Below are 115,343 nucleotides of genomic sequence, written 5' to 3'. Positions count from 1 at the left end.
CTGATGTGATACAGGATATACACCGTAAATATCTCATGGCAGGTGCCGATATCATTGAAACCAATACGTTTAGTTCTACCAGTGTCAGTATGGCCGATTATCATGTGCAGGAATATGTACGTGAGATGAATCTGGCTGCCGTTAAACTGGCACGTGAAGTAGCTGATGAATTTTCTACACCTGATAAACCACGTTTTGTAGCCGGTTCTATTGGGCCTACCAATAAAACTTGCTCCATGAGTCCCGATGTGAATAATCCGGCCATGCGTGCGCTGACTTACGATGAACTTGCCGATGCCTATCGGGAACAGATGGAAGCCTTGCTGGAAGGTGGAGTAGACGCTCTGCTGATAGAAACCATATTCGATACATTGAATGCCAAAGCAGCTATCTTTGCTGCGGAAAAGGCGATGGAGGCTACAGGCGTTCAAGTTCCTGTTATGCTGTCCGTTACCGTATCCGATACAGGCGGACGTACTCTGTCGGGACAGACTTTGGAGGCTTTTCTTGCCTCAGTTCAGCATGCCAATATCTTTTCGGTAGGCTTGAACTGTTCCTTTGGCGCCCGCCAGTTGAAACCTTTCCTGGAACAGCTTGCTGCCCGTGCTCCTTATTATATCAGTGCATACCCCAATGCGGGATTGCCCAACAGCTTGGGACAATATGACCAGACGCCTGCCGATATGGCGCATGAAGTGAAAGAGTATATTCAGGAAGGGCTGATAAACATCATTGGCGGTTGCTGTGGTACGACCGATGCATACATCGCCGAATATCCTGCCTTGATAGCCGGTGCTGCTCCCCATGTTCCTGCTCCGAAACCCGAAAGTTTTTGGCTTTCCGGCCTGGAATTGTTGGAAGTGACTCCTGAGAAGAACTTTATCAATGTGGGAGAACGCTGCAATGTGGCGGGTTCCCGCAAGTTCCTGCGTCTGGTTAATGAAAAGAAATACGATGAAGCCCTCAGCATTGCCCGTCAGCAAGTAGAAGACGGGGCGCAGATTATCGATGTAAATATGGACGATGGTCTACTGGATGCACAGGCTGAAATGACTACTTTCCTCAAACTGATTGCTTCTGAGCCGGAGATTGCCCGTGTTCCTGTGATGATTGACTCCTCTAAATGGGATGTAATCGTTGCCGGATTGAAATGCCTGCAAGGAAAATCCATCGTGAATTCAATCTCTCTGAAAGAGGGAGAAGAAAAGTTTCTGGAACATGCCCGCACGATCAGGCAATATGGTGCGGCTACCGTAGTAATGGCTTTTGATGAAAAAGGACAGGCGGATACATACGAACGTAAGATTGAAGTGTGTGCCCGTGCTTATCAGCTTTTGGTTGAGAAAGTGGGCTTTAATCCTCATGATATTATCTTTGACCCTAACGTCCTTGCCGTAGCTACGGGTATGGACGAACATAATAATTATGCTGTAGACTTCATCCGGGCTACCGGTTGGATACGTAAGAATCTGCCGGGTGTGCATGTCAGTGGTGGCGTTAGCAATCTTTCATTCTCTTTCCGCGGCAACAATTATATCCGTGAAGCCATGCATGCAGTGTTCCTTTATCATGCTATCCGTGAAGGAATGGATATGGGAATCGTAAATCCGGCTACGGCTGTACTTTATACCGATATCCCTGCCGATATACTGGAACGTATAGAGGATGTGGTTTTAAACCGTCGTCCCGATGCTGCCGAACGCCTGATAGAAACTGCCGAGCAACTGAAAGCTGCTGCCGAACAACAAAAAGGTAATGCCACTGATAAGCAAGTTGCCCCTCTTTCATGGCGTAATGGAACAAGTGTGGAAGAACGTTTGAAACATGCTTTGACAAAAGGAATTGGTGACTATCTGGAGGAAGATTTGGCAGAAGCACTGAAGCTTTATCCGAAAGCAGTGGATATCATCGAAGGTCCTTTAATGGCAGGTATGAACTATGTAGGTGAGCTCTTTGGCGCCGGAAAAATGTTTTTGCCCCAGGTGGTGAAAACAGCCCGTACCATGAAGAAAGCCGTTGCCATTCTTCAGCCTGTAATTGAAGCGGAAAAACAAGAAGGCTCCACCTCTGCCGGAAAAGTCCTGCTTGCCACGGTGAAAGGTGATGTGCATGATATAGGCAAAAATATTGTTTCCGTGGTCATGGCCTGCAATGGTTATGAGATCATAGACCTTGGCGTGATGGTACCTGCCGAAACGATTGTTCAGCGTGCCTTGGAAGAAAAAGTGGATATGATTGGACTCAGTGGTCTGATAACCCCATCATTGGAAGAAATGGTACACGTGGCTATGGAACTGGAAAAGGTAGGTGCCGATATTCCTTTATTGATAGGTGGCGCTACTACCTCTCGACTGCATACAGCATTGAAAATTGCTCCTGTCTATCATGCTCCTGTAGTTCATCTGAAAGATGCCTCACAGAATGCAACAGTAGCCGCCCGCTTGATGAATCCGAAAGCCAAAGAAGAATTAAAAGAAAAATTAAGTTCAGAATATCAGCAGTTGCGTGAAAAGAGTGCTACGCAAGCACCGAAGACTGTTTCGTTGGAGGAGGCGCAGAAGAATAAGCTGAACTTATTTTAGTGATTAGGGGTTAGTGATAAGTGATTAGTAGGCTGCGCTATTATGCCGCATGGTACTAATCACTTATCACTAACCCCTAATCACTATTTCTTTATCTTCTTTTTATACGTCTCATACCTCCCCATAATATCCCTCACAAAGTTATATGTCTCTATTCCACGGAAGTAGCCGTTTTTGCAGACAGGGTCGGTGAAGTATTCTTCATTGCTTTTCAATAAGATGAAGTTCTCTACATTGTCTTTCCAGACATACTTGTTCTTTCCATATTTCTCAGCCAGTGCCATTGCATCCTGTACGTGGCCGATACCCGAATTGTAGGAGGCAAGCACAAAGTTGAGCCGTTCCTCTTTCGGTACTGAAGAGAAACTCTTACTGGTAGCATTGATATATTTTATGGCAGCTTTCACACTCTCTTCCGGATTCTGTTCTTTTCCTTCGGGCATTCCCATTGCACGCGCCGTAGCAGGCATCAATTGCATTAACCCTTTTGCGCCGGCCCATGAAACGGCTGTAGTATCAAAGTTAGACTCCGTATACGCCAGAGAAGCAAGCAGACGCCAGTCCCAGTCTATTTCCGAAGCATACTTTTTAAATAATTCGTCGAAGTGTGAGATCTTTCCCTCACGAAGAGAAAGGATAGAAGTGTGTGGAGTTGCCTTGCTGATCTCAAAATATCTCTTCATACTGGCAGTGTAGGCGGGAGAAGTCATATTCTCTTCATGCCATTTATTAGCGGCGGCTGCCAGTTCCGGACTATCCTTGCGCACCGCCCAGGAAGCCCTTTGGTCGAAACTGATGGATAATTTAATATTCAGGTTGGGGTAATACGTAGTGTTAAGTCTGGCTACGTCATTATCGGCTACCGTATAAGGTATCTTTCCCTGAGATACTTGTGTGATGAGGTCCTCCACTGAAATGCTGTCATTAGTCACTTTGTGGATATGGATGCCGCCACCGAGTTCTTTATCCAGATTAACCAGACGGTCGTAATATTTCCCGGGCTTTACATATACATCCTTACCTATCAGTTCCGTTACATCCGTCAGCGGTTTTGTTTTCCCGCCTGCGCGTTGCACAATAACCTGGTGTGTGATGACTTCTTCACCGCAATAGATCAGACTGTCTTTTAATTCCTTTGTGATGGGGACATTGTAGGCAATAATGTCTCCTTCGCCTGCCAGTAACTTTCTTATAAGTCCCTGTACATTCCTTGCCACCACTACGCGCAGTTTCACTCCGAGACTTTTGGCAAACTGTTCACTCAATTCGTACTGGAAACCCATTTCCTGACCACGATAGTTGAAGTAAGAAGTAGAACTGTATAGCGTCAGTACAACGAGTTCACCGCTATCTTTTATCTGTTGCAAATCGCCCGCAGCCTCATCGGGCATGGAACCATGCCGTTTATTTCCGCACCCCGACAGGCAGCACAGACATAGCAAAGCAATCAGGAAAAAATTAGCAGTTCCCCTCATTTAATTTTTAATTTTCAGTTTTTAATTCTCAAAGATGCTTCTTTATATACATCGTCAGAATATCGATTGCCACCTGATTGTTTCCCCCTTCGGGTATGATCAAGTCCGCATATCGTTTGCACGGTTCGATGAATTGCAGATGCATAGGCTTCAATATACGGGTATAACGCTCCATAACTGCCTCTGCCGTACGTCCGCGCTCTACTACATCCCGTTGTATGACACGAATCAGGCGTTCGTCCGGATCTGCATCCACAAAGATTTTGAGGTCCATCATGCTACGCAGTTTCTTGTCGCACAGTGCAAGAATCCCTTCAATAATCACCACTTCGCGCGGTTCGATATGAAGCGTTTCGGGTTCCCGCGTACAAGTAAGATACGAGTAGGTGGGTTGTTCAATGCTTTTTCCTTCACGCAGCATGGCTACGTGTTTGGATAAAAGACTCCACTCGAAGGCATCCGGGTGGTCAAAGTTGATGTTCTGTCGTTCTTCTACAGGTACATGGCTACTGTCCTTATAGTAAGAGTCTTGCGGTAACAGTACCACTTCGCCTGCCGGCAGGCTTTCAATGATTTTACGTACGACGGTGGTTTTTCCCGAGCCAGTTCCGCCTGCAATTCCTATTATTAACATCCGTTTAAGTGTATATTTAAAACAAAACGAGTATTTTTGCGGTTAATATTAATCGCTTCGGTTGACAAATATATAGATAAATCATTAAAATTGCAAAGTTATGGTCAAACACATTGTATTATTTAAATTAAAAGACGAAGTTCCGGCTGACAAAAAGCTGACAGCAATGAAAGAATTCAAGGCCGCTATCGAGGCTTTACCGGCTAAAATCTCTGTTATACGTAAGATAGAAGTTGGACTCAATATGAATCCCGGCGAAACTTGGAGCATTGCCCTCTACAGCGAGTTTGATACGCTGGACGACGTGAAATTTTATGCTACTCATCCCGAGCATGTGGCAGCAGGCAAGCTGATTGCTGATGTAAAGGAGAATCGCGCTTGTGTTGACTACGAAACAATTGACAATTGATAATTTGTAACTCGTAACTCGTAATTAAAATCATTGTATGAAGAAAATATTATCCATTTGTCTGTTGCTGATTGCTGTCGTGGCACAAGCGCAGATACAGGAGCCCGTCAAGTTTAAGTCGGAACTGAAGACGCTTGCAGCGGGAGAGGCGGAAATTGTATTTACCGCTACTATTGATAAGGGTTGGCATGTATATTCTACCGACCTGGGGGACGGTGGTCCTATCTCGGCCACCTTCAATGTAGAGAAGATATCCGGTGCTACAGTTGTAGGAAAGTTGCAGCCGAAAGGAAAAGAAATAGCTTCTTATGATAAGTTGTTCGAGATGAACGTACGCTATTTTGAGTCTACGGCACAATTTGTTCAGAAGCTGAAGCTCACAGGAGGAGATTATAAGATTGAAGGTTTTCTGGAATTCGGTGCTTGTAATGATGAAAACTGTTTGCCTCCTACGCAGGTAGAATTTAATTTTTCAGGTAAAGCGGAAGCCGCTAAAGGTGCAGCAGCCGCAACTCCGGCTGAAAAGGTAACGGCTCAGGCAGAGGAAACGAAACCGGAAACTCAACCTGCTTCTCAAACTGAAACACCTGCGGATACAGCTTCTACTGGCATCATAGGTGGTGCAGATGGTCCGACGGATATAAATGTGGCAGGTAATATTGACTTGTGGAAACCTGTTATCAATGATCTGCAATCTTATGGTGAAACCACTTCACAGGAAGATATGTCATGGTTCTATATCTTTATCACCGGATTCCTCGGTGGACTGCTGGCATTGTTCACGCCTTGTGTGTGGCCTATTATCCCTATGACGGTAAGTTTCTTCCTGAAACGTTCCAAAGATAAAAAGAAAGGTATTCGTGATGCATGGACGTATGGTGCTTCCATTGTGGTGATTTACGTAACTTTAGGTTTGGCCATTACGTTGATCTTCGGTGCCAGTGCGCTGAATGCACTTTCTACGAATGCCGTGTTCAATATCCTTTTCTGTCTGATGCTGGTTGTGTTTGCAGCTTCCTTCTTCGGAGCTTTCGAACTGACGCTACCCTCTAAATGGAGCAATGCAGTAGATAGCAAGGCGGAAGCAACAAGCGGTTTGCTCAGTATCTTCCTGATGGCATTCACGCTTTCACTGGTGTCTTTCTCTTGTACAGGTCCTATTATCGGCTTCTTGCTGGTACAGGTATCTACAACGGGTAGTGTGGTAGCTCCGGCTATCGGTATGCTCGGTTTTGCTATTGCTTTGGCATTGCCGTTCACACTGTTCGCCCTGTTCCCGTCCTGGCTGAAGTCTATGCCGAAATCAGGCGGCTGGATGAATGTCATTAAGGTTACCCTCGGTTTTCTGGAACTGGCTTTCGCTCTGAAGTTCCTCTCTGTAGCCGACCTGGCTTATGGCTGGCGCATTCTCGACCGCGAAACGTTCCTGGCATTGTGGATTGTTCTGTTTGCTTTACTGGGCTTCTACCTGTTGGGTAAGATCAAGTTCCCGCACGATGATGACGATACGAAAGTGGGAGTGGGCCGCTTCTTTATGGCACTCTTCTCGCTGGCATTTGCCGTATATATGGTTCCCGGTTTGTGGGGGGCTCCGTTGAAGGCGGTCAGTGCTTTTGCACCGCCTATGCAGACTCAGGACTTCAACCTCTATAATAATGAAGTGCATGCCAAATTCGATGATTATGACCTGGGTATGGAATATGCCCGTCAGCATGGCAAACCTGTAATGCTCGACTTCACCGGTTATGGTTGTGTAAACTGCCGTAAGATGGAGCTTGCCGTATGGACAGACTCTAAAGTAAGTGACATTATCAACAACGACTACGTACTTATTACACTTTATGTAGATAATAAAACCCCGTTGACCTCACCTGTTAAAGTGACGGAAAACGGCCGGGAACGTACATTGCGTACAGTAGGCGATAAGTGGAGTTATCTCCAACGCGTTAAATTCGGTGCCAATGCACAGCCCTTCTATGTGCTGATAGATAATGAAGGCCGTCCTTTGAATAAATCTTATTCGTATGACGAGGACATTCCTAAGTATATCGAGTTCTTGCAAACAGGATTGGAAAACTATAAGAAAGGAAAATAAACGAACGAATGCCCGGCTGATATCATGCGACCGGGCATTTTTTATTAATCAATAACTTTATGAGACACATTGTAGACATCGAGACATGGGAGCGCCGGGACAATTACAATTTCTTCCGGGGCTTTGTAAATTCCTGGTATTCCATTACCACAGAGATTGATTGTACCGAAGCCAGTGCCGCAGCGAGAGCCTCGGGCCATTCCTTTTTTCTCTATTATCTGTATGCCGTAGTGCGTTCGGCAAATGAAGTTCCGGAACTCCGTTATCGTACCGACAAGAACGGACAAGTTATTTTTCATGATGAAGTGGATATCATTTCTCCGATAGCTGTTCCCGGAAAGACCTTTTATACGGTTCGGATTCCTTACCACGAAGATTTCAAACGCTTTTATGCCGAGGCGTATGAGTTGATAACCAATATCCCCGAAGATGGCAATCCCTATGGTGCCGAGGAGGAGTTGGCAAAGCAAGGATATTATGATGTAGTGCATCTGAGTGCTGTTCCTAAGATGTATTTCACATCCACTACCTATACACTGGCCGAAGCCGGCAATGGTTGCAGTTACCCTTTGATGACTTCCGGTAAAGCGGTTACCCGCGAGGGACGTCTGGTATTTCCTTTGTCCATTTATGTGAACCATGCTTTTGTTGATGGTTCGCATCTGGCATCATTTTTTCAGAAGATAGAAGAGCACCTGAAACGGATTTCACGAGAATAAATTGATAGAATAAGTAAGCTATGCTTTTTTCTTATTTTATCTTTTCCCTTTTTTATTTCCCGGATTTTACATACGTTTGCAGCATCTATTAAACTTCTGTTTCCTGAAAAAACTAAAGATTGCTATATGTGTGCAGATAATTTCTCAGAAGAACGTTCACTCATTCTCCGCTTGACAGAGGGGGATGAGGGCGCCTTTTGTGAACTGTATGCTACTTATAAAAACCGGCTGATATACTTTGCGATGCGTTTCCTGAAATCGCGGGAGTATGCAGAAGATGTTTTTCAGGATGCTTTCACTGTAGTTTGGCAAAGCCGCCGTTTCATTAATCCCGATGCTTCCTTTTCTTCCTATCTCTACACCATTATGCGCAACCGGATACTGAACCAGTTGCGTAATGCCGCTAATGAGGAAAAACTAAAGGAAAGTATTCTTTCACAGGCATTGGACTACACGGAAGATACCAAACGTAAAGTAATGCTGAATGATTTGAAATCCCTCATTTCCCATGCCTTGCAGCAGCTGACTCCCCGCCAGCGTGAGATTTTCGAGATGAGTCGTGAAGCCCAGCTCTCCCATAAAGAGATTGCAGATAAGTTGGGCATCTCCGTCAACACCGTTCAGGAGCATATATCTACCTCCCTTAAGTTGATTCGTACCTATCTTATAAAGTATTCAGGTAGTGAATATGTGGATTTGCTATTGCTGCTGATTTGCCTTAATACATAATAAATGTTAATCACACCCCAGATGTTTTCCTTTACTGTGTATTACTCTATGTAAAGGAAAAGTTTTCATGACCTTTATACTAAAAGAGCCCGCACAATGAAGAATGATGTAACAGACAAATCTATAATGCGCCGCTATCTGGATGATATGTACACCCAGGAAGAGGCACGTGGAATATTATCCCGACTGAAAGATGATATTCATGACCCAATGCTGGATGAACTGGTAACAGATGTCTGGAAAGAAGCCGCTATGGAAGAGCTCACCACCGGCATGGAGCGTGATAAATATAAGGAAGAAGCCAGTCGGTTACTGAAGCGCATCGAGCATAAGAAACGCACCTGGTTTCGGCGGATAGCTCTGACGGTGGCAAGTGCTTCTGCTGTTGTACTGCTCATTTTCGGGGGAATCAACCTGCTGGGGTATATGGATAAGCGGCAGATTTCTTATTTGGAAGCCTCTACCTCTTATGGTGAATCCAGACAAATCCGGTTGCCGGATGGAACACAGTTGATCTTAAATTCCTGTTCGCGTGTTCGCTATCCGAACAGTTTTGTAGAAGATGAGCGGCAGATAGAACTGGAGGGCGAAGCTTATTTCCAGGTGCAACGGAACGAAAAGCAGCCTTTTATTGTCAGGACCGCCCGTTTTGATGTAAGGGTTCTGGGAACTTGTTTTGACGTGAAGGCTTATTCTTCGGATGAAGTTGTTTCTGTAGATGTGGAAAGTGGTAAAGTACAAGTGGATCTGCCGGAAGCAATGATGCGTTTGCAGGCTAAGGAACAAGTGTCGATCAATACACTTTCCGGTGAATACAGCAAACGGCGCGACGAACGTGATGTTGCCGTGTGGCGTAAGGGTGGATTACGTTTCAGCAGTACTCCGGTGCGCGATGTGGCTAAAGAGCTTGAGCGCATGTACAATTGTCGCATTACGTTTGCGGAAGGGCAGGAGTTCAACAACCTGATTTCCGGAGAACATGAAAATAAAAGTTTGGAGGCGGTACTCCAATCAATGGAATATACCAGTGGCATCCGGTATAGAAAAGAAGGAAATCATATCTTCTTATTTAAGTAGCAGAAAAGCATGGATATACGTCCGGCTGGTAAATGGATGTGTATTATAATATATGTAAGTATTAATATGTTTAACCTTTAATTAAAAGAGAATATAGAATATGAAAGCACCCACTTAGCGTCTCCTCTAAGAAAAATAGGAGCTGTCTCACAGAGAAGCCCCTATCTTGTAATGCGAACAGGTATTCATTCGTTTCGACCCGCGTGAATCATGTATCGCGAATTACTCCTTTGTTCTAATTAATTTAATCAATTACTAAAACGCACAAATAAATGAATAATCTTTCTAATACCAAAAGGAAAAGAAGAAATATACATTCGTTTTTAGCTTTTTTACTATTCGTATGCTTGTCATTAATGCCTGACCAAGCGCAAGCTCAAAAGGAAAAAACAGTAACACTGAACGTTCAGAATGAAACGGTAGAGAATGTTTTTGTTCAGTTGGGCAAGCAGACAGGCTTGAAATTCTTTTATGATCAAAATGTTGTAAACACTGCTCCGCGTATATCTATCAAAGTGAAGAACAGTCCCCTACAGGCTGTTTTGGATAAGATTACAGAGCAAACCAATTTATTTTTCAATAGGGATAATAATACAATATCTGTAGGTAAACAAAAGATTGGGAACGATGCTCTGAAGTCGAAGACAAGAACTATAAAGGGAACAGTGGTAGATGAAACCGGTGAATCGGTAATCGGTGCTACTGTATTGGTGAAAGGCACTGCCAATGGTGTAACCACTAATCTTGATGGAAATTACACCTTGAATGATGTTCCCGATGGTGCCACCATCTTAATTTCCTATATAGGCTACCAGACTGTTGAACTTAAGTCCGGCAGTAAGGAACTGGCTAAAATTACATTAAAAGAAAACAGCGAATTATTGGATGAGGTTGTAGTCTTGGGATATGGTAATATTCGCCGTAGTGATGTAACGGGATCTATTGCTTCCGTTTCCTCGGAATCTATCTCCAAAGTAGCCTCTGCTTCCGTGGCCGATGCCTTGGCGGGAAAGATGGCGGGTGTGCAGATCACTACGGCAGATGGTGCACTGGATGCTGAAATCAGTATTCGTGTACGTGGTGGGGGATCAATCACTCAGGACAATTCACCGTTGTTCCTGGTCGACGGTTTTCCGGTTGACGATTTGAGTGGTATTCCGCCTACGGATATCGAATCTATTGATGTTTTGAAAGAAGCTTCCATGACTGCTGTTTACGGTGCCAGAGGTGCGAATGGTGTAGTCATCGTAACCACGAAGAATCCGAAAATGGGCAAGACATCGGTTCAGTTCAATAGCTATGTACAGACACGTACACTGGCAGGGAAGTTGCCGGTAATGGACAGCTATGAATTTGTGATGGCGGAGTACGAATACCAGATGATACGTAAGGGATCGGCTGATACTTTTATTAAGAATTTTGGTTATTATGACGATGTTGACTTATACAAGTATACGGACTCTACCGACTGGCAGGATGAAGTGCTGGGAGGCAATCCGATTTCACAATACTATAATCTGACTATCAGCGGAGGCAGTGAAAAGACGAAGTTTAATCTAAGTTATAACCATAATAAAGATGAGGGACAGCTGATAGGTTCCGGTCTGTCACGTAACAATATTATTCTGAAGCTGAACCATGAGCTGTTCAGGAACCTGAAATTGGAGACGAATACCACATATCGCACCCGTACCATTGACGGAGCAGGTACATCTGGAACCAACATTGTCACGGCTCTTCGTTACCGTCCCACAAACGGATTGACTTCCGGTGTGTCCCTTGATCCGGATGATGATGAAAATCTGGACGAAGATGGTAATTCCTTGAACCAGAAGTATACCCCGTTGGAGGAAAATAAGCAGAATTACAGAAAAAGGAAAGAAACTGCAATCAGCCTTAAGGCAGCTTTGGTGTGGGATATGTTTAAAGGGATGCAATTTCGTTCCGAATATGGCATCAGTACCACGGACTCGAATGATGACCAGTTTTATGGAGCTTTATCCGGCACGGCGTCTGCTGCGGGAATGAATAATATGCCTTCGGCTAAGCGTACTAAAACACATAAAGAGTCGTATCGACTGGCAAATACGCTGACCTATCGCAATTTGTTCCGTAAAACCCATAATGTAAACCTGATGCTTGGACAGGAAATAAACCATTCGCAGAATAACAATACTTTTATGAGTGCACGTTATTTCCCGGTTTCCATTACGGCAGAAGCGGCTCTTGAAAACTTTGCACTGGGCACTCCACACCAGAGCACCAGTTATAAAGCTGCTCCGGATCGCACAGCTTCTTTCTTTGGTCGTGCCCTGTACGATTATAAAAGCCGTTATTATGCTACTTTTACATTTCGTGCGGATGGTTCAACGAAGTTTGCACCCGGTAAGCAATGGGGCACGTTTCCTGCCGGTTCTATAGCTTGGAGGCTTTCCAAAGAGAAATGGATGAAATCGGTCAAGCTGATTTCGGAATTAAAACTGAGAGCAAGTTACGGGTTGGCAGGTAACAACCGTATCAGTGATGATTTGTGGCATAACATTTATCGCGTGTATAGCGGATCGAGCGCTCCCGGTTTCAATAATGAAGAGTATAATTATTACCAGTTTGCCGACCAGACTTATTTGTATGATCCTGATTTGAGATGGGAGACTACCATTACACGAAATCTCGGTTTGGACTTTGGTATCTTCAAAAACCGTTTAACCGGTACAGTCGATGTATACTGGAATACAACTAAAGATTTGCTGGTGCCGTCAATCATTCCGAACTCATCCGGTTATTCGCGGCAGATGACAAATGTGGGCCGTACTTCCAATAGGGGAGTTGAACTTTCATTGAACGGTAAAATCGTCCAGACAAAGAACTTTAATCTGTCAGCCAGTTTCAATGTAGCCTTTAATAAGAACAAAGTCGACAAGCTTTCTTCCGGTGAGTCGGAATGGAAAACAAAAGCCTCCTTGTCCAACTGGTATGGAACCTACAATTATAAAATGGAAGTGGGCAAAAGTATGGGACTCATTTACGGTTTCGTGAATGATGGTTTTTATACGGTAGACGATTTTAATTTTGATGAAACGACAAAGAAGTGGACTTTGAAACCGGGAGTTCCGGATAACTCTTCATTCAGTTCGGGTAACTTTAGCTTTAAACCGGGAGCAATGAAGTTCAAGAAATTATCTGATTCCGACTCAGACCTGATAACGGAAGAAGACATGACGGTTATTGGAAATACGAATCCGAAGGTTACAGGCGGTTTTGGCCTCTCCGGCAGTTGGAAGAACTTGGATTTTACCGCGTTCTTTAATTATATGTGCGATTTTGATGTATTCAATGTCAATAAACTCTATTTGAATTCGGCTGTTCGCCGCAATTATTCCAATCTGTCTACGAATATGAGTTTGGCACGCCGCTTCCGCTATGTGGATGATGCCGGTGTCAATGTCTCCAGTGATCCGGTTGCATTGGCTGCATTAAACCAGAATGCCGCCACTTATTCCTGGATGTCCGTTACACAGGGTATCACAATGAGCGATTTGATAGAAGACGGTTCATTCCTGCGCCTGAGTACGCTGACAGTGGGATATACATTTCCGCAACGCTGGCTGAGCCGCTTGGGAGTCAAGAGCCTGCGCCTGTACTTCTCCGGTAGTAACCTGTTCACTCTGACGGGATATAGCGGATATGATCCGGAAGTGAATATACAGAAAGGCTTGACGCCGGGTATAGATAATAATGTGACTCCTCGCAGTCGTGTTTATACGCTTGGAATAAATCTGAATTTTTAATACTATAGAATTGAACCATGAGAAAGTTTTATATTCCAGTTATCATATTGATGATACTTACATCTTGTGAAGATTACCTGAATGTAAATTCGCCTTCCACTTTTGATAAAGATTATATATTTACCAGTGAATCGGAGATTGCGACTGCCGTCAATGGCATGTACGTGCCTATGGTCAGTGGTAAGGGATGGGTAGGCAATCTGGCACAGAAAATGCTGTTTAATACGGATGTGGAGTTTACTACGGTCACTACGTCGTCCAATCTGAAAGAGAGCGCCTTCGAACCGAGTGCAGGTGACATCAGTTCGTACGGCAGTATCTGGACAGGGATGTATGATGGAGTGAACAGGACGAATGACGTGATAGAAGGTATCGAACAAAGTCCTCTGTTTGAGGCTGCCGATAAAACCAAGCCTTCGCGGTTAATGCATTATTATGGTGAAGCGAAAGTTCTGCGTGCCATGTACTATCTGGAACTGGTGAGAAACTGGGGAGACGTTCCTTACAGGCGGAAACCGGCAGGAAACAAGGATGAACTGTTTATCGGTGCAACTGACCGTGACATCATATTGACAGACATGATCAATGACCTGATTGAAGTTGAACCGGTCATGTGGTATGCGGAAGAATCGGACAGGGGAGTGGAAGCGGCATCAAGAGAGTTTTGCCAGGGATTGATTGCCCGTATGGCATTGTATAGAGGAGGATGGACTCTGCGTCCGGATTACTCGAACCCTGCCGCTATCGGTTCAATGCAGCGTAATGATGACTGGCAGAAATACTATGAGATAGCCGAGAAATATGCAGGTAAAGTGATTAATGAAGGCAAACATTCGCTGAATCGCTCATTCCGTCAGGTTTGGGTGGACGAATGTAGTTGGATTGTTCCGGTGAATGATGATAATATCTTCGATGTACCGGCAAAGGTAGGAGGCTCCGGAGAGTTGGGATATTCTTGGGGGACATACATTGTTTCACAGAAGAACTCAGAGGGACAGAATGCATCTAATGCTCCGCATGGATATTCTTCGGGAGGTTCCAAACTGGCGCTTACCTATATGCTGTCATTTGACAAAAAAGACTTGCGCCGCGACCTTACGTGCGAGATGTTCCGCTATGAAAATTCGGGAATGACTAACATCGTACAGAAACCGATAGCCGCCCTTACGGTTTATTGCGGGAAATGGAACCGACTGTTTATGGCAACTCCTCTGGGCAGTACTTCCAATAAAGGTACCGGAATCAATTACACTTATATGCGGTATGCAGACGTACTACTGATGTATGCCGAAGCTGCCAATGAGAATCATAACGGTCCTACACCCCAAGCCAAAGAGGCTCTGAAGAAAGTCCGCAACCGTGCTTTCGCGGCGGAAGATCAGCCGGAATTGGTAGATACCTATGTCGATAAACTTACTACAAAAGAAGATTTCTTTGATGCAATCGTTAAAGAACGCGCATGGGAATTCGGGGGTGAAAAGCATAGAAGATATGATCTGGCGCGTTGGAATCTGTATGGAAAGACACTCTATAACTTGTATTTTGATTGGATTACGTTAGGAAAAGTTGCCCGTACCAAGCAATATGAGAATTCCACCACTGCGTTTGAGGAACCGACTTATGATGAACGTTTTGAATCTTATCCGGCGGTTTCTTATTACAAAATGGTCGATGCCGTGAATCCGGCTGCCGTGTGTGTATCACAAACCATAGACTGGTATAAAGAAGGAGGCAGGAATTCTTATGACGAGGCTTTTGAGTCCTATCCTTCAAAGGCACCTGCGGGATATACACTTTTCAATATGTGTAATCAATATTGCACGCAGGTCAAGAATACATCGAATCCGCGTCAATGGGTTCCTGCCCCTGCTGTCTTGTTTTCTTTCTACGGCTACATCAATGAATCGAATGCCGCTACTGTGAATCCGGAAACCGATCCGGTCCGTTATCTGGTACCTATACCGCCCGATGCATTGTCAAGCCATCAGGGACTGTTGAAGAATTATTATGGATATTAAAAAAGAGAGTATGAAAAAGTTATTGATATATTTGATACCTGTATTGGCATTTTGTCTATTGAATATTACTTCATGCAAGGATGATGCGGAAGAGCTGCCCCGCCTGTTCAGACCTTCCTTCATAGCCTCTTCCTGTTTTGCGGAAGGTAATTCGATTACCCTTGCCTGGAGAACATCCGGAGAAGCGACTTCTTATACGGTGGAGCTTTCGCGTGACCAAACTTTCCAGTCGGAACCCGCTGCAACGCAGACCGTAAACAACGGTAAGTGCACTTTTACGGGGCTGCGCTATGAGACAGGATATTACGCCCGCGTAAGAGCGAATAATGAAAGCCTGAATATTATTTCAAACTGGACGGAATATTCTTCTCTTATCACCACTTTGACCCGCGTCATACCCAAGGTACTTTATGCATTGGATGAGCACCAGATAACGGAGAGTTCGGCTGTGATAGAATGGAGAGTCTCCGAGCAGAATCCTGTGGACGGCGTTGCCATCTGGCAACAGGAAAACGGAACGGATGAAAAGCATTTTGACTTGTCCGGATCGGAAACAGCCTCAGGCAAGTATGTAATTTCAGGATTGACTCCCCGTACATCTTACTATGTTGCATTGACCAATAGCAAAGCTCCCGAAGGTGCGGAAAAGTACAATCGGCAGAAATTCACAACAGCCGGTATGCCTTCCGGTGCCGTACTGGTGACGGATGGCGTTGACTTACTATCGAAGATAAAAGAGGGAATGAATGATGACAGCCGGGCGAGTCTGATCTTCCAATTGAAGAACGGGGTTGATTATTATCTGTCGGCAGACGGACTTCCCGGAAGCAGTACCGGTGACATCAAACTGACGAAAAGCATTGCATTCTTGGCTAATCCCGGAGATCGCCCTACGCTCTATATACGTAAAGGTGGCTTTGTCATTAAACCGGAAGTGAATAATATTCCTGAAATCGAATATTTTATTGTTGAGAATGTGAATGTCAAAGAACCGGTCGTGTCCGGCGGAAGTGGCGGCAGCAAAACACGTTTGTTGAATATCGGCAAGCACGATGCCGGAACTGATATCACGATAGATCGTTTTGAAATCCGCAATTCCGATATTGTCCTTCCTTCTACCGTTCTGATGATGAGCGATGCCAGCGAAGGAATGACGACCATCAACCATATCCGGATTGATAATTGTCTGGTTACCGGAATCAATGACACTAAATATGTGACGAAACAATTCGGATTCATACATGCCATCAATAAAGGTTCCAACGTCTGGAATGATGTTTCTGTAACGAACTCCACTTTCTATGAATTCTATATCTCGCCGGGTGTCTTTGGAGTGCTTACTGCTGATGTGCCGGTTTCCTCTAACGCTAAAGTTTCTATTTCGAATTGTACGTTCTATAATTGGGCTACAAGCAAGTCGTCGTATACGGCAATTGGCGATTTCTCTAAACTGTCTGTAGCATTGCCGCTATCCGTTAATGCCTGTGTCTTTGGATATAGTGCAGGAAAAGCTCTGGTTCCGGGACAAGCCAAACTGACGGGAAAGAATAATTATTGTACCACCGACTTTGAGCAGGCGGCCGATACTGGACTGACGTTGATAGATCTGGGCATGTCGGATTCTTCATTTTTCAGGAATGCCAAGGATGGTGACTTTACGGTTATCGATACCGGATCCACGGTTTATACCCAGGAATATGGTGACCCGCGCTGGATAACGGTTTCCGAATACTAACTTATTGATAGAAAACAGAAAGTGTAAGATTCTGTAAGAGGGCTGTGCTTAGTATGGACGGATTTTGATTCGTTCATACGGGCCGCCTATTGACTATACACTATTAAAATAGGAGATTAGAATTATGAGATATACTACAATTGGAATCCTTCTTCTGGCATGGGTCCTGCTGGCCTGCGATGAAAAAGAGGAGGTTTCCGGTCCGTCTGTTCCTTTCCCTGATTATGGAGAAGTGCTTGCTTTTCCGGGAGCCGAAGGGTACGGGCGCAATGCGGTAGGCGGGAGACATGGTGAGGTCTATCACGTCACTACGCTTGCCGACTCGGGAAAAGGCTCTTTGCGTGATGCGGTGAGTAAATCCGGAAGAATCGTTGTTTTTGATGTTGCGGGAATCATTCGCCTGCAATCCCCGCTCACTTTTTCCAAGAATCTGACTATTGCTGCACAAACGGCTCCCGGTGACGGAATTGTTGTTTATGGAAATCAGGTTTCTTTTTCCGGAGCCGACAATGTCATTTGCCGTTACCTGCGCATACGGATGGGAGTGAACGGGAAAGACGGTAAAGATGCCGCCGGTGTGGCTTACGGAGCGAATATGATTTTTGATCACATGTCGGTTACTTGGGGGCGCGATGAATGCTTTTCCATCAATGGAGATCCGAAGAAACCGGGCGATCAGCCCCGGAATATAACTATCCAGAACTCCTTTATAGGGCAAGGCCTGCAACCACATTCTTGCGGAGGACTTATCCAGACTACGGCTGAAAATGGAGTGACCTTATACCGTAACCTGTATATCGACAACAAAACCCGTAATCCGAAAGTGAAAGGTCTGAATCAGTTTGTAAATAACGTCGTTTACAACTGGGGTAATGGCGGTGCTTATATCATGGGTGATACGGAACAGACCTCCGAAGCCGATATCCGGAATAACTATTTCATAGTAGGTGCTACTTTAAATTATGATGGGAAAACGCTGGGTGCTACAGCTCCCTTCACGCGCTATAACGAACATTTTCGTGCCCATTTATCCGGCAACTATTATGATGAAAATAAGGATGGAGTGCTGAATGGTCGCGAACTGACCCGTGAAGATTGCACGAAACGGAAACAAGAGTCTGGCACTGAGATCGTGATAACTCCTACTTTTCTGGATAAACCGTCGGATGTGCATCCCGCTATCGAAGGCTTGATGACTGCCCGGGATGCTTACGAGTGGATCGTGCAACATGGCGGAGCTTCATTACCCGCCCGTGACCAGGTAGATAGCTATCTTGTTGAAGAATTAACTTCATTGGGTAAGAAAGGAGGGATCATTCTCACGGAAATGGACCTGCCTGCACAAGGCCCCGGTGAAATAAAGTCGGGAACCAAACCGCTGGATACTGATAATGATGGTATGCCCGACGACTTTGAAGATACATACGGACTTGATAAAAATGATCCGTCCGACGCTATGAAGATAGCTTCCAACGGATATACTAATATTGAAAACTACATATTCCTGATAAACAAATGAAAAAGATATATACTTATTTGATCTTCTCACTCGCCCTGCTGTGCAGCACTTCATTGATTGCGCAGACCAATGAGAAAGCCAGAGAAACTGCTGTAATGATTGCCGACCGCATTCTGAAGTCAACAACCTATGATTTTGTCGATAAGAAAAGCGGCAAGACCTACACATCGCTCAAAAACGTACCTTTAAATAAGAATGTGAAAGTACAAAGCAAATATCTGGATTGGCATTACACAAATGGAGTCACCAATATAGCCCTGATGGAGTTGGGAGATAAATTAGGTACTTCGAAGTACGAGAATTATGTTCTGAAGAATATGAATTTCATTTTCGACGATGTAAACCAGGACTACTTCCATCGCCTGTATGACCAAACATTGGAGCAGGAAGGTTGGAGAGCCGTGAACCATGTGAATTGGCACATGATTTACCGGAATAAACGCTTGGATGATAATGGCCCTATGGGAGCCAGTCTGATTGTGCTCAACCGTCGTCACCCCGAACAGGCTTTCCGGAAGTACATCGATCAGACCGATCATCACCTGATGGTGTCCGAACCGCGTCTTGCCGATGGTACTATTGCCCGGTTATGGCCGCATGTCAATACCATTTGGGCGGATGATGCCTTTATGGCTCTTTCATTTCTGGTCAGGATGGGAGAGGTGACAGGCGATACCAAATACTTTGATGATGCAGCCAATCAGATACTGAACTATACCCGCTATCTGTGGTGTCCCGAAAAAGGACTGTACTATCATTGCTACCACACGGATAACAAAGCGCATGGCGTTGCCCATTGGTCCAGGGCGAACGGATGGGTTTTCATGGCTACTGCCGATTTGCTGGCACGAATGCCCGCCGAACATCCGATGCGTGAAGATGTCATCCGGAACTTCCGTATGCAGGCGGACGGACTGATTCGTTATCAGGGTGCGAATGGATTGTGGCATCAGCTTCTGGATAAGGAAGATTCCTATGAAGAAATTACGGGAACTGCTATGTTCGTCTTCGGCATTGCCAGAGGCGTGAAACAAGGGTGGCTGCATCCCGACTATATCTATGTGGCATGGGAAGGGTTGAAAGGCATGTTCACCAAGATTACTCCGGAGGGTGATGTAACGGCTATCTGTGCAGGTACGGGCATAATGCCCGCTTTGTCATTCTACTATAACCGTCCCCAGTGGAAGAATGATCCGATGGGAGAGGGTCCCGTGCTGAGGGCATTGGTGGAAATGATAGACGCACCCAAGTATACGGAAATCAAGGCCGAACAGCAATACGATAAAATCAAGTGATTTCTTGATATTACAGGAATATTACAGATTTATTACAGAATCTTTCTTTAGCTTTGCATCTTCTAAGAAAATAAGTTGAAGTAAACCTTTGAGGATAATATGCTAAAGAAATATTCTGTATTACGGGGATTCGTTGTTTTGTGTGTAGGACTGCTTGCCTTCTGTCTGCCTCCTTTGCAGGCACAGGACAGTGATTTCGTGACCTGGAACAAGATGAAAGCCCGGCACGATGTATCCTCCAAAGTGGAACTTTACGGAGATGTGGAGATGCGTACCCGTGACGCACTGGATGAGATAGACCGTTGGGGGTTCGGCGTAGGTACTTCCGTCCTTCTTCTTCCGTTTCTAAAAGCTGAGGGCGGTTACGAATACCACTACCGCAACCGTGGTGAAGATGGCTGGAAATCCCGGCACCGCTATCATGCAGGAGTCTCTTTCACTCTCAAAAAACGACAATGGACGTTCACTCTGCGCGAGCGTTTCCAGCATACTTTCGACGGACGCGGAGCGGATGAATTCCGTCTCCGCACCCGCCTGAAAGCTGCTTATAAGGTAACTACATGGTCACCGTATGTTTCTTTAGAGCAATATCACGGTCTGGGCAAAGATGAATGGTTCCATGCCTCCCGCTTCCGTGCCCGCGGTGGGGTGGAAGCTAAACTGTCGTCCTCCTAGTCGGCAGATGTTTTCTATTGCTACCAGCACGAGAGTGATCTGGACAGACATATTCTGGGGTGGGAGTTGATTTACCGGTTCTGATTGCCTTTGCCGCCGCTATTTATTTGTCCCCATCCAAGTCCATTTATGCCAGATATGTTCCAATGGACCTTGTTTATGTTTGCTCAACCACCATTTGCAGAATTTCACTTGCAACAGGAACATGCAAAGCCCGATTAGCAGACTGAGCGTATATCCACAATAGGGAGCCAGGTACAGACCGATAGGGAAATAAATCAGTGCTCCCATTATGGATTGGGATATATAGTTCGTAAGACTCATTTTTCCATAGAATCTCAGGCTGCTGACGGCTTTACTGAACTTTTCACGTTGGTAAAGCAATACGAATGAAGCTACCAGTACGAAAGTAAAAGCTAACTTTTGCCACATATCGAATGCAGTTCCGGCTGTTTGCTGTATGAGTGTACTGTTCTGCATAATCAACTCTTTCAGGGCATAGAGAGGAGCAAAAGATATTGCGGAGATAATCAGTATCTTTATCCAGAAATGGAGATTCTTTTCCGTCGTAACGAAAAGCTGCTTTCTGCCGATGTAGAAGCCTAAGAGGAATAATCCGGCTGTTTGGAAAAAGCGTCCTGCATTTACCGCCCATAATAAGCTGGCTTTCTGCCCTAAAGTAACGTTCCCCCAGATGAAATCCCAAAAGTTGCCGGCTTGGGTGTACTCTGCCACTTCCGCATACATTTTGCCTACCTTCAGGTCCGGTAACTGATGTGCAGGATTGATCAGATTGGCTATGTAATTGCCTTAGATACATATATCAGAAAGCCGCATGAAAATCCCTCTATTGGGATAATACTTTGCAGAGAAATGAATCAAACCTTTGTAGAATTTGCAGTTCGTGATTATAACAAGCCGATGGGAGTCGCTACCTACCGTGCATCCAAAGATATGCCGGAACGACTTCGTAATGCCTTGCCTGACATTGAGGAACTGAAAAGGTTATTGTAAAACGAAAACCTGTCTCTTTTTGGGCAGGTAGTCGTCTTTTGTTTCTACTTCTGTTCACAAGTAAATTCTTTGCAAAAATTATCTGTCAGCTAATAAATCTTTATATCTCCGTTGTATTTAGAATATCAGGAAGCTGAAAAAGAAGTGATAGTCACGATGAAATAACTTTTCTGTAAAAATAAATAGTGTTTGCAAATTTGCTCGGTAGAAGAACAACGATTCGTCAAATGGGAAGTTTATATAAAAAGAGACTTTCTCCATCTCTTCATCCATAAAAAACTCCCATCCATATCCCGCCTTTATCAAAAATGAGTATATTTGCCCGCATCATTCTATCTTTTAACCTTAAAAACACAGTTTAAATGCAGCGTAAAGCCCCGCAAACATCTGATATTGACGATGAAACTCTTTTTGCTAAAGTGGAGCGGGGAGATGTAGAGGCATTTACTGCGGTTTACAATAAATATCACAAACTGCTTTACGCATTGGCCTATCGCTATTTGATGAGTTCGGCGATGGCAGAAGACGCTGTGCAGCACGTATTTACCCGTTTCTGGGAATTCCGTTCGGAGCTTCGGGTGGGCATCAGCCTGAGAAACTACCTGATAACAATGACTAAAAATCATATACTCAATGTGATACGCAATGAGAATACCGCCCTTACCAAGAATTATGAGATAGCTCAGGGCATCCCTGCTTACGAAGATACTCTTGTTGATAGTCTGGAAAAGAAAGAACTAATGTCCATCTTTTATAAAGCAGTCGATATGTTACCACCCCAAAAGCGGGAAATCTGCCTGATGAAGGTGCGCGAAGAACTCTCCAACCAAGAAATAGCCGACCGTCTGAAGCTCTCTATCAATACCATCAAAACCCACTATTCCGATGCGCTGAAACTGTTGCGCGTCCATCTGGGGAAATTGCTAATTTTTGTTACGTACCTCACCTTGTTAAGGTATTTAAGTGTCTATTTAATAGTATGAGTACAGAGAATATGAATACACCTACAGAAAAACAAATACAGGAAGTGCTGGCAGGGACGTCTACTCCTGAAGTTGCCCGGATCGTAGCGGCTTGGTTTGCTACCGATGAGGGGGCGGCCTATCTGGCTAAAAGTATGGACCGTGATGCCGTACAGATCAAACAAGGATTCGAAGAACTCTATGTCAATCACGAAATCCCGTCCGAAGAGATGTTTGCCCATATCCGCCGCAACATCCGGCAGAAACGTATTCGCAGGATTACTTTCCGTGTGGCAGCCGTACTCATTCCATTTGTACTGCTGATAGGGCTGTTTGTCCAGGTGAATACCCGTGTCGATCTGCTGGGTGATTCCGGTTACGAAGAAATCTATGTGCCCAAAGGTGAGCGCTTGCAAATGATGTTTCAGGATGGCACACGCGCCTATATCAATTCAGATTCACGCCTGAAATATCCTAAGAAGTTTGCACTGTCCAGCCGTGAAGTCTATCTGGAAGGCGAGGCTTATTTTGTAGTCTCAAAGAATTCCCACCGGCCTTTCATTGTCAATCTTAACGGGCCTTCCGTGCATGTTCTGGGAACTTCGTTCGATGTTCAGGCCTATCCGGAGAATAAGGATATCACGGTCTGTCTGGATGAAGGTCATGTTAATCTGATGCTTGCTTCAGATAAGAAATATCCGTTGCAACCCGGTGAGAAACTTGTCTATAACAAGGAAAGTGATCGTTGTACCATTACCCGGCATGCCGATATCCATCTGTCTTCCCTGTGGAAAAAGAATGTGATAGCTTTCAAGGATGCCCCGCTGTCCGAAGTCATCAAAGTACTGAACCGTTGGTATGATGTGAACTTCAAGATAGAAGACCAGTCAGCTTGGGATGTATACTTTACGATTACATCAGAGAATACGCTTCTCGAAAAAGTTCTTCAGGATTTGGAGAAGATTGCGCCGTTACGGTTTGAATATAAAGAGGCTGAAAAGGAAGTGATAGTCACAAGAAAAAAAGAGGATTCCCGTCTAATGCATTGATTGTTCAGATTTGAGTTGTAAACAATATGTGAAATAAAAGTGCGTATTGCAGGTAAAATTCCGTTCAGTAAAGTGCGCATTGCAGGTAGTTTACGCTATATTAAACTTGCGTATTACAGAAAGTATCTTTGTTTTTGCGCATTGACCATATTAAATATTGAATTTCATGATATTTAAATGTAAATGGGTAATAATTCAAGACTATTCTGTATGCCCCGTTAATAACCGTGAACAGCGTTTTTAAAGAATAAGAGGAACGTTTTTTAAGAATGTTGCCGACGTTTATTAACAGCGTAGAAATCGATCTTAAAACTATAATAGAATATATATATACAAAAAAGGCGATAATCCTTCATGAGAATGACCGCCTTTTTACCTTTTATACCCGTTATTGTTTGGGGTGAAAGTCACCCGTATTAACTATAATCAGCCTGAATAGCTTAGGAATAAGCCACCAGTTGATTATATGGATTAGCTCCTGTTTTAGCTGAAAATATTGTCAATTTTATGCACTGTTTAGTGTCTCGTTGTAAAGGTCTTACTTTTCCCATTTACGAAAGTTTTAGGTTTATATTAGAGTTTCATTTTAAACTTCTACAAATATACTACATCAGAAAGGCGAAGTCAAGTGTTACGGCCTTTGTTTTGAATTGTTTTTTCATTAATGGTGATAATCTCTTCTGTTATACTATTCTATCGGTTAGTTTCTATTTCATATTGCCCTTTTTTAGGTAGAACTATTTCATATTATCCTTAAACTTCTTGCATGAAACGGCTGCTTATTATTATAAAAATAGTAAATTTGTACGAATCTCGTGAGTGATTGCCTTCTTTATACATAGATACATTAATACAAGATGACGAGCTACATTTTGAACCGCCAATGACGATTCTTAGTCTTTTAGAAGACCTTTTCTTGATTTATTTAGCAAAAAAGCATTTTTCCCTCACCCGCTCCGAAATCTTGTGTGTCTACTTTGTATAAAGCGATTTATATCATTGTTAATCTAAAATTTAAGTTATGAAACACAAGATTTTACTTGTTCTGTTTTTGGGCTTTATGGCATGTTTAGCAGCCAACGCTCAGAAAGTAACCTTGCAGTTCCGGCAAGTTAAGTTGGCAAAAGTCTTTGATGCTATCACTCAACAAACCGGACTAACCGTGGCATACAGCCGTCCTACCGTTGACCCGGATCGGGTTGTTTCTATTGAGGCTGATAAAGAAGAACTTTCAGATGTGCTTGCACAATTGCTGAAAGGCACGAATGTAACTTTCGAAATAGGCGAGATGAAGATTTTCATAAAAGAAGAACCGGTTTCAGATACTTCGCAAAAGAGTGGTCGACTTATAACTATTTCCGGTACAATTGTTGATGAAAAAGGTGAAACGATTATTGGGGCAAGTGTTGCTGTACAAGGAACTACTTTGGGTACTATCACCAATGCGGACGGTGAGTATTCTTTAGCTAATGTGCCGGAGAATTCAAAAATCGCTATTTCATTTATTGGTTATCAATCAATATCGCTTCCAGCAAGTACAAAAACGCTCAGTAAGGTAGTGATGAAAGAAGATAATGAAGTTTTAGATGAAGTTGTTGTAGTTGGTTATGGTACACAGTCAAAGACGCGAACTACAGGAGCTATAGCGCAAATTAAACAAGATAAAATAGCAAATATTCCTGTAAGTAGCTTTGAACAGGCTATAGCTGGACAGTTACCCGGAGTACAAGTGATGCAACAAAGTGGAGCACCGGGGGCTGGGGCCTCAATGAAAATCAGAGGGTCTTCTTCGATCACAGCAGGGACTAATCCTCTTATCGTAATCGATGGTTTTCCAATGACTTCTGAAAATACAGCAAGCTTATTAAATCCAGAAGATATAGAATCAATTGATGTTTTAAAAGATGCCTCTTCTTCTGCCATCTATGGTTCTCGTGGCGCTAACGGAGTTATTGTAATTACAACCAAAAAAGGAAAAGATGGTAAAGCAAGAATTTCAGCAAAAGCATATTATGGTATACAAACAGTTTCAAAGAAAATTGATTTGATGGATGCTTATGAATATGCAGATTTTGCAGCTACTGCCAGAAATAATTATTGGGTGGATTTAAAACCTGGAGTAAATACACCTGAAGATCCGAATTCTGCTCGTCCGTCGAAAGCAAGAATACCTGATTATCTTACTCCTTATCTGAACAAGGAAGCAGGATTAGTTAATACAAATTGGCAAGATGAATTATTTCGTACTGCAGCAATACAACAATATGATCTTTCAGTGTCCGGTGGAAATGAAAAGATATCCTATTATACTTCAATAAGCTATGCTAATCAAGATGGAGTAATTAAGAATTCAGGATTTAAGCGTTTGTCTGCACGTTCCAATATCAGTGCGAAATTGAATAAACATGTTTCATTTGATTTTGATATTGCACCTTCTTATTCTGTGACTAATAAAGTATCTGAAAGTAATCATAAGTCAGATGGTGTTGTTTTGATGACAATGTTAGCCAATCCGGCTGCTATAGCATATAATTCAGATGGGAGTATTAAATACGGTGATCAAATAGAAAAAGGACAAGCTTGGGGTACTGTAGCTTTAGAGAGTCCATTGGCTACTGCTATGAGTATTAAAGATGATGAGAAGACATTCAATATTCTATCTAATTTGAATCTGAATATAACGATTTTAGATAATCTAAAATTCAAATCTCATTTTGGGGTACAGTATAATAAAATTGAGAATGATTATTTCCGTCCTTCTTATTTGGGTGGCTATAATTCTAAAGCCCCATCTAAAGCTGTAGGTAAATATTTTGGTTATACGACATTAAATTGGATTACTGAGAATACGCTTACCTATTCTTTAGAACAAAATGATCATTATATAGAGTTTCTGGCAGGTATCAGTGCACAGCGTGAAGATTATGATAGAGCGAACATGGTTGCTTCAGATTTTCCGAATGATAATATTACGACATTGAATGCAGGTATAGTAAATAGTGGATATACAGATAAAAGTACTTGGACATTATTCTCATATTTTGCAAGAGTCAATTATTCATATAAAAATAAATATTTGCTTGCTGCTTCTATTCGACGTGACGGTTCTTCCCGTTTTGGAAAAAATAATAAATATGGTACATTCCCATCGGTTTCTATAGGATGGCGCATTATTGAAGAAGAATGGATGAAAAAATTGGATATACTTAGTGATCTGAAATTGAGAGCAAGTGTTGGAGGAACTGGTAATTTTCAAATATCTAATTATAGTTCATATTCTTTATTAAATCCTGCTAATTACTTGTATAGTAATGTGGTTGTAAACGGGTTGGCTCCTTCAACAGCTCCAAACCCTAATATTTCATGGGAAAAGACAACCCAGTGGAATGTTGGCTTAGATGTTGGCTTACTCAATAACAGACTAACATTTGCTGTGGACTATTACAAATCAACTACAGATGGTTTATTGTTGAATGTTCCGGTTCCTGCTGCATCAGGATTTACCACATCACTACAGAATATAGGCAAAGTGAATAATAAAGGTGTTGAATTATCAATTAAAGCAGATATTGGTAATGATGATTTTATGTGGAGTCCTTCATTGAATTTTTCCAAGAATAAATCGAAAGTAATTCGATTGGGGCCTGGTCAAACACAAATACTTCAAGATAATAGTTTGACAAGGGTTGGTGGCGAAGTTGGCTCTTACTATGTTTATAATGTTATAGGTATATATAAATCAGAAGAAGATTTGAATAAATATCCTCATTTAAATACATCAAAAGTAGGTAGCTATATTTATGAGGATATTAGCGGGCCTGACGGGAAACCTGATGGTAAAATAACAGATGCGGATAGAAAAGTAATGGGCAATTATATGCCTGATTTTACGATGGGATTTTATAACTCATTTTCTTTTAAGAATTTTGATTTAAGTTTTATGATTCAATGGGTTCAAGGTGTTGATATCTTTAATAAATCAAATGCTTTTCTTTTGAATGAAGAAGGATGGGGAACTGGAATTAAAAAATTGTATAATAATTGGTTCTCTGAGAATAATCTGACTGCTAAGTATGCTCGTCCCTTAGTTTCACCAACAGATAAACTGTATGAATCATCCAATTATATGCTTGAAGATGGATCATATCTACGTTTTAACAATATAACATTAGGTTATCGATTGCCTAAAAAAATATTGAATAAAGTGAATGTTGGGGATTTACGTTTTTATGTAACTGCTCATAATCTATTTACGATAACATCGTATTCAGGGTACAATCCGGAAGTCAGTATATCTTCTAATCCTCTTACACCAGGTATAGATTATGGTGGTTATCCGGTAAATAAATCTATTGTATTTGGTATAAATGTAAACTTTTAAATAGAAATGATATGAAAACATTTAGATATATTATCTCTATCAGTTGTGTGTTAGCTAGCATCTGCTTTTACTCATGCGATGACTTTTTGAACCAAGAGCCTCCCTCTAATGAAAGTGTGCCGGCATTCTATAAAACAGAAACGGATATAGCTCAGGGGGTAGCGGCAGCTTATAATGCTTTAATGGCGAAATCTCAGTATGGTAGTAATTTTATTTATTTGATGGAAGTTCGTTCAGATAATACTTATACAGAAAGTATTACAAATAGTGGAGGAATATATGGCGATATTGATTTATTCCGTGAAACATCTTATAATCGAGTTCTGGAGGACACTTGGGTTGGTTGTTATGAAGGTATTAAGCGGTGTAATATTGTTTTGGATAATATAGAAAGTGTCCAGATGGATGAAACTGCTAAGAAAAAGTATAAAGGAGAAATGTTGTTTATACGCGCATTGACGTACTTTAATATGGTTCGTTTATGGGGGGATGTACCATTGGTAATTCACTATTTTGATGATCCATTTCAAACATTTGGATTTGGCAGAAGTCCGGTAAATGATGTATATGAGCAAATTAAAAACGATTTGATTGAAGCATCTAAAATTCTACCCGAAGCACCGGATAGCAAGCGTTTAGGAACTGCCGTTTCAGGATCTGCAAAAACTCTTTTGGGAAAAGTTTATTTGACTTTAAAGGATTATGATAATGCAGTGAAAATATTGAAAGAAGTTATTGATAGCAAGCAATATACTTTTATTCAAGACTATACAGAGCTTTTCGATGTAGATAATAAAAATAATTCTGAAAGTATTTTTGAAATACAATATACTGAAGCCGTGACAGATCTTGGCAGTGCGTTTGCTAATTTGTTTGCTCCGATTGGAAGTTCAGAAGTTACTGGAGGTATTGGAGCCACTGAAGGTAACAATGAACCTACGCGAAATTTCTATGAATCATATAATATAGATGATTTAAGACGTGATGTATCTATAGGGCAATTAGCTGATGGTAGAATCTATTGTAAGAAATTTGTAAAGAAGCCGGTTTTACCCAATCAGTCAAATGCCAATTTTGTTGTTTTGCGATATACGGATGTTTTATTGATGTATGCTGAAGCTCTTAATGAAATTAGTTATTCATCTTCTGGGGATGCAATTAAATATTTGAATGAAGTTCGCCAAAGAGCAGGTTTACAGCTGTATACTTCTCAGCAAATAACAGGAAAGGATGAGTTTAGAAACCTGATTTGGGATGAGAGACGTTGTGAGTTTGCTTTTGAAAACCAGCGTTGGTTTGATCTTCTAAGAAGTGGAAAGGCTGTAGAGGTTATGAATAAATCTTCTAATGGAGATTTTGCGATAGAACCTTATCAATTATTATTTCCAATACCTCAAAATCAGATTGATATTGCACCTGATGTCATGAAGCAAAATGATAACTATTAGTTGATTAATGATGTGTTTGAAATAGTATTAACTTAAAAGAAGAACCACATGAAAAAACTATTGATTTTATTGTTCTTATTAGGAGCATCTTTACAGTTTTGTTTTTCTCAATCACAACCTTTGCCTATTTCTCAATTAATTGAGATTTATAATAATCCTTCGAAGTATCCCAATTACATTATGTTATCTGCCCATAGAGGATATTGGAAAGATTATCCTGAAAATTCAATTCCTGCTATTAACGCTGCGATTGCTTTAGGCGTTGATATGGTAGAATTTGACATTACTATAACGGACGACGGTACACTTTATTTATTACATGATTGGGGATTGGATAGACTTACTGACGGAAATGGTATCGTCAAGAAGAGGGTTTCAGGACAATTTGTTAATTACAAATCTTGGGATGAGCTTAAAAATCTACATTTGAGGTTATACACGGGAGAAGTGACTTCTTATAAGTTAGCTACACTGAGGGAGGCTCTTTTAGCTTGTAAGAATAAAGTTTTGGTGAGTATTGATAAGGCAGAGAATATAATACCTGAAATGTACTATTTGGTGAAGGATTTAGGTATGCTTCAACAAGTCACTTTTAAAACAAAGATTCAAACTTATCCTACTCCGGAGTCAATTAAGAATTTGGTGAAAAATACAGATGACCAAAAACAGTTGGTGAAAATGTTTACTCCTACTATTTTTAATGAAACTTATGAAAAAGATCCGAATATGATTGCAAAGATGAAAGCTTTTGTAAATGAAGGTTGCACAGGATTTGAGATGATTTATTTTAAAGATACAGATAAAATGCTAACACAGCAAATTACAGTTGATGGTAAAACTTATTCTAATGTTCTATCTTGGTTAAAAGCTATAAATAAGCGTATTATCCAATTTCCAGAATGGCCGGAAAATCAAAAGGGTAATTGGTCACCTGCCGCATATAAATTTAGAAATATAGATTTGACAGGTAATGATTTGCGCTGTGATTGGGATTGGCTTTTGAAAGAATCTCATTCGCCTGATATTGTTATTTCTGATCGTTTGGAGGTTCTCTTTGATTATTTGAAAACTATAGGGAAACGTTCATTGCCTTAATCATAAATACTAGCTTATGAAAACTTTATTAAAGAGTAATAGTAGTTATATATTACTATTTTGTTTGTCTATTCTGTATTGTGGAAATGTAACTTCACAAATAAGTGTGCCTAATCCTAGTGTTCACTTCGCTTTTGATACCAATAATCCTGGATATGAATCTGTATCTAAAGCTACAGCTGTTACTTTTGGGGATTTTACTTTCGTTACAGATAGATTTGGGAATTCTCGGAGAGCTGTGATGTTTAATGGAAAAGGAAGCGGAATTCGGGGCAAGGGATATAATATTAATAATGTCCATACGATTTCATTTTGGGTTAAAATTGATGATCCTTCTACTATTCCATCCGGAGCTATTCCTTTTTCTCCTACTGATGTGAAGTATGAGTTTTATAATTGGATAGATGCAAATAATAACATTTTAAGAGGGCTTGGGCGGAAGAAAGCAACTTTGGGATTAAACCGCTATATTCCTAAGAATGACGGGAGTCGCGTGCCTTGGTATTTGTGGGCTTATAAGCCTTTGCAGTTTAATGAAAGTGGTTGGCATCATATATTTATTATTCAAGGAGAACATTATACTAGATTGATAATGTATAAACCTAGTACGTTGAAATCGTATTTTTATATATGGCTTGGATCTCAGGACTTTCCTGTAGACAAGAAATTGTTTATCGGTGGATTCAGTGATAATTACCCTATTAACGGTCCAATAGATGATTTCAAAGTTTATAATGTAGAATTAACAGATGAGCAAATCGAGTATTTGCATATAGCAGAATATCCTTTTTCTAGATATGTAAAAATAAAAAATAAAAACTCAGGTAAATATATAGTAGTTGAAGACGCCAGTAAAGATGATGGTGTACATGTAATGCAACATTCAACAGAATCTGGTAATGGCGAATGGAAACTTTATTATGCTGGACCGAATGAATATAGGATAGAAAATCTTCATTCCGGGAAGTTGATGAATGTTAGCGGTTCTTCTATGGCTGCTGGAGCCGAAGTAATTCAGTATAGAAAATGTGATAGTGAAAATGAAATATGGATTCCTGAATGCTCAAACCTAGACCCTAAATATTTCAGACTAAAAAGTAAAAGTAGTGGTAAATATTTGAGTGTTTTTCAAAATTCTACTGAAGATAATTATAAGTTGATTCAAAGTAATCCTGGAGAGGTAAGTGAATATTGGACTTTTGAATGTGCCATGCCAATTAATACTTGGGCTATTGAGGATGGACTATATCGTTTGAAAAACAAATTATCAGGTCGCTATTTATCTGCGAAAAAGGGTTCAGAAGCTGTTGGAGATAATTTAGTTCAATTAGAAAATGATCAATTAGAAGACATTGGGTATGATGTTTGGTATGTGCATACTTATGCGGGAGAAAATGGTTGCTATATAATAAATGCTGTTAGCAGCTTGGCTATGAAATCTCAGAATAGAGTTGTAGGCTCTTTAGTTACACAAGATGTGAATACAATTGAAGGTTCATTTAAGTGGCAGTTTATCAATACTGGAAAAGAAAATGAATATCGTTTGAGGAATGTAGAAAGCTTTTATTATGCAGTCGTAGCAAATGCTTTAGGCACTGAGGGGGCTTCGATAGTTCAGAGTACTGAAAGCTCTTTGAACAATGATGTTTGGGTACCAGAAAGAGTATATTATGATGAATCTGTGATCCCCGAAGGTACTTATAAGATAAGAAATGACAATAGTAATAAATTGATGGTTGTGAAAGATGCTTCAAAGAGTGATGGAGCTGAAATTATTCAGCATGAATTTGGAGAAGATGATAGTATGTGGGAAGTTGTACATAGAAAATACGGCTATGTGGAATTGATAAATAAGAATAGTCAGAAGTTTTTCGTTGTGAAAGATGCTAGTCTCTATGTGGGAGAAAACATCATTCAATATGGGACTCATATAGCTAATGGATTATGGAAAATTAGTAAAATATTCTTTAATGAAGGGGGGACTATGCGAGTCGGATATACTCTGAAGAATGCAAATTCACAGCAATATGCAGTAGTTCGGGATGCTTCTCGGGATAATTTTGCCCCCATTATACAATATAATAGTGGAGAGGCCAATAAACTATGGTATTTTGACAAACAGACTGCTAATGCCATGACTCGTAATGCTTCTGGGAGTGAAGGAAATGTTACATCTGATATGAGTGAACCTATGGTTTTTGTCGATTGCAAAAATGATCTGATACAAATTTATACACAATTTAATTCTCCTACAGGATTGATTTTGAGAATAATGGACTTGGCAGGTCGTCAAGTGTATGAAGGTGAGAAAAATGTAGATGCAGGAAATAATGCAGTTCTTATTAATCAATTTAATAAGTCGTTGATTGATAATAATCTGTATGTGATATCTATACGCTCAAAGGATGGAACATTTAATTTTTCCACTAAAGTTATCATGAAACGTTGAATAATGCTTAAGAATTAATTTTAATAAATAATTAAAGTAATAGATTATGAGAAAAAGTATTTTATTTCTATTTGCAATTTTCTGTGCTGCTTTCGTGGTGGCACAAGATCAGCTTCCTAAGTGGGAAAAAGGTTATCTGGATATTCATCACATCAATACCGGACGGGGAAGTTGTGCTTTCCTCATTCTGCCGGATGGAACAAATATGATGATTGATGCCGGAGATTTTGATAACGAAGCGTTTGATGCAAAGTATGCGCCCATGTTTGCACCACAGGTATTTCCAAATAGTAGTTATACGGCAGGATCGTCTATAATAAACTATTTGACTAATGTGTTGGGAAGAGATAAGCTGTCAATTGATTATTTTCTGCTTACTCATTTCCATTCCGATCATTACGGTAGTGTACGCAGTGTTTCCGGCACTTCCGAAAATGGTTATCGTCTTACCGGTTTGACCGAAGTAGGTGATGTAATTCCTATCAAAACCTATGTAGACAGAGATTATCCTGATTATAGTTTTCCGGTTGACCTGCGAACCAACAAATCAGGCAATGGGGGAGTGGAACCTGCTACTTTCCAGAATCTTTTGAAGTTTCTGGAATTCCAGAAAAACAACAATGGGATGAAGATTGAGAAATTTGATATTGGATCGAATAAACAGTTTGTATTGAAAAAAGATCCAAAATCTTATCCCGGTTTTGAAATAAGAAATATTAAGTCAAACAATCTTCTGTGGACCGGAAAGGGGAAAAATACGACTCCTTTGTTTACCAAAGAGGAACTGTTGGCAAACAATGGAAAATTTAATGATAATCAGATGTCGACAGCCCTTGTTGTTACTTACGGTAAATTCAAATATTATGCAGGGGGGGATAATTCCGGTTTGGTAGATCAGGATCATGCGGAATGGTATGATATTGAAACTCCGATGGCTCCGTTGGTGGGGAAGATATCTGCCATGTCGCTTAATCATCATAGTAATCGTGATGCTACCAACAAAAACTTTTTAGATGTACTTGATCCTAAAGTGGTGGTTGCCCAATCATGGAGTCCTGACCATCCGGGACCGGAGGTAGGTCAGAGATTATTATCCAAAAATGTAGGTACTCAAAATAGAGATATCTTTATGACCTATTATCATGATGAAACAGGCATCGGCATTGGTCCCTGGTTCTCTCGTGGTATTAAAGCGAAAGAAGGTCACATTGTGATAAGAGTATATCCTGACGGAAAATATGATGTATTTGTTCTGGATGCCAGAAAGTCCAATCTGACTATAGTTAAAAAGTTTGGTCCTTACGTTAGTGAATAAATTTAATATCTAAAAACTTGCCCAAGTTTACAACATTCATACCCGTAGGCTTGGGCTTGTTTTTTTAATCATTGAAATTACTATGAAACGTTTTATCTTGTTAGCCCTCTTTTGTTGCCTGTTGCTGGGGATGAGTGCCCAGACAGCCAAAGAGGAAATATTTGAAGATATTCATCGTTCGGCAGCTAACCATTGTGCCTATCCCGAACCGCATTTCATAATGACTGTTCCCCCTAAAGGATATAAGCCATTTTATTTGAGTCATTATGCTCGTCATGGATCTCGTTATCGGGTTAATCCGGATGACTATAAGAAGCCGTTGGAAGTATTGCGCGAAGCCGATAAAGACGGAGTACTTACCGAATTGGGAAAGAAGACGCTCTGTATGGTAGACAGCCTTGCCCGACTGGCAGAAGACCGCTATGGAGATTTGACACCGTTGGGAGCACGCCAGCACCGGGGAATTGCAAAACGAATGTATGAAAGCTTCCCGGAAGTATTTCAAGGGGCGGTAGCAGTGGATGCACGCTCCACCGTTGTTATTCGTTGCATCCTTTCTATGATGGCCGAGTGTTTGCAACTGCAATCTATGAACCCTAAATTGCAGATTAAGAATGACGCCAGCTATCATGATATGTATTATATGAATAATGAGGACGATTATTTCAGAAAACAACGTAAAACAGATGAAGTGCTTGCTGCCAAACAGGCTTTCCGAAAGGAACATCTTCATCCTGAACGGTTGATGAAATCTCTTTTCACTAATGAAGATTATGTAAAGTGGAAAGTAAATGCAGATAAACTGATGAGCTACTTATTTGAACTTGCAGTCATTATGCAAAATCACGATACGGATATCGAACTCTATTCTCTTTTTACAAAAGAGGAGTGTTACGACATGTGGTTGCTGAATAACGCAAATTGGTATATCGATTACGGTCCGTCTCCGTTGACAAAAGGGAAAATGCCCTATCTGGAAGCCAATCTGTTGGAGAACATTCTGAATACTGCGGCTACCTGTATCGTTAAAAAAGAGAACAGCGTTACATTGCGATTCGGTCATGAATCTTGTGTACTTCCTCTCGCATGTCTGTTGGAGTTGGGCGATTGCGCTTATCAGACTACCGATTTGAATAGTCTTGCCGAGGTCTGGCGCAATTACAAGATTTTCCCGATGGCTTGCAACATCCAGTTCGTGTTTTATCGTAAAAAAGGGAGCGATGATGTTCTGGTGAAAGTACTGCTGAATGAACAGGAAATGAAACTTCCGGTAGAGAGTACACTTGTTCCTTACTATCATTGGAAAGATGTGGAAACATACTATAGGAATAAATTGGCAGCTTTCAGGAAATAGTTTTTTATAGGTAATAATATAATATTGAAAATCATGATTAATCGGTTTATATTGAACGAAGTATCATACTTCGGACCTGGAGCGCGTGAAGTGCTTCCAAAAGAAATTGCCCGTTTGGGATTGCACAAGGCTTTTGTGGTGACAGATAAAGATCTTATCAAGTATGGAGTGGCGGATAAAGTGCTGAGTGTGCTTAAATCTGCCGGAATACCTTACGAGATATTCAGTGAGATCAAACAGAACCCTACAGTGTTCAATGTAAAAACAGGCGTGAAAGCCTTTGCTGAGTCGGGAGCGGACTTTATCCTGGCCATCGGTGGCGGTTCTTCAATAGACAGTGCAAAAGCTGTCGGAATTATTTCCAACAATCCGGAATTCAGCGATGTCGTTTCGTTGGAAGGTGTGGCAGATACGAAAAAGAAATCCGTTCCTATCATTGCCCTGCCTACCACTGCCGGAACTGCCGCCGAAGTAACAATCAACTATGTGATTACGGATGAGGCAAACGAAAAGAAAATGGTATGCGTCGATCCAAATGATATTCCGGCTATAGCTATTGTGGATGCAGAGTTGATGTACACCTTGCCTAAAAGCCTGACCGCTTCCACCGGATTGGATGCTTTGACACATGCCATCGAAGGGCTGATTACCAAAGGAGCTTGGGAAATGAGCGATATGTTCGAGATCAAGGCCATTGAAATGATAGCTCGTTATCTGGAAACAGCAGTCAACGAACCTACCAATGCCGAGGCACGCAATGGTATGGCTGTGGCACAGTACATTGCCGGAATGGCATTCTCTAATGTCGGTTTGGGAGTGGTGCACGGAATGGCTCATCCGCTGGGAGCTATCTTTGATATTCCTCACGGGGTGGCTAATGCTTTGCTGCTGCCTGTTATCATGGAGTTCAATGCACCTGCTGCACTCGATAAATACGTGGATATTGCCAAAGCTATGAATGTATATACTTCCGGTATGAGTCGGGAAGAAGCGGCACATGCAGCTGTGGAAGCTGTAAAATCGCTTGCCATACGTGTAGGTATTCCGCAACATTTATCTGAGTTGGGAATTGAGGAAGAAGATTTGGAACGTCTATCAGAAGCAGCCTTTGCAGATGTATGTACACCGGGCAATCCGCGTGAAGTTTCTAAGGAGATCATTCTTGAACTATACAGAAAAGTATTGTAATAAACTGTGAGTAAGAACCCTTTTGTCTTATGAATAACACAAAGAAGACTTCAATAATAAGTAAGGATGGTGTGAGCTATCTGATTCCGTTTATATTAATCACGAGTTGTTTTGCCTTGTGGGGATTCGCCAACGATATTACTAATCCGATGGTGAAAGCTTTCTCCAAAATATTTCGTATGAGCGTTACGGACGGCGCTTTGGTACAGGTTGCTTTCTATGGCGGCTATTTTGCCATGGCTTTTCCGTCAGCCATGTTCATACGCAAATTTTCTTATAAGGCGGGAATACTTTTAGGACTGGGTATGTATGCTTTCGGTGCATTTCTGTTTTTTCCGGCCATGCTTTCAGGAAGCTATTATCCATTTCTGATAGCCTACTTCATCCTGACGTGCGGGCTCTCGTTTCTTGAAACCAGCAGTAATCCTTATATCCTCTCGATGGGGACGGAGGAAACGGCTACCCGTCGTTTGAATCTGGCTCAGTCGTTCAATCCGATGGGATCGTTGTTGGGAATGTATGTGGCGATGAATTTTATACAGAATCGTTTGAGTCCGATGGATACGATGGAACGCAGCCGGCTTTCTGCTACTGAATTCGAAGCGGTTCGTGATTCAGATTTAAGTGTATTGATTGCTCCCTATCTGATTATCGGCATTGTGATTCTGGTAATGTTGATACTGATTCGCATGGTGAAAATGCCGAAGAATGCCGACCAGTCTCACGACATCAACTTCTTCCCGACATTGAAACGTATCTTTTCTATCAGTTATTATAGGGAAGGAGTGATTGCGCAATTCTTTTATGTCGGTGCCCAGATTATGTGCTGGACGTTTGTCATACAATATGGCACACGTTTATTCATGTCTCAGGGGATGGGAGAAAAGGCATCGGAAGTGTTGTCGCAGGAGTATAACATTGTGGCGATGATCATCTTTTGTGCAAGTAGGTTTATATGTACTTTTATCTTGCGCTATCTCAGTCCGGGGCTACTGTTGAAGGTTCTGGCTATTGCAGCTTGTGGATTTACAATTGGAGTTATTTTTATTCAGGATATCGGAGGAATGTATTGTCTGGTGGGTGTATCTGCCTGTATGTCATTAATGTTCCCTACGATTTACGGAATAGCTTTACAAGGATTGGGTGATGACGCAAAGTTCGGTGCTGCGGGCTTGATAATGGCGATTCTGGGCGGTTCGGTGTTGCCACCGCTTCAGGCGAGTATTATTGATATGCAAACCTTGTTCGGCATGCCTGCTGTGAATGTTTCATTTGTACTTCCTTTTATTTGTTTTGTGGTGATTATAATTTATGGACATCGTTCTTATGTAAGAGAGAGAAGACGGTGATTGAAAAATTGCGCAATGCACTGAAAATAGCCAGTGCTCGTGAGTATGCTCTCATTGAAGAACTGTTGGTTTGTGTCGATAAAAAAAAAGTTTGATTAAGCAGATCAGGTATCGTATGTAAAATGGACACGGGCGGGAGAGTTGCCGGAAGAATAAGGGAGAAAAGGCGGAGTAATCCGCCTTTTTGCTAACTTTGCAAAAAAACATTGCATACCTTTATGGTCATATAAAGGCAGCATTAAAAAACATTTTTATGACAAGAGAACAGAAGATATTATCCTTGTTAGCCCAGTTTAAGGAACTGGGTATTGACAAACAGATAGATTATGATAAATTCTATCTGTATTCTCTTATTACCCATTCAACAGCTATTGAAGGTTCTACTGTCACTGAAATTGAGAATCAACTTTTGTTTGATGAGGGCATCAGTGCGAAAGGTCGTTCTATGACTGAGCAACTAATGAACTTAGACCTGAAAGCAGCATACGAACAATCTATTGCTTTTGCAAAGAGCCATAGTGATATTTCTGTTGATATGCTTAAGAAACTATCTTCTATCGTTCTGAAGAATACTGGAACAATATATCAAACCGCATTAGGTGAATTTTCGTCAGCGAATGGAGATTTACGATTACTGAACGTCACAGCCGGAACTGGAGGACGCTCTTATATGAATTACTCAAAGGTACCTACAAAGTTGGCAGAACTTTGCGAAAGTATAAATCAGCGACGAAAGGCTCTTTCAAAAACGAATGTTATTGAATGCTATAAGTTGAGTTTCGACGCTCACTTCCATTTAGTAACAATTCATCCGTGGGCTGATGGCAATGGCAGGATGTCTCGTTTGCTGATGAATCAGTTGCAGTTTGAGTTTGGAATCATTCCTACCAATATTAACAAAGACCATAAAGCGGAATATATTGAATCTCTTATAGCTACTCGTGAAAACGATGATATAGAACCATTTCACAACTTTATGTTCGATGAACATATCCGCAATTTAGAGCAGACGATTCGTAATTATCAGGCATCCATAGAGGATGAAGGTTTAGAACCTCGTATCGATGTCGGTATAAATGTCGGTATAAATGTCGGTATAAACGAACAACGTGTATTGGAGCTTATCCAGATAAATAACCGAATCACTGCAAAAGAGATTGCAGAATCGCTTTCGGTTTCCTTACGACAGGGGGAACGGATTATGGCAGCATTAAAGGAGAAGGGGCTGATCAAACGTGTTGGCTCTAACAAATCGGGGCATTGGGAGTTGAGAGGGGGATAATGAGAGAGAGTTGTTACTTTCATTCAAGGCATTGGTACTATGAGATACCCTTTATAAATCGAAAACTGTAGTTGTTTTGTCATCTAATTCTATACCATTAGTGCAGATTGTAGAGTTATATTAAACCATTATATTTGTTATTTACCGAGAAAGATTTATCTTTGTAGTTGAATTAGAATAGAAATAATAAACTATGAGTTTAGTATCTCAAAATAAAATAAACCAATTGCTTCTATTAGGAACAAGGAACGGATTGTTCTTTTCCGAATGGTTAAAAAAGAATGGCTACTCAGATCAGCTAGTTAGCAAGTATCGACAATCGGGGTGGCTCAGTACATTGGCAAAAGGGGTTATGTTTCGTACTGGAGATGTTTTATCGGCATATGCTGCATTACAATGTTATAATCAACAATTAGGAAAAGAATTTCGCATAGCAGCACACTCAGCCTTAGAATTGTTTGGTTTTAATCACTATGTACCCATGGGTAAACCTTTACTTATGGTGGGACACACAAAGCAAAGCATTCCTGAATGGATGAGAAGTGATACTTTTGACAGAACAATCAAAACATTCACTACCGAAACCTTTCTGATTCCACAAGTAACTACTATTCAAAAAGATGAATTAAGCTTACTAATATCGACACCTGAACAAGCATTTATGGAGTGTTTGTTGCTTGCACCACAACAATATAGTTATATTGATTTATACTATGTGATGGAGCAACTGACTACACTGCGCTCTGAAGTTGTACAAAAGCTACTTGAAACAACTAAAAGTTTGAGAGTGAAACGTCTGTTTTTATATATGGCTGAGAAAGCTGGACACTATTGGTTCGATATGCTTGATGCTTCTAAAGTTGCCCTCGGTACATCCAAACTACAATTGGTGGAAGGCGGTATATATGTGCCTAAATATAAAATAACTATACCCAAAGAATTACACGAATATGAATAATGATATATATAGAAAACAAGTTTCTCTGTTGATACGTATTGTACCATCTATATATCGCGTTGTAGACTTTGCAATTCACGGTGGCACAGCTATTAATCTATTTCATAAGGACATGCCTCGATATTCGGTTGATATAGATCTCACTTATATTCCCATACAAGACAGAGACGAGAGTCTTGCAAATATTAACCGTCACTTGCTGGCATTAAAGACAAATATCGAAAAAACAATACCAGGTATTAAAGTTGAGCATAAGCCTAAAGTATGTAAACTGCTTTGTATACTTGATGGTGCCACTGTAAAAATAGAAGTAAATGGGACAAAAAGAGGTATTATTGGAGAAGTTGAAGAAAAGATGTTGTGCCCAAAGGCTATAAAGGAGTTTAATATGACCTGTAAAGCCCGTACGGTTTCATATAGTCAACTTTATGGTGGTAAAATAGCAGCAGCATTAAGTCGGCAGCATCCGAGCAATTATCCTTCGGTAAAGTGGAAATTGCAGAATATTGATAAATTAGTAAAGAGCAATCCCAAGAAACATCAAGAGGGGGTTCAGAAATTGCAGAATTTTTTAAAGATACAGGATTAAATCTATATTGGTATCTATTTATAAAAGCCTGTTTAACAAGAACACTGTCACTGATTCCGCTGATATCTGTGTAGTGTATTGTTGCATTATGTTTTATGTAAAGAACTTTTCTTGTTCAATTCTTCAAAATCAGTAAGCGAATAAAAAAACAATCCCTTTTTCATTTTGTATTGGAACAAAATTTTAATAGGTTTGCAAAACCTAATTATTTACTTCTAACAATCTTTGTTCCTTTAAAATATAAGCATGGAAAAGAATATGGCTGATTTTTCAGATGATAGCTATTTATTGGGGGAGATAAAACGGGGAAACGAAGAAGCCTTCGTCTATCTGTTTAAAAATTACTTTCCCCGTTTGCGTGGATATGCTGTTCGCTTTATAGAAGATGAAGAAATCGTCCGGGATATTATTCAGGAATGTTTCCTGAAATTCTGGGAGAAGAGGGACTTGCTTTCGTCAGTCTCTATAACTTCTTTGCTGTTTGCAATGGTGCGCAACGGATGCCTGAATTACCTGAAACACATATCTATTGTAGAGAAACACCGGATTGAATACCTGGCGTCCATTGACGGGGAAGAACGGCTTTACTATACCGACTTCACCTTTGACGCGGACAATAAACTCCTCTATGACGAATTGCAGGAGCAAATCAAACTCGTCATCGGTCAGTTGCCCGACCGTTGCCGCGAAGTCTTCCTGTTGAGCCGGTTCACACATCTCAAGAACAGGGAGATAGCCGATAAACTGCAAATATCCACTACAGCCGTGGAGAAACATATTTCTAAAGCCCTTGCCCTTTTTGAACGTCACTTCAAGGATAAATATCCGGTAGACATCTATATAATGGTTTTAGCTTGGGTGATTATGAACGAATAAACAGAATAACCGGGAGGAGAAAAAGCAGAGAACTAAAAATTTTCTGCTTTTTTCTATTTCCGGGGTTGGGTAGAATTAAAATTAGTTGTTACATCCTATAGAAAGAGAATTTATGAAAACAGAAACAAACATTCACGAATTGGCGATCCGCTACTTTGAAGGACACATTTCAAAGACGGAAGAGAAACTCTTGTTCAGCTACATTGAGCAAGCGGAAGAAAACCGTCTGCGGTTTCGCCAGTGGGAAAAAGAATGGAAAGTTACTAATGAAGGGGACGAACAGACCATGCAGGAATGGCAACGTCTGCAACGCCGCCTTCGTACGCAAGAGGCTATCATGCCGATGTTGCCACGCCGCTATTTCAGCTTCTGGCGCAGAGTGGCTGCCGTAGCCGCCATCGTGGTGCTTACTGCCGGGGCTACGCTGGGCATCTGGAACATTGCTTCCTTATCTTCTACCGAAGATTATTTCGTATTCGAGGCTCCCTACGGAGAAAAGAGCAAGATGACTTTGGCAGATGGTACGGTGGTATGGCTGAATGCCGGTTCCGTACTGAAGTATTCGGATAAGTTCAACGAACGGAATCGTAAAGTAATACTTAGCGGTGAGGCTTATTTTGAAGTCACGAAGAAGGAAAAGGCCAACTTCACGGTGCAAACCTGTGGATATGATGTAGTGGTGAAAGGAACGAAATTCGATGTTTCCGCCTATCCCGAAGACTCAGTTGTCACTACGGCACTGATGGAAGGTATTGTCGAAATCCATCATGGAGAACAGCGGATAGAGATGACTCCCGGTGAATTTGTGAAGTTGGATATGGCTACCGGAAAAATCACACGTACCCGTAACGATGTGAAGCAATGGAAAGCCTGGTCGGAGAATCGGATTGAATTTGAGGATATTACGTTGAAAGAACTGGTAGCGAAACTATCCCGCCAGTATGACGTCAACATCAGTCTGGAATCGGAACAGGTAGGTGCCAAGCGTTTCCGTATTTCATTAAGAAACCGTGAGACGATAGGAGAGGTGATGGCTGCTTTGCAGGAGATCATCCCGATAACCGTCGAACGCAGAGGAAAGGATATATATATCAGAGAATAAAATCAATTTTGTAACAACTAATTAAATCAAGAAAAGCTATGAACAACCGAAAATCAATTCTATGCTTATTCCTTCTGTTCTTGCTCAGTTTGGGTTCATTGTCAGTAAATGCCCAGACAGTCAGCAAAGTTTTTGAGGAACAAACATTGAAAACTGTGTTGAAGGAAATTGAGAGTCAAACAGGGCTGTCCATTATCTATCAGAAAGACGAAGTAAACGAGAATAAAAAGGTTAATGCGACTTTTGAAAATACTCCCGTTGTAGAGGCATTGTCATCTATCCTTGACAAATCATTGGAGGTGAACCTAAAGAATAAGATGATTGTGATTTCCAAAAAAGGGACAATGCCGGGTGCTGACCAAACAAAAGTAAGATCAATCACCGGAAAGATCATTGATGAAAACGGTGAGCCGGTGATTGGGGCGAGTGTGGCGATACAAGGAACTACGCTGGGCTCAATTACAAACATTGACGGTGAATATACCTTAGCCAATGTTCCGGAAAATGCAGAAGTAACCATTTCATTCATTGGTTACCAGACACTGACTTTTAAAGCGAATGACAAAGCCTTGCAAAATATCACTTTGAAGGAAGATAACGAAATGTTGGATGAAGTCGTGGTAGTAGGATACGGTGTACAACGTAAACGCGATGTAACCACTTCTATTTCCTCAATGAAAGCGAGTGAACTGGCAGTTCCCGTTTCCAGTGTGGATCAGGCGCTTGTCGGTAAGATGACCGGTGTGCAGGTTTCACAACCGAATGGCATCCCGGGTGGAGGATTGTCTATTAAGGTAAGAGGTAGTGGTAGTATTACTGCCGGTACGGAACCGTTGTATGTAGTAGATGGTTTCCCCATGTCCGGTGAAGCCGGAAGTGGTACAGGGCAGAATGTATCTCCTTTGAGTTCCATTAATATGAATGACATTGAGTCCATCGAAGTTTTGAAAGATGCTTCGGCGGCAGCCATTTATGGATCAAGAGGTGCAAACGGTGTAGTCATTATTACTACTAAGCAGGGTAAAGAAGGCAAAGATATGAAGCCTACCGTACAATATGATGGATATGTAGGTTTCCAGCAGCGTACTAAAAAGATAGATATGCTGGATGCGTATGAATATGCTCGGCTCTCCTATGACGGACACAACAATGCTTATCTTGATTTGCTGGAAAGTAAAGGTATTGAAGGTAGCATCAATGATTCTAATGAAGTTCGTAACCAGAAGTTGGGGAAGAAACCGGATGTTATCAATCAGGCTTATTTGCTACCTCCCGAAATAATGCCATATATCAATGGTGAAACCGGACTGACGAATACAGATTGGCAAGACGAAGTTATGAGAACAGGAATCGTCACAAGCCATAATCTTTCTCTGTCCGGAGGGAACAAGGCTACCAGATATTTTATTTCCGGTAATTACATGAAAGAACAGGGTATTGTTATCGGTTCGGATTTTGAACAGATGGGAGCCAGAGGAAAAGTCGATGCTAACTATAAGAAATTCACCTTCGGGACTAATCTGTCTTTTAATTATTCTGTGTATAACATCGTTCCTACCGAGGACAGATATAAAGAAGAGACAATCGTTGCTTCTGCTTTGGCCATGTCGCCCACTATGCCGGTGTACAATGCCGACGGTTCTTATAATTTTGATCAATGGAACTGGCAGTATAAGCATCCGCAGATTGTAAATCCTGTAGCTTTGGCAAATGAAAAGGAAGACCAAATGAAACGTTACCGTTTTATGGGGAACGTCTATGGTGAATATGAACTCTATAAGAATCTGAAATTCAAGACAAGTTTCGGTGTGGATTTCAACAGCTACAGCCGTTCTTATTACAGACCTTCCACCTTGCCTACTTCTTTAGACCGACTTCCGCCTTCAGTGCCGGAAGGGTCGAAGCGTGATAAGAATATGCTGAACTGGGTATGGGAAAACACTTTGTCATATACTACAGTCATTAAAGATGTACATAATTTGTCTGCCATAGCCGGGTGGACTGCACAGAAAGAATCTGTGAACACTTCATTGCTGGCCGGTAATGGTTATCCTAATGACTTGGTACATACCATGAATGCAGCATCAGCTATTACAAGCTGGAGTGCAACAGCTTACGAATGGTCGTTGTTATCGGCATTGGCACGTGTGCAATATTCATATAAGGGCAAGTATCTGCTATCTGCTGCTGCCCGTATGGATGGTTCATCCCGTTTCGGAAAGAATAACCGGTGGGGTATGTTTCCCTCAGCTTCTGCCGGATGGTATATCAGTGAAGAAGATTTTATGAAAGATATAAAATGGCTTACATCCCTGAAATTGCGTGCGAGCTACGGTATCAGCGGTAATTTCAATATTGGCAATTACGAGTATTATGCTACGTTATCGGAAGACAATTATGTGTTGGGAAAAGCTGACGGCACTCTTGCCAGCGGTTTGCGTCCTGCAACGGCTGGAAATCCTGATTTGGGGTGGGAAAAGACAGCTATGTTCAATCTGGGTCTGGAAATAGGACTGTTCAATATGCTGACTTTAGAACTGGATTTATATAACAGTAATACAACTGATATGTTACTGGATGTACCGGTTGCCGAATTTTCCGGTTTCAGTACAGTGCCTATGAATATCGGAAAAGTAAATAATAAGGGTGTCGAATTTGCTATTTCTACTACAAATACTTGGGGAGACTTTACGTGGAACAATCGCTTTAATATCTCCGCCAACCGGAATGAAGTAAAGGATTTGGGCGGTGTTGATGAAATGATAACAACTGCCGAGAGTGTGACTTTCATTACCAAAGTCGGAGAGCCTATCGGCAACTATTACACTTTGGTAACGGATGGTGTATTTGCCAATCAGGCAGAGATTGATAACTCGAAGAATCCGGATAAGAGCCAACGTAAATATGCTTATGTCAGTGGCGCGAAACCGGGAGATTTCCGTTTCAAAGATATGGACGGTAATATGGAGATTGACGAGAACGACCGTACTATTACAGGAAATTATATGCCGAAGTTCACGTATGGTTTCTCTACAGAGTTGAAATATAAGTGGTTTGATCTCTCTATTGCCCTGCAGGGTGTACAAGGAAATAAGATTGCTAATATATTCCGTCGCTACATTGATAATATGGAAGGAGGAAATAACTGTCAGGTCGATGCTTTGGACCGCTGGCAATCAGAAAGTAATCCGGGCAGCGGCTATGTAGTCCGTGCAAACAGAAGTGCAACGGGTATGAATGGTACTACTTCTACCTGGCATATTGAAGATGGTTCTTATATGAGAATTAAGAATATCACTTTTGGATATACGCTGCCTAAATCATTGCTGACCAATGTAGGAATCAGCCGGGCAAGAGTTTATTTCTCTACCCAGAATCCTTTCACTTTTACCAAATATAGCGGATATAATCCGGAAGTGAATATGAAAGGCGGTTCACTGACTCCCGGTATCGATTATGGTACATATCCTCTGTCTAAATCATTTGTATTCGGATTAAACGTAACCTTTTAAATAATCAAGATATGAAAATTAAATATTATATTGTAGCTTTTGCATCTCTGTTGCTTACCAGCTGTAGTGATTTTCTGGACTTGACACCTATATCTGAGGCTTCTTCGGCAAATTACTATAAAAATACTTCTGATATAAATTCTGCATTGTCCGCTTGTTATGGTTCATTACAAGGAACCTATCAATATGGCGAATACTTCATTTCCCTCATGGAGTTAAGGTCTGATAATGTGGAGGACATTAATCCCGGTGGAGCAGCCGGTATGTTCTACTTCATTGATAATTTTACTGCTACATCCGGAAATAATGTCGTTCGCTATGCATGGAAAGAATTATATAACCAGATATATAGATGCAACAATGTACTTGCAAGTATAGATGTGGTAACAGATGCCGCGTTGAAAAAGCAGTATGAAGGGGAAGCTATGTTTTTACGGGCTTTAGCCTATTTCAATATTGTTCGTCTTTGGGGAGCTGCACCTCTGATTCTGAAACCGGTGACCGCTGCTGAAGCTAAGAGCTATGGGCGTAGTGCAGTGGCGGATGTCTATAAAGCCATAGAAGAGGATTTGGAGGTTGCATCCGGTATGCTTACTTCTGCTTATGATGATGACAATCTGGGAAGAGCCACTTCCGTAGCTGCAAAGGCATTATTGGCAAAAGCTTATCTGACACAACAAAAGTGGTCGGCAGCAGCGACTTTGCTGGATAACATAGTCAAAGATTATTCATCTAAATATGGTTTGCAGAACACCGTTGCTGATGTTTTTGATGTAAACCAGGAGATGAATAAAGAAATTCTGTTCGCTGTACGATATTCAAAGTCAGTTCTTGGGGAAGGACATGGCTACAACGATTACTTTAAGGATAAGTCGGTTATTGATAGCAAACTTTTAGCTTCTTATGGAAATACGGACGATCGTAAAGCCATGATCGAATATAAGAAGGTGGATGCTAACAATAATGTAATAGCCAAGTATTACGATACGTTCGACGCTACTACGGCAAAGGTTGGATTTGACTTACCATTATTGAGATGGGCGGATGTATTGCTGATGTGTGCTGAGGCTCATAATGAAGTGGCCTATGAAAATTCTGAATCAAGTAAGGCACTGAGCTATTTGAATTTGATTCGTAAGCGTGCAAATGCAGTGGAATATAAAGTGACGGATTTGAAAGACCAGAGTGCTTTCCGCAAGGCTGTATTGGAAGAACGCCGTTTGGAATTTCCGTTCGAACTGCATCGCTGGTTTGATTTGATTCGTACAGATACGGCGATAGAAGCTATGTCAAAGGTTGGTTTCACGATAACAAAGAATGATTATTTATATCCTATTCCGAAAACGGAGGTTGATTTGATCGACAATCCGGAAACATTCCCTCAAAATCCGGGATATAACTAATCTGAGTATTTATTGAGTGGGGATGCCTGAGAGGTAATACTTTCAGGCTTCCTTCTAAAACTATGGAACATGAAATATATTTGGGGACTGTTGTTTGCCTTGGTGGCTGAATGTGCTTTCTCACAGGAATTGCCTCAATGGAAAGAGGGATATATGGATATTCATCATATAAATACCGGGCGAGGGGATTGCACATTTTGTATTTTGCCGGATGGAACTACTCTGTTGATTGATGCCGGAGAGAATAATAGAGTCGGAGAGAGGGTCGTAGCTGCCAAACCTGATGATACCAAGAAAGCTGGTGAGTGGATCGCAGATTATATTCGCTATTTTATACCTAAAGGCAAAACGAATATCGATTATTATCTCTTGACACATTATCATTCAGATCATATCGGTAGTTGGTTACATAAGAAAGAGGATAAAGGCAGGTATTATCTGACCGGTATTTCCGAGGTATATCAGAATTTTCCTGCTAAGGTGATCGTGGATAGAGGGGATGACTTTATGCCTCCTTCCGATAAGGATTCTTGCTATATGAACTATCGTAATTTCGTAAAATCAATCTCTGACTGCACTAAACGTGAAACCTTTAATGTGGGATCGTGCAAGCAGTTTGTGTTATGCAATGAACCGGAAAAATATCATTCATTTGGTGTGCGTAATGTATATGCTAATGGCAAGGTTTGGGATGGAGATGCAGGATCTGTCTCATTATTTCCTGAAAAGGGCAACTATTCAAAAAGCGAAATGCCCAGAGAAAATATGTATAGCTGCGTGATAAAGTTGAGTTATGGTGCATTTGATTACTATACAGGAGGAGATATTCCAGGTTTTCCCCGTCCGGGACGTCCAGAGTGGCATGATATTGAGGCTCCGGTTTCTGATGTGGTAGGCAAAGTGGAAGTGGCGGTTTTAAATCATCATGGCAATGAGGACGGGACTAATGAAAAATTTCTCCGGAATTTATCACCTCAGAATATCATAATGTCTACTTGGGATGCTCTGCATCCTAATCATACGGTGCTGTATCGTCTTTTCTCTAAAGAAGTTTATCCGGAAGAGAGAAAGATATTCTCCACGAATATGCATCCGGCTACTAAAATTGTTATCGGTGATTTGGTTGACAGAATGGCATCCCATCAGGGGCATATAATGGTACGTGTATATCCGGAAGGTAACAAATATCGTATGTATGTTTTTGATGATGCGGTTCCTGTATTCCAAAGCCATGTCATCTACGAATCGGATATACTTGAATGTATAAAATAAACAATAAAATTTATGAGAAGGAATCTATTTTTATTGAGTTGTCTTTTATTATTGTGTACAGTTGCGTTATGGGGGCAAAGTCCTGCTGAACGGATTCATAAAGCATTTAATGAATCTGCTGAAAAATCAATTCTGGTGGTTTCGCACCGTGCGGATTGGCGTAATGCTCCTGAAAACTCATTGCAAGCCATTCAAAATTGCATTGATATGGGGGTGGATATGGTTGAAATTGATTTGAAGCGTACTAAAGATGGGCATCTTATCCTGATGCATGACAAAACGATTGACCGTACTACCACGGGTAAAGGTAAACCGGAAGATTATACGTTGGAAGAGTTGCGCCAGTTCCGTATGCGAAGTGGAGCCGGACATAAAACCCGTCACCTGATACCTACTTTTGAAGAAGTGATGAAGTTGTGTAAAGGTAAAATTATGGTGAATGTGGATAAAGGTTATGACTATTTTAAAGAGGCATACGCTATTCTTGAAAAAACAGGTACTGTGCATCAGTGCATAATGAAAGCCGGGCTACCTTATGATCAGGTGAAAGCAGAAAATGGAGAAGTGCTGGATAAGATGATTTTCATGCCTGTGATCAATTTACACAAGGAAGGTGCTGAAGCGATTATTGACGGTTATTTAGAACACATGAAACCTCAGGCTTTTGAATTGGTATTTGATAATGACGGACCGGAGGTGCTGAGACTGATAAAGAAAGTACATGATAGTGGCGCGAAGATTTTCATAAACAGTTTGTGGCCTGAACTTTGTGGTGGCCATGATGATGACCTCGCTGTAGAGTTGAAACAACCGGGTGAGAGTTGGGGATGGATTATTGGACAAGGAGCTAAACTGATTCAGACAGATCGGCCTGCGCTATTGCTGGAATATCTGAAAGCAAAAAAGCTTCACGATTAACCTCACAAGAATATGCTGAAATATATTATTAATTTTTACAGGGTCTCAATGCCGAGACCTTGTAACGGAGAGTCTTTGTCCGAACAGAAGAAACGGTTGAAGCGTTTGCAATGGTCTACTTTTTTGGCTGCAACCTTTGGGTATGGAATGTACTATGTTTGTCGGCTCAGTTTGAATGTAATGAAGAAACCGATTGTAGATGAGGGAATTTTTTCAGAAACCGAATTAGGAATCATCGGTTCTGTACTCTTCTTTACCTATGCAATCGGAAAGTTTACAAACGGATTCCTGGCTGATCGCAGTAATATAAAACGTTTCATGACTACAGGCTTATTGGTTACTGCCTTGGTCAATCTTTGTTTGGGATTTACCAACTCATTTATTCTCTTTGCCATTCTTTGGGGAATCAGTGGTTGGTTTCAGTCTATGGGAGCTGCTTCGTGTGTAGTGGGGCTTTCCCGTTGGTTTAGTGATAAAGAGCGTGGGTCTTTCTATGGCTTTTGGTCTGCCAGCCATAACATAGGCGAGGCTTTGACTTTCATCATTGTTGCTTCTGTGGTTAGTGTTCTGGGATGGAGGTATGGTTTTCTGGGCGCAGGTCTCGTGGGACTTATCGGAGCATTGATAATATGGCGATTCCTTCATGATACTCCTCAAAGCGAAGGACTTCCGGCGGTGAATCAGCCTAAAGAGAAAAAAGAAATGAATACTGCGGAAGCTGCTGATTATAATAAAGCGCAAAAGCAGGTTTTGTTGATGCCTGCCATTTGGATATTGGCTTTGTCCAGTGCTTTTATGTACATCAGCCGTTATGCGGTGAACAGTTGGGGAGTGTTTTATCTGGAAGCGGAGAAGGGATATACCACTTTGGATGCCAGTTTTATTATTTCTATCAATTCGGTTTGCGGCATTGTTGGTACAGTTTTTTCCGGATTCATATCGGATAAACTGTTCGGCGGACGTCGCAATGTGCCTGCATTGATTTTCGGATTAATGAATGTAGCCGCTTTGTGTCTGTTCCTGCTCGTTCCCGGTACACATACTTGGGTAGATGTGGTGGCCATGATATTGTTTGGAACGAGCATCGGCGTGTTACTGTGTTTCCTGGGTGGACTGATGGCGGTTGATATTGCTCCGCGTAACGCTTCGGGTGCGGCGCTGGGAGTAGTGGGGATTGCCAGTTACATAGGCGCCGGATTGCAGGATGTGATGAGTGGTGTGTTGATCGAAGGAAACAAGACGGTAGTGGATGGAACGGATGTTTATGACTTTACGTATATCAATTGGTTTTGGATTGGGGCTGCAATCTTATCAGTATTGTTAGCATTATTAGTTTGGAATGCTCGGAATAAAGAGCCTGAATAGGTATTGTATAAATTAATAACAACTAAGATTATGGAACTTGAAGAATTGCGTGATGCACTGAAAATAGCCAGTGCTCGCGAGTATGCTCTCATTGAAGAGCTGTTGGTCTGTGTCGATAAAAAAAAGTTTGATTAAACAGATCAGGCAAACAGAGAAAAATGATACGCCTGCGAGGGTGGAGTATTACGGTAACCCGAAAGCAGTTACCCGCGTGCTTGTGAAGTTGATAGAGCAAGGGAAGCTGCGCTACAACGGTGAGGACAATTACTCACGGATCATCCGCACGCTGACTGCGGTGGTGGATGTGGTGAATGAATCAACGGGAAAGATAATGAGCGGGGAGTCGCTGGTATCGTATGTAAAGTGGATACGGTCGGGGGAGTTGCCGGAAGAATAAGGGAGAAAAGGCGGAGTAATCCGCCTTTTTGCTAACTTTGCAAAAAACATTGCATGGCGGATATTCCTCTACATAAAGCAGTTCAGCAATCCGATTTCGGGATATTTGCAAAGGAAGTTTCTCCTTTTTCCCCGAACCGGCTGATCAATTACACACATCGGGATAGTTACTATATATTCGGTATAGTGGAGAGTGGAACCTGTCGTGTCGGCATTGATTTCAAAGATTGCGACCTGTCGGCGGGGAGCGTTATCTGCACCCAGCCGCATCAGGTGCATCGGATCGTTGATAAAGGGGATGCAAAGTCGTTTCTCTTATTCATCGACGGGGTATTTATAGATGCTCCCACCAAACAGACCCTTGCCGAGTATGCCTTATCGCCGATACCATTTAAGATAAGCGATACGCAACGCACCGAATTGATTCAACTGTTTGCCATGATTCTCCGCAGGATAGGCGAGCGGGAAAATGATGAATCGAAAACGGTTTTACAGAATCTGGCATGTACCGTTGTCGGGATCATAACGGATGCCGCCCGGAAAATAATCGGGCGTGAATCCAAAAACAGAAGGCACATTGAAATTACATTGGCCTTCAAAGAATTACTTTCTGCTAATGAGCAAATAAACAGAAATGTATCTTATTATGCAGAATCTTTGCACATCTCATCGGTATATCTGAACGAGGTGATTAAGAACGTTACAGGCGTGAGCGTAAGCGGGTACATTCAAAATGAACTCATATTGCATGCCAAACGAATGTTGGTATATACCTCTCTGACTGTGCGAGAGATTTCCACTCATCTGGGGATAGATGATTATGCCTATTTCACACGGTTGTTTACAAAGGCGGTTGGCATAAGTCCCACTCTCTACCGGAAAAAATACCTCGAATAATACAATCTTAACCTTACATAGTCTATTCTTCTATTTATCAATGCACTGTAACTTTGCAAACAAAAAAGATGAATAGAAACAGATTTATTTACTTCACGGATTTAATGTTGCTCCTTGTATTTATTTTATCATTCTACACGGGCGTCGAGTTGCATATTGCAGGACAAGGGGTCGATCATGAGAGTTGGCATATCTGGGCGATATTTCACACGAATGCCAGTCTGCTGTTTATGATATTGGGGATTATTCATGTCAAGAGTCATTGGGCTTGGTATAAGGGGCTGAGAACGGTAGGATGCAAAGGAAAAAGAAAAGCTGTATTGCTATTGTCGATTGTTTTTCTGTTGGCTGTTGTTTCGGGGATATTACTGGTGTGCTTCGTTGATGGTGCAAACTCTTCGCTGGGGTTGTGGCATTATAGAATCGGTATTTTTGTAAGTGTTTTGGGGGTACTTCATATATTGAAGAGGAAAAGGGGGCTGTATAAGGGGGTGAGGAGGCATGTGCTATAGTTCTTTATGGTAATTTTTCTCTGATAATGATTTTTTTATCAGAGAAGTTTTGTGGATGATAATAATTTCTTTATCTTTGTTGTGTCAATCAAGAAGAGCTCTTTGAATGGCTGATGAAGAAGCGCTAAAAGCGCGGGAAATTGAACTTCTAGAAAATCTCAATTTCTTCCTTATGAACTATCATCGTCTCATTGCAAACGGTTATAGGAAAAAGGTATTGGATGATGAAATTAAGCTTATTCAGTTAGAACTGGATAAAATTAAAGAAGTCCTCCGATAGAAAGAAGGTCCACCGGGGTAGCTGCCGGTGGGTAAAGTTAGATTGTTGATTTAAACAGTTATAGTATGGATGTAAAAAAGGAATATTTCAGACTGAAGGAACTGTGGATAAAATCAAGTAGTTCCGAGCGTGATGAAGCAGAACGTAAGCTGAATGCATTCTTCGAATCTCTTGGTGAAGAAGAAAAAGAGTTGGTTAATGCAACTGTTGCAGAGGACTTTGCCCATGTCCATAAAATTATTGATGAGAGTAAAGAATTTCGTGAGCGTATCGAAGTTCGCAAGCAGTTGGAAGGGGTGCTCCCTTTTATTTCAGTTTCAGAATTTGCAAAACGATACTTTGGCAAATCTGCCTCATGGTTACATCAACGGATTAATGGGAATGCTGTACATGGGAAAGTAGCTACATTTACCCCAACTGAGCTGATTACTTTGGCTAATGCATTGAAGGATGTGGCTGGTAAGTTAACGCATGCTGCTTCAGCTTTTGTGGGACAATAAAGAAGTTATTAAAAAAGCGGCGAAAGATTTGAAAAATAGGACGGTGTTTTTCAAATCTTTCGCCGCTTTTTTTAATCTTTCCGCCAATTTTCCGGAGGATATTTCCTTGCTTTTATTCCTATATGTCTTTTATCATATGAATTGTTGTGGCGGTATGTCCTGAACTGCCTAACCGTGATTCTAAATGTCGGAAGCCTTTACGTTCGTATAGGGAGACTGCATTTTGAAATTGAGGAAATGATTCGATATAGAGTTGCTTATATACACTTTCTGTTTTAGGCGCATCAAACTCTTCAAAGACTTTGCGTATCAGGGCAGCTATTTCCTTATTGTCTTTTTCTTCGATAGGACGAATTATTACTTTTTCCATGGTTTTTGCACAGAAATAAAAATGAGTACTAATAATAATACAGTTTGAACAGTACCCCATATTTGTGTGGTCTGTATATTATCGAGAAAGGCGGGATCTGTCAAGGCGGCATCTCTGAGTTGATTGGCAATAATGACGTTATTATTTATGCAAGGCCCTAATACCCATGTGCCGAATGCCATTTGCAGGATTGTCATTACCCATTTTACAATAATCCAGCGATGCTTGAAAAAGCCCCAATTAGTCCAAATGCTGTATATCAATCCCGTAATAAGAGATCCAAAGGCACCACAAATAATGAAGTAATCGTCTATTATCTGCAATATTCTTGAACGCATATAAAGTTCATCTCCAGATTCTGGATGAACAGTAAAGACCAGAAGGCAAAGTGCAACACCTCCAATGATCCAACTAAATGCGAAAAAGATGTGGAACATCTTCAAAATTTTAATTCCTTGCGGTTTGAGTTTCTTTACTGCCATAGCTTTTTTGTTTTGTTGATTATTGAAGAATATATTAGAACGGTTAGGTAGAGTTAGGTTACTTTTAAAACTTTCGTGAGAAAGGATAAAAATAGAAAGTAATTACTCTCTGAAGTTTAAGTGTATAAGGGAAGTTACAAAAGTAACCTAACCTGACCTAACAGATTGTTTCATATCGGATGCAAATAGAGTACTTTCTGACCCTTTATTCTGTGTCACCTCATTTATTTATCTCCTTTACCTGCATGATAATCTCTAATCCCAATATTTCAGCAATCTTGCTGAGAGTGCTGAATGTGGGATTACCCTTGCCTGCCTCTATACTTTTGATTATGCGCAGACTTAATTCTGTATAATCAGCCAGATCTTGTTGGGTTAATTCTAATTGCAAGCGGCGATCTTTTATGATTTGACTTATATTCATGGTGCAATATATTGCCTTTTATGGGTAAATATAGCATTTATCATTGAATAAAATAGGGAAAAGTGCAATATATTGCATTATTTGCATGCTTTTGATATTGAAATATTGACTAAAATGAAGAGTTTGTTTGATTTGTATTGGGGATTATTTGTAATATTTCAACTTTGAAGTTGAAATATTGCTTTAAATTTTGCGAGTATTCAATTTTAATGTCTATTTTTGTAGAAAAATAATAATATGGCAACACAAGAGGAGGTTGAAGCGTTTTTAAAGCAATTCCATCAGAAGTTAAAAGTCTTTAGTATTATCTTTAGAGATGAAAGAGGAAAAAATGCTCAAACATTAGCTGATTTGGAAATAACCCCAAAATATAGAGAAACTATTATAAAAGCAATTGAAGTAGAAGATTATTCTCAGGGACCAATAGTTGATACACTTAATCATTTAGGCGATATGTGGGTGTTCGGAAAGGATGTGAAAGGTCATGAGATTTATATAAAGATTTCGCTTGGAAGAGATAATTGTCAAACGATATGTATTTCATTTCATATTGCAGAATATAGAATGAGGTACCCATTTAAAGGAGGAAAATGATGAAAAGCCCTTTTACAGGAGGAAATGTAAGCCTTCAGCAAGAAAATTCAGAATTGGTATTTCGCAAAGAGAAGTTTCAATACACTTATCTTTATTATGAGTGTGAGGATACTAAAGAGCATTTCACAACGACGGAAATTGATGAGCTAAATCTTGCACAAGTGTACAATCAGTACAGAATAAAATATGGTATCCCGTTTCCTGATGAAATAAAGCAGATACGAGAAATGTATGATCTGTCAGCTTTAAAGATGTCTGAGATATTGGGGTTTGGGGACAACCAGTATAGATTGTATGAAAGTGGAGACATGCCAAGTGAAGCGAATGGAAAAGTGCTGAACTTGATAAAAGATCCTGCAATCTTCGAGACATTTGTAAGAAATGCAAGATATCAGTTGGAAGAAAAAGAGTTTAAACGGATATTGGCTAAGCTAAATAAAGTAATAGAATCCCAACTACCTAATATTGAAGAAGAACTGATTTATGACTCATATACAAGAGGGAGTATAAATGGCTATGCTGCGCAGTCGTATAAGAAGCTTAAGAATATCTTATTATACTTTATAGAGCGTTGTGACGGGGTGTTTAATACTAAGATGAATAAGTTACTTTTCTATACCGATTTTCTTTGTTATAAAAAGTATGGAAGGGCCATGAGTGGTTTGGCTTATAAGGCTATTCAATATGGTCCTGTACCTGTAAGATGGGATAGGGTATATAGTTTGGTGGATGGTATTGACCAAGATATTGTTGAATTTGAATCTGGTTATTCCGGGGTAAAGTTAGATTCATTATTGATGGCGGATATGAATGTTTTTTCTCAGGAAGAATTGTCAGTGTTAGAATCTGTATATGAAAATTTTAAAAATTCAACTGCTGCCGATATTTCTGCCATAAGTCATAATGAAGATGCTTGGAAAAAGTATTATGGCACCAATAAACTAATTGATTTTAGAGAAGCTTTTACTTTGAAAGCCTTATAATGGAATTTATCATTCTGTCATTCAAGGATAAATTTTAGCTATACTTTGAATGACAGAATGACGGTAAGTGCCTTTCGGATTTTTACATCACATTTAGCCAACGGCTGATATTACGCTCTTCCGCGCTGAACTCTACTCCAAGTTTTATCACTTCACGTCCGTCAGCCTGATAAGGAATCAGGTAACCTTTGTCTTCAATCTGTTGCAGGGCTTCTTCGGCTGTACCGTTCAGTTTGAATTCGAAGACGTAAATGTATTTAGGGGTTTTTACTACGGCATCTGCACGTCCTGTGGCACTTTCAACTTCTGCTTGGGTGAACTGTCCCATCAGTTTGAAAACCAAATAGAAAACGACCTGGTAATGACGTTCGGTCTTCGCGTTCAGTTGATAGGGGAAATCGGCAAAGAAGGCTTGTAGGCGGGTGAAGAAGGCATTGTAATCGCCTCTTTCCAACTCTTCTACAAACTGGCCGATATAAAAGCCCTGATCATCATTATTTACGCTGGTATAAAATGGTACAAGAAAACTCATGAAACCATAGCGAACTTCATCATTAGGAAATTCCAACAGATAATTCCGAAAACGCTCATTGTAATCCTTTATAGTAAGATAACCACTCTGATAAATCAACGGAATCGGATTATTAGCTTCTACACGATATTCGGAGAACATAGAAGCCGGGGCTTCGATGCCATCAAGTAAGATACGAAGGTCATATTCTGACTTACGGAGCATTTCAACCAGAAAAGTCGGAGTTCCTGTCTGAAACCAGTAATCTCCTAATTCCCGTTTACTGAAAGCATTCAGCACGCTGAAGGGATTAAAGACTCCGTCTCCTTTCGGATGAAAGTGATAGCCATCGTACTGACGGGCCATTTTATCGACAGTTTCTTCAGCAGAAAGCTTGTTAACCCTGCCGAATTCTTCTATTTCGGGCGTAAAGGTTTCAACCAATTCTGTCCGGGTGATGCCGCATACTGTGGCATAAGAATAATCCAGGCTGATGTCATTCAGTTGATTCAGATCGCTGAACACACTGACTTGCGAGAATTTAGTAACTCCCGTAAGGAAAGCAAAACGCAGGTAGCGGTCGGCACTTTTCAGTACCCCGTAAAAAGCTTTTAGAGTTTTGCGATAATCTTCCAGTAGGGCATCATTATCGAGGGCTTGCAACAGGGGTTTGTCGTACTCGTCCACTAAGACCACTACACCACAACCTGCCTGTTCATAGGCACGTTCTATGACATATGCAAAGCGTTCTTCGGGGCTACGATCCTTTTTTTCATTTCCGTATACAATTTCCCATTTTTCCAATGTTTGGTTGAGCATTGCTATCAGGTCGGCTGGAGTTTCATACTTTTTGGCATTCAAATCCAGATGCAGTACCGGATATTTTTTCCATTCCGTCTCCATCTTTTCAATGGCAAGGCCTTCAAAGAGTTCTTTCTTACCTTCGAAGTAAGCCTCGAAAGTGGACAGGAGCAGGCTCTTGCCGAAGCGGCGGGGGCGGCTCAGGAAATAAGGCTTGCCTGTATTGGCAATAAGCCAAACAAGCGCAGTCTTATCCACATATAGATAATTACCTTGGCGGATATCCGCAAAAGTTTGTATTCCGATAGGAAGCTTGCGTAATGATGTATTATATTCCATAAACACACATTTTTTCTTTTATAGCTTCAAAGATAATTGTTTTTTTTCAGAATTGTTCGTTTTGGCACAGTTTTGATGCAGCTACGAGCTACAAACGACAAGCCATATCACTGATACAGCTGATTATTCTTCACACTCTCCACCTCCAGAAGTATTACCTCGTAGCGCCTCATATTTTTGCTTGTAACATACTGGAAGCCATATTTGGTGAGAATCTTCCCTAACAGGATTTTTCCGGCATGGTTATATTGATAGCCGGTTCTGTTTCTGATTTCTTCCGCTATTTCACTTACCGTCATATACTTGAAACTTTCGAAGCGCTCCGGTTTGCGGAAATGCGTCAACAGCATTTCTTCTTCGGGAGTCTGAAAGATGAAAGGCTTGTTGTTGCGCTCTATCTCATCATTTTCGTCGGCTTCGAACCAGTAGCGGTAGCCGGTGTCCAGCAGATGCTTGATTTGGGCGTAGAGCTGTGGGTAGTCGATTTCGTAGCGGTCTATCTTTTCGATTTCGTAGCAGAGGAAGCGGCGGTTGCCGGTAGGATCGTACAACACTTGCGGATAGTTGCAGGTACCGGCAAAGGATGCCCAGTGGGGCAGGTTCAGGGTGTGGCGGGCATAAGGCAGGCGGATGCTGATAAACTTCCGGGTGATAAGGTCCTTCAGCAGACTGAGTTCGTGCCCCGTCATGCCTTCGAACTCATCGAAGTTGATGAGCATAAATTCCGCCATGCGGGAGAGGTCGTCCTTGTTTCCGGCGGAGATGATGCCGGTGCTGAGATAATCGGTTCGTAAGTCATCTGACAGAATTTTGTTGATGAAAGTCGTTTTTCCCAGATTCTGCTTGCTGCATAGCAGGAGGCAGAGGTGGTTCACTACTTCTTCTTGCGTGGCGGCGGCTACCATACCTACCAGAAAATGCCTGAAACCTTTCAGCCAGAACTCTCTCTGGGCAGGAATGGTATGGACACTTTCGGCAAGACGGCCGATGTGGTCGATGCCGTCCCATTGGGGCAGATGGTTCATATACTCGCGGATGGGGTGGTAGGAAATACTGAAATCGGAGTAGATCAGGTTCTCCATGTTCTTGACGCTGCAAGGATAACCGGCTTCGTTCAGTTCCATCCAGATGCTGTTGCTTACCATGTCATCCAGCATGACGAAATCATCTTCACCCTTTTTTCGACATTCCATGCGGTGCTTCATTTGGTTGTAGCGCGTTTCGTAATGATTGTTGATATACTGTCCGATGCGGAGGAAGTTCCATTGCGAGGTTCTCAATTTACGTGTGTTAAATTCGTCCGTATGCTGATAAGCACTGTCCGTCAGGGAGTCAATCTCTTCGGGCGGTATGTCGGTGAAGTTGAGGCGCAGGAAAGGGGCGACTTCTTCTTTGGGGATGCCGTAAGCGTTGTATGTGCAGGTTAGCCGGAACAGATAGTTGTTGCGGTTGCCTTCTTCGTACTTGTTTTTGTGGTCGTGATAGTAAAGAAGGAGGGCGAGCAGGGAGCGGCTTTCGCTTTGGGGATAAGAGATGTTGTCCGAAGGTTTTTTGCACGGAGGTGTGTCTGGTGTTGCTCCCGAAGACTTTTTCCGTCCGGGAGTCTTCTTTTTCTTTTCCCTGAGAGGGCGGTTGAGGTCGACGATGAGAACCTGCGGATTAGGGTTCAGATAGACATTCTCATCGTGAGGCAGATAGCAGATGCGCGTCATGTCTTTGCCCGATTCGTCGATGTCCGTCCGGCAAAGCTCTTCGTAGAGTGCGGCAACCTGGTCATAGGCATGTGCATGGTAGTTGCGGACTTCTTCGGGAGATTGCGGCAGGGTACCGTCGGGCAGACTGGTGATTGTGGTCAGTTTGTAACCGTTGCCCTTCGGACTGGTAAAGCTGATGTGGGTATGCGGATTTCCGGTGACTGCTTTTGAGATGCGTGTCAGTTCTTCGGGGGATTTCTTGTCAAGGTCGAGGACGATTTCCCCGTTATACTCAGTCAGTTTGTCGTATCGGCGTCCACCGGTGAAGCGGGCGGAGAAGGTGACGGAGGGAAGTTCTCCTTTGATGAAATCAGCGGTTGCGATGTCATTGGCAGTGATATGCTGTCGGATGTCAAGGGTCATGTGTGCCAGTTTTTCATCGTGGCGGATGAGGTTGGCCACTTCTTCGTCGGTTACTTCGGCGCAGGGCGGTTGTTTTTTGTTTTGATAATATGAATACTTCATTGTTTGTATAAATTTTGTTGCAAATTAACATATGTGTCCGATAACAGGGAATAACTTTTGGCTTTTCACGTAAAGTTAAGTTTAAGGTTCGCCCAAATAGTGGACTATGACTTCTACCTGGCGGGGAGTGAAAATGTGGTTCCGGTCCTGATAACCCAAATGAATCAGTTCTGCATGCAGTTCGGCGTTGTGGAGTATCCAGCGGCGAAGTACTTGGGTGGCGTTTTTAAGGGTTAGTTGCGGATTGTAAAGATGAGCCAGTTCCGATTTTGTGTAACTGCGCACTACGAAGGTGCCTTTTTCTTCTTTCATTTTCTTGTATTTATTGATTCTTAATGTGATGTAAATTTACTGAAAATAAACGGTTGGTGAAAGTTTTGAGACGTGTTTATTTCAATAATATTCGTAAAGCTTCATTGACGACTGAGGGATGTCTGTTATCCGGTATATTTGCAGTGTAGATCGGTGATTTACATTCACTTTAAAATTTTAATCAATATGGCAACATCCATGAATTATTCAGTGGTGGCTCGTAAAAATCCTTCTAAGAAGAGTGAGCCCGCCAAGTATTATGCCCTGGCGCAAGCTTCGGGCGAGTTGGACTTCGACGAAATGTGCGAAGCGATAACCGGACGTACTACTTGTACGGAAACTGATGTGCGTGCCGCACTGGCGGGCATCATCTATGAGGCGAAACGTGCTCTGAAAGCGGGGCGTATCGTCAGGTTGGGAGATTTGGGGTCTTTGCAGATGGGCGTCAGCAGTACAGGCGCGGAGAAGGCGGAAGATTTCACAATATCCATGATTAAGAAATCACATATCAACTTCCGCCCCAGCAAGGGGTTGACGGACATCACAAAGACGATGGCGTACACGCGTGTGGTGACGCGAAGTATGCAGTCGTCCGAGTCGGGTGGTTCTGCTGATGGAGGGATTGAAGAGAATCCGTTGGGATAGAATCACTAAATATTAAATCACTAAAAACTGATCGTTATGAAGAAGATTACCTGGGACACAGTATTGAAAGTTGTTATTGCGATGGCTTCTGCCTTATTGGGGGCGTTGAGTGCACATGCTATGACGATATAAATGGTATGCCGGTTATGAGAAAGATTGATCTGATTATTATTCACTGTTCCGCCACAAGGGCGGACAGTGATTTCAGTGCGCAGGACGTGGATACGGCGCACCGTTACAGGGGCTTTTCATCGTGGGGGTATCACTATTATATCCGAAAGTCGGGACAGGTGGAGCTGATGAGGCAGGAAGATGTGCCTGGGGCGCATGCCCGGGGATATAATGCAAACAGTCTCGGAGTGTGTTATGAGGGTGGGCTGGATGTGAACGGACGTCCCGCCGATACGCGGACCTTACGACAGAAAGAGGCGATGCACCGACTGGTAGCCAGTCTGTTGCAGAGTTATCCGGGGGCGCGGGTGGTGGGACACCGGGATCTGAGTCCTGATAAAAACTACAACGGCATTGTAGATCCTTGGGAAAGGACGAAAGAGTGTCCTTGTTTTGAAGTAAAAGCGGAGGCGTGGGAGTAAAAAACTCCCCGCCTTTTTTTGTGCGTGTTGAAGTATTGTTATATTTGTGGCAACATATAGAAAGACACTATTGGATATGAAACACAGATTTATCTCTGAGAGATGTAAAATATTTGTTTTGCTTCTTCTGTTGGCAGCCGGTTCGGCTGCACTTCGTGCCCAGGATCAGCCGGGCATTAAAAACATACGTACGGTGGTGTATGAGCCGCTACTGAAGGACACTACGTGGGTGACCGGTAAGGTGGTGGATTACATTACATTCGTGAAGTACGACAGTAAAGGTCGTAAGATGGTAGAGAACAGGCTGAAGCCGGACGGCAGTCCGCATGGTAAACTGGTGTATGTGTATAACCCTGCCGGACAGGTGTCGCGTGAGATTTATGCAACTGCGGATAAAGGAGTCAGCGATTGTTGGGGCTATACATACGATGAAAAAGGGCGGCTGAATTGCATTGCCTATATGAACGGGCAGGAAGATACACTCCAGATTACTTCTGCTTTGTATGATGAAGCGGGAAAGATATTGAAAACGTACTCCAGAGACTATGTGAAAAAGAGGTCATCGGGCAGACAAGTACTGTATAATGCGGATGGAACGCCGGAGAAGATCATCTTGATGGGTGGTCCGGATGAAAAGATGGAACGCGTGGGAGAATACCCGATTGGAAAGGGGGATACACTGACGCTGAAAAGAAGGGGGGCACTACAGTTAGGTAAGATGCGGGTGGTGAAAGATGATAATCAGAAGAATCCGATTCGGAAGATAGATGAAGCGGGTAACTGGACAGAGCGTTTTGAAGGTTGCAATGAATATGGAGAACCGAATTTCATTATCCGCAGGGATATAGAGTATGCAGGCGGTGGAAATGACTGGGAGAAAATACCCGTGCGCGGTAAAGTGAAGAAGGTACAGCAAAGGTCGTACGTTGCCATCGCCAAAGGTCCGCAGGCGGTGGATAAGGGAGAGAAGAAAGGGCAGTTCTTCGTTTACGAGTTTGGTGAAAACGGACGGAAAGTAAAAGAGGAACGGTTCACGGATGCGGGAGTATGCCGGGAGAAGATTCAGTATGAATATAATGAGAATGGGAATTTGTCGAAAGAAAGTCATTATACGCCGGCGGATGTGCTGACGGTAAACAAGAGTTATGGATATGATAAGGAAGGGCGTCTCAAGCACTGTTCAATACTGGATGATAAGGGTGAAATTATGCAGCGGGATGTGTTTCGCTATGACATAGAAGGTAATATGGTACAGGAAGTGGGTTACCTGACGAATGGAACAAAATGTAGTGAGTTCCGTTATATATATGATTCCTATGGGCAGCAAATAGAGCAGAAAGTGCTGTTGCAGCCCGAAGGAGCCGATCCGGTTGGCTCTGTTCGGAGAGGCTATAATTTTCAGGGACGTGTAGTGTTCGAAGAATATCTTTCACCGGATGGTACATCTCAAAGCCAGCATACGTATCGGTACAATACCAAAGGGGAACTGATTTCCGGAACAGAGCGTCCGGAAGGGCAAACCGAAGAAGTGAAATACGTCTATAAATTCCATAATGACAATCAGGGAAACTGGAAAATCAGAATCAAGTATATAGATGATGTGCCGGTGGTGTACGAAGAGCGTGAATATACATATTATTAGTGTGGATATTAGGCGCGGATTACACGGATTGCGCGGATTTAAAGCTGCGCTATTGTGTCAATTAACTAAAAAATTCGCGTAATCCGTGTAATCCGCGCCTAAAAAAGTACCATTTACAATCTTTTTGTAGAATCTGCGAAACTTGAATTAAAAATAAAAACGAAATTGTATGAAGAAGATTATTAACCCGTGGAAAGATTTGGAAGGGTACAATTGTTTCGGTTGTGCTCCCCATAATGAGTCCGGTGTGAAAATGGAGTTTTACGAGGATGGCGACGAGGTGGTGAGCATCTGGAAGCCGCGTCCGGAGTATCAGGGTTGGTTGAATACGCTGCATGGTGGCATTCAGTCGGTGTTGCTGGATGAAATTTGCGGATGGGTGGTAGTGCGTAAGTTGCAGACAAGCGGGGTGACTTCGAAGATGGAAACTCGTTTTCGTAAACCGGTGTCGACTAAAGACTCGCATGTCGTGTTGCGGGCTTCCATACGCGAGCAGAAGCGGAATATCGTGATTATCGATGCGAAACTTTATAATGAAGCGGGAGAGGTGTGCTCGGAGGCGGTATGCACTTACTTCACTTTTCCGAAGGAGAAGGCGGAGCAGGAAATGCACTTTCATCACTGCGATGTGGAGAAGGAGGAGATTCTGCCGCTGATTTAAGTTTGCTTACTATGGACGGTTAATGAATATAATTTTAGGCGCGGATTACGCGGATTACACGGATTCTTTTCCTGTAATATAGTGTGATAGCGCAGTCATTAATCCGTGTAATCCGCGTAATCCGCGCCTAAAATTATTATCGGCATTTAGTTCATTACTTTCCCATAATAAATTGATCTGTGCAAATCAGTGTAATTTGTAACGTAAACTAAGAAAATGATAGGAAAACAAAACTTTTTGTGATAAATCTTTGGAAGTTTCAAACGGATAGTTTACTTTTGTCGCATCAAACAAAAGAATTGTATGAAAAATATTGTTGCACATCATCACCATCATCATTACCTGACGAATAATCGGTAGGCGTATGATTGTATGTGCATAATGAATAAACATATAAACGACGAGGCTTGCCGGATAATGGCAAGCCTCGTTTTTTTGTTTTCAAGAGTTTGGTTAAGTCTAGTTTAGTTTTTGTGAGTAGTTAAATCGTAAAATTATAAATAAGATTATGTTATTAAGAATTGCAGTACAAGCTAAAGGTCGTCTTTATGACGAGACAATGTCATTTCTGGGAGAGTCGGATATCAAATTGAATGCAGTGAAACGTTCATTGCTGGTACAATCGTCTAATTTTCCTGTTGAGGTGTTATTTTTGCGTGATGATGATATTCCGCAGTCGGTGGCAACAGGCGTGGCGGATATAGGTATCGTGGGCGAGAATGAATATGTGGAGAAGAATGAAAATGCAGAGATTGTAAAGCGTCTCGGATTCAGCAAATGCCGTTTGTCACTGGCTATTCCGAAGGATATCGAATATCCGGGTGTGCAGTGGTTTGAAGGACGGAAGATTGCGACGTCGTATCCGGGTATTCTCAGCACATTCTTGAAAACGCAGAATGTGAATGCGGAGATACATGTGATTACAGGTTCTGTAGAGGTGGCACCCGGCATCGGGCTGGCGGACGCGATTTTTGATATTGTTAGTTCGGGGTCTACGCTGGTGAGCAACCGGTTGAGAGAAGTGGAAGTGGTGATGAAATCGGAAGCACTGCTGATTGGTAACAGGAATCTGTGTGACGAGAAAAAGGAAATCCTGAAGGAGTTGCTTTTCCGTATGGATGCTGTGAAGACGGCGGAAGATAAGAAATATGTGCTGATGAATGCACCGAAAGAACAGTTGGAAGAGATTATCCAGGTGCTTCCGGGTATGAAGAGCCCGACGGTGATGCCGTTGGCACAGGAGGGCTGGTGTTCGGTACATACAGTGCTGGATGAAAAGTGCTTCTGGGAGATTATCGGAAAGCTGAAGTCGCTGGGGGCAGAAGGGATTTTGGTGCTGCCGATTGAGAAAATGATATTGTGATGTACTTTTCTTTTGTCTTGAGACAAAAGAAAAGATACCAAAAGAAAAACTCAAGGCTGCACTTCCGGAGCTACTCCGGTAGCATTTTCAGCTAAAGGGCAGGAACTCGCTACGCTCAAACAGACTGCCCTTCTTGACGCTGAACATACTACCTGCGTTTGACGCTCCTACAGTGAGGCCGGGGACCATTCGGGGTGATAGTGCAGAGGTGATGGTGTAGGGGTGATAGTGTAGAATGAATCTTAAAAATGGAATAGGGTATGAAATTAATAAATAATCCGGATAGATCACAGTGGGCGGAGATACTGAAACGTCCGGTGATGAATACTGAGAATCTGTTCGATACGGTGCGGGGGATTATAGACCGCGTGAAGTCGGACGGTGACCGTGCGGTGCTGGAGATGGAGGCGAAGTTTGATAAGGCGGAGCTGACATCGCTGGCGGTGACGGAGGCGGAACTGAAAGAGGCGGAGACGCTGGTGGATGAAAGGCTGAAGGCGGCTATCCGTCTGGCTAAACAGAATATAGAGACTTTTCATGCTGCACAGCGCTTTGAGGGCAAGAAGGTGGAAACCATGCCGGGCGTGACGTGCTGGCAAAAGGCGGTGGCTATTGAAAAGGTGGGATTGTATATTCCCGGAGGAACAGCTCCTCTGTTCTCTACGGTGCTGATGCTGGCTGTGCCTGCAAAGATTGCGGGTTGTAAGGAGATTGTGCTTTGCACACCGCCGGATAAAGAAGGAAGGGTGCATCCTGCTATTCTTTTTGCTGCACAGGTGGCAGGGGTGAGCCGGATATTCAAGGCAGGTGGCGTGCAGGCTATTGCTGCGATGGCTTACGGAACGGAAAGCGTGCCGAAGGTTTACAAGATATTCGGTCCGGGAAACCAGTATGTGACGGCAGCGAAACAGTTGGTCAGTCTGCGTGATGTGGCGATTGATATGCCTGCCGGTCCGTCGGAAGTGGAAGTGCTGGCGGATGAAACGGCGAATCCGGTATTTGTAGCTGCGGACCTGCTGAGCCAGGCTGAACACGGTGTGGATAGCCAGGCGATGTTGATTACCACTTCGGAGGCTTTGCAACAGGCCGTGAAAGAGGAAGTGGAACGTCAGTTGGAACTTCTGCCCCGTAAGGAAATTGCGGAGAAATCTCTTGCCAACAGTAAGCTTATCGTGGTGAAGGATATGGAAGAGGCCATCGAACTGACGAACGAATATGCGCCCGAACACCTGATTGTGGAAACTGCGGACTATATGCAGGTGGCAGAACGTGTGGTGAATGCGGGTTCCGTCTTCTTGGGATCGCTCTCTCCGGAAAGTGCGGGAGATTATGCTTCGGGAACGAATCATACCTTGCCGACAAACGGATATGCGAAAGCTTATAGCGGTGTGAGCCTGGATAGTTTTATCCGCAAGATTACGTTTCAGGAAATCCGTCCGGAGGGTATGAAGAATATAGGCCCTGCCATTGAAGAGATGGCGGCAAACGAACATCTGGATGCGCACAAAAATGCGGTAACAGTGAGATTGAAAACAATATAGAATACAAATTACATGGATTACACGAATAAGGGTAAAGATGAAATTTGTGTAATCCGCGTAAATAGTGTTCAATACTTTATCATATTTATAGATCATGAAAACATTGCAAGAACTGACCCGTCCGAATATCTGGAAGCTGAAGCCTTACTCTTCGGCACGTGATGAATATAAAGGCGTAACGGCATCGGTATTTCTCGATGCGAACGAGAATCCGTACAATCTGCCGCATAACCGCTATCCCGACCCGATGCAGTGGGAACTGAAAACGGAACTTTCCAGGATAAAGAAAGTGTCTCCCGAGCATATTTTCCTGGGCAATGGTAGCGACGAAGCTATCGACCTGGTCTTCCGTGCTTTCTGTGAGCCGGGAGTGGACAATGTGGTGGCTATCGATCCCACTTACGGCATGTATCAGGTGTGTGCCGATGTGAATAATGTGGAGTATCGCAAAGTCCTGCTCGACGAGCATTTCCAGTTCTCGGCAGACAAGTTGCTGTCTGCTGCGGATGAACGGACGAAGTTGATTTTCCTGTGTTCGCCTAATAATCCTACCGGAAACGATTTGTTGCGCAGTGAGATAGAGAAGTTGCTGCGTGAGTTTGAAGGGCTGGTGATACTGGATGAGGCGTACAGTGACTTTTCAGAATCACCGTCGTTCTTGCTGGATTTAGATAAATATCCGAATCTTGTTGTGTTCCAGACTTTTTCTAAAGCATGGGGCTGTGCGGCTATCCGCTTGGGAATGGCGTTTGCTTCTACGGAAATCATCGGCATCCTGAGCAAGATAAAGTACCCTTATAATGTGAACCAACTGACTCAGAAACAGGCGATAGAGATGTTGCATAAGTACTATGAGATAGAGCGTTGGGTGAAGAGGCTGAAAGAGGAACGCGAGGATTTGAAGAAACGTTTTTCCGAACTGCCGTTGACGGTGGAAGTATTTCCGTCTGATGCCAATTTCTTTCTGGCACGGGTGACGGATGCGGTGAAGATCTATAATTATCTGGTAGGAGAGGGGATCATCGTCCGCAACCGTAATTCTATATCGCTGTGTGGCAACTGCTTGCGTGTGACGGTAGGAACGAGGATGGAGAATGATAAACTGATAGAAGCATTGAAAAGCTATGAGTAAGAGAGTATTATTTATAGACCGTGACGGGACTTTGGTGATTGAACCGCCCGTAGATTACCAGTTGGATTCGCTGGAAAAGTTGGAGTTTTATCCCAAAGTGATGCGTAACCTGGGCTTCATCCGTAGCAAATTGGATTTTGAGTTTGCGATGGTGACCAATCAGGATGGGTTGGGCACGGCATCTTTCCCGGAAGAAACTTTCTGGCCTGCGCATAACCTGATGATGAAGACGCTGGAAGGTGAAGGGATTACGTTTGATGAAATCTTCATCGACCGCAGTATGCCGGAAAATATGGCGCCTACCCGGAAGCCGCGCACAGGGATGTTGACGAAGTATCTGAATAATCCGGAGTACGATCTTGCCGGAAGTTTCGTTATCGGCGACCGCCCGACGGATGTGGAACTGGCTAAGAATCTGGGTTGCCGGGCTATTTATTTGCAGGATGATACTACGTTGCTGAAACCGGAATCCGAAGGTGGAACAGCCGCTTGCGAAGGTTTGGAAGAGGTATGCGCCCTTGTTACGAAAGATTGGGATAAAGTTGCCGAATTCCTTTTTGCCGGAGAACGGAAAGCGGAAGTACACCGCACGACCAAGGAAACGGATATTTTCGTGTCTCTGAATCTGGATGGTAACGGTGCCTGCGACATCCATACCGGACTGGGTTTCTTCGATCACATGCTGGAGCAAATAGGCAAGCATGGCGGTCTGGACCTGACGATCCATGTGAAAGGCGATTTGGAAGTGGACGAGCATCACACCATAGAGGACACTGCGATTGCATTAGGCGATTGCATCTATCAGGCATTGGGAAGCAAGCGTGGCATCGAGCGTTATGGCTATGCCCTGACGATGGATGACTGCCTTTGCCAGGTTTGCCTGGACTTCGGCGGACGTCCCTGGCTGGTATGGGATGCAGAATTCAATCGTGAAAAGATAGGTGAGATGCCGACAGAGATGTTCCTGCATTTCTTCAAATCCTTGAGCGATGCCGCCAAGATGAACCTGAATGTAAAAGCGGAAGGCCAGAACGAGCACCATAAGATAGAAGGCATTTTCAAAGCGCTGGCCCGCGCAATAAAGATGGCGGTGAAGAGGGATATCTATCACTTTGAATTGCCGAGTTCGAAGGGAGTGCTTTAATTAGTGATTAGTGGGTAGTGATTAGTGATTAGTGGCTGCGCTGTAACGCCGCATGGTACTAATCACTAATCACTACCCACTAATCACTAATTACCGTCCGTTTCTGGACATCCCCACTGTCCGATAATGAACACCCACCCCTACCCAGAAGCATCCTGACGCTTTGGCACGCTCTTTGCTTTTCTGTTTACAACTATTTTTTGATAAACATGAAAAGGAATATTTTACTCGCAGCTTGGATGCTATTTCCGTTCGCCGCTTTTGCACAGAACGATACATTGACAAACGAACGTGAACGTCTCATCACTTTAAATGAAGCGATAGCTTTGGCACGTACCCAGTCAGTGGATGCCGCCGTAGCGCTGAATGAATTGAAGACTTCATACTGGGAATATCGTACCTTCCGTGCCGACCTGTTACCGGAAGTGAATCTGAACGGTACTTTACCCAATTACAATAAATCTTACAGCAGATATCAAAACTCGGATGGTTCCTACTCATTCGTGCGTAACAATACGCTGGGACTTTCCGGAACGCTCTCCATAGACCAGAACTTATGGTTTACGGGCGGTAAACTGTCACTGGCCTCTTCTCTTGAATATATCAAGCAATTAGGATCCGGAGGAGATAAACGGTTTATGTCCGTCCCCGTCAGTCTGGAGTTGTCGCAACCTATCTTCGGAGTGAACAATCTGAAATGGAACCGCCGTATCGAACCGGTGAGATACGCAGAAGCGAAAGCAGCCTTTATCACTGCTACGGAACAAGTGACGATGAAGACAATCACTTATTTCTTCAATCTGCTGCTGGCAAAAGAAAATTTGAAAACTGCCCAACAGAATAAGGTGAATGCCGACCGCCTCTATGAAGTGGCAATGGCAAAGCGCAAGATGGGGCAGATTTCTGAAAATGACCTGTTGCAGTTGAAATTGAATGCTTTGCAGGGCAAGGCGGATGTGACGGAAGCAGAGAGTAACCTGAATGCGAAAATGTTCCAGTTGCGTTCCTTCCTCGGTTTGTCGGAAGACGAGAGCCTGAATCCGATGCTGCCGAATTCTGCACCGGATATGAAGATGGAATATAATCTTGTATTGAACAAGGCTCTGGACCGGAACTCGTTTGCACAGAATATCCGTCGTCGCCAGTTGGAAGCGGACTATGAAGTGGCTACGGCTCGCGGAAATTTGCGCAGTATCGACCTGTTTGCCAGTGTGGGTTATACGGGGCAGGATCGTGATTTGACTTCCGCTTACAAGGGGCTGCTTGATAACCAGATTGTGCAGGTGGGTGTGAAAGTACCTATCTTGGACTGGGGAAAACGCCGCGGAAAAGTACGTGTGGCAAAGAGTAACCGTGAAGTGGTGCTTTCCAGAATCCGTCAGGAACAGATGGACTTCAATCAGGATATTTTCCTGCTCGTAGCGAACTTCAATAATCAGGCACAACAGTTGGGCATTGCACAGGAAGCTGACGGCATTGCCGAAAAACGTTATAAAACCAGTGTGGAAACCTTTATGATCGGACAAATCAGTACGCTGGACCTGAACGACGCACAGAAATCAAAAGATGAAGCCAGACAGAAACATATTTCCGAGCTCTATTATTATTGGTACTATTTCTATCAGATCCGCAGTCTGACACTTTGGGATTTTGAACGGAATTGTGAGCTGGAGGCGGACTTTGAAGAAATTGTGAGAGACTGAGTTTGAGTTATGAGTTATGAATAATAACTTATAACTCATAACCGTTTTTCGCTTGTTATTGAAAAAAACTGTGATATTCTGTGCTTTCTGTGTGAAATCGTTTATTTTTGCAAACCATAAAACAACGAAATCTTATGATACTGATAATCGACGATGATAGTGCCGTACGTTCTTCCCTCAGTTTTATGCTGAAACGTGCAGGATATGAAGCGCAAACTGTTCCCGGACCGCGCGAAGCAATGGATGTGGTGCGTGCCGAGGCACCTGCCCTCATTTTGATGGACATGAACTTCACCCTTTCCACAACGGGAGAAGAAGGATTGACTTTGTTGAAGCAAGTGAAAATATTCCGCCCCGATGTACCCGTTATCCTGATGACAGCGTGGGGGAGTATACAACTTGCCGTGCAGGGTATGCAGGCAGGCGCGTTCGACTTTATCACGAAGCCTTGGAACAATGCCGCTTTGCTGCAACGCATCGAGACTGCCCTTGAACTGACTGCCGTTCCGAAAGATGCGCCGGAAGAACAGAGCGAGACGCTGAACCGCAGCCATATCATCGGAAAATCTCAGGGATTGATGGAAGTGCTGAATACAGTGGCACGCATTGCGCGTACCAATGCCTCGGTACTGATTACGGGTGAGAGTGGAACAGGTAAGGAATTGATTGCCGAAGCCATCCACATCAACAGCCAGCGGGTGAAACAGCCGTTTGTAAAGGTCAACCTGGGTGGTATCTCGCAGAGCCTTTTCGAAAGCGAAATGTTCGGCCATAAGAAAGGGGCCTTTACGGATGCCACTACAGACCGTGTAGGGCGCTTTGAACTTGCCAACAAGGGTACTATCTTCTTGGATGAAATCGGTGACCTCGATCCTTCCTGTCAGGTGAAACTGCTCCGTGTATTGCAGGATCAGACGTTTGAAGTGCTGGGGGACAGCCGCCCCCGCAAGACGGATATCCGTGTAGTATCCGCTACCAACGCCGACCTCCGCAAGATGGTATCGGAACGTACCTTCCGCGAAGATTTATTCTATCGTATCAACCTGATAACCGTTAAGTTGCCATCCCTTCGCGAACGTCGTGAAGATATTCCTTTGCTGGCACGCCACTTTGCCGACCGTCAGGCAGAGCTTAACGGACTGCCCCGCACGGAATTCTCGGCAGATGCCCTGAACTTCCTTTCCCGCTTGCCTTATCCGGGAAATATCCGTGAACTGAAGAATCTGGTAGAGCGTACGATTCTCGTCAGCGGAAAGACGACACTGGAAGCTTCGGATTTTGACGCACAATATCTGCGTCCTAATGAACCGGTGAAGGCTTCGGACGCATCGTCTCTGGCAGGCATGACGCTGGATGAAATAGAGCGTCAGACTATTTTGCAGGCGCTCGATCGCCATAAAGGAAATCTCAGTCAGGTGGCTATGACGCTCGGCATCAGTCGTGCCGCGCTTTATCGTCGACTGGAAAAGTTTAATATAACAGTCACAGAAAAGTGATAAGTGGTAAGTGATAAGTGATTAGTACAATGCGGCATTAAAGCGCAGCCCGCTAATCACTTATCACTTACCGCTTATCACTAATCACTGACCACTAATCACTAATTACGTGAGAATAAAGTTCTATTTCTCCATACTTGTCCTTTTCCTTCTGGGGTTAGGTGGCGTGCTTCTCTACTTGGCAAAGGGGATGAAGCCGTTACACCTCTACATTGTGGAGGGAATCATTGTATTCATTCTGGTGTTCCTGTTCATCTTCTACCGTAAGATAGTGAAACCGATGAATATTATCGGCAGCGGTATGGAATTGCTGCGCGAACAGGATTTCAGCAGCAGGCTCAGCAAGGTAGGGCAATACGAGGCGGACCGCATTGTAAATGTGTTCAACCGCATGATGGAGCAATTGAAGAACGAACGTTTGCGTCTGCGCGAGCAAAACCATTTCCTGGACTTGCTTATCCAGGCTTCGCCGATGGGAGTTGTCATTACCACACTGAACGGTGAAATATCCCAGCTCAATCCGATGGGATTGAAGATGATGGGCGTACGCCTGGAAGAAGTGATGGGGAAGAAAATTGAGAATATAGACTCTCCTCTGGCTGAAGAACTGGCGAATATCTCAAAAGATCAGACGGCAGTGGTGCGTCTGAATGACTCGAATATCTATAAGTGCACCCATTCATCCTTTATAGACAGAGGTTTTCATCATCCTTTCTATCTGATAGAGAAGATGACGGACGAGGTGATGCGTGCTGAAAAGAAAGCGTATGAGAAGGTGATCCGCATGATTGCCCACGAGGTGAACAATACGACGGCGGGTATTACGTCTACACTTGATACCGTGGAACAAGCTCTTTCCACCGAAGAGAATATGGAGGATATCTGCGATGTAATGCGCGTTTGTACCGAGCGTTGCTTCTCCATGAGCCGCTTTATCACCCGTTTTGCCGATGTCGTGAAGATTCCTGAGCCCACCTTGGTTACGGGCAAACTGAATGAATTGGCCTCCATGTGTAAACGCTTTATGGAGGGTATGTGCAACGACCGGAATATTCTTCTCTGGCTGGAATGTGATCCGAAGCTGGAACCGGTACGCTTTGATGCGGCACTGCTGGAACAGGTATTGGTGAATATTATCAAGAATGCTGCGGAAAGTATCGAACATGCGCCCGAAGGAACGATCCAGCAGGGTAGGGTTGTAGTCCGCACAATCGCTCCTACCACGATTGAAGTGGTGGATAATGGCCCCGGTATAACAAAAGAGACTGAAGCAAAGCTCTTCAGTCCCTTCTTTTCCACCAAACCGAACGGGCAGGGAATCGGTCTGGTGTTTATTCGTGAGGTGCTTACCCGTCATGGGTGTACGTTCTCTTTACGCACGTACAGTGATGGGTTGACACGGTTCCGCATTATTTTTCCGTAGTCTTTTTCCACGCCTTTGCGTATTCGTCAAGAATCCGCTTGATGCCCTGGCCGATGACCACATAGTCCTTTTCGTTCAGGTTGGCAAGCGAGGCGCGTATGCTCCATTCCGGACCATCGAAGCCACCGCCGTTCAGCAGGACGAGAGACGTTTCTTTTGCCAGGCGGAATACGACGTTCAGCGGGCTGTAGGTACGTTTCAGGTATTCTACGAAATCATCTCCATAGAACTTCTTTGCCCATACCAGCATGTCGATCTCCGTATAATATCCTACGCGGAGCGGGTCTTTTATCAACGTGAATCCCGTATTATCCCACAAGGCATGCAGACGCTTCTCAATGATTTCCATCATCTTCAGTTTATATTTGTTTTCCTTATCCAGCAGGGCGAAGGAAGCGAATAAACTCATTTGCATCTGTTGGGGCAATGACAGGCCGGCGGTATGGTTCAGTGCAACCTGTCGGCTGTCGGCTACCATGCGGTCGATGAATTTCATTTTTTCGGGGTGCAGGGTCAGACTTGAGTAACGGCGGTTCAGCGCATTGCGTTTATCTTCCGGCAGGCGGGCAATTTGCTTGTCATAAATGTTGTCTTCGTGCAGGGCGATGACGGCATCACGCCAACCGGTAGCTCCGAAATATTTGGAGAAGGAATAGACGCAAAGCGTATTGTGCGGCAGTTCAGCCATGAATGAGCGGAAGTGCGGACTGAATGTGCCGTATACATCATCTGTGATGACCATCAGGTTGGGGTTATCATTCTTCACGATATCGACAATGCGTGCCATCGTCTCCGGACTGAGGGCGTAACTGGGCGGATTGCTGGGGTTGGTGACGAAGAGCGCTTTGATGGCGGGATCTTTCAGGCGGTCGATGTCCTTGTCATTGTACTGCCAGAGGTGGAATCCGTCGTCCGTCATGCGGTCGGCATGCAGTTCTATCATGTTGAACTGGTAGCGGCTCAGTTGCGGAATTTCAATGTAGGGGGTGAAAGCGGGTACCATCAGGGCGATGCCGTCACCTTTATCCAGCAGGAAGTTCTCCTGGAGGGAGTCGAAGAGGTAACACATGGCGGCGGTTCCGCCTTCGGTGGCAAAGAGGTCGAATGTGCCGCGGGGAGGGCGGTTATCGCACATTTCTTGCGACAGGTAATCTTGCACCAGTATTTCGGTGAAGTGCAGGATGCGGTCGGGCACAGGGTACTGGTCGCCGATTACGGCTTCTGCCCATTCATGCACCAGGGAGTCGGGATCGGCGGCATGTTGCATTAACAGGTAGTTATAGGTCTGCTCCAGGAGCTTGGCACCGTGGGCGGCATTGTTCTTTTTGAGGAAAGCTTCGAAGCGGGAGGCGATGCCTTCTTTTTGAGGAATGCCGGCGATGCCTTCGGGGAGGTTCATGACGCGGCGACATTCTTCGAGTCCGAACTGTCCCAGGAGGAAGAAAGCTTCGCGAGGGGTGGTAGCTATCCAGTTAGGGTTACCGCGTCCGGCGTTCAGCATCGTGCGGGCAGTTTTCTTCAGGCTTTCATCGGCCATATCAATCAATTGGTTTTTCAGCTCGAATGGGCTGATTGTTTCCATTTTCTTTTCAAAGTTTTTGGTATCCATTTCGTTAAGTTTTAATTGTTATCATCTAATTTTGGGGTGTAATAGACTAATCCTGTGAGTGCGATAGACTGACTCTCGGGATGCAAGAATCTATTCTCGGAGATGCATAAAACTATTCATACCATAACTGTTATTGTATCTTACAATAACTGTGTTGCTTTCTTACAATAGATATATTTCTTTATTACAATAGTTGTTGTAAGAATAATAATATGCATCTTGAAGATTAGTTCTTCGCATCGCGGCGATTAGTTTCTTGCATACGGTATATCAGTTGTATGCTATATCCGCCGGGTTAAATCAGCAGTACGATGACGACACCCCATATTATTAATAAAGTGTTGCCCACAGCATACGTTACGGTATAGCCCAGCGCAGGCGTTTCGCTTTCCACTGCATCTTGTATTGCTCCCAGCGCGGCTGTCGTTGTACGTGCTCCGGCACAGCATCCCAGTGTTATTGCAGGGTGGAACTTGAAGACGTACTTACCCAGTAGCAAACCGATGATCAACGGCAGGGTAGTGGCTATGGCCCCCACAATGAACAAGCTGAGCCCGACATCCCGGAAACCCTGTACAAAACTCGGTCCGGCGGCTATTCCTACTACTGCGATGAACATATTCAGCCCTACATTATTCAGTACCCACAGAGAAGCTTCGGGAATGCGTCCGAACGTAGGATGCTTGCTGCGCAGCCAACCGAAGAATAATCCGGCTATCAATGCACCTCCACTCGTACTCAGACTGATGGGAACACCACCGATGTGGATGGATAATGCACCGAACAAACCGCCTATCAGAATACCTAATCCTACGAATATCATATCCGTTTGGTGGGTAGGCCGGTCCACATATCCTATTTGTGCAGCGGCACTTTCCACTTCCTGCTTTGTGCCTACTACTTCGATGACGTCGCCGGCATCCAATTTGGTCTGTGCCAGTACGGGTATTTCAATTCCCGCACGCTTGATGCTGCGGATGCTGACGCCATGCATGAATTTGTGCCGGCGGATATTCGCCACTGTCTTTCCGGCGAACGTTTTCTTTGTGACCGTGACAGGTAACGTTTCTGCGGGGAAATCAAGCAACTGTGCGTCCTGTACTTCATTGCCTATCCAGTCCTCTTCGCCGATAACGAATTCACGGCGTCCGCTGAGAACGACTTCGTCTCCTATATTCAATACGGTATTCGGGGATACATCCCGAACGACTCCTTGCTTGCGCAGGCGCTCTACGAACAGGCGTTTACCATCTTTCTGGAAGTACATTTCCAGGTCTATCACCCGACGGCCTTGCTTGAACCATTCGTTTTCTATCTTGTAGGCGCGGAAAGTTACGGGGCGTGCGGCGTGCATGAAGCCCGGTTCGTCTGCCTCGGAACTGCCCATTTTGGCTTCCAGTTCTTTGCAGGCGGCTTTCACTTTCTCCAGTCCGCCCAACAGTTTGGGACCGAGGGAGGAGAGTACCCAGGCTGAACCTGCCGTACCGAAAACGTAAGTCACAGCGTATGATACGGGGATGATATTGATATAACTTTGGCGTTGCGCCTCGTCCAGTCCCATGTTTGCCATGGTGTCTTCGGCCACTCCGATGACGGCGGAGATGGTTTGCGAACCTGCCAGTAATCCGGCGGCTTCACCGGGATTATAGCCCATCACGAGGGCGAGAAGCCAGGTCACCACCAATACCGATACACACATCAGTACGGCAAAGCCTACCTGGGGGAGTCCGTCCTTTTTCAGCCCGCGGAAGAACTGCGGTCCCACTTTATACCCGACGGCGAACAGAAAGAGAAGAAAGAACACTGATTTGATGGGGCCCGGTACGTCGATCTTCAGTTGTCCTACCAATACGCCTACAAGCAATACGCTTGTGACCGTCCCCAAGCTGAACTTCCCGATACGTAGTTTGCCAAGCCAGAACCCCAGGAACAGGGTGAGGAATATGGCAAGTTCGGGGCGCTCCCTGAGCTGGTTTATTATCCATTCCATAATTAAGTTGTTTAGGTTATTAATTGGTTTTCGATGCTTTTTGCGTCGTTTAAAGTATATACAACAGCTTGCCAAAGGAAGTGTTTTGCGCAAAAGTGGTTTTTTAGAACATTTATTCAGCAAAACTGAACTTTATAAAAAAGTTTTCTTACGTACCTTTGCGGGCGTTAAAGAAGGAGGAATGATTATTTAGCGAAAATTGGTACGCGTTCGTCCGCCTGATCCGCGTCGTCCGCGTCCCCATTCCCCCCTGAATTCTCATTCATCTTTCAACATTATAAAAATAGGTATGAGGTTTACTTTTTTAAGGATTTTATTGTTCATCAGCCTTTGCTGGATGAGCTTCCCCCTGCAAGCACAATATGTGGTACAAGGTGTTGTTACAGACTCGTTAACCCGTGAGCCTCTCCCTTATACATCTGTATATCTGAAAGGTACTACCGAGGGAGGCATGACCAACGACAAAGGACAGTTTTCTTTCAATACCTACCGCCCCCAAGCCGTGCTGGTTATTTCTGCCATTGGATATAATGAATACACCCGCCTTATTCATCCGGCACAAGGCATCCGCCTTACCATCGCCCTTTCTCCGGCAACGTATGCCCTGAACGAAGTGGTGGTAAAGCCTAAGCGGGAGCGATACAAGAAAAAAGATAATCCCGCCGTGGAATTTGTGAGACAGATGATAGAACATCGGGATGACTATTCGCCCAAAGAGTTGGACTTCTGGCAACGGGACCGTTATGAGAAGATGACCTTTGCCATCAACAACTTCGACAGTGCAAAGCAGCAGAAGTGGCTTTATCGTAAATTCAAGTTCCTGACGGACTACGTAGATACTTCCGCCGTTACGGGAAAGCCTGTGCTTGCCGTTTCCAACCGTGAGCTGCTGGCTACGGATTATTACCGCAAATCTCCCAAAAGTCAGAAACAACGCGTACATGCCCGCCGACAGGCCGGTGTGGATGAGATGCTTTCGCAGCAAGGCATGGAGCAAGCCATCAGTGTGACAATGACCGATGTCGATATTTATGAAAACAACATCACACTGTTCACCAATAAGTTCGTAAGCCCGCTTTCTTCCCTGGGACCTTCATTCTATAAATATTATCTGATGGACACGCTTACGATAGCGGGCCAGCCTTGTGTGGACCTGACGTTCGTACCCTTCAATTCCGAGTCCTTCGGTTTTACGGGACATTTGTACGTTACGTTGGACAGTACCTATTTCGTGCGTCGTTCCACCATGAACTTTCCACAGAAGATCAATCTGAATTTTGTGGATTATATGTCTTTGGAACAGAACTTTACCCGTGGGGCGGATGGTACGCGCCAGTTGGCTGACGAACATATCACCACCGAATTCAAGCTGGTGGACAACAGTGACGGTATCTATGCCAAGCGGGATGTGTATTACAGGAATTATGTGTATGAACCTTCTGCGGATGCCCTTTCGGCCTTCAAGAAGCCGGAAAAAGTGATTGAGCCGGCCGAAGCAACGCATCGCACGGAAGCTTACTGGGACGATAACCGTCAGGTGGAAGTCAGCAAGAAGGAAACTTCCGTTGATAAAATGATGGCGCAGCTTCGCACGTATCCTGTCTATTACTGGACGGAGAAGACCTTGAAAGTGCTGTTTACCGGCTACATACCCGCACCTAAAGAGAAAGAACCCCTGTTCTATATAGGTATGATGAATACCACCATAAGCGGCAACACCCTGGAAGGTGTGCGCCTGCGTGCGGGCGGTATGACTACGGCGTGGCTCAATCCGCACCTGTTCTATAAAGGATATATGGCCTACGGTTTTAAAGACCACCGGATGAAGGGGATGGCGGAAGTGGAATATTCTTTCCATAAGAAGAAGGAGTATGCCAACGAATTTCCTATTCACTCTTTGAAAGCACGATATACCTCGGATGTAAACCAATACGGGCAGCATTACCTCTATACCAGTCAGGACAACGTATTCCTGAGCTTGAAGCGCCAGAAGGACGACCGGATAGGCTATCAGCGCAAGGCGGAGCTGACTTACACCAATGAGTTCCATTCCGGCTTCTCTTTTCAGCTCACTTCCCGATTCCGGCAGGATGAGTCTTCGTATCTCATCCCTTTCCTGAAACAGGATGAGATGGCAACGCCCGTGAAGAATATATCGAATACCGAGTTTGAAGTAAAATTGCGTTATGCGCCGAATGAAAAATTCTTTCAGACGCAATGGAACCGCTTCCCGGTATCACTGGATGCTCCGGTCTTCTCGCTTTCGCATACGATGGCTGCAAAAGGAGTGTTGGGCGGCGATTACACCTATCAATATACAGAGGCCGGTTTTCAGAAACGTTTCTGGTTTTCGGCCTTCGGCTATACGGACGTCATTCTGAAAGCCGGAAAAGTTTGGGATAAAGTACCTTTCCCGTTACTGATTATCCCGAACGCCAACCTCTCTTATACCATTCAGCCGGAGTCTTACTCCCTGATGAATGCCATGGAGTTTATGAACGATGAATATGCTTCGTGGGACGTTACTTACTATCTAAATGGCTTTTTGTTCAACCGCGTACCTTTGCTGAAAAAGTTGAAATGGCGTGAAGTCCTTTCGTTTAGGGGATTGTACGGGAATTTGAGCGACAAAAATAATCCGACAGTCAGCAATGACCTCTTCCGTTTTCCCGTCACAACCTCTTATATGGGAGATACTCCTTATATGGAAGTGGGGGTCGGTGTAGAGAATATTTTGAAGGTGCTTCGCTTCGATTATGTCTGGCGATTAACTTACAGAAATCTGCCCGGAATTGATAAATCCGGTCTTAGAATCAGTCTGCACATGACCTTTTAACTTAAATCTTACTAACAGAACATTAAATCGGATAAAAAGACGAGTCTCAATTGAACAAAATAGTCTAAATTTGAGCAATTTTTTAAACTTTAAAAGATACAATGGCAATGAAAGAAAACATTAAGCCGGCAACTGGTCGTTTGGGTGTACTGGTAGTCGGAGTGGGTGGCGCGGTCTCAACCACCATGATAACGGGTACGTTAGCTGCTCGTAAGGGACTGGCAAAACCTATTGGGTCTATTACACAGATGGCCACAATACGCATGGAGAACAACGACGAAAAGCTGATTAAGGACGTAGTGCCTTTGGCAGATTTGAACGACATTGTTTTCGGCGGATGGGATATCTTCCCTGATAATGCATACGAAGCTGCGATGTATGCAGAAGTTCTGAAAGAAAAAGATTTAAATCTGGTAAAAGAGGAATTGCAAGCCATCAAGCCGATGCCTGCTGCCTTTGACCACAACTTTGCAAAACGCCTGAATGGTACGTATATCAAGAACGCCGCTACCCGCTGGGAAATGGTGGAGCAACTGCGTGAGGATATCCGTAACTTCAAGGCTGCCAACAACTGCGAGCGTATTGCCGTGCTGTGGGCTGCAAGTACCGAGATCTACGTTCCGTTGTGTAAAGAACACGAGTCGCTTGCCGCTTTGGAAGAAGCAATGAAGGCTAATAACACGGAAGTGATTTCTCCGAGTATGTGCTATGCTTATGCTGCAATTGCAGAAGGTGCTCCGTTCATCATGGGTGCTCCTAACCTGTGCGTAGATACTCCGGCAATGTGGGAATTCTCTAAGAAGATGAATGTGCCCATTTCCGGTAAGGACTTCAAGAGTGGACAGACACTGATGAAAACAGTGCTCGCTCCGATGTTCAAGACTCGTATGCTGGGTGTAAGCGGTTGGTTCTCTACCAACATCCTGGGTAACCGTGACGGTGAAGTGCTCGATCAACCCGAAAACTTCAAAACAAAAGAAGTCAGCAAGCTGTCTGTTATCGATAACATCTTCGAACCGGAAAAATATCCCGACCTCTATGGTGATGTTTACCACAAGGTTCGTATCAACTACTATCCTCCCCGTAAAGATAATAAGGAAGCATGGGATAACATCGACATCTTCGGATGGATGGGTTACCCGATGGAAATCAAAGTAAACTTCCTGTGCCGCGACTCTATTCTTGCAGCTCCTATTGCACTCGACCTCGTTATTTTCAGTGACCTGGCATTGCGTGCAGGTATGTCTGGAATCCAGACCTGGTTGTCATTCTTCTGCAAGAGCCCGATGCACGACTTTGAGCATGAACCGATCCATGATCTGTTCACTCAATGGAGAATGGTGAAAGAAACAATCCGTACGATGGTGGGTGAAAAATCACCGAGCTATCTGGATTAATAAATAATAATAAGGTGATAAGGTGGTAGAGTGATAAAGTGGTGATGTAGTATTACTTTACCGCTTTACCATTTTATCACCTTATCACTCTTTTATATCTTTTTTCTATGAGGAGACCTTCCTTCTTCCCTGTCCTGATAGGCACGGGCTTCGGCTCAGGCTTTTCTCCCTTTGCTCCGGGCACGGCGGGCGCTTTACTCGCTACGCTAATCTGGTTCGGACTTTCTTTACTCATATCAGAAACCTGTCTGTTGTGGACGACTGTCGCATTGATATCCCTGTTCACCGTAGCCGGCATTTGGGCTACCGACCGTCTGGAACCCTACTGGGGTGAAGATCCGTCGCGCGTGGTGGTGGATGAGATGGTAGGTGTGTGGATCACGCTTCTGGCAGTTCCGGCAGGTCATATCTGGTATGGACTGGCAGCATTTGTTTTGTTCCGCTTCTTTGATATTCTGAAGCCGCTGGGCATCCGGCGGATGGAAAACTTGCCGGGTGGAGTCGGGGTGATGATGGATGATGTATTGGCGGGAGTGTATGGTTTCATCGTTTTAATAGTGGCAAGATGGTGGATGGAGTAGATGAACAGAGTCGGTTTGCAGGTTGGCGCAGGGAAGTGTGGCTTTTTATGAAGGCGCAGCTTTCTGCACAGATAGCCACTGTAATCGATTTTCTGATAACTATTCTGTTGGTGAAATTGTTTGGTGTATACTATTTGTATGCCACATTTATCGGTTCCGTGGTTGGCGGCATGGTCAATTGTGTAATCAACTATGAATGGGTATTTAAGGCGGAAGACTGCAAGAAGATACATGTGGGGCTGAAGTATTTCATAGTATGGGGTGGGAGCATCCTTATCAATACATGGGGTACTTTTGCTTTGACGGAATGGCTGGCAGGAATGAAGTGGGTGAACGGGTTGCTGGGATATTACGTCTATGACGTGTTTATCCTCTCTAAAATCACGGTAGCCTTGCTGGTTGCATTTTTCTGGAATTATTATCTGCAACGGGTCTTCGTCTACCGGAACCACAACTTAAAAAGATTTCTGAAACAACGTTTGGAGAAAAAATAGAATGAACATGAATTACAGAGACTGGCTGCAACAGGTGATATACAAGATTATCAATCCCGTTGTGCGTGGCATGATTAAAATTGGCATTACGCCTAACTTTATTACTACTACCGGGTTGATACTTAACATTGTGGCTGCCGGTATATTTATTTATGCAGGGTTGGTTACAGATTCGGAAGAGGACCTTTCTTTAGTGGGATGGACAGGCGGACTGATACTCTTCGCCGGGCTGTTTGACATGATGGATGGCCGCGTGGCGCGTCTTGGCAATATGTCTTCCACCTTCGGGGCGTTGTACGATTCGGTGCTCGACCGTTACAGTGAACTGTTTACTTTGTTCGGTATATCCTATTATCTTATATTGCAGGGATATTTCCTGGGTTCCATTATTACTTTCCTTGCTTTGATCGGTTCGCTGATGGTAAGTTACGTACGCGCACGTGCCGAAGGTCTGGGACTGGAATGTAAAGTGGGTATTATGCAGCGCCCTGAGCGAGTGGTGCTGACCAGTCTGGGAGCCCTGTTCTGCGGTGTATTTTCCGATTGCACGCTCTTCGACCCAATGCTGATCCTGATTGTTCCTCTGGCAATCATTGCCATATTGGCTAATCTGACGGCTTTTGTCCGCTTGGTACATTGCTATAAACTTTTGAATAAATGATAAAAAGATATTTCCCTCCGGTGAGAGAGACGGCATTGCTGGTAGTCATTACGTTGGCTTTCCTGTTGCTGACGGCTACTTGCATCGGACTTCGTACGGAGCATTTTCTAATGACGGGCTTGTTCCTGTTTCTGTTTTTTGCAGGAAAGACAACCCGTAAGCTGGCAGTGGCTTTGCTGCCATTTGTTATTTTCGGGATTTCCTACGACTGGATGCGGGTGTACCCCAATTACCAGGTGAACCCTATCGATGTGCAGGGCTTGTATGAAGCGGAGAAGTCTCTTTTCGGTATATCCGTGAATGGGGCTACGCTGATTCCTTGTGAATACTTTGCCATACATCACTGGCCGGTAGCCGATTTCTTTGCTGGGGTGTTCTATCTCTGCTGGGTGCCTTTGCCTATAGCTTTCGGTTTGTGGCTTTATCTGAAGGGAGATCGCCGGATGTATCTCCGTTTTGCCATGGTCTTCCTGCTGGTTAATCTTATTGGCTTTGCCGGATATTACATTCATCCTGCCGCTCCCCCTTGGTACGCTATGAACTATGGATTTGAGGCGATGCTGAATACTCCGGGAAATGTGGCGGGACTGGGGCGTTTTGACGAACTGCTGGGATGCACGATATTCGACTCTATCTATGGGCGTAATGCAAATGTATTTGCAGCCGTTCCTTCGCTGCATGCGGCATATATGGTTGTGGCGTTGGCTTATGCTATAATGAACCGTTGTAAGGGTTGGCTGATAGCATTATTTGCATTTATTATGGTGGGTATCTGGTGCACAGCTGTTTATTCGGGGCATCATTATCTGATTGATGTATTATTGGGAATATTCTGTGCTCTCCTGGGCATCTTTGTCTTTGAAAAAGGGTTGATGAAATGGGGAGCGTTCAAGCGCTTCTTCGAACGTTATAGTAAATATATTGAATAATATAGTCCTCAAACAACTCTATGTAAATAGATGAAAAGATTTTGTTGATAACCAAAATATTCAGAAGTATTATAACAGAGACCAAGAGTCCTTTTCAGTCTCTGTTATAATTTTAAATTTAGACTATTTCTTTTTTCTCTTATTTTTATTCAGTTTTTGAATATCCTGCTCCAGTTCTTTGATGCTTTCCAATCGTTCCAACTGTTTTTGTACCTCCTTGTATTTGTCATACTCGCCAGCGGCTTTTTGCAGTGCCAATTTATGAGAGATTGATCCCGCGTGCTCCAATATGTTTTTATCATTCATCGTAAGTACCTGCTTCAATTTCTCAATCCAATCCCGCATATACATCGGTTTGTGCTGTATTGCCTGAGTCTCTGCATAAGCAAGGAATTGTTCTACGATCAATTTCAAAAGCCCAATCTCTTCTTCATTCAAGTAATTCTTTCCAATTTCTACATCTGCCTTACGAACCTTATTGGGTAAAGATGTCGATGTCAGCCCCATTTGCGGCAATGTGGCATTTGCCCGATCAGTTCCGCCGCAGTTTTCCCGCTGACCGCCCAAAGAAGTTTGTTTTGCACCTCTTTATAAAAGGCAAGGGTCATTTCATCGGACGGATCGTAATCAATGCTTGTGGCATAAATATCTTTGATTTGTTGATAGAAAAGCCGTTCGGACAAGCGAATCTCCCGAATTCTGTCTAACAGTTCCCGAAAGTAGTTCATTGACGAGCCGCTCTTGAATCGCTCATCGTTCAGAGCAAATCCCTTGATGATATAATCCCTCAAACGCTGTGTCGCCCAAATACGAAACTGCGTACCTTGCACAGATTTCACCCGATAGCCAACTGAGATAATTACATCCAGATTGTAATAATTAACTTCGTGGCTTTGGGTCTTATTTTCGATCGCACCATGCTGAGTGGTTGTTCGGAATTTCCGAACAACCATATTTTCATTCAGTTCTCCTTCCTCGAAGATATTTTTGATATGCTCACTTATAGTAGATTTAGCCTTTCCAAACAGAGACCCAATCTGCGTCTGTGTCAGCCAAACCGTCTCTTCAGAGAATAGTACATCAACTTTTATCGTACCATCCTGAGACTGATATATGATGATTTCATCTTGTTGTTCCATGTATACTTCTAAATGTTAGAATTGCCCTTCACTCCTTAATTATTATTTATTTTAAAACTATTCTCAAATCGCTACGGTTTTTAGGCAATATAACCGCTTGAGTCATAGAATCTCTCTTTCATATCAACATTCAGAAGATTAGCTATTTTATCGAAAGTTTCAACGTTCTCTGCTAAAACGACTTGTAATCTATTGATACGCTCCATTTCAATTGATTTAACTTGATATTTCATGTAAAGATATTGATTATTCCCGAAAACGACATGATATTTAGCAAAAAAATGAAAGCACCGTGCTATTTATCAGGCTTATTACTGCGCCCTGCGCTAAGTCTCAATTTTTTTCCTATCTTTGAACAAAATAATACATTTATAACCATAAATAATTAGAAAAATGATTCTTGTAGACGACATGCTTGCGGTAGCATTTCAATATCGGGACACAGAATTGTGGAAAGAGTTGACAGATAGTGATGTATTTGCATTTCGCCTATCCGATGGGGAAACCGGATATTGTTGCGTGATGGGAAATGCAGGTGAACACCTTGCCTTGGGTTTCTACCGGGGGCGAAAAGGTTTCACTACTTATTTGAAAACTATCAGCTTAGGCAATGAACATCTCTCAGAAATCGAAATGTTTGAAATGACAACAACTTTCGATTGTATCAATTGCGACTTTATGCAAGCATCTGACATGGATGTGAAAACAAAGAAAATTATCCGTAATTATGCCGATGCCCATAAGCTGAAGATTCGACGCTCTAAAGGCTGGCCTGACTTTACCCGGTATCAGCCTGGAAAGATGCAGTATGGCATCACTTGTATGGAGGATGCGCGTGATATCGTTGAGGCGCTTCGGGCCGCTATTGCTGTGGCGGCAAAGGTGACAACCTCTGACTTTGTAAAGCTGGGCTTTGATGTAAATGGCAACTATCCTACCGCAAAGGGTGGAAAATCTGTTCCGTACCTTATTCCCAATTCCGATGGTACATACGAGTGGAATATTACTCAGCTTCCTGCTTTTCTGCCTGATGAGTGTGTTGCACCAAAGTTTGCCAACGACATACTGGCAGGCGAGATGAAAAAGTTGCCTGTTTCCGGGACATTACAAATGAAGTATCTGCATATGCCGACGCCCATAGATGCAGATGAGGATGAAGCTCCTTACCTCCCTACCGTATTACTTTGTTTGGATACCGCCAACGAGTTGGTATTTCCCATTTTGACTCAGGATGCTTTGAACAACAATCCAGAGGAGTTACTATTGAAGTTAGTCAATGTTTTGCGCGAGCAGGGTAATAAACCTCACGTCATTGAGGTGGAAGATAACAAAACTGAATTCTTGTTGAAGGATTTTTGTTCCCGGTGCGGCATTCATCTTTCCCGCAAGAAAGAACTTCCGGAGGTTGGCGATGCTTGCTTCTTCCTGTTCAGTAATTTTATGATGTAGTTGTGGGGACTTTTATCCCTTCGGTTGTGGAGAAACGTAAACTCTTATTATGGCTATACTACTTTATGCCGGTATTTCGCATATAATAATATAATAAATTATGAATAATTTCGTCTTTTACAGTCCTACCGAATTTGTATTCGGTAAGGATACGGAAATGCAAGTCGGTGCACTGGCGCGGAAGCATGGTGCGCAGAAAGTGATGATTGTGTACGGCGGTGGCTCTGTCGTGCGGAGTGGTTTGCTGGATAGGGTGAAGCAGTCCTTGCAGGAAGCAGGGATTGAATATTGTTTGATGGGTGGCGTGCAGCCGAATCCGGTGGATACAAAAGTGTATGAAGGCATTGAATTCTGCCGCCGTGAACAGGCTGATATGCTGTTGCCTGTGGGTGGTGGTTCTGTCATTGATACAGCCAAAGCCATAGCGGCAGGTGTGCTTTATGAAGGTGACTTCTGGGATTTCTATATCGGAAAGGCTAAAGTGACTAAAGCGCTGAAAGTAGCTGTTGTGCTGACTATTCCTGCTGCCGGAAGTGAAGGTTCCGGTAATACGGTTATAACGAAACTGGACGGTTTGCAGAAACTCAGCCTGCGTGTACCGGAAGTTTTGCGTCCGATATTCTCTATTATGAATCCGGAACTTACTTATACTTTGCCGCCCTTTCAGACAGCCTGTGGTGTGGCTGATATGATGGCTCATATCATGGAGCGTTATTTTACGAACACTCAGGAGGTGGAAATTGGAGATCGTCTTTGTGAAGGCACTTTAATGGCTATCATCAATGAAGCTCCCAAGGTAATGAGAAATCCTGAAGATTACGGTGCGCGTGCCAACTTGATGTGGGCGGGCATGATTGCGCATAATGGTACCTGTGGCGTAGGTTGTGAGGAAGATTGGGCTTCGCACTTCCTGGAGCATGAAATCAGCGCTATTTATGGTGTTACCCATGGTGCCGGGTTATCTGTTATCTTCCCTGCCTGGATGACGTGGATGGTAGAGTATAATGTAGGAAAGATTGCCCAATATGCCGTTCGTGTATGGGGCGTTCCTGAATCAGAAGATAAGAAAGCGGTTGCTTTGGAAGGTATTGGTAAGCTGAAAGCTTTCTTTAGCTCTCTTGGTCTGCCTGTGACATTTAAAGAACTGGGTGTTGAAAATCCTGATATTGACCGTCTGGCGGATAGTCTGCACCGCAATAAAGGAGAGTTGGTAGGGAACTATGTGAAGCTGACAAAGCAGGACAGTAAAGAGATTTATCACCTTGCATGTGCAGGGGAGTGATGGTCGCTTCTATATAAATGGTGAGTTTCTTTTAGATATCGGCCATTGATTTTGAAAAGTTGGCGGGAAAAACAAAAAAGACGGCGAAGTTTCTGATTTACTTCGCCGTCTTTCTTATTTAATTTCGAATTCTTCCTTCATGTCAATCTCTTCCCCTTGCGGGTCGTAGAATACATATTCCAGGAACGCGAGTTTCTGGCTTGGAATAATCTTGATACCAAATCCGTATTTCATCTGCCATTTCCGTTTCAGGGAAACAAGTCCCTGGTTGATGTAAGCAGCAATATACGGGTGGATGTGTAACGAGAATTTCTTAATCTTCAGTTTGTTGACTAAGTAGTCAATTTTACTCTCTAAAGTGTCCGTAAAGAGGATAGAGGACTTGATGGTGCCTTTTCCGAAACAGGTGGGACAGATTTCTGTGGTATTGACATCCATTGCCGGGCGCACACGCTGGCGGGTAATCTGCATCAGTCCAAATTTGCTGAGCGGTAGGATGTTATGTCTTGCCCTGTCTTTCTGCATGTTGGCACACATACGTTCGTAAAGCTTTTGTCTGTTTTCGGCTTCGTTCATATCAATGAAGTCCACCACAATGATACCACCCATATCTCTCAGTCGCAGCTGGCGAGCCAGTTCGTCGGCAGCTCCCAGATTCACTTCGAGTGCGTTGGCCTCCTGCCCGTTGGCATTCTTGGTGCGGTTACCGCTGTTCACGTCTACTACGTGAAGCGCCTCAGTATGCTCAATAATCAGGTAGGCACCACTCTTGTATGAAACCGTCTTGCCAAACGAAGACTTGATCTGCTTGGTGATACCAAAATTGTCGTAAATGGGGAGTTGTCCTTTATACAGTTTTACGATTCCTGCCCGGTCAGGGGCGATAAGAGTTACGTAATCCTTGATTTCGTGGAACACGGCTTCGTCGTTGACGTGGATGTTCTCGAAAGAAGGATTGAACAAGTCGCGCAATAAGCCTACGGCGCGGCTGGTTTCTTCGTAAATCAATGTCGGGAATTTGGTAGCTTTCTGTATTTTGGTGACAGCATCTTCCCAGTGCTTTAATAAAACTTTAAGCTCTCCGTCGAGTTCGGCTACGCGTTTTCCTTCGGCAACGGTGCGGACGATCACTCCGAAATTCTTCGGTTTGATGCTCATCAGCAATTGCTTGAGGCGGGCTCGTTCTTCGCTCGATTTAATTTTTTGTGATACGGAAACCTTGTCGTTGAAAGGTATCAGCACCAGATATCTTCCGGCAAATGAGATTTCGGAAGTCAGGCGCGGACCCTTGGTAGAGATAGGCTCCTTGACAATTTGCACCACTACTTCTTGTCCCACCTTGAGTGTATTGGCTACGGTGCCGTCTTTTTCAAGATCGGGAAGTATGGTTGCCTTGGTGATTTGCGGTAGTTTCTTTTTATCGCTTAAAGTTTGCTTTACGTACTTCTCTAACGAGTTAAATTGAGGACCTAAGTCCAGATAATGAAGAAAAGCATCTTTCTCGTAACCCACGTCCACGAAGCAGGCATTCAGGCCGGGCATCAATTTCTTGATTCGTCCTAAATACATGTTGCCCACCGAGAAAGAAAGGTTTCTTCCTTCGCTTTGAAGTTCCACCAGGCTCTTGTCTTCGAGCAGGGCGATGGAGACCTCTTTGGGCTGTACGTCTACAACGAGTTCACTTGTCACAATTTTTTTGCTTTTTAGGTTCTAAAGTTGACGAGGTTCTAAGTTGACGAGTTTATAAGAGGAAGTGTATTGCGACTATCTTCCTTATCTTCTTTTTCCTTGTCACCTTGCCGACTACAATTTGTTACTTAAACAAAGAACAAACTCGCGAGACAAATAGCTTCACAAGTTTGTTCTTTATTTCTGTCCTTCAGACTAAAAATTACTTTTTGCTTTTATGTCTGTTCTTTCTTAGTCTTTTTTTACGCTTGTGCGTAGACATTTTATGTCTTTTTTTCTTCTTTCCGCTAGGCATAGCTTCAATAATTTAATGGGTTAATACTCTTGTTTATTATTTCTTCACGGAGATGGTGAATGTTTTTGCAGGCTTAAATGCCGGAATGTTGTGTTCCGGAATGATAATCGTAGTATTCTTTGAGATGTTACGAGCAGTTTTCTGTGCTCTTTTCTTCACTACGAAGCTACCAAACCCGCGGAGGTAAACATTTTCATCTTTTGATAAAGATGCCTTTACTGTGTCCATGAACGCTTCAACCGTAGTAAGCACTGTTACTTTGTCAATCCCGGTGTTCTTTGTAATTTCGTTTACAATATCAGCTTTAGTCATTTTTCTTTAAAAAAAATATTATTACTATAGTTTCCTAATTTTTTGGACTGCAAATATATAGCTTTTTACGCTCTCTAAAAAATATATTCTGGACAATTTTCTAAAAAAGTCTTTTGATTAAGGTTTGTTGGGGGAAAAAGAACTATTTTTGTGCTGTAGGAAGGGCTACACGCTTTTATATTAGGGATGTAGCCATAAATTGTGAAGAAGTTAGCCATCCAAGGCGAAAGACGTTGCCCTTTTTAGACTTTTATAACTATCTGTAATAGAGATGAATATATTTAGTGAGAAATTGATAGCCTGGTATGCCGAAAACAAGCGTGAATTGCCTTGGCGGAATACCACCGACCCTTATATTATATGGATTTCAGAGATTATACTGCAACAGACCCGGGTAGCGCAGGGTTATGATTATTTTTTGCGTTTTATCCATCGTTTTCCTAATGTGACAGCCTTGGCTGAAGCACCGGAAGATGAGGTGATGAAATGCTGGCAGGGACTGGGGTATTATTCCCGTGCACGTAATCTGCATGCGGCGGCAAAAAGTATGAATGGTGTTTTTCCGGTTACTTATGAAGGGGTGCGTGCGTTGAAGGGGGTAGGGGACTATACTGCTGCGGCTATTTGCTCATCCGCCTACGGTATGCCTTATGCAGTGGTGGACGGGAATGTCTATCGTGTGCTTTCGCGCTATTTCGGCATCGATACGCCGGTGGACAGTACGGAAGGCAAGAAATTGTTTGCTGCTTTGGCAGATGAGATGATGGATAAATCGCAGCCTGCTGTCTACAATCAGGCGATAATGGATTTCGGTGCCATACAATGTACGCCGCAATCACCGAATTGCCTGTTTTGCCCTTTGGTTGACAGCTGCTCGGCCTTGAAGGAGGGTACGATAACGAAGTTGCCCGTAAAGCAGCATAAGACGAAAACCACCAATCGTTATTTCAATTATATATATGTACGTGTGGGCGCGTGTACCTACTTACATAAGCGGACGGAGGATGATATCTGGAAAAATCTTTTCGAATTTCCGCTGATAGAAACGGAAGCGCCTGTGACGGAAGAAGAGTTTCGTGAATTGCCCCAGGTACGTGTGCTTTTTGCAGACGGGGAGGTTTCGGGATTGCGTTTAATCAGTGGAAATGTGAAGCATGTGCTCTCTCACAGGGTGATTTATGCCAATTTCTATGAAGTTGTTTTACCGGAAAATTCCACTTCTTTTTCTGCCTTCCAGCGGGTGAAAACAGAGGATTTGGAGCAGTATGCGGTCTCTCGCCTGGTGCATGCCTTTCTGGAGAAATATCTATAAAAGTTGCGCTAACTCTTGCATTGTGTGATTATTCTGTTTAATTTTGGCAGCAAATTCAAATAAAAAGAAAAAAGGCTTATGTCAGTAAATAAAGTAATATTGATTGGAAATGTAGGTAGGGACCCTGAAGTAAGATACCTTGATTCCGGTATCGCTGTGGCTTCTTTGCCTTTGGCTACTACAGACCGTGCATACACATTGGCTAACGGTACGCAGGTACCCGAAAGGACGGAATGGCACAATCTGGTACTTTGGCGCGGACTGGCAGAAACAGCCGAAAAATATGTGCATAAAGGGGATAAACTTTATGTGGAAGGCAAAATACGTACCCGTTCATACGATGATCAGACCGGCGCAAAGCGCTATGTTACGGAAATCTTTGTGGACTCTATGGAAATGCTGAGCCCCAGAGGAACTGCTGCACCGGGTGCTGCCGCTCCGCAACCGGGTATGTCACAAGGTGCTCCTGCACAACCTATGGCGCAATCGCAGGCAACCCCTGCACAAGATAATACAACGGACGATTTACCGTTCTAATTGTTTAACTAAAACCAAGATCTTTGGACCCAGACGCTTATTTATGCCAGTTGGCAAATGTTTTTAATGGTATATCCGTACATAGCCCTACTATTTCGGCAATCATCGCCATTGTGTTGGCAGGCTTGCTGTTGTTCGTATCCGGCTTTGCCTCAGCTTCAGAAATAGCCTTTTTCTCTCTTTCTCCATCCGACCTGAACGCCATTGACGAGAAGAAACACCCCTCGGACGAGAAAATTCGCAAACTACTGGATGACACGGAAAGGTTGCTGGCAACCATTCTGATAACGAATAATTTTGTGAATGTAACCATCATCGTGCTCTGCAACTTCTTCTTCATGAGCGTGTTTGAGTTTCATTCTCCTATTGCGGAATTTCTGATACTGACCGTCATCCTGACCTTCCTGCTGCTTCTTTTCGGTGAAATCATGCCGAAGATTTATTCAGCCCAGAAGACGTTGGCTTTCTGCCGTTTCTCCGCCCCGGGTATCTGGATGTTTCGTTCCCTCTTTTATCCGGTAGCTTCCATGCTGGTGCGTTCCACTTCATTCCTGAACAAGCATTTTGCCCGCAAAAACCATAATATCTCGGTAGACGAGCTTTCTCACGCCCTTGAGCTGACGGATAAGGCGGAGCTGAAGGAAGAGAATAATATTCTGGAGGGTATCATTCGTTTTGGCGGTGAAACGGCGAAGGAGGTGATGACTTCCCGTCTGGACGTAGTCGATCTGGATATCCGCACGCCTTTCAAGGATGTATTGCAATGTATCATCGAAAATGCTTATTCCCGTATTCCTATTTATTCCGATAACCGGGATAATATTAAGGGTATCTTATATATCAAGGACCTGCTGCCTCATTTGAATAAGGTGGATTTCCGTTGGCAGTCACTGATACGTCCGGCCTATTTTGTTCCGGAAACCAAGATGATTGATGATTTGTTGCGTGATTTTCAGGCCAATAAGATTCATATAGCTATTGTGGTTGATGAATTCGGCGGTACTTCGGGAATTGTGACAATGGAGGATATCATCGAAGAGATAGTAGGGGAGATTCACGACGAATATGATGATGAAGAACGTACGTATGCAGTGCTGAACGATCATACGTGGGTGTTTGAAGCCAAAACTCAGTTGACGGACTTTTATAAGATTACGAAGGTGGACGAGGAAGTCTTTGATGAAGTAGCGGGTGATTCTGATACGCTTGCAGGATTACTGCTAGAACTGAAAGGTGAATTTCCTTCCCTGCATGAAAAGGTTACCTACGATCACTATGAATTTGAAGTCCTGGAGATGGATAACCGCCGTATTCTTAAAGTGAAGTTCACCATCAATACTCCTCCGTCGGATTCCGATAAGAAAGATTGATTTATAAAATAATATGTCTCTTTTCATACAACATACGTATCCTTCATATAAGTGGGGAGTCTGGAAGATGGACGAAACACTGGATGAACTGCTGAGCATGCTTCCACAACAGGAAACATACCTGGAGGGGTTGCAACGTTTCTCTGCTGAACATCGCCGTCTGGAGTGGCTGTCGGTTCGTGTATTGCTGTTCACTCTATTGGGAGAGGAAAAGGAAGTTGCTTACTATCCCAGCGGAAAGCCGTATCTGGCAGATAAATCTGCATCTATCAGTATTTCTCATACACGTGGGTATGTATCGGTGATTATCGGTGAAGCCGGTAAGGAAGTGGGCATTGATATAGAACAATACGGTGAACGGGTACATAAGGTGGCGCATAAGTATATGCGTACTGATGAACCTCTGTCTTCGTATCAGGGGACCGATACCTGGGCTTTGTTGCTTCATTGGTCGGCCAAAGAAGTGATGTTTAAATGTATGAATACACCGGAGGTTGATTTCCGGGAGCATCTGCGTATTTTTCCTTTTACGGTTACTGAAAAAGGAGCCTTCTCAGCTGAAGAGTACAGAACGCCGGAACAGCGTAAATTTGAAATTCGCTATATGTTGCATCCGGACTTTGTGCTGACCTGGCAAGTCGATTAATTTTAAAAACATGATACTATGAAACTACAACGCTATTTCTGTATTCTTCTTCTCTGCTTGCCTGTGCTGGTTTATGCACAGTCGGATAAAACTGTTACGGTCAGCTATGAACGGTCTGCCAAGGAGGAAGTGACTTTCTATGCCGAAACTCAGTCGCACACGCCTTATACGGTATCTATGACTTTTTCCCGGTTGAGTAATACTACCTCTTCTGAAGGAGAGATTTATGATGCCGTTATCCATTATGGCAAAACACGTCTGCTGACTTTGCGTCCGACTACGGAAAATGTTTCGATTGGATTCTCATATCGTTATACCTATAAAAAGGGAAATAACCGCTTGAAGACGGATACCAGTTTTGTGTATCTCTTCCCTCTGGCACAAGGGAAGGTAGTCCGTGTGAATAAGATGGTGTCTTTAGAGAAATTCCTTGGGAAGGAAGGGGAGAAACGTGTTACAGGTCTCGGCTTTTCCACGACTGTCGGAGATACAATTTTTGCTGCCCGTGGCGGACTCGTGACGGAAGTTGTTGATAACTCCGCTTCCACTTCCGAAAATACATCGTTTCATTCGACGGAAAATTATCTGGAGGTTTTCCATAAGGACGGGACTTTTGCCCGTTACAAATTATTTCAGAATGGAGGGATCTTTGTCTCTCCGGGTGAAAAGGTGATTCCGGGACAGCCGCTTGGCATCATTGGCGGGGAAAACTACAAGCAGGGTTCCCACTTACGTTTTAGTATTTATTGTCCCGATCAGCCGGATTACTCGTATGTACCTGATTTTTGTCTTTCTCCCGAGGAAACAGGCAAACCTGAAGAGCGGGTGATGTATAAGTCTTGGCATCCTACCGCAATTGTCATACAGGAGATGAATAAAAAAGAGAAGAAGAAATTTCTGTCAAAGGAATGAATCGTTGACAAAAAGATAGTAAAATGCTTGTTTGTTTCTATTTAAATGCTTATATTCGACCCGTTGAATAATTTATATGGGTCTTTTTGTTAACTAAATGTCAAAATAATAAGCAAGCACTATGGAATTACCTTTTGCAGAGTCTTGGAAAATTAAAATGGTGGAGCCCATTCGGAAGAGTACCCGCCGGGAACGTGAACAATGGCTGAAAGAAGCCCATTACAATGTGTTCCAGCTGAAATCCGAACAAGTATATATCGATTTGATTACCGACTCCGGTACGGGAGCAATGAGCGATCGCCAATGGGCGGCGATGATGCTGGGCGACGAAAGTTATGCGGGTGCCTCCTCTTTCTTCAACTTGAAAGAAGTAATCACTCGTCTGACTGGTTTTGAATATGTCATTCCCACCCACCAGGGGCGTGCTGCCGAGAATGTCCTTTTCTCCTATCTGGTGCACGAGGGGGATATCGTTCCGGGCAACTCTCACTTTGATACCACAAAGGGGCATATTGAGGGCCGGAAGGCCATTGCTTTGGATTGTACTATTGATGAAGCGAAAAATACCCAGTTGGAAATACCTTTTAAAGGCAATGTAGATCCAGTGAAACTGGAAAAAGCGTTGCAGGAGCATGGTGACCGTATACCGTTTATCATCGTTACCATTACGAACAACACGGCCGGCGGACAGCCCGTATCCATGCAGAACCTTCGTGAAGTCCGTGCTCTTGCGGATAAGTATAATAAACCTGTATTGTTTGACTCCGCGCGTTTCGCAGAAAACGCTTACTTCATCAAAATGCGTGAAGAGGGCTACAGTGGTAAAACGATAAAGGAAATTACTAAAGAAATGTTTGATCTGGCTGACGGTATGACTATGAGCGCCAAGAAAGACGGTATCGTCAATATGGGAGGCTTTATTGCTACACGAAAAAAAGATTGGTACGAAGGTGCCAAAGGCTTTTGCGTGCAATATGAAGGGTATCTTACTTACGGTGGTATGAATGGTCGTGACATGAATGCACTTGCCACAGGGCTGGATGAGAATACGGAATTTGATAATCTGGAAACCCGCATCCGGCAGGTGGAATATCTGGCAAAGAAGTTGGATGAATATGGTATTCCTTATCAGCGTCCTGCAGGCGGACATGCCATTTTTGTGGATGCAACGAAGGTGCTGACGCATGTACCGAAGAATGAATTTCCGGCACAGACTCTAACGGTTGAGCTATATCTTGAAGCTGGTATCAGAGGATGTGAAATCGGCTATATCCTGGCGGACCGTGATCCGGTTACCCGTGAGAACCGTTTTACCGGATTGGATTTATTGCGCCTGGCTATTCCCCGCCGCGTCTATACGGATAATCACATGAATGTGATAGCGGTGGCGCTGAAAAATGTTTTTGACCGTCGTGAAAGCATTACAAATGGAGTCCGCATTGCTTGGGAGGCTCCCCTGATGCGTCATTTCACTGTTCAATTGGAACGTACATAATCACTTTCTTTTTCATAATATCAATGAGGTTGCCCGGGTTCATAGGTTGAAGGGGTAACCTCATTTCTTTTATTTATCTTCTTTCTCGTTATTCATTCTGTAACTTAATGCTCCCGACGGGCATTTCTTGATTTGAGCAATCAATTCTTCCGTCGTTGCGTTTTCAGCCGTTATCCACGGTTTTTCTTTCGGATGATACACATTCGGAAGGGTCTTGGTACAAATGCCTGCATGTTGGCACAGTCCGGGTTGCCAGATAATGGTCACTTCCCCGTTCGTATATTCTTTCTTTATATTCATAACTGTTTATTATTGAATGTGAATACCTTTCATTACAATTCTTTTCCATTCAGGATGTTTGTGAATGTATCCCGCTACAAACGGGCAGAGAGGTACTAATCTAAGTCCTTGTTTTTCTATATCTTTTAATGTTTTTTCTACTAACTGGCTGCCGATGCCTTTACCACCCAGTTGAGTGGGCACTTCGGTGTGTGTCAGGTAAATCTCTCCATTCGTTGATTTCATGTACTCAATCTTTGGAGTATATTTCTCGACATGGAACTCATATTGGTGACGTTCTTCATTGTCGATCAGTTCATAATCTGCTTCCATAACTCTTCGTATTAATCGTTTACTGTATGTTATAACATACGGATAATAAAATTTGTTTTGGGAAAGCTACAGAATAAAATGTCCGGGCGAAATCCCTTCGACCGGACACCATTCAAATAAACTTGGCAGAGTTTATTGTTCCTTACTTTCTTTGAAGCAGAGTGGATGAATGAAATGATGGGACGATTTGCCCGTTTCATTAGACTCAACGCTTTTTCCTCGAAAGCAGTGATAAAAACAGTGCATGGCAGGTCTTCTGACTTGTTTCTGTTGCCAGGCGCCTTCCCGGAAGCGGACTTCCAGTGGCTATTGGTAGTTTGCCTGCAACCTATCATGAAACTTACAGCAGCGGGACTGTTCAGGATTTGCACCTGATTCCCTTTTAATTACCGTCTCCGAACAAAGACAGTAAACCAATGCATTGCAAAGATAAGGAAAAAAGTGATTAGTGGTTAGTGATAAGTGATTATTTTTCCTTTGCCAGTGTGAATACGAATTCCAATCCGCCACCCTGGTTGTTCTTGGCCGAAATGGTACCTCCATGGATGATTACCGAGTTCTTTACGATAGCCAATCCCAATCCTGTGCCACCCAGTTTGCGTGAACGTCCTTTATCTACCCGGTAGAAGCGTTCGAATAAGCGGTTCAGATGTTCGGGAGAGACACCTACGCCGGTATCGGCAAAACTGAAATAGTAGAAATTCTCGTCCTCGCGGAAACAGCTGATGTTGATACATATATCCGTGCCTGCATAGGCAATGGCATTGTCCATCAGGTTGCGGAAAATGGAGTATAGCAGGGAGTAGTTTCCCCGTAGTTGTATCTTCGGCTTTAGGGAGTTGACTACGGTGATATGCTTTTCTTCCAGTTCCAGGGCTACCTCGTTTATAATATTGCCTACCAGCAGACTGATGTCTACTTTCTCCATGTCGATCATGTTGGCGGCTTCGTCCATACGCGTTAATACGGAGATGTCGCGTAGCAGTCGGCTCAACCGGTTGCTTTGGGCGTAGCATCGCTCCAGGAATGTCTGCATCTTCTCCCGGGAAATGTTTTCATTGTTGACGATGGTTTCCAGATATCCCTGTATGCTGCTGACCGGGGTCTTCAGTTCATGTGCGATGTTCTGCGTCAGCTGGCGTTTCAGGCGGATCTGCTCTTCTTCCTGGGTGACGTCGTTGATGGATATCTCGAAGCTTAAGTCCTGGAATATGATGCATTCCACAATAAACATACGTCCATTCTTATTGATGTTGATAGACATACGCTTTTCTTCCTTTCCCGGACGCTTGGGAGTCTTGTTGATGAAATCCGTGATTTTCTGGAACTCATTGATGGAGAATATTTCCTCCGTTGTTTGCAGGTTGGAGTCCGAAATCAGGTTGCTGTACTGTGTGAACAGGTTGTTGACCAGGATTTCTTTCTTGTCTTTATTGAATACGCCCAATCCTTCATGCGAGGTTTGTAAGTGGGTGATCAGTTTCTCCCGTTCAATGTATAGCGCCTCTTTTGTTTCTCGCAATCGCTTGTATATCTGGATGATATGTTGCGAAATCTCTCCCAGTTCGTTGTGCGGAAAGGCGGATTGCATATCTGTTTCCACAGGTTCATTCTTATCGGCACGTTTGGCAAACTCACGTAGCTGATTGATGGCTGTCCCCAGTTTAGAGGTGAATTTGTAGAAGATGAATATTAATAGCAATGATACGATGACGGTAAACCAAATGTAGTGCTGGTCTGCTGCAAGGTGTCGTATAAGGTTCAGGTCATAGGGGAGGGCGGAACGTATGATGTAGCCCTCATAGAGTGTGGCAGAATAGAAATAGGGCACTCCCGTTGTTTCGGAAGTACGACGTACGTCATATCCTTTTCCTTCTGCCAGCGCCTTTTGCACTTCCGGGCGATTGATATGATTGCCCAACTTCTGATTTTCGTAGCTGTCATATAATACGTCACCCTGTACATCAACTACCGTAATACGTAGATCCTGTTTGATGTACTTTTGCAGGTACTGTTCCAAGGTTCTATCCCATAAGCTGTCCGGGATGTGGGCAAGCTCCTGGTGCAACCGTTCATTATAGTCCTGTAGCTGTATATCCAGCAGATCTATCTTATATTCTTTTTCACGCTGGTATTGATATGCCAGGAAGCATCCGGCAAATACCAGAAACAGTGAAATGACCGAAAGAAACAACTTCCGGCTGAACGACAGGAAATGTGTGGTATTATTCAGCTTCGAAGCAGTATCCATATCCTAAGCGAGTTACGATGCATTTACCATAAATACCTATTTTCTTACGCAAACGGGTGATATTCACATCAATGGTGCGGTCCAGTACATAGACCTCGTCGCTCCATATCCGTGCCAGTATATCTTCGCGGGAGAATACGCGTCCTTTGCTCTGGAGGAGTAAAAGTAATATCTCAAATTCCTTTTTGGTGAGAGGGGCTTCTTCCCCGTCGATACTTACTTTCTTTTTCACAATATCAATGACTAACGTTTTGTAGCTGATTTGTTCAGGTGCCCGTTCGGGTTCTCCTTGTTGGGTGCGGCGCAATACAGCTTTGACGCGTGCAATGACTTCACGCAGCGAGAAAGGTTTGGAGATGTAGTCATCGGCCCCCAGATTGAAACCGGTTACCGTATCATTTTCCGTGTCCTTGGCGGTGATGAATATAATAGGTACCTGAGCGGTCTGCTTATCTTTCTTCAGTAAGCTGGCCATTTTGAAACCGGATATTTCTCCCATCATCACGTCCAGCAGCAACAGGTTGTAGCTACCGATATCCATTTTCAACGCCTCTTCGGCAGAGTTGGCCATATCCACTTCATACCCTTCATTTTCAAGGTTGAATTTCAGGATCTCGCAAAGGTCCTCTTCATCGTCTACAACTAAAATACGATAATCGTTCATTGCTTTTTCTAATTAATATGAGGTATTCAAAACAAATTCTCCTACCACAAAGTTATACTTTATTTCTTTTCAGCGACAAAGGTGCGGTGTTTTTGTTACGGGAAAGTGAAACACGTGTTACAATTTGGTTACATTTTTGCTTTTACAGGATGAAAATAGAAATTCAATCCAATGCAAAGAAACAAAAAAATGATAGTTGTATAGCAGGGAATGAAGATATGGTAAATTCGGTTGAAATATATATTTTACGATAATAAACCGAATTTGCTATGAGAAAGAACCAATTATACAGCGAAGAGGAAATGAGGGGAGAATATTCTTAAAAATGACTCTCAAGAAAAAAATGTGGAGCAAAATGTGGAGCGGACTTTTAAATCTGGCATGAAGTGTGAGAAATCCGAGGATTTTTCAGTAAATTTGTATTTAAGATAAACATATAATAATATGAAGGAATTGGCAAGTATTGATTTTCAGCGTCATAAATGGCGTATTTCTATCTTGACGGGTCTGTTGGTGATTGTTGTGGCAGGTTCCTTTTGGCTGAATACAGCTCCGTTCCGTTCCGGTTTTGAGATAACGGATGAGTTGGGAGGCAACATCTTTCCTTCCAGCATTCTTTCTGTAGCGACGACGGATGCGCAAGTCATAGTTCCGGCTGATTCCTTATATGTAGGTAATTCTAAATCCTGTATTTCTATCCGGATTCGTTCGGGGAAGGCGTATAGCAGGGTACGTATTGAAGTTTCTGAAACTCCGTTCTTTTCCCGTTCCGTATCAGAGTTTGTGTTGGCTAAACCACGGACGGAATATACGATTTATCCCGATATTATCTGGAATTACGAAGCGCTGAAGAATAATAACCAGGCGGAACCGGTTAGTGTGGCTGTAAAGGTAGAAATGAATGATAAGGATTTGGGGCAGCGGGTTCGTACTTTTTCTGTCCGCAGCATTAATGAGTGCTTGTTGGGGTATGTTACGAATGGGACTAAGTTTCATGATACAGGAATTTTCTTTGCGGCATACGTTAATGAGGAGAATCCGATGATTGACAAATTGTTGCGTGAAGCACTGAATACACGCATTGTCAATCGTTTCTTGGGCTATCAGGGTGGCAATGCTGAAGTGGTGGACAAGCAAGTCTATGCTTTATGGAATGTGCTTCAAAAGCGTAATTTCCGTTACAGTTCCGTTTCCAATACCAGTTTGTCCAGTAATGTAGTCTTTTCCCAGCGGGTCCGTACGTTCGATGATGCACTGGAGTCTTCGCAGATTAACTGTGTGGATGGTAGCGTGCTGTTTGCTTCCTTGCTTCGTGCCATTAATATAGAACCTATATTGGTTCGTACTCCGGGACACATGTTTGTGGGGTATTATACGGATGCCGGTCGCAAGAATATGAACTTCCTTGAAACTACTATGATTGGAGATGTGGATCTGGATGATTTCTTTCCGGATGAGAAGCTGGATTCAACGATGGTAGGTAAATCACAGAATCAAATGTCACGGCTAACATTCGATAAGTCTAAGCAATACGCTAATAATAAGTATAAGCAAAATGAAGAAGGAATACATTCCGGGAAATTGAATTACATGTTTTTGGAGATTTCTAAGGATGTGAGAAGGAAGATACAGCCTATTGGAAAATAAGCAAAACTTGTTGAATGAATGTGCAATTTAAAGCTGTTGACGAAAAATACATCAAAGAGTTTCTTAAAGTATTAGGTTAAGTTCTTTGGGAACTTGGCACATAACCTCCATTGTAAGCTTTAGCTGAGTATGGAGAAGATATCCCAAATAATGCAAGCAATACTAATGATAAGTAATAATTGTTTTTCATAAGCTCTATAATTTGGATTTATTTGCAAATATATAAATAAATTTAATATTTACCGAATGAGTTGTATTAAAAATATGTAAGTGAATATTAAAATATCTATTTTTATGCTTTAGTAAACTATAGATTATCGTATCAATATATAATATATTGACTCGTTTGAAGCTTTATTTGATTTTAATATATTGATATTAGCATTATATTAATGTTTAAATAAGGATATATGTAACTATATTTAGTAATATGATATCGTTTGTCTGTCTATTTGATATTATTCGTATAACTGTATGTATGGAGAATTTTATGTTTTATATATATTATTTCTGAAAATGGAAATAGAGAATGGTAGAAATTAAAGAATAATATCTGAAAATATGACTATCGTTTTCCCTTAATTAAGGGAAATATTAATGTTAGATTATTAATTAAAAGGGCGAAGAAATATTAATCTATTAAATAAGATTATCTGTTTTGGGTAATATATAATTCATAGGTGAATTTATTTATTTGTCGTGTGTTGTAAAGTAAATGTCAGACTATTAAGTAAATAGTAAAATAAATAAATAAATTCTTTTTAGAATGTGATAAGTAATAAGTGTCCAGTATATTCCTGCATGATTTTCTTACGCCAAGTTCCCAAAGTACTCAACAAGCAAAGAAAATCACAGGTAAGGTCGTAGATGCGACAGGTGAACCGATCATTGGTGCCAGCGTATTGGTAAAGGATACCGGTACGGGTGCTGTGACTAATCTTGATGGCGATTTTTCGGTTGATGTTTCAGTGGGTAACACATTAGTAGTATCTTTCGTTGGTTATAGAACTGTAGAGGTTAAAGTTACAAATGCTTCTTCTTATGCAGTGACTATGCAGGATGATTCACAAACATTGAATGAAGTTGTTGTAACGGCAATGGGTATTAAAAGAGAGAGAAAATCTTTAGGTTATGCCATTGATGATGTGAATGCAGAAGAACTTATGAAAAATAAGAGTGTAAACCCTATTAACTCTTTGGCAGGTAAGATTGCTGGTGTTAATATTACGCAAAGTGGTGGTGCTGCTGGTTCAGGTTCTCAAATCATCCTTCGTGGCGGTACTTCGCTTGAACGTGATAATCAACCGGTTTTTGTTGTGGATGGTGTAATCTATGATAATTCTACTACAGTGGTTGGTAACTCTGCTTTTGATGGTAGTACATCGACGTCTTCTACGCAATCAAATCGTGTAATGGATATCAATCCGGAGGATATTGAGAATATGTCAGTCCTTAAAGGTCCTGCTGCCGCCGCACTTTATGGTTCTCGTGCTGCTGCGGGCGTTGTTATCATTACTACTAAAAAAGGAAAAGAAGGTGCCGTTGAGGTAAATTTCTCCACTAAATATATTACCCAATGGGCTAAGTATCTTCCTAAAGTACAGAATAGATATAAAAGAGGTTTTGCTGAAGACCAATATACGGATGGTAAATATACCGGGACGACCTATAATGACTTTAGTTATAACTCCTGGGGAGAGACCATAACGGATGGTACTCCCATTTATGACAATATCGGTGATTTCTTCCAACAAGGCGGTGCTTGGGATACCAATGTAAGTGTAGCTGGAGGTTCTAAAAATAGTAGTTTTTATCTCTCGGGTTCTTATTATAATCAAGATGGCATTATTCCAACCACGGGTTATGAAAAAGCAACATTCCGTTTCAATGGTGAGCAAAAGTGGAAAATATTCACTTTTGGTGCAAATGTGGCATATTCTCAGGCAAATACCGATAAGACTCTGACTTCGGCAGGACTTTATGGTTCGGATGGTTCGGGCACAATGACAAGCGTATACCGTTGGTCACCCACTGATGATATGACCCATTATCTGAATGAAGATGGTACTCGATATCGTATGTTCGGCGATCGCCTTGATGTGGTTGATGAGCGTACTAATCCTTATTGGATTCTAAATAAGAATAAGATGAAAGATAATACTGAGCGTTTCACTGGTAACTTCAATGTCAAGGCTGATATTACAGATTGGTGGTGGATTAGCTATCGCATGGGAATTGACTCATATACTACTGACAATTCAAATACACTTGGGGCTGGTGGTGTTTATAAACTACAATGGCAAAAAGGCATGTATAGTGAAAATTCTTATCGTTACAAATATCTTTCTACCAATTTGATGACAAACTTTGCTAAGCAATTCGGAAACTTTAATTTTAATTTGATGTTGGGTACTTCTACCGATGATACTCGTACGTGGTCTAATTACCGGATGGCTTGGAATTTTGAGGTTCCTAATTTTTATGCGTTTGATAATGCTACAAGTGAGAATCGTAATTTCTCAAGTGCACGTTCTCAAAAACGCCTTGTAGGTGTGTTCGGTGAATTTCGTGCAGACTGGAAAAGTACTTTGTTTCTGACTGTATCTGGCCGTAACGACTGGTCTTCTACGCTGCCTGTTGAAAATCGCTCTTATTTCTATCCATCTGTAAGTGGTAGCGTTGTATTTACGGAATTTCTTCCCAAATCAGACTGGTTATCTTTTGGTAGAATTCGTGCGAGTTGGGCGCGTGTAGGTAAAGATACAAGCCCATATTCATTGGACACTGCATTGTGGCCGAGCCAATCATTCCTTGGAGGTTTTACAGGTGTTAGTAATTACTGGCAAGCGGGCAATGCTGCATTGAAACCTGAGATTACTGAATCTACAGAAATTGGTCTTGAATTGCGCTTTTTCAACAATCGTTTGAAATTCGACTATGCGTTTTATACTAATAACTCTTATGACCAAATAATGTCACCTCGTTTATCTAATGCAACAGGCTATATTCTGCGCTCAGTAAATGCGGGTGATGTATATAATAAAGGTATGGAGCTCAGCATTGGTGGTACTCCGATTCTTACCAAAGACTGGAGTTGGGAATCTACGCTTAATGTGAGTGGTAACCGTGGCACTGTCAAGAATTTGATGGAAGGTGTAGAAATTCTTTATGTAACCGATGTGCAGGTAGGCAATGCTAAAGCGGCATCGTTTCCTGATGGTAACTTCATGGCAATTGCAGGTAGCGAATGGAAGCGCGATGATCAGGGGCGCGTTATGCTTGATAAGAATGGTCTTCCTGACAAAAATACTAATAAAAATCTTGAAATTGGTAATCGCGAACCTAAGTTTGCCGGTGGTTGGAATAATACAATATCATATAAAGGACTCTCACTTAATATGCTGTGGGATTTCCGTGTAGGAGGACATGTGTACAATGGAACACAATATGCTATGACAGGTGCGGGCGTGAGCGAACTTTCGGCTAATCGTGAAAAGATTGAAGTATCGGGTGTAAATACAGCCGGCGAATTCGTAACTAATACATTTGAGGCTGGTAAAACATACATCTACAATGGTAAAGAAACGAGTGGTAAAACAATTATAGCCAATTACTATCAGGATATTTATCCTTATGAAGCTGCAAATTTTATGACGAAAGTCAATGCGCTCCGTCTGCGTACGATCTCACTCTCATACGATTTTCCAAAGGCTTTACTTGCTAAGATAAAAGTTCTTAAACGTGCTTCGATTACAGCTACCGCCAATAATCTTCTTCTCTTTACCAACTATGATGGTGACCCCGAAGTTGCAGCGGCCGGTTCAGGTGCAGTTGGTTCATCTTCGGTAGGTATAGACTATTGTGGTGTTCCTTCAACAGCAAGTTTCTCCTTTGGTGTTAATCTGACCTTCTAAATATTGTTTAACTACAAGAAAAATCAAATCTAATATGAAACTATATAAGAAAATAATCCTCGGAGTGGCAGTTTGTATTTCTCTTTCTGCATGTACCGATTGGCTTGATGTCAACACCAATCCGAATACTCCTATATCTACTGATGCTGAATTTCATCAGCGCATGCCTTGGATGCAATATTATATGAGCCATATCTACCATATTGTTGCTTCTAATTCAAGTTTCTATTGCGGTCATTTTTATCGTAACAACGAACGTGAAGGGGGAGCTGCAAAATGGCAATTAGGCTCTTCAACACGTGCAGTAAACGCACAGCAATGGTTCTTTACTCAAGTAGGTGTGAATTGTAATGACTTGTACAATCAAGCGATGGAGGCAGGTGCTTATCATTATGCCGGAGCTGCCAAGTTTTTCCGGGCTTATGGTTTTATGATGCTTACAGATTTATTTGGTGAGATACCTTATACTGACGCATTTGGTGATAATCCTTCTCCTGTTTATGATAATGGCAAAACGATATTTCTCGGTTGTATTACTGATATTGATGAGGCCATTGATTTATTTTCCAGGCAACAAGAAGTGGTAAATGGTATCACTCCTGTATCATTGGCTGAAGGTGACTGCTGGAATGGAGGTGATGCAACTAAGTGGCTTAAAATGTGCTATCTTCTCAAAGCCCGTTGGCTGAATCATTTGATTAAAAAGGAAAGTGGTAGCTACAAAGAAGGTAAGTACGATGCCCAAGAGATTCTTAGCTGTCTGGCTAAGGCTCAGCAAAGTAATGCCGATAACACTCTCATCAGGCACACAGATACCAATACACCTTCTCATGATGTATTAGGATGGAATGAACCGGTGGACTATTCAGCTCTTTATTCTTGTATTGGCATGAATAGTAATATTTACATCACTAAGTGTTACTATGATAATTTGACAAACTTTGACGGTAGGGGTGTAGAAGATCCGCGTGCTGACAAATTTATTCCTTGGGCTCGTTCTGAAAAGGGTGTTACCACTCCTGCTGATATCAAATGGTCAGATGACGGCAAGTGGCGTCGTTCGATGGGCGTTGATATGCAAACCGATATTTTGAGTCAGTCGGGACCTTATGCATTATCGTTCAATGCTACTACTCAGACTTGGTATTGCGACAGCCCGTCTCGTCAAGGCGATACGATTTATGTGTGGACTACTTGTGGTGGAACTGGATATGCGGGTGGTGTTGATATTCTCTACCGGCGCAATAAAAGTTATGATCGTTCCGCACTCAGTGGGGTATTCTATGCTCGTCCCACAAGTCCTACGTTTATGGCTTCTTATGCTGAGGCCTGTTTCATTAAAGCCGAGGTACTTTTCCGCCAGGGTAACAGGGATGGTGCATTCACCGCTTACAAGGAAGGCGTAAAAGCAAGCATTGATGCTGTTAATGATCAGATTGGTGTATGGACTTCTGAAGATGCGAATTTGACTTCTTGTCCATCATTTACCCATATTGAGCAAGTGGAAATTGATGATTTCCTGAACAATGGTCTGGGAACTGCTAATGACCTTACTATTGGTAAGATTTTGACTCAGAAAATGCTTGCAATGCCTTTTTCTAATGAGAACTGGAACGATATGCGCCGTTATGACTACGATACTGATGTATTCATGAATTGGGATAAATCCTATTATTACCGGAATACTCCCGCTGGCTTTACTTACTGTCCTGAAGGTGAATATCCTCGTCGTTGGAAACAGGCTTCGTTTGAACTGACCTACAATACTAAGAATCTTTCTGCAATTGGCGCTGAAGTTCCTGGTGCGGCTGAACTTGGTGATGGATGGTATAATAGTAATGTTATTTGTACATTGCAAGTATGGTGGGATTCTAAACAACAATAATATGCTGTAGTATTTGATGAATTTAAAAATAGAACTATAATGAAGACAGTATTTATATCGATATTAATGGCCATACTACCATTGACATCTCAAACTAACGAGGTGGTGTATTTTGAAGGAAATGCTCTGGTTCACCCTGGTGAAACAGCCTCGTTGGCAGTATATCCTGAAAATGTATCTTATACATACGAATGGAATTCTGATCCTGAATTTTAAAAAGCCCAGAATGTTTTTGATATTGACATACAAAGAAATAAAATAAGCATGACTCCCCATGCAGGATTAAATACCGGAGTTTCTAATGTTTTTTGTTCTGTGTATGACGAGTACGGGAATTTAATAGGAAAAACTAGTACTTGTGTAATGATATACTAATCGATATAATGAAGACTCTTACGGTCTTCATTCATAAATGATGATTGAAACAGCTGGTTCGTGAGAATCGGCTGTTTTTGACTATATTGGTCTATAAAATCCCTTTGTTTATAGAATGTTATTTTAAATATCTTAAAATATTGGGACTTGATGTATTTCATTGATTATCTTTGCCGCAAAGCGAAGATAAGCTGCACCTCAGCATAAAAAAAGAACTTGTTCTCTTTATTCTGCATCCAATTTGCATTATCTTTGCGCTCGAAAACGAAAATATGGTTTTCATTGAAGTTTAATAGAGATTTAATAAGATATTGAAGACTATAACGGTCTTCATTCATAGATGATGATTGGGACAGTCGGTTCGTGAGAATCGGCTGTTTTTTTGTTTCTGTTTGTTTGCATATCAACGGATGTAATGTTACTTTTGCCGGACGAGGTCAGGTGGCCTCGTTTTTAACCTCTGAATAACAATGGCACAAAGCAAGAAATTTATCTCTCCGGGAGCATGGTTTTCCATGATGTATCCCGCAGACTGGAATGAATTTGAAGATGGAGAAGGCTCTTTTCTCTTCTATAATCCTAATGAATGGACCGGAAATTTCCGTATCTCTGCATACAAAGGCAATGCGACGTATGCCAGAGAAGTAATCCGGCAGGAACTGAAAGACAATCCTTCGGCTGTTTCCGTAAGGATAGGAAATATGGAATGTGCTTACAGTAAAGAGATGTTTGAGGAAGACGGAGCTTATTATACTTCTCATCTTTGGATTACCGGTATGGGCGATGTGGCTTTCGAATGTTCTTTTACTGTCAGTAAGGGTTCGTCTGCGGCAGAAGCCGAGGCGGTTGTTGCTTCATTGGAAATACGCAAAGAGGGAGTGAAATATCCGGAAGAAATTATTCCTGTCCGCCTGTCCGAAATTTATCAGATTAATGAAGCTTTTGAGTGGGTGACAAACACTGTGAAGGAGCAACTGAAAAAAGACTTCCAGGGAATGGAGGAAGATTTGGACAGCATGCAGCAGGTCATCGATAGTGGAACTATCGGTCCGAAGAAGAAAGAAGCGTGGCTCTCTTTCGGTATTGCCATCTGTGTGATTCTTGCCAATGAAGTAGATGGCTTGGAGTGGATGACCCTGATAGATGGTAATCGCGAAGCTCCTGTGCTGCAGAATCTTACTACCGGAGAATGGATTGATCCCATGAAATTAGTGTGGAGCAAAGTGAAGGCAGGGGAATCTTGCAATCTGTCAGAGACCTACAAAACCCTTCTTTAATTTTTAATTTATAATTTTTAATTGTGATTAGTTATCTTCAGATAGAGAATTTGACCAAATCGTTTGGTGATTTGGTATTGCTTGAGAATGTTGCTCTCGGTGTAGCAGAAGGACAACGTATCGGATTGATTGCCAAGAATGGTAGCGGTAAAACTACCTTACTGAATATCATTGCCGGGAAAGAGGGATATGACAGTGGAAATATATCTTTCCGCCGTGACCTCCGGGTAGGGTATTTGGAACAAGACCCGCAATATCCGGAAAACCTGACTGTATTGGAAGCCTGTTTTCATCATGGCAACAGTACCGTAGAATTGATTAAGGAATACGAACGTTGCATGGAGACGGAAGGGCATCCGGGACTCGATGAAATCCTGATACGCATGGACCATGAAAAAGCATGGGATTATGAGCAGAAGGCCAAGCAAATTCTATCTCAGTTGAAGATACGTAATTTCGACCAGCAAGTAAAGCACCTTTCCGGTGGTCAACTGAAGCGTGTGGCACTTGCCAACACCCTTATCACTGAACCGGATTTTCTGATCCTGGATGAGCCTACCAACCACCTCGATCTTGATATGACTGAATGGCTGGAAGATTATTTGCGCCGCACCAACCTCAGTCTGCTTATGGTGACGCACGACCGCTATTTTCTGGATCGTGTCTGCACCGAAATCATTGAAATAGACAATCGTCAGATTTATCAATATAAAGGAAACTATAGTTATTATTTGGAGAAACGGCAGGAACGTATTGATGCAACGAATGTCGAGATCACCCGCGCCAACAATCTGTATCGCACAGAGTTGGAATGGATGCGTCGTATGCCGCAAGCTCGTGGGCATAAAGCGCGTTATCGCGAAGAGGCTTTCTATGAACTGGAGAAAGTAGCTAAACAGCGTTTTAATAACGACAATGTGAAGCTGGATGTGAAAGCATCCTATATCGGCAGTAAGATATTCGAAGCGGACCATGTGTACAAATCATTCGGTGACCTGAAGATATTGGAAGACTTCTCTTACATCTTTGCCCGTTATGAAAAGATGGGTATTGTGGGAAATAATGGTACCGGTAAATCTACTTTTATTAAAATCCTGATGGGAGAAGTAAAGGCAGACAGTGGAACAATTGATATTGGTGAGACGGTGCGCTTCGGTTATTACTCTCAGGATGGCTTGCAGTTTGATGAACAGATGAAAGTCATTGATGTGGTGCAGGATATTGCCGAAGTCATAGAACTGGGTAATGGCAAGAAACTGACTGCTTCCCAATTCCTGCAGCATTTCCTTTTCACTCCCGAAACCCAACACAGTTATGTCTATAAGTTGAGTGGTGGAGAACGCCGCCGCCTGTACTTGTGCACGGTACTGATGCGCAATCCTAACTTCCTTGTATTGGATGAGCCTACCAACGACTTGGATATTATCACTCTAAATGTGCTGGAAGAGTATTTGCAGAATTTCAAGGGTTGTGTGATTGTGGTCAGCCATGACCGCTATTTTATGGATAAAGTAGTAGACCACATGCTGGTATTCAACGGTCAGGCAGATATCCGTGATTTCCCCGGAAATTATACCCAGTATCGTGATTGGAAAGAGGAAAGGGCTCGGTTGGAAAAGGAGAAAGAAAAAGAAGCCTCTAAACCGCAGGAAGATAAAACCGCTAAAGTGCGTCTGAATGAAAAACGTCGGATGTCCTTTAAGGAGAAAAGGGAATTTGAACAGCTGGAACAGGAAATCGCTACATTGGAAGAAGAAAAGAAAACCATTGAAGCTGCCCTGTGCAGTGGTACCTTATCCGTAGAAGAACTCACTGAGAAATCAAAGCGTTTGCCCGAAATTACGGATTTGATTGATGAAAAGACCATGCGCTGGCTGGAACTTAGTGAGATAGAAGATTGATAGGATGCAAGTTGGTGAGATGATAAATGATAAAATTATGAGCAACAGAACTGGAAATTTAACGAACTATCATAGTCATAGCTTATATTGCGACGGACGTGCTAATATGGAAGACTTTATCCGCTTTGCCCTGAGCGAAGGATTTACTTCTTATGGATTTTCTTCCCATGCCCCTCTGCCGTTTTCTACAGCGTGGACTATGGAGTGGGACTCTATGGATGATTATCTGGCTGAATTCCATCGTCTGAAGGCTAAGTATGCCGGACAAATAGAACTCTATATCGGTCTGGAGATTGACTATCTGAATGAAGAGAGCAATCCGTCTGTTGCCCGTTTCCGCGAATTACCGTTGGATTACCGTATCGGTTCTGTACACTTGCTTTATGATGATAAGGGAGAAATAGTGGATGTGGATGTGACGGCTGATAAATTCCGCAGACTTGTGGATAAACATTTCAATGGTGACCTGGTGAGAGTGGTGCATCTTTATTATGACCGTTTGATGCGTATGGTGGAACTGGGCGGTTTTGATATTGTCGGTCACGCTGACAAAATGCACTATAACGCATCTGCTTATCATCCCGGCTTACTGGATGAACCTTGGTATGATGCTTTGATTCAGGAATATTTTGATGCTATTGCCCGCAAAGGATATATCGTAGAGGTTAATACAAAATCTTATCTGGAATTGGGTACTTTCTATCCCAATGAACGCTACTTCCCTGTATTGCTTGAAAAGGGAATCCGTGTACAGGTTAATAGTGATTCCCACTACCCGGAGCGTATAAACAACGGACGCCTGCAAGCTTTGATGGCCCTGCAAGCGTCCGGTTATCACACTGTCACGGAGATGTACAATAATGAGTGGAAAGATATGCCACTCCTCATTCATACATAACTCCAGTGACTTTTTCTTATATATTATTTCTTCTTTAACAAGAAATCTTCAATTGCCTTTTGGTAAGTGGCTTTATCAGCTGCACCACGGAAAAGCTGAGGTTCTCCTTCCATCGGAATGAATACAAAGAGAGGAATGCTGCTTGCATTGAATAATGCGGCAAGTTCACGTTCTTTGTCCACATTCACTTTGTAGATCACGATCTTTCCGGCGTATTCTTTTGCCAGATCTTTCATGATGGGCGCTGTCATGCGGCAGGGACCACACCAGTCGGCATACAAGTCAATGATGGCGGGTTTGTCACCCTTATATTTCCAGTCCTGGGATTTCTCGTAATCGAATACATCTTTAATAAACATATCCTTGTTCATTACGATTACTTCTCCGCTCTTGGCTTCTTTTTGTTCCGGTTCATTGGGTTGTGCTTTTGCTCCATCCTTGCAGGCGAATGTCAGTACGCTGGCAAAAATCAGAATGGCAAATGTTAGTACTTTCTTCATAATGTTTGTTCTTTATGAATTTTGTTCAATGACGCCTTTCAGCTCACTGCCCTTAATAACTCCGGAATGACGCCAAACGGCTTCACCTTTCTTGAATACGATAAAAGTGGGTACCGCTTGTATACGATACTTAGCAGCCAGTTCCTCATGTTGGTCTACATCGATTTTCACGATGCGGGCACCATCACCGATTTGTTCTTTCAGCTCTTCCAATACAGGATGCATTGCCTTACATGGGCCACACCAAGTTGCAAAAAAGTCTACTAAAACAGGTTTTTCTGATTGTATAAGTTCTTCAAATTTCTCCATAATCTTTTCCTTTCTGTTATTACTACAAGTTTTTTTATTACTACAAAATTAGTGTTATTGTCTGTAGTTAGAAACAGTTTCGGGTATGTATTGTTCACGCCCTTTTATCCTTTATGGCCGTTTAGGGCATATTTTGGCTATTTTTTAGATTCGTTGTCAGAATGAAACATTTTCCAGTGGAAATGATTTCCTGAAAAGAAACACTCCTACAGATATTGTACAGATATCTGTAGGAGTGAATTATTGAGGGTCCGAATACATAGACGGACTTTCTTTTATTCCGCAATCGTCAATTCCTTGATGATGTGTGAAGCTCCGGCATACTTCTCTATGATGAATAAAGTATAGCGGATATCTACACAGGCGGCACGTTGTGATGAAGGGCGGAAGGCGATATCTCCTGTGAGACCTTCATAATTACGGTCGAAACCTGTACCGATAAGTTCACCTTTGGCATTGAATACCGGACTGCCGGAGTTACCACCGGTGTTATCCGTGTTCACGATGAAACAGATAGGCATTTCACCGTTCGGCATGGCATAGCGACCGAAGTCTTTTGCCTGATACAACTGTTTCAGTTTTGCAGGAATCACAAATTCCCAGTTATTGGGATCTTCCTTTTCCATGGCACCTTTGAGGGTGGTGTAATAGCCATATTCCACTCCGTCCGCAGGTTCATACGGTAACACTTGTCCGTAAGTGAGACGCAGGGTAGAGTTGGCGTCCGGATAGATCGGAGTGCCTGCACTGCGCTTCATATCCATCATTCCTTTTACCCACACTTTATGCGCGGCATTATAGTTCTTGTTGGCCTCTGCCATGGCGATGGCGGTCTGCAACAAGCCATCGGTGATGGAATGCTTGAACAACACCATCCAGTCGAAGCCCAGTTTATAAGAGCCCGGCTTGCGGATAAACTTCTTGAAGTTCTCTTTATTTCCAAAAATAGAGTGGTCGAAGCAAGCGTCCACAAAAGCATCACTATTCCCCTTGAAACGCTTATCGATCACTTCAAAGATACTGATACGTTGTTCTGCGGGGATATATTGCATGTAAGTCTGCAGCATTTTCTTGGCAACAATGCGTTCCACTTCGGGGAAAGGCACGGAGGCAAAATACTTGTCTGCGGCAATCTTCAAGCTATCTGCGGCAGTTTTAATCTGCGCTTTGTCCTTGCTTTTCAAGGCGGCCAGCATGGCAGAAGTGTTGGGAATGCGCATGAAGTCCAATCCCGTTACCAATGCTTCCTGAATGGCTTGCTGGTGATAAAGGGCGGGGCGGAGATGCTCGACGATGCTGCGTATCTGGTCGAATGCTTTCTGATAAGAGTCGTCACCCTGTTCGCGTCCGCGGGCGAGGAGTTGTTCCTGTTGAGCACGTTTAGTATCAAGCACTTTCAGGCGGACAAGCCCTTCGTTCATACCGATGGCATTCTTCCAATAGTTGGCAGATGAAGCATACTTGCTGGCGTAATGGATACGTACGGCGGGGTCTTTCTGCATCTGTTCCATTAATGCTTCCTGGCGTACACCGCGTACATGATGGCGCATGAAATTCGTAGTTTCCATACGTTCTTCCACT

92 protein-coding genes, 3 pseudogenes and 1 riboswitch (2 of these 96 running past the window's edge) are annotated in these 115,343 nt (G+C 42.9%); of the genes and pseudogenes, 73 read left to right on the top strand and 22 right to left on the bottom strand.

Annotated elements, in window-relative coordinates; all coding sequences use genetic code 11:
• Nucleotides 1–2,582: the 3' portion of a methionine synthase gene (metH, locus tag DW036_RS06840; protein WP_118462354.1), read on the top strand. It extends 169 nt beyond the left edge of the window; the window shows 2,582 of its 2,751 coding nt (coding positions 170–2,751); its start codon lies off the left edge, out of view; the stop codon is at nucleotides 2,580–2,582.
• An 83-nt stretch (nucleotides 2,583–2,665) separates the two neighbouring features.
• On the opposite strand, the gene DW036_RS06835 is transcribed toward metH, so the two are convergent.
• Together DW036_RS06835 and udk are read right to left on the bottom strand one after the other, a co-directional pair.
• Nucleotides 2,666–4,057, bottom strand: coding sequence for a transporter substrate-binding domain-containing protein (locus DW036_RS06835; protein ID WP_118462352.1), 1,392 nt, complete (start codon nucleotides 4,055–4,057; stop codon nucleotides 2,666–2,668).
• A gap of 28 nt (nucleotides 4,058–4,085) precedes the next feature.
• Nucleotides 4,086–4,691, bottom strand: coding sequence for a uridine kinase (udk, locus tag DW036_RS06830; RefSeq protein ID WP_118462351.1), 606 nt, complete (start codon nucleotides 4,689–4,691; stop codon nucleotides 4,086–4,088).
• Nucleotides 4,692–4,791: 100 nt separating this feature from the next.
• Between udk and DW036_RS06825 the strand changes: the two genes are divergently transcribed.
• The 11 genes from DW036_RS06825 (at nucleotide 4,792) to DW036_RS06775 (ending at nucleotide 20,750) form a co-directional block, all read left to right on the top strand.
• Complete coding sequence (locus DW036_RS06825; protein WP_118462349.1) at nucleotides 4,792–5,100, top strand: Dabb family protein; 309 nt, start codon at nucleotides 4,792–4,794, stop codon at nucleotides 5,098–5,100.
• Between the two features lie 37 nt (nucleotides 5,101–5,137).
• Nucleotides 5,138–7,195 carry a cytochrome c biogenesis protein CcdA gene (locus DW036_RS06820; RefSeq protein WP_118462347.1) on the top strand — a complete coding sequence of 686 codons (2,058 nt, stop codon included), beginning with the start codon at nucleotides 5,138–5,140 and terminating at the stop codon, nucleotides 7,193–7,195.
• Between the two features lie 59 nt (nucleotides 7,196–7,254).
• Nucleotides 7,255–7,914, top strand: coding sequence for a chloramphenicol acetyltransferase (locus tag DW036_RS06815; protein ID WP_118462345.1), 660 nt, complete (start codon nucleotides 7,255–7,257; stop codon nucleotides 7,912–7,914).
• A 126-nt stretch (nucleotides 7,915–8,040) separates the two neighbouring features.
• Nucleotides 8,041–8,643, top strand: a complete 603-nt coding sequence (locus tag DW036_RS06810) for an RNA polymerase sigma-70 factor (RefSeq protein WP_118462344.1) — start codon at nucleotides 8,041–8,043, stop codon at nucleotides 8,641–8,643.
• Between the two features lie 96 nt (nucleotides 8,644–8,739).
• Nucleotides 8,740–9,720 carry a FecR family protein gene (locus DW036_RS06805; RefSeq protein ID WP_118462342.1) on the top strand — a complete coding sequence of 327 codons (981 nt, stop codon included), beginning with the start codon at nucleotides 8,740–8,742 and terminating at the stop codon, nucleotides 9,718–9,720.
• A gap of 272 nt (nucleotides 9,721–9,992) precedes the next feature.
• The gene (locus tag DW036_RS06800) at nucleotides 9,993–13,508 is read left to right on the top strand and encodes a TonB-dependent receptor (protein WP_118462340.1); all 3,516 of its coding nucleotides are present in this window, start codon (nucleotides 9,993–9,995) and stop codon (nucleotides 13,506–13,508) included.
• A gap of 17 nt (nucleotides 13,509–13,525) precedes the next feature.
• Nucleotides 13,526–15,526 carry a RagB/SusD family nutrient uptake outer membrane protein gene (locus DW036_RS06795; protein WP_118462338.1) on the top strand — a complete coding sequence of 667 codons (2,001 nt, stop codon included), beginning with the start codon at nucleotides 13,526–13,528 and terminating at the stop codon, nucleotides 15,524–15,526.
• Nucleotides 15,527–15,536: 10 nt separating this feature from the next.
• Nucleotides 15,537–17,261, top strand: a complete 1,725-nt coding sequence (locus DW036_RS06790) for a fibronectin type III domain-containing protein (protein ID WP_233560333.1) — start codon at nucleotides 15,537–15,539, stop codon at nucleotides 17,259–17,261.
• A gap of 124 nt (nucleotides 17,262–17,385) precedes the next feature.
• The gene (locus DW036_RS06785) at nucleotides 17,386–18,780 is read left to right on the top strand and encodes a pectate lyase (RefSeq protein ID WP_118462334.1); all 1,395 of its coding nucleotides are present in this window, start codon (nucleotides 17,386–17,388) and stop codon (nucleotides 18,778–18,780) included.
• On the top strand, nucleotides 18,777–20,075 hold the full coding sequence (locus DW036_RS06780) for a glycoside hydrolase family 105 protein (RefSeq protein WP_118462332.1): 1,299 nt from the start codon (nucleotides 18,777–18,779) through the stop codon (nucleotides 20,073–20,075). Before DW036_RS06785 ends, DW036_RS06780 begins: the two co-directional genes overlap by 4 nt.
• Before the next feature lie 99 nt (nucleotides 20,076–20,174).
• Entirely contained in the window at nucleotides 20,175–20,750 is a 576-nt protein-coding gene (locus DW036_RS06775; protein ID WP_233560332.1) for a DUF2490 domain-containing protein, read from the top strand.
• Nucleotides 20,751–20,849: 99 nt separating this feature from the next.
• Here the strand turns inward: DW036_RS06775 and DW036_RS06770 are convergent.
• A pseudogene (locus DW036_RS06770) lies at nucleotides 20,850–21,557 on the bottom strand (DUF418 domain-containing protein); the annotation flags it as partial.
• Here DW036_RS06770 and DW036_RS06765 point away from each other — a divergent pair.
• The 26 genes and pseudogenes from DW036_RS06765 to DW036_RS06645 all read left to right on the top strand — a co-directional run.
• Nucleotides 21,549–21,764 (top strand): annotated as a pseudogene (locus DW036_RS06765) (PDDEXK nuclease domain-containing protein); the annotation flags it as partial. The pseudogenes DW036_RS06770 and DW036_RS06765 overlap by 9 nt on opposite strands.
• 362 nt (nucleotides 21,765–22,126) lie before the next feature.
• Entirely contained in the window at nucleotides 22,127–22,747 is a 621-nt protein-coding gene (locus tag DW036_RS06760; protein WP_118462330.1) for an RNA polymerase sigma factor, read from the top strand.
• Between the two features lie 11 nt (nucleotides 22,748–22,758).
• Nucleotides 22,759–23,775, top strand: coding sequence for a FecR family protein (locus DW036_RS06755; protein WP_369906168.1), 1,017 nt, complete (start codon nucleotides 22,759–22,761; stop codon nucleotides 23,773–23,775).
• 1,021 nt (nucleotides 23,776–24,796) lie between these two features.
• Entirely contained in the window at nucleotides 24,797–28,156 is a 3,360-nt protein-coding gene (locus DW036_RS06750; RefSeq protein WP_118462326.1) for a TonB-dependent receptor, read from the top strand.
• Between the two features lie 11 nt (nucleotides 28,157–28,167).
• Nucleotides 28,168–29,604 carry a RagB/SusD family nutrient uptake outer membrane protein gene (locus DW036_RS06745; RefSeq protein WP_118462324.1) on the top strand — a complete coding sequence of 479 codons (1,437 nt, stop codon included), beginning with the start codon at nucleotides 28,168–28,170 and terminating at the stop codon, nucleotides 29,602–29,604.
• Nucleotides 29,605–29,652: 48 nt separating this feature from the next.
• Nucleotides 29,653–30,699 (top strand): glycerophosphodiester phosphodiesterase family protein, encoded by a 1,047-nt coding sequence (locus DW036_RS06740; RefSeq protein WP_118462322.1) that lies wholly within the window; start codon nucleotides 29,653–29,655, stop codon nucleotides 30,697–30,699.
• A 16-nt stretch (nucleotides 30,700–30,715) separates the two neighbouring features.
• Nucleotides 30,716–33,148 (top strand): RICIN domain-containing protein, encoded by a 2,433-nt coding sequence (locus DW036_RS06735; protein ID WP_118462320.1) that lies wholly within the window; start codon nucleotides 30,716–30,718, stop codon nucleotides 33,146–33,148.
• A gap of 46 nt (nucleotides 33,149–33,194) precedes the next feature.
• Entirely contained in the window at nucleotides 33,195–34,463 is a 1,269-nt protein-coding gene (locus DW036_RS06730) for a ComEC/Rec2 family competence protein (protein ID WP_118462318.1), read from the top strand.
• Between the two features lie 82 nt (nucleotides 34,464–34,545).
• On the top strand, nucleotides 34,546–35,817 hold the full coding sequence (locus DW036_RS06725) for a histidine phosphatase family protein (protein WP_118462316.1): 1,272 nt from the start codon (nucleotides 34,546–34,548) through the stop codon (nucleotides 35,815–35,817).
• A gap of 33 nt (nucleotides 35,818–35,850) precedes the next feature.
• Nucleotides 35,851–37,005, top strand: coding sequence for a lactaldehyde reductase (fucO, locus tag DW036_RS06720; RefSeq protein ID WP_118462314.1), 1,155 nt, complete (start codon nucleotides 35,851–35,853; stop codon nucleotides 37,003–37,005).
• Nucleotides 37,006–37,034: 29 nt separating this feature from the next.
• A complete protein-coding gene (gene fucP, locus DW036_RS06715) occupies nucleotides 37,035–38,354 on the top strand; it encodes an L-fucose:H+ symporter permease (protein ID WP_118462313.1) in 1,320 nt (439 codons plus the stop codon).
• Between the two features lie 253 nt (nucleotides 38,355–38,607).
• Complete coding sequence (locus DW036_RS06710; RefSeq protein ID WP_118463143.1) at nucleotides 38,608–39,636, top strand: Fic family protein; 1,029 nt, start codon at nucleotides 38,608–38,610, stop codon at nucleotides 39,634–39,636.
• A 193-nt stretch (nucleotides 39,637–39,829) separates the two neighbouring features.
• Complete coding sequence (locus DW036_RS06705; RefSeq protein ID WP_118462311.1) at nucleotides 39,830–40,594, top strand: type IV toxin-antitoxin system AbiEi family antitoxin; 765 nt, start codon at nucleotides 39,830–39,832, stop codon at nucleotides 40,592–40,594.
• Nucleotides 40,587–41,183, top strand: coding sequence for a nucleotidyl transferase AbiEii/AbiGii toxin family protein (locus DW036_RS06700; RefSeq protein ID WP_118462309.1), 597 nt, complete (start codon nucleotides 40,587–40,589; stop codon nucleotides 41,181–41,183). The genes DW036_RS06705 and DW036_RS06700 overlap by 8 nt, the downstream gene beginning before the upstream one ends.
• A gap of 258 nt (nucleotides 41,184–41,441) precedes the next feature.
• A complete protein-coding gene (locus DW036_RS06695) occupies nucleotides 41,442–42,059 on the top strand; it encodes an RNA polymerase sigma-70 factor (RefSeq protein WP_187374574.1) in 618 nt (205 codons plus the stop codon).
• 112 nt (nucleotides 42,060–42,171) lie between these two features.
• A complete protein-coding gene (locus tag DW036_RS06690; protein ID WP_118462306.1) occupies nucleotides 42,172–43,161 on the top strand; it encodes a FecR family protein in 990 nt (329 codons plus the stop codon).
• Nucleotides 43,162–43,199: 38 nt separating this feature from the next.
• On the top strand, nucleotides 43,200–46,673 hold the full coding sequence (locus DW036_RS06685; RefSeq protein ID WP_118462304.1) for a TonB-dependent receptor: 3,474 nt from the start codon (nucleotides 43,200–43,202) through the stop codon (nucleotides 46,671–46,673).
• A gap of 11 nt (nucleotides 46,674–46,684) precedes the next feature.
• Nucleotides 46,685–48,076, top strand: coding sequence for a RagB/SusD family nutrient uptake outer membrane protein (locus DW036_RS06680; RefSeq protein ID WP_118462302.1), 1,392 nt, complete (start codon nucleotides 46,685–46,687; stop codon nucleotides 48,074–48,076).
• A gap of 69 nt (nucleotides 48,077–48,145) precedes the next feature.
• Nucleotides 48,146–49,348: a ComEC/Rec2 family competence protein gene (locus tag DW036_RS06675; RefSeq protein WP_118462300.1), complete on the top strand. Its 1,203-nt coding sequence runs from the start codon at nucleotides 48,146–48,148 to the stop codon at nucleotides 49,346–49,348.
• 12 nt (nucleotides 49,349–49,360) lie between these two features.
• The gene (locus tag DW036_RS06670; protein ID WP_118462299.1) at nucleotides 49,361–50,266 is read left to right on the top strand and encodes a glycerophosphodiester phosphodiesterase family protein; all 906 of its coding nucleotides are present in this window, start codon (nucleotides 49,361–49,363) and stop codon (nucleotides 50,264–50,266) included.
• A gap of 12 nt (nucleotides 50,267–50,278) precedes the next feature.
• The gene (locus tag DW036_RS06665; protein WP_118462297.1) at nucleotides 50,279–51,631 is read left to right on the top strand and encodes an MFS transporter; all 1,353 of its coding nucleotides are present in this window, start codon (nucleotides 50,279–50,281) and stop codon (nucleotides 51,629–51,631) included.
• 127 nt (nucleotides 51,632–51,758) lie between these two features.
• Entirely contained in the window at nucleotides 51,759–52,028 is a 270-nt protein-coding gene (locus DW036_RS06660) for a hypothetical protein (protein ID WP_022392023.1), read from the top strand.
• A 53-nt stretch (nucleotides 52,029–52,081) separates the two neighbouring features.
• The gene (locus DW036_RS06655; protein WP_118462295.1) at nucleotides 52,082–52,924 is read left to right on the top strand and encodes an AraC family transcriptional regulator; all 843 of its coding nucleotides are present in this window, start codon (nucleotides 52,082–52,084) and stop codon (nucleotides 52,922–52,924) included.
• A 68-nt stretch (nucleotides 52,925–52,992) separates the two neighbouring features.
• On the top strand, nucleotides 52,993–53,436 hold the full coding sequence (locus DW036_RS06650; protein ID WP_118462293.1) for a DUF4405 domain-containing protein: 444 nt from the start codon (nucleotides 52,993–52,995) through the stop codon (nucleotides 53,434–53,436).
• A gap of 106 nt (nucleotides 53,437–53,542) precedes the next feature.
• Nucleotides 53,543–53,716 (top strand): hypothetical protein, encoded by a 174-nt coding sequence (locus tag DW036_RS25735; protein WP_007214535.1) that lies wholly within the window; start codon nucleotides 53,543–53,545, stop codon nucleotides 53,714–53,716.
• Between the two features lie 65 nt (nucleotides 53,717–53,781).
• Nucleotides 53,782–54,216 carry a DUF5053 domain-containing protein gene (locus tag DW036_RS06645; protein ID WP_118462291.1) on the top strand — a complete coding sequence of 145 codons (435 nt, stop codon included), beginning with the start codon at nucleotides 53,782–53,784 and terminating at the stop codon, nucleotides 54,214–54,216.
• Nucleotides 54,217–54,334: 118 nt separating this feature from the next.
• On the opposite strand, the gene DW036_RS06640 is transcribed toward DW036_RS06645, so the two are convergent.
• The 3 genes from DW036_RS06640 to DW036_RS06630 all read right to left on the bottom strand — a co-directional run bounded on the left by DW036_RS06640 (nucleotide 54,335) and on the right by DW036_RS06630 (nucleotide 55,492).
• Nucleotides 54,335–54,586, bottom strand: a complete 252-nt coding sequence (locus DW036_RS06640) for a hypothetical protein (RefSeq protein WP_118462289.1) — start codon at nucleotides 54,584–54,586, stop codon at nucleotides 54,335–54,337.
• Nucleotides 54,574–55,068: a DUF2269 family protein gene (locus tag DW036_RS06635; RefSeq protein ID WP_022392018.1), complete on the bottom strand. Its 495-nt coding sequence runs from the start codon at nucleotides 55,066–55,068 to the stop codon at nucleotides 54,574–54,576. The genes DW036_RS06640 and DW036_RS06635 overlap by 13 nt, the downstream gene beginning before the upstream one ends.
• A 220-nt stretch (nucleotides 55,069–55,288) precedes the next feature.
• Nucleotides 55,289–55,492 (bottom strand): helix-turn-helix transcriptional regulator, encoded by a 204-nt coding sequence (locus tag DW036_RS06630; protein ID WP_022392017.1) that lies wholly within the window; start codon nucleotides 55,490–55,492, stop codon nucleotides 55,289–55,291.
• Between the two features lie 237 nt (nucleotides 55,493–55,729).
• Between DW036_RS06630 and DW036_RS06625 the strand changes: the two genes are divergently transcribed.
• Complete coding sequence (locus tag DW036_RS06625; protein WP_118462287.1) at nucleotides 55,730–56,086, top strand: type II toxin-antitoxin system MqsR family toxin; 357 nt, start codon at nucleotides 55,730–55,732, stop codon at nucleotides 56,084–56,086.
• On the top strand, nucleotides 56,083–57,069 hold the full coding sequence (locus tag DW036_RS06620; RefSeq protein ID WP_118462285.1) for a type II toxin-antitoxin system antitoxin SocA domain-containing protein: 987 nt from the start codon (nucleotides 56,083–56,085) through the stop codon (nucleotides 57,067–57,069). Before DW036_RS06625 ends, DW036_RS06620 begins: the two co-directional genes overlap by 4 nt.
• An 82-nt stretch (nucleotides 57,070–57,151) precedes the next feature.
• Here the strand turns inward: DW036_RS06620 and DW036_RS06615 are convergent, their stop codons facing one another.
• The 3 genes from DW036_RS06615 to DW036_RS06605 form a co-directional block, all read right to left on the bottom strand.
• Nucleotides 57,152–58,720, bottom strand: a complete 1,569-nt coding sequence (locus tag DW036_RS06615; protein ID WP_118462283.1) for an ATP-binding protein — start codon at nucleotides 58,718–58,720, stop codon at nucleotides 57,152–57,154.
• A 107-nt stretch (nucleotides 58,721–58,827) separates the two neighbouring features.
• Entirely contained in the window at nucleotides 58,828–60,939 is a 2,112-nt protein-coding gene (locus DW036_RS06610) for a BT4734/BF3469 family protein (RefSeq protein ID WP_118462281.1), read from the bottom strand.
• An 81-nt stretch (nucleotides 60,940–61,020) separates the two neighbouring features.
• The gene (locus tag DW036_RS06605) at nucleotides 61,021–61,251 is read right to left on the bottom strand and encodes a DUF4248 domain-containing protein (protein WP_118462279.1); all 231 of its coding nucleotides are present in this window, start codon (nucleotides 61,249–61,251) and stop codon (nucleotides 61,021–61,023) included.
• A 186-nt stretch (nucleotides 61,252–61,437) separates the two neighbouring features.
• On the opposite strand from DW036_RS06605, the gene DW036_RS06600 reads away from it, so the two are divergent.
• The 12 genes from DW036_RS06600 to DW036_RS06550 all read left to right on the top strand — a co-directional run bounded on the left by DW036_RS06600 (nucleotide 61,438) and on the right by DW036_RS06550 (nucleotide 74,594).
• Nucleotides 61,438–61,896 carry an HU family DNA-binding protein gene (locus DW036_RS06600; protein ID WP_118462278.1) on the top strand — a complete coding sequence of 153 codons (459 nt, stop codon included), beginning with the start codon at nucleotides 61,438–61,440 and terminating at the stop codon, nucleotides 61,894–61,896.
• 36 nt (nucleotides 61,897–61,932) lie between these two features.
• The gene (locus DW036_RS25480; RefSeq protein ID WP_022210678.1) at nucleotides 61,933–62,028 is read left to right on the top strand and encodes a smalltalk protein; all 96 of its coding nucleotides are present in this window, start codon (nucleotides 61,933–61,935) and stop codon (nucleotides 62,026–62,028) included.
• Nucleotides 62,029–62,042: 14 nt separating this feature from the next.
• Nucleotides 62,043–62,489 carry an N-acetylmuramoyl-L-alanine amidase gene (locus DW036_RS06595; protein WP_118463140.1) on the top strand — a complete coding sequence of 149 codons (447 nt, stop codon included), beginning with the start codon at nucleotides 62,043–62,045 and terminating at the stop codon, nucleotides 62,487–62,489.
• Nucleotides 62,490–62,565: 76 nt separating this feature from the next.
• On the top strand, nucleotides 62,566–64,131 hold the full coding sequence (locus tag DW036_RS06590) for a hypothetical protein (protein ID WP_118462276.1): 1,566 nt from the start codon (nucleotides 62,566–62,568) through the stop codon (nucleotides 64,129–64,131).
• A 169-nt stretch (nucleotides 64,132–64,300) separates the two neighbouring features.
• Nucleotides 64,301–64,792: a PaaI family thioesterase gene (locus DW036_RS06585; protein ID WP_118462275.1), complete on the top strand. Its 492-nt coding sequence runs from the start codon at nucleotides 64,301–64,303 to the stop codon at nucleotides 64,790–64,792.
• 508 nt (nucleotides 64,793–65,300) lie between these two features.
• Nucleotides 65,301–66,155, top strand: a complete 855-nt coding sequence (hisG, locus tag DW036_RS06580) for an ATP phosphoribosyltransferase (protein ID WP_118462273.1) — start codon at nucleotides 65,301–65,303, stop codon at nucleotides 66,153–66,155.
• Nucleotides 66,156–66,415: 260 nt separating this feature from the next.
• Nucleotides 66,416–67,696 (top strand): histidinol dehydrogenase, encoded by a 1,281-nt coding sequence (hisD, locus tag DW036_RS06575; protein WP_118462271.1) that lies wholly within the window; start codon nucleotides 66,416–66,418, stop codon nucleotides 67,694–67,696.
• A gap of 94 nt (nucleotides 67,697–67,790) precedes the next feature.
• Nucleotides 67,791–68,828 carry a histidinol-phosphate transaminase gene (hisC, locus tag DW036_RS06570; protein WP_118462269.1) on the top strand — a complete coding sequence of 346 codons (1,038 nt, stop codon included), beginning with the start codon at nucleotides 67,791–67,793 and terminating at the stop codon, nucleotides 68,826–68,828.
• Nucleotides 68,821–69,972, top strand: coding sequence for a bifunctional histidinol-phosphatase/imidazoleglycerol-phosphate dehydratase HisB (hisB, locus tag DW036_RS06565; protein ID WP_118462267.1), 1,152 nt, complete (start codon nucleotides 68,821–68,823; stop codon nucleotides 69,970–69,972). The genes hisC and hisB overlap by 8 nt, the downstream gene beginning before the upstream one ends.
• 209 nt (nucleotides 69,973–70,181) lie before the next feature.
• Nucleotides 70,182–71,675 carry a TolC family protein gene (locus DW036_RS06560; protein ID WP_118462265.1) on the top strand — a complete coding sequence of 498 codons (1,494 nt, stop codon included), beginning with the start codon at nucleotides 70,182–70,184 and terminating at the stop codon, nucleotides 71,673–71,675.
• Between the two features lie 134 nt (nucleotides 71,676–71,809).
• On the top strand, nucleotides 71,810–73,171 hold the full coding sequence (locus DW036_RS06555; RefSeq protein ID WP_118462263.1) for a sigma-54 dependent transcriptional regulator: 1,362 nt from the start codon (nucleotides 71,810–71,812) through the stop codon (nucleotides 73,169–73,171).
• A gap of 109 nt (nucleotides 73,172–73,280) precedes the next feature.
• Complete coding sequence (locus DW036_RS06550) at nucleotides 73,281–74,594, top strand: PAS domain-containing sensor histidine kinase (protein WP_118462261.1); 1,314 nt, start codon at nucleotides 73,281–73,283, stop codon at nucleotides 74,592–74,594.
• Here the strand turns inward: DW036_RS06550 and aspD are convergent.
• Both aspD and aspT read right to left on the bottom strand, forming a co-directional pair.
• Nucleotides 74,581–76,203 carry an aspartate 4-decarboxylase gene (aspD, locus tag DW036_RS06545; RefSeq protein ID WP_118462259.1) on the bottom strand — a complete coding sequence of 541 codons (1,623 nt, stop codon included), beginning with the start codon at nucleotides 76,201–76,203 and terminating at the stop codon, nucleotides 74,581–74,583. The genes DW036_RS06550 and aspD overlap by 14 nt on opposite strands.
• 295 nt (nucleotides 76,204–76,498) lie before the next feature.
• On the bottom strand, nucleotides 76,499–78,193 hold the full coding sequence (aspT, locus tag DW036_RS06540; protein WP_118462257.1) for an aspartate-alanine antiporter: 1,695 nt from the start codon (nucleotides 78,191–78,193) through the stop codon (nucleotides 76,499–76,501).
• A 289-nt stretch (nucleotides 78,194–78,482) separates the two neighbouring features.
• Between aspT and DW036_RS06535 the strand changes: the two genes are divergently transcribed.
• The 6 genes from DW036_RS06535 (at nucleotide 78,483) to DW036_RS06510 (ending at nucleotide 85,091) form a co-directional block, all read left to right on the top strand.
• On the top strand, nucleotides 78,483–81,029 hold the full coding sequence (locus DW036_RS06535) for a DUF5686 and carboxypeptidase-like regulatory domain-containing protein (protein ID WP_118462255.1): 2,547 nt from the start codon (nucleotides 78,483–78,485) through the stop codon (nucleotides 81,027–81,029).
• A gap of 107 nt (nucleotides 81,030–81,136) precedes the next feature.
• Complete coding sequence (locus DW036_RS06530; RefSeq protein ID WP_118463137.1) at nucleotides 81,137–82,426, top strand: inositol-3-phosphate synthase; 1,290 nt, start codon at nucleotides 81,137–81,139, stop codon at nucleotides 82,424–82,426.
• Between the two features lie 107 nt (nucleotides 82,427–82,533).
• Complete coding sequence (locus DW036_RS06525; protein WP_118462253.1) at nucleotides 82,534–83,007, top strand: phosphatidylglycerophosphatase A; 474 nt, start codon at nucleotides 82,534–82,536, stop codon at nucleotides 83,005–83,007.
• Nucleotides 82,992–83,501 carry a GtrA family protein gene (locus tag DW036_RS06520; protein ID WP_118462251.1) on the top strand — a complete coding sequence of 170 codons (510 nt, stop codon included), beginning with the start codon at nucleotides 82,992–82,994 and terminating at the stop codon, nucleotides 83,499–83,501. Before DW036_RS06525 ends, DW036_RS06520 begins: the two co-directional genes overlap by 16 nt.
• A 7-nt stretch (nucleotides 83,502–83,508) precedes the next feature.
• On the top strand, nucleotides 83,509–84,162 hold the full coding sequence (locus DW036_RS06515) for a CDP-alcohol phosphatidyltransferase family protein (protein WP_118463134.1): 654 nt from the start codon (nucleotides 83,509–83,511) through the stop codon (nucleotides 84,160–84,162).
• Entirely contained in the window at nucleotides 84,159–85,091 is a 933-nt protein-coding gene (locus DW036_RS06510; protein ID WP_118462249.1) for a phosphatase PAP2 family protein, read from the top strand. Before DW036_RS06515 ends, DW036_RS06510 begins: the two co-directional genes overlap by 4 nt.
• Nucleotides 85,092–85,214: 123 nt before the next feature.
• Here the strand turns inward: DW036_RS06510 and DW036_RS06505 are convergent.
• Together DW036_RS06505 and DW036_RS25730 are read right to left on the bottom strand one after the other, a co-directional pair.
• Nucleotides 85,215–86,230: pseudogene (locus DW036_RS06505) on the bottom strand (virulence RhuM family protein).
• An 80-nt stretch (nucleotides 86,231–86,310) separates the two neighbouring features.
• Nucleotides 86,311–86,463 (bottom strand): hypothetical protein, encoded by a 153-nt coding sequence (locus DW036_RS25730; protein ID WP_187374564.1) that lies wholly within the window; start codon nucleotides 86,461–86,463, stop codon nucleotides 86,311–86,313.
• A 160-nt stretch (nucleotides 86,464–86,623) separates the two neighbouring features.
• On the opposite strand from DW036_RS25730, the gene DW036_RS06500 reads away from it, so the two are divergent.
• On the top strand, nucleotides 86,624–87,679 hold the full coding sequence (locus DW036_RS06500; RefSeq protein ID WP_118462247.1) for a hypothetical protein: 1,056 nt from the start codon (nucleotides 86,624–86,626) through the stop codon (nucleotides 87,677–87,679).
• Between the two features lie 100 nt (nucleotides 87,680–87,779).
• A complete protein-coding gene (locus tag DW036_RS06495; RefSeq protein ID WP_118462246.1) occupies nucleotides 87,780–88,961 on the top strand; it encodes an iron-containing alcohol dehydrogenase in 1,182 nt (393 codons plus the stop codon).
• A gap of 114 nt (nucleotides 88,962–89,075) precedes the next feature.
• Here DW036_RS06495 and DW036_RS06490 read toward each other — a convergent pair whose 3' ends face one another.
• Entirely contained in the window at nucleotides 89,076–90,650 is a 1,575-nt protein-coding gene (locus tag DW036_RS06490; protein WP_007214496.1) for an Rne/Rng family ribonuclease, read from the bottom strand.
• A 331-nt stretch (nucleotides 90,651–90,981) separates the two neighbouring features.
• Nucleotides 90,982–91,257: an HU family DNA-binding protein gene (locus DW036_RS06485; protein ID WP_007214495.1), complete on the bottom strand. Its 276-nt coding sequence runs from the start codon at nucleotides 91,255–91,257 to the stop codon at nucleotides 90,982–90,984.
• Between the two features lie 271 nt (nucleotides 91,258–91,528).
• On the opposite strand from DW036_RS06485, the gene mutY reads away from it, so the two are divergent.
• From mutY to DW036_RS06455, 6 genes are all read left to right on the top strand, one after another.
• Entirely contained in the window at nucleotides 91,529–92,569 is a 1,041-nt protein-coding gene (gene mutY / locus DW036_RS06480) for an A/G-specific adenine glycosylase (RefSeq protein ID WP_118462244.1), read from the top strand.
• Between the two features lie 78 nt (nucleotides 92,570–92,647).
• Entirely contained in the window at nucleotides 92,648–93,106 is a 459-nt protein-coding gene (locus DW036_RS06475) for a single-stranded DNA-binding protein (protein WP_007214493.1), read from the top strand.
• Nucleotides 93,107–93,129: 23 nt separating this feature from the next.
• Nucleotides 93,130–94,476 (top strand): gliding motility-associated protein GldE, encoded by a 1,347-nt coding sequence (locus tag DW036_RS06470; protein ID WP_118462242.1) that lies wholly within the window; start codon nucleotides 93,130–93,132, stop codon nucleotides 94,474–94,476.
• A gap of 13 nt (nucleotides 94,477–94,489) precedes the next feature.
• Nucleotides 94,490–95,122 (top strand): 4'-phosphopantetheinyl transferase superfamily protein, encoded by a 633-nt coding sequence (locus DW036_RS06465; RefSeq protein WP_118462240.1) that lies wholly within the window; start codon nucleotides 94,490–94,492, stop codon nucleotides 95,120–95,122.
• A gap of 18 nt (nucleotides 95,123–95,140) precedes the next feature.
• Complete coding sequence (locus tag DW036_RS06460) at nucleotides 95,141–96,034, top strand: M23 family metallopeptidase (protein WP_118462238.1); 894 nt, start codon at nucleotides 95,141–95,143, stop codon at nucleotides 96,032–96,034.
• Between the two features lie 121 nt (nucleotides 96,035–96,155).
• A complete protein-coding gene (locus tag DW036_RS06455) occupies nucleotides 96,156–97,529 on the top strand; it encodes a tryptophanase (protein WP_118462236.1) in 1,374 nt (457 codons plus the stop codon).
• Nucleotides 97,530–97,598: 69 nt separating this feature from the next.
• Here DW036_RS06455 and DW036_RS06450 read toward each other — a convergent pair whose 3' ends face one another.
• From DW036_RS06450 to DW036_RS06435, 4 genes are all read right to left on the bottom strand, one after another.
• A complete protein-coding gene (locus tag DW036_RS06450) occupies nucleotides 97,599–97,829 on the bottom strand; it encodes a (4Fe-4S)-binding protein (protein ID WP_007214486.1) in 231 nt (76 codons plus the stop codon).
• 9 nt (nucleotides 97,830–97,838) lie between these two features.
• Nucleotides 97,839–98,141 carry a GNAT family N-acetyltransferase gene (locus DW036_RS06445; protein ID WP_118462234.1) on the bottom strand — a complete coding sequence of 101 codons (303 nt, stop codon included), beginning with the start codon at nucleotides 98,139–98,141 and terminating at the stop codon, nucleotides 97,839–97,841.
• A gap of 228 nt (nucleotides 98,142–98,369) precedes the next feature.
• Nucleotides 98,370–98,574, bottom strand: a riboswitch (cobalamin riboswitch).
• A gap of 33 nt (nucleotides 98,575–98,607) precedes the next feature.
• The gene (locus DW036_RS06440) at nucleotides 98,608–100,392 is read right to left on the bottom strand and encodes a cell wall metabolism sensor histidine kinase WalK (RefSeq protein WP_118462232.1); all 1,785 of its coding nucleotides are present in this window, start codon (nucleotides 100,390–100,392) and stop codon (nucleotides 98,608–98,610) included.
• The gene (locus DW036_RS06435) at nucleotides 100,367–101,056 is read right to left on the bottom strand and encodes a response regulator transcription factor (RefSeq protein WP_118462230.1); all 690 of its coding nucleotides are present in this window, start codon (nucleotides 101,054–101,056) and stop codon (nucleotides 100,367–100,369) included. Before DW036_RS06435 ends, DW036_RS06440 begins: the two co-directional genes overlap by 26 nt.
• 444 nt (nucleotides 101,057–101,500) lie before the next feature.
• On the opposite strand from DW036_RS06435, the gene DW036_RS06425 reads away from it, so the two are divergent.
• From DW036_RS06425 to DW036_RS06395, 7 genes are all read left to right on the top strand, one after another.
• Nucleotides 101,501–102,703: a hypothetical protein gene (locus DW036_RS06425; protein ID WP_118462227.1), complete on the top strand. Its 1,203-nt coding sequence runs from the start codon at nucleotides 101,501–101,503 to the stop codon at nucleotides 102,701–102,703.
• Between the two features lie 782 nt (nucleotides 102,704–103,485).
• The gene (locus DW036_RS06420) at nucleotides 103,486–106,617 is read left to right on the top strand and encodes a SusC/RagA family TonB-linked outer membrane protein (protein ID WP_118462225.1); all 3,132 of its coding nucleotides are present in this window, start codon (nucleotides 103,486–103,488) and stop codon (nucleotides 106,615–106,617) included.
• Nucleotides 106,618–106,651: 34 nt separating this feature from the next.
• Nucleotides 106,652–108,502 carry a SusD/RagB family nutrient-binding outer membrane lipoprotein gene (locus tag DW036_RS06415; RefSeq protein ID WP_118462223.1) on the top strand — a complete coding sequence of 617 codons (1,851 nt, stop codon included), beginning with the start codon at nucleotides 106,652–106,654 and terminating at the stop codon, nucleotides 108,500–108,502.
• A gap of 39 nt (nucleotides 108,503–108,541) precedes the next feature.
• Nucleotides 108,542–108,718 (top strand): hypothetical protein, encoded by a 177-nt coding sequence (locus DW036_RS25470; RefSeq protein ID WP_158585946.1) that lies wholly within the window; start codon nucleotides 108,542–108,544, stop codon nucleotides 108,716–108,718.
• Nucleotides 108,719–109,347: 629 nt separating this feature from the next.
• Entirely contained in the window at nucleotides 109,348–110,154 is an 807-nt protein-coding gene (locus tag DW036_RS06405; protein ID WP_118462219.1) for a DUF3805 domain-containing protein, read from the top strand.
• Between the two features lie 23 nt (nucleotides 110,155–110,177).
• Nucleotides 110,178–112,055: a ribosomal protection-like ABC-F family protein gene (abc-f, locus tag DW036_RS06400; protein WP_118462217.1), complete on the top strand. Its 1,878-nt coding sequence runs from the start codon at nucleotides 110,178–110,180 to the stop codon at nucleotides 112,053–112,055.
• A 37-nt stretch (nucleotides 112,056–112,092) separates the two neighbouring features.
• Complete coding sequence (locus tag DW036_RS06395) at nucleotides 112,093–112,953, top strand: histidinol-phosphatase (protein WP_118463131.1); 861 nt, start codon at nucleotides 112,093–112,095, stop codon at nucleotides 112,951–112,953.
• Nucleotides 112,954–112,976: 23 nt separating this feature from the next.
• Here DW036_RS06395 and DW036_RS06390 read toward each other — a convergent pair whose 3' ends face one another.
• The 3 genes from DW036_RS06390 to DW036_RS06380 form a co-directional block, all read right to left on the bottom strand.
• On the bottom strand, nucleotides 112,977–113,453 hold the full coding sequence (locus DW036_RS06390; protein ID WP_007214478.1) for a co-chaperone YbbN: 477 nt from the start codon (nucleotides 113,451–113,453) through the stop codon (nucleotides 112,977–112,979).
• 12 nt (nucleotides 113,454–113,465) lie between these two features.
• Nucleotides 113,466–113,762, bottom strand: coding sequence for a thioredoxin (gene trxA / locus DW036_RS06385; RefSeq protein ID WP_118462215.1), 297 nt, complete (start codon nucleotides 113,760–113,762; stop codon nucleotides 113,466–113,468).
• A 275-nt stretch (nucleotides 113,763–114,037) separates the two neighbouring features.
• Nucleotides 114,038–115,343: the 3' portion of a S46 family peptidase gene (locus DW036_RS06380; RefSeq protein ID WP_118462213.1), read on the bottom strand. Its footprint extends 857 nt past the window's final position; only the last 1,306 of its 2,163 coding nucleotides appear in the window; its start codon lies beyond the right edge, outside the window; the stop codon is at nucleotides 114,038–114,040.

It is taken from the genome of Bacteroides sp. AF39-11AC, from assembly GCF_003474285.1.
Taxonomy (GTDB): domain Bacteria; phylum Bacteroidota; class Bacteroidia; order Bacteroidales; family Bacteroidaceae; genus Bacteroides.
This window is presented reverse-complemented; position numbering and strand designations above follow the sequence as displayed.

What these genes read in the sequence shown, in the direction of transcription:
- DW036_RS06415 (WP_118462223.1), top strand. Translation starts at nt 106,652, where the DNA reads ATGAAACTATATAAGAAAATAATCCTCGGAGTGGCAGTTTGTATTTCT.
- DW036_RS06800 (WP_118462340.1), top strand. Translation starts at nt 9,993, where the DNA reads ATGAATAATCTTTCTAATACCAAAAGGAAAAGAAGAAATATACATTCG.
- DW036_RS06655 (WP_118462295.1), top strand. Translation starts at nt 52,082, where the DNA reads ATGGCGGATATTCCTCTACATAAAGCAGTTCAGCAATCCGATTTCGGG.
- DW036_RS06390 (WP_007214478.1), bottom strand. Translation starts at nt 113,453, where the DNA reads ATGAAGAAAGTACTAACATTTGCCATTCTGATTTTTGCCAGCGTACTG.
- DW036_RS06645 (WP_118462291.1), top strand. Translation starts at nt 53,782, where the DNA reads ATGGATGTAAAAAAGGAATATTTCAGACTGAAGGAACTGTGGATAAAA.
- fucO (WP_118462314.1), top strand. Translation starts at nt 35,851, where the DNA reads ATGATTAATCGGTTTATATTGAACGAAGTATCATACTTCGGACCTGGA.
- DW036_RS06585 (WP_118462275.1), top strand. Translation starts at nt 64,301, where the DNA reads ATGAAGAAGATTATTAACCCGTGGAAAGATTTGGAAGGGTACAATTGT.
- DW036_RS06515 (WP_118463134.1), top strand. Translation starts at nt 83,509, where the DNA reads ATGAATTACAGAGACTGGCTGCAACAGGTGATATACAAGATTATCAAT.
- hisB (WP_118462267.1), top strand. Translation starts at nt 68,821, where the DNA reads ATGAGTAAGAGAGTATTATTTATAGACCGTGACGGGACTTTGGTGATT.
- DW036_RS06650 (WP_118462293.1), top strand. Translation starts at nt 52,993, where the DNA reads ATGAATAGAAACAGATTTATTTACTTCACGGATTTAATGTTGCTCCTT.
- DW036_RS25735 (WP_007214535.1), top strand. Translation starts at nt 53,543, where the DNA reads ATGGCTGATGAAGAAGCGCTAAAAGCGCGGGAAATTGAACTTCTAGAA.
- hisD (WP_118462271.1), top strand. Translation starts at nt 66,416, where the DNA reads ATGAAATTAATAAATAATCCGGATAGATCACAGTGGGCGGAGATACTG.
- DW036_RS06615 (WP_118462283.1), bottom strand. Translation starts at nt 58,720, where the DNA reads ATGGAATATAATACATCATTACGCAAGCTTCCTATCGGAATACAAACT.
- DW036_RS06680 (WP_118462302.1), top strand. Translation starts at nt 46,685, where the DNA reads ATGAAAATTAAATATTATATTGTAGCTTTTGCATCTCTGTTGCTTACC.
- DW036_RS06780 (WP_118462332.1), top strand. Translation starts at nt 18,777, where the DNA reads ATGAAAAAGATATATACTTATTTGATCTTCTCACTCGCCCTGCTGTGC.
- DW036_RS06595 (WP_118463140.1), top strand. Translation starts at nt 62,043, where the DNA reads ATGAGAAAGATTGATCTGATTATTATTCACTGTTCCGCCACAAGGGCG.
- DW036_RS06590 (WP_118462276.1), top strand. Translation starts at nt 62,566, where the DNA reads ATGAAACACAGATTTATCTCTGAGAGATGTAAAATATTTGTTTTGCTT.
- DW036_RS06525 (WP_118462253.1), top strand. Translation starts at nt 82,534, where the DNA reads ATGAGGAGACCTTCCTTCTTCCCTGTCCTGATAGGCACGGGCTTCGGC.
- DW036_RS06820 (WP_118462347.1), top strand. Translation starts at nt 5,138, where the DNA reads ATGAAGAAAATATTATCCATTTGTCTGTTGCTGATTGCTGTCGTGGCA.
- DW036_RS06695 (WP_187374574.1), top strand. Translation starts at nt 41,442, where the DNA reads ATGGCTGATTTTTCAGATGATAGCTATTTATTGGGGGAGATAAAACGG.
- DW036_RS06460 (WP_118462238.1), top strand. Translation starts at nt 95,141, where the DNA reads ATGAAACTACAACGCTATTTCTGTATTCTTCTTCTCTGCTTGCCTGTG.
- aspD (WP_118462259.1), bottom strand. Translation starts at nt 76,203, where the DNA reads ATGGATACCAAAAACTTTGAAAAGAAAATGGAAACAATCAGCCCATTC.
- DW036_RS06795 (WP_118462338.1), top strand. Translation starts at nt 13,526, where the DNA reads ATGAGAAAGTTTTATATTCCAGTTATCATATTGATGATACTTACATCT.
- DW036_RS06520 (WP_118462251.1), top strand. Translation starts at nt 82,992, where the DNA reads ATGGTGGATGGAGTAGATGAACAGAGTCGGTTTGCAGGTTGGCGCAGG.
- DW036_RS06445 (WP_118462234.1), bottom strand. Translation starts at nt 98,141, where the DNA reads ATGGAAGCAGATTATGAACTGATCGACAATGAAGAACGTCACCAATAT.
- hisG (WP_118462273.1), top strand. Translation starts at nt 65,301, where the DNA reads ATGTTATTAAGAATTGCAGTACAAGCTAAAGGTCGTCTTTATGACGAG.
- DW036_RS06805 (WP_118462342.1), top strand. Translation starts at nt 8,740, where the DNA reads ATGAAGAATGATGTAACAGACAAATCTATAATGCGCCGCTATCTGGAT.
- DW036_RS06740 (WP_118462322.1), top strand. Translation starts at nt 29,653, where the DNA reads ATGAAAAAACTATTGATTTTATTGTTCTTATTAGGAGCATCTTTACAG.
- DW036_RS25480 (WP_022210678.1), top strand. Translation starts at nt 61,933, where the DNA reads ATGAAGAAGATTACCTGGGACACAGTATTGAAAGTTGTTATTGCGATG.
- DW036_RS06500 (WP_118462247.1), top strand. Translation starts at nt 86,624, where the DNA reads ATGATTCTTGTAGACGACATGCTTGCGGTAGCATTTCAATATCGGGAC.
- DW036_RS06685 (WP_118462304.1), top strand. Translation starts at nt 43,200, where the DNA reads ATGAACAACCGAAAATCAATTCTATGCTTATTCCTTCTGTTCTTGCTC.
- DW036_RS06555 (WP_118462263.1), top strand. Translation starts at nt 71,810, where the DNA reads ATGATACTGATAATCGACGATGATAGTGCCGTACGTTCTTCCCTCAGT.
- DW036_RS06640 (WP_118462289.1), bottom strand. Translation starts at nt 54,586, where the DNA reads ATGGAAAAAGTAATAATTCGTCCTATCGAAGAAAAAGACAATAAGGAA.
- DW036_RS06735 (WP_118462320.1), top strand. Translation starts at nt 30,716, where the DNA reads ATGAAAACTTTATTAAAGAGTAATAGTAGTTATATATTACTATTTTGT.
- DW036_RS06775 (WP_233560332.1), top strand. Translation starts at nt 20,175, where the DNA reads ATGCTAAAGAAATATTCTGTATTACGGGGATTCGTTGTTTTGTGTGTA.
- DW036_RS06395 (WP_118463131.1), top strand. Translation starts at nt 112,093, where the DNA reads ATGAGCAACAGAACTGGAAATTTAACGAACTATCATAGTCATAGCTTA.
- DW036_RS06450 (WP_007214486.1), bottom strand. Translation starts at nt 97,829, where the DNA reads ATGAATATAAAGAAAGAATATACGAACGGGGAAGTGACCATTATCTGG.
- DW036_RS06630 (WP_022392017.1), bottom strand. Translation starts at nt 55,492, where the DNA reads ATGAATATAAGTCAAATCATAAAAGATCGCCGCTTGCAATTAGAATTA.
- trxA (WP_118462215.1), bottom strand. Translation starts at nt 113,762, where the DNA reads ATGGAGAAATTTGAAGAACTTATACAATCAGAAAAACCTGTTTTAGTA.
- DW036_RS06810 (WP_118462344.1), top strand. Translation starts at nt 8,041, where the DNA reads ATGTGTGCAGATAATTTCTCAGAAGAACGTTCACTCATTCTCCGCTTG.
- DW036_RS06675 (WP_118462300.1), top strand. Translation starts at nt 48,146, where the DNA reads ATGAAATATATTTGGGGACTGTTGTTTGCCTTGGTGGCTGAATGTGCT.
- DW036_RS06745 (WP_118462324.1), top strand. Translation starts at nt 28,168, where the DNA reads ATGAAAACATTTAGATATATTATCTCTATCAGTTGTGTGTTAGCTAGC.
- aspT (WP_118462257.1), bottom strand. Translation starts at nt 78,193, where the DNA reads ATGGAATGGATAATAAACCAGCTCAGGGAGCGCCCCGAACTTGCCATA.
- DW036_RS06510 (WP_118462249.1), top strand. Translation starts at nt 84,159, where the DNA reads ATGATAAAAAGATATTTCCCTCCGGTGAGAGAGACGGCATTGCTGGTA.
- DW036_RS06710 (WP_118463143.1), top strand. Translation starts at nt 38,608, where the DNA reads ATGACAAGAGAACAGAAGATATTATCCTTGTTAGCCCAGTTTAAGGAA.
- DW036_RS06485 (WP_007214495.1), bottom strand. Translation starts at nt 91,257, where the DNA reads ATGACTAAAGCTGATATTGTAAACGAAATTACAAAGAACACCGGGATT.
- DW036_RS06760 (WP_118462330.1), top strand. Translation starts at nt 22,127, where the DNA reads ATGCAGCGTAAAGCCCCGCAAACATCTGATATTGACGATGAAACTCTT.
- DW036_RS06535 (WP_118462255.1), top strand. Translation starts at nt 78,483, where the DNA reads ATGAGGTTTACTTTTTTAAGGATTTTATTGTTCATCAGCCTTTGCTGG.
- DW036_RS06605 (WP_118462279.1), bottom strand. Translation starts at nt 61,251, where the DNA reads ATGAAAGAAGAAAAAGGCACCTTCGTAGTGCGCAGTTACACAAAATCG.
- mutY (WP_118462244.1), top strand. Translation starts at nt 91,529, where the DNA reads ATGAATATATTTAGTGAGAAATTGATAGCCTGGTATGCCGAAAACAAG.
- DW036_RS06435 (WP_118462230.1), bottom strand. Translation starts at nt 101,056, where the DNA reads ATGAACGATTATCGTATTTTAGTTGTAGACGATGAAGAGGACCTTTGC.
- udk (WP_118462351.1), bottom strand. Translation starts at nt 4,691, where the DNA reads ATGTTAATAATAGGAATTGCAGGCGGAACTGGCTCGGGAAAAACCACC.
- DW036_RS06610 (WP_118462281.1), bottom strand. Translation starts at nt 60,939, where the DNA reads ATGAAGTATTCATATTATCAAAACAAAAAACAACCGCCCTGCGCCGAA.
- DW036_RS06755 (WP_369906168.1), top strand. Translation starts at nt 22,759, where the DNA reads ATGAATACACCTACAGAAAAACAAATACAGGAAGTGCTGGCAGGGACG.
- DW036_RS06730 (WP_118462318.1), top strand. Translation starts at nt 33,195, where the DNA reads ATGAGAAAAAGTATTTTATTTCTATTTGCAATTTTCTGTGCTGCTTTC.
- DW036_RS06635 (WP_022392018.1), bottom strand. Translation starts at nt 55,068, where the DNA reads ATGGCAGTAAAGAAACTCAAACCGCAAGGAATTAAAATTTTGAAGATG.
- DW036_RS06495 (WP_118462246.1), top strand. Translation starts at nt 87,780, where the DNA reads ATGAATAATTTCGTCTTTTACAGTCCTACCGAATTTGTATTCGGTAAG.
- DW036_RS06560 (WP_118462265.1), top strand. Translation starts at nt 70,182, where the DNA reads ATGAAAAGGAATATTTTACTCGCAGCTTGGATGCTATTTCCGTTCGCC.
- DW036_RS06815 (WP_118462345.1), top strand. Translation starts at nt 7,255, where the DNA reads ATGAGACACATTGTAGACATCGAGACATGGGAGCGCCGGGACAATTAC.
- DW036_RS06475 (WP_007214493.1), top strand. Translation starts at nt 92,648, where the DNA reads ATGTCAGTAAATAAAGTAATATTGATTGGAAATGTAGGTAGGGACCCT.
- DW036_RS06620 (WP_118462285.1), top strand. Translation starts at nt 56,083, where the DNA reads ATGATGAAAAGCCCTTTTACAGGAGGAAATGTAAGCCTTCAGCAAGAA.
- DW036_RS06405 (WP_118462219.1), top strand. Translation starts at nt 109,348, where the DNA reads ATGGCACAAAGCAAGAAATTTATCTCTCCGGGAGCATGGTTTTCCATG.
- DW036_RS06425 (WP_118462227.1), top strand. Translation starts at nt 101,501, where the DNA reads ATGAAGGAATTGGCAAGTATTGATTTTCAGCGTCATAAATGGCGTATT.
- fucP (WP_118462313.1), top strand. Translation starts at nt 37,035, where the DNA reads ATGAATAACACAAAGAAGACTTCAATAATAAGTAAGGATGGTGTGAGC.
- DW036_RS06690 (WP_118462306.1), top strand. Translation starts at nt 42,172, where the DNA reads ATGAAAACAGAAACAAACATTCACGAATTGGCGATCCGCTACTTTGAA.
- DW036_RS25730 (WP_187374564.1), bottom strand. Translation starts at nt 86,463, where the DNA reads ATGAAATATCAAGTTAAATCAATTGAAATGGAGCGTATCAATAGATTA.
- DW036_RS06750 (WP_118462326.1), top strand. Translation starts at nt 24,797, where the DNA reads ATGAAACACAAGATTTTACTTGTTCTGTTTTTGGGCTTTATGGCATGT.
- hisC (WP_118462269.1), top strand. Translation starts at nt 67,791, where the DNA reads ATGAAAACATTGCAAGAACTGACCCGTCCGAATATCTGGAAGCTGAAG.
- DW036_RS06835 (WP_118462352.1), bottom strand. Translation starts at nt 4,057, where the DNA reads ATGAGGGGAACTGCTAATTTTTTCCTGATTGCTTTGCTATGTCTGTGC.
- DW036_RS06625 (WP_118462287.1), top strand. Translation starts at nt 55,730, where the DNA reads ATGGCAACACAAGAGGAGGTTGAAGCGTTTTTAAAGCAATTCCATCAG.
- DW036_RS06725 (WP_118462316.1), top strand. Translation starts at nt 34,546, where the DNA reads ATGAAACGTTTTATCTTGTTAGCCCTCTTTTGTTGCCTGTTGCTGGGG.
- DW036_RS25470 (WP_158585946.1), top strand. Translation starts at nt 108,542, where the DNA reads ATGAAGACAGTATTTATATCGATATTAATGGCCATACTACCATTGACA.
- DW036_RS06705 (WP_118462311.1), top strand. Translation starts at nt 39,830, where the DNA reads ATGAGTTTAGTATCTCAAAATAAAATAAACCAATTGCTTCTATTAGGA.
- DW036_RS06670 (WP_118462299.1), top strand. Translation starts at nt 49,361, where the DNA reads ATGAGAAGGAATCTATTTTTATTGAGTTGTCTTTTATTATTGTGTACA.
- DW036_RS06825 (WP_118462349.1), top strand. Translation starts at nt 4,792, where the DNA reads ATGGTCAAACACATTGTATTATTTAAATTAAAAGACGAAGTTCCGGCT.
- DW036_RS06665 (WP_118462297.1), top strand. Translation starts at nt 50,279, where the DNA reads ATGCTGAAATATATTATTAATTTTTACAGGGTCTCAATGCCGAGACCT.
- DW036_RS06530 (WP_118463137.1), top strand. Translation starts at nt 81,137, where the DNA reads ATGAAAGAAAACATTAAGCCGGCAACTGGTCGTTTGGGTGTACTGGTA.
- DW036_RS06465 (WP_118462240.1), top strand. Translation starts at nt 94,490, where the DNA reads ATGTCTCTTTTCATACAACATACGTATCCTTCATATAAGTGGGGAGTC.
- DW036_RS06600 (WP_118462278.1), top strand. Translation starts at nt 61,438, where the DNA reads ATGGCAACATCCATGAATTATTCAGTGGTGGCTCGTAAAAATCCTTCT.
- DW036_RS06790 (WP_233560333.1), top strand. Translation starts at nt 15,537, where the DNA reads ATGAAAAAGTTATTGATATATTTGATACCTGTATTGGCATTTTGTCTA.
- DW036_RS06700 (WP_118462309.1), top strand. Translation starts at nt 40,587, where the DNA reads ATGAATAATGATATATATAGAAAACAAGTTTCTCTGTTGATACGTATT.
- DW036_RS06455 (WP_118462236.1), top strand. Translation starts at nt 96,156, where the DNA reads ATGGAATTACCTTTTGCAGAGTCTTGGAAAATTAAAATGGTGGAGCCC.
- DW036_RS06440 (WP_118462232.1), bottom strand. Translation starts at nt 100,392, where the DNA reads ATGGATACTGCTTCGAAGCTGAATAATACCACACATTTCCTGTCGTTC.
- DW036_RS06785 (WP_118462334.1), top strand. Translation starts at nt 17,386, where the DNA reads ATGAGATATACTACAATTGGAATCCTTCTTCTGGCATGGGTCCTGCTG.